88 protein-coding genes, 1 tRNA gene and 3 pseudogenes (1 of these 92 only partly in view) are annotated in these 99,152 nt (G+C 70.8%); 46 read left to right on the forward strand and 46 right to left on the reverse strand.

What is annotated here, in order from left to right:
- Together AB0D34_RS16900 and AB0D34_RS16905 are read left to right on the forward strand one after the other, a co-directional pair.
- Nucleotides 1-327, forward strand: the final stretch of a protein-coding gene (locus AB0D34_RS16900; protein WP_362662201.1) for an SDR family oxidoreductase. The gene continues 423 nt to the left of window position 1, outside the view; only the last 327 of its 750 coding nucleotides appear in the window; its start codon lies off the left edge, out of view; the stop codon is at nt 325-327.
- Between the two features lies 1 nt (nt 328).
- Nucleotides 329-1,240, forward strand: a complete 912-nt coding sequence (locus AB0D34_RS16905) for an SDR family oxidoreductase (RefSeq protein WP_362662203.1) — start codon at nt 329-331, stop codon at nt 1,238-1,240.
- A 63-nt stretch (nt 1,241-1,303) separates the two neighbouring features.
- Here AB0D34_RS16905 and AB0D34_RS16910 read toward each other — a convergent pair whose 3' ends face one another.
- Complete coding sequence (locus tag AB0D34_RS16910) at nt 1,304-2,185, reverse strand: hypothetical protein (RefSeq protein ID WP_362662204.1); 882 nt, start codon at nt 2,183-2,185, stop codon at nt 1,304-1,306.
- A 37-nt stretch (nt 2,186-2,222) separates the two neighbouring features.
- On the reverse strand, nt 2,223-3,992 hold the full coding sequence (locus tag AB0D34_RS16915) for a beta-galactosidase family protein (protein ID WP_362662206.1): 1,770 nt from the start codon (nt 3,990-3,992) through the stop codon (nt 2,223-2,225).
- A gap of 84 nt (nt 3,993-4,076) precedes the next feature.
- Here AB0D34_RS16915 and AB0D34_RS16920 point away from each other — a divergent pair, with 84 nt between their 5' ends.
- Nucleotides 4,077-4,949 carry an AraC family transcriptional regulator gene (locus tag AB0D34_RS16920; RefSeq protein WP_362662208.1) on the forward strand — a complete coding sequence of 291 codons (873 nt, stop codon included), beginning with the start codon at nt 4,077-4,079 and terminating at the stop codon, nt 4,947-4,949.
- Between the two features lie 27 nt (nt 4,950-4,976).
- Here the strand turns inward: AB0D34_RS16920 and AB0D34_RS16925 are convergent, their stop codons facing one another.
- Both AB0D34_RS16925 and AB0D34_RS16930 read right to left on the reverse strand, forming a co-directional pair.
- Nucleotides 4,977-5,774: a CAP domain-containing protein gene (locus tag AB0D34_RS16925; RefSeq protein ID WP_362662210.1), complete on the reverse strand. Its 798-nt coding sequence runs from the start codon at nt 5,772-5,774 to the stop codon at nt 4,977-4,979.
- A 425-nt stretch (nt 5,775-6,199) separates the two neighbouring features.
- The gene (locus AB0D34_RS16930; protein WP_362662212.1) at nt 6,200-6,787 is read right to left on the reverse strand and encodes a TetR/AcrR family transcriptional regulator; all 588 of its coding nucleotides are present in this window, start codon (nt 6,785-6,787) and stop codon (nt 6,200-6,202) included.
- A 137-nt stretch (nt 6,788-6,924) separates the two neighbouring features.
- Here AB0D34_RS16930 and AB0D34_RS16935 point away from each other — a divergent pair, with 137 nt between their 5' ends.
- The 7 genes from AB0D34_RS16935 (at nt 6,925) to AB0D34_RS16965 (ending at nt 14,962) form a co-directional block, all read left to right on the forward strand.
- On the forward strand, nt 6,925-7,356 hold the full coding sequence (locus AB0D34_RS16935) for a nuclear transport factor 2 family protein (RefSeq protein ID WP_362662214.1): 432 nt from the start codon (nt 6,925-6,927) through the stop codon (nt 7,354-7,356).
- Nucleotides 7,353-8,195, forward strand: a complete 843-nt coding sequence (locus AB0D34_RS16940; RefSeq protein WP_362662216.1) for an NAD(P)H-binding protein — start codon at nt 7,353-7,355, stop codon at nt 8,193-8,195. Before AB0D34_RS16935 ends, AB0D34_RS16940 begins: the two co-directional genes overlap by 4 nt.
- A gap of 250 nt (nt 8,196-8,445) precedes the next feature.
- Nucleotides 8,446-8,796 carry a chorismate mutase gene (locus AB0D34_RS16945; RefSeq protein ID WP_362662218.1) on the forward strand — a complete coding sequence of 117 codons (351 nt, stop codon included), beginning with the start codon at nt 8,446-8,448 and terminating at the stop codon, nt 8,794-8,796.
- Between the two features lie 138 nt (nt 8,797-8,934).
- Nucleotides 8,935-9,486, forward strand: a complete 552-nt coding sequence (locus AB0D34_RS16950; RefSeq protein ID WP_362662219.1) for a response regulator — start codon at nt 8,935-8,937, stop codon at nt 9,484-9,486.
- A 56-nt stretch (nt 9,487-9,542) separates the two neighbouring features.
- Nucleotides 9,543-12,029: an aminopeptidase N gene (pepN, locus tag AB0D34_RS16955; protein WP_362662221.1), complete on the forward strand. Its 2,487-nt coding sequence runs from the start codon at nt 9,543-9,545 to the stop codon at nt 12,027-12,029.
- A 120-nt stretch (nt 12,030-12,149) separates the two neighbouring features.
- Nucleotides 12,150-13,544 (forward strand): aminotransferase class V-fold PLP-dependent enzyme, encoded by a 1,395-nt coding sequence (locus AB0D34_RS16960; RefSeq protein ID WP_362662222.1) that lies wholly within the window; start codon nt 12,150-12,152, stop codon nt 13,542-13,544.
- Nucleotides 13,541-14,962 carry a SidA/IucD/PvdA family monooxygenase gene (locus AB0D34_RS16965; RefSeq protein ID WP_362662224.1) on the forward strand — a complete coding sequence of 474 codons (1,422 nt, stop codon included), beginning with the start codon at nt 13,541-13,543 and terminating at the stop codon, nt 14,960-14,962. The genes AB0D34_RS16960 and AB0D34_RS16965 overlap by 4 nt, the downstream gene beginning before the upstream one ends.
- Nucleotides 14,963-15,007: 45 nt before the next feature.
- Here the strand turns inward: AB0D34_RS16965 and AB0D34_RS16970 are convergent, their stop codons facing one another.
- The gene (locus AB0D34_RS16970) at nt 15,008-16,807 is read right to left on the reverse strand and encodes a 5'-nucleotidase C-terminal domain-containing protein (protein ID WP_362662226.1); all 1,800 of its coding nucleotides are present in this window, start codon (nt 16,805-16,807) and stop codon (nt 15,008-15,010) included.
- A gap of 127 nt (nt 16,808-16,934) precedes the next feature.
- Here AB0D34_RS16970 and AB0D34_RS16975 point away from each other — a divergent pair, with 127 nt between their 5' ends.
- Together AB0D34_RS16975 and pyk are read left to right on the forward strand one after the other, a co-directional pair.
- On the forward strand, nt 16,935-17,621 hold the full coding sequence (locus AB0D34_RS16975) for an SIMPL domain-containing protein (protein ID WP_362662228.1): 687 nt from the start codon (nt 16,935-16,937) through the stop codon (nt 17,619-17,621).
- A 145-nt stretch (nt 17,622-17,766) separates the two neighbouring features.
- Nucleotides 17,767-19,203: a pyruvate kinase gene (gene pyk / locus AB0D34_RS16980; RefSeq protein WP_362662230.1), complete on the forward strand. Its 1,437-nt coding sequence runs from the start codon at nt 17,767-17,769 to the stop codon at nt 19,201-19,203.
- Nucleotides 19,204-19,209: 6 nt separating this feature from the next.
- On the opposite strand, the pseudogene AB0D34_RS16985 reads toward pyk, so the two are convergent.
- The 3 genes and pseudogenes from AB0D34_RS16985 to AB0D34_RS16995 all read right to left on the reverse strand — a co-directional run.
- Nucleotides 19,210-19,857: pseudogene (locus tag AB0D34_RS16985) on the reverse strand (helix-turn-helix domain-containing protein); the annotation flags it as partial.
- A 207-nt stretch (nt 19,858-20,064) separates the two neighbouring features.
- A pseudogene (locus tag AB0D34_RS16990) lies at nt 20,065-20,199 on the reverse strand (helix-turn-helix domain-containing protein); the annotation flags it as partial.
- An 86-nt stretch (nt 20,200-20,285) separates the two neighbouring features.
- Nucleotides 20,286-20,370 (reverse strand) — tRNA-Leu (locus tag AB0D34_RS16995).
- Nucleotides 20,371-20,474: 104 nt separating this feature from the next.
- Here AB0D34_RS16995 and AB0D34_RS17000 point away from each other — a divergent pair.
- Nucleotides 20,475-21,131, forward strand: a complete 657-nt coding sequence (locus tag AB0D34_RS17000; RefSeq protein ID WP_031041938.1) for a response regulator — start codon at nt 20,475-20,477, stop codon at nt 21,129-21,131.
- Nucleotides 21,132-21,204: 73 nt separating this feature from the next.
- Here the strand turns inward: AB0D34_RS17000 and AB0D34_RS17005 are convergent, their stop codons facing one another.
- From AB0D34_RS17005 to AB0D34_RS17040, 8 genes are all read right to left on the reverse strand, one after another.
- The gene (locus tag AB0D34_RS17005; protein WP_007381330.1) at nt 21,205-21,921 is read right to left on the reverse strand and encodes an ABC transporter ATP-binding protein; all 717 of its coding nucleotides are present in this window, start codon (nt 21,919-21,921) and stop codon (nt 21,205-21,207) included.
- Nucleotides 21,918-22,766: an ABC transporter ATP-binding protein gene (locus AB0D34_RS17010; RefSeq protein ID WP_362662352.1), complete on the reverse strand. Its 849-nt coding sequence runs from the start codon at nt 22,764-22,766 to the stop codon at nt 21,918-21,920. Before AB0D34_RS17010 ends, AB0D34_RS17005 begins: the two co-directional genes overlap by 4 nt.
- Nucleotides 22,767-22,771: 5 nt before the next feature.
- Entirely contained in the window at nt 22,772-24,538 is a 1,767-nt protein-coding gene (locus tag AB0D34_RS17015; RefSeq protein WP_362662354.1) for a branched-chain amino acid ABC transporter permease, read from the reverse strand.
- Between the two features lie 5 nt (nt 24,539-24,543).
- A complete protein-coding gene (locus tag AB0D34_RS17020) occupies nt 24,544-25,473 on the reverse strand; it encodes a branched-chain amino acid ABC transporter permease (protein WP_362662232.1) in 930 nt (309 codons plus the stop codon).
- A gap of 131 nt (nt 25,474-25,604) precedes the next feature.
- On the reverse strand, nt 25,605-26,825 hold the full coding sequence (locus tag AB0D34_RS17025) for a branched-chain amino acid ABC transporter substrate-binding protein (RefSeq protein WP_362662234.1): 1,221 nt from the start codon (nt 26,823-26,825) through the stop codon (nt 25,605-25,607).
- A 201-nt stretch (nt 26,826-27,026) separates the two neighbouring features.
- Nucleotides 27,027-27,734 (reverse strand): hypothetical protein, encoded by a 708-nt coding sequence (locus tag AB0D34_RS17030; RefSeq protein WP_362662236.1) that lies wholly within the window; start codon nt 27,732-27,734, stop codon nt 27,027-27,029.
- Nucleotides 27,735-27,840: 106 nt separating this feature from the next.
- Nucleotides 27,841-28,302, reverse strand: a complete 462-nt coding sequence (locus AB0D34_RS17035) for a hotdog fold thioesterase (RefSeq protein WP_362662238.1) — start codon at nt 28,300-28,302, stop codon at nt 27,841-27,843.
- A gap of 54 nt (nt 28,303-28,356) precedes the next feature.
- Nucleotides 28,357-30,636 (reverse strand): FdhF/YdeP family oxidoreductase, encoded by a 2,280-nt coding sequence (locus AB0D34_RS17040; RefSeq protein WP_362662240.1) that lies wholly within the window; start codon nt 30,634-30,636, stop codon nt 28,357-28,359.
- Nucleotides 30,637-30,864: 228 nt separating this feature from the next.
- Between AB0D34_RS17040 and polA the strand changes: the two genes are divergently transcribed.
- Nucleotides 30,865-33,594 carry a DNA polymerase I gene (gene polA, locus AB0D34_RS17045; protein WP_362662242.1) on the forward strand — a complete coding sequence of 910 codons (2,730 nt, stop codon included), beginning with the start codon at nt 30,865-30,867 and terminating at the stop codon, nt 33,592-33,594.
- Between the two features lie 1,053 nt (nt 33,595-34,647).
- Here the strand turns inward: polA and AB0D34_RS17050 are convergent.
- Nucleotides 34,648-35,493, reverse strand: coding sequence for a DUF4184 family protein (locus tag AB0D34_RS17050; RefSeq protein ID WP_362662244.1), 846 nt, complete (start codon nt 35,491-35,493; stop codon nt 34,648-34,650).
- Nucleotides 35,494-35,801: 308 nt separating this feature from the next.
- Between AB0D34_RS17050 and AB0D34_RS17055 the strand changes: the two genes are divergently transcribed.
- The 3 genes from AB0D34_RS17055 to AB0D34_RS17065 all read left to right on the forward strand — a co-directional run bounded on the left by AB0D34_RS17055 (nt 35,802) and on the right by AB0D34_RS17065 (nt 38,809).
- Complete coding sequence (locus AB0D34_RS17055; RefSeq protein ID WP_362662246.1) at nt 35,802-37,520, forward strand: lytic transglycosylase domain-containing protein; 1,719 nt, start codon at nt 35,802-35,804, stop codon at nt 37,518-37,520.
- Nucleotides 37,521-37,669: 149 nt separating this feature from the next.
- Nucleotides 37,670-37,804 carry an SPW_0924 family protein gene (locus tag AB0D34_RS17060; RefSeq protein ID WP_362662247.1) on the forward strand — a complete coding sequence of 45 codons (135 nt, stop codon included), beginning with the start codon at nt 37,670-37,672 and terminating at the stop codon, nt 37,802-37,804.
- Between the two features lie 21 nt (nt 37,805-37,825).
- Nucleotides 37,826-38,809 (forward strand): DUF3068 domain-containing protein, encoded by a 984-nt coding sequence (locus AB0D34_RS17065; protein ID WP_362662248.1) that lies wholly within the window; start codon nt 37,826-37,828, stop codon nt 38,807-38,809.
- Here AB0D34_RS17065 and hrpB read toward each other — a convergent pair.
- Complete coding sequence (gene hrpB, locus AB0D34_RS17070) at nt 38,799-41,273, reverse strand: ATP-dependent helicase HrpB (RefSeq protein WP_362662250.1); 2,475 nt, start codon at nt 41,271-41,273, stop codon at nt 38,799-38,801. The genes AB0D34_RS17065 and hrpB overlap by 11 nt on opposite strands.
- 4 nt (nt 41,274-41,277) lie before the next feature.
- On the reverse strand, nt 41,278-42,255 hold the full coding sequence (locus AB0D34_RS17075; protein WP_362662251.1) for a class I SAM-dependent methyltransferase: 978 nt from the start codon (nt 42,253-42,255) through the stop codon (nt 41,278-41,280).
- A 228-nt stretch (nt 42,256-42,483) separates the two neighbouring features.
- On the opposite strand from AB0D34_RS17075, the gene rpsA reads away from it, so the two are divergent.
- The 4 genes from rpsA (at nt 42,484) to AB0D34_RS17095 (ending at nt 46,235) form a co-directional block, all read left to right on the forward strand.
- The gene (rpsA, locus tag AB0D34_RS17080) at nt 42,484-43,980 is read left to right on the forward strand and encodes a 30S ribosomal protein S1 (protein WP_362662252.1); all 1,497 of its coding nucleotides are present in this window, start codon (nt 42,484-42,486) and stop codon (nt 43,978-43,980) included.
- A gap of 236 nt (nt 43,981-44,216) precedes the next feature.
- Complete coding sequence (locus tag AB0D34_RS17085; RefSeq protein WP_362662254.1) at nt 44,217-45,155, forward strand: PAC2 family protein; 939 nt, start codon at nt 44,217-44,219, stop codon at nt 45,153-45,155.
- A 31-nt stretch (nt 45,156-45,186) separates the two neighbouring features.
- Nucleotides 45,187-45,804 (forward strand): dephospho-CoA kinase, encoded by a 618-nt coding sequence (coaE, locus tag AB0D34_RS17090; RefSeq protein ID WP_362662255.1) that lies wholly within the window; start codon nt 45,187-45,189, stop codon nt 45,802-45,804.
- 50 nt (nt 45,805-45,854) lie between these two features.
- Nucleotides 45,855-46,235, forward strand: coding sequence for a tetratricopeptide repeat protein (locus AB0D34_RS17095; protein ID WP_362662256.1), 381 nt, complete (start codon nt 45,855-45,857; stop codon nt 46,233-46,235).
- A gap of 40 nt (nt 46,236-46,275) precedes the next feature.
- On the opposite strand, the gene AB0D34_RS17100 is transcribed toward AB0D34_RS17095, so the two are convergent.
- Nucleotides 46,276-46,542 (reverse strand): DUF6343 family protein, encoded by a 267-nt coding sequence (locus tag AB0D34_RS17100; RefSeq protein WP_362662258.1) that lies wholly within the window; start codon nt 46,540-46,542, stop codon nt 46,276-46,278.
- Nucleotides 46,543-46,617: 75 nt separating this feature from the next.
- Between AB0D34_RS17100 and AB0D34_RS17105 the strand changes: the two genes are divergently transcribed.
- Together AB0D34_RS17105 and AB0D34_RS17110 are read left to right on the forward strand one after the other, a co-directional pair.
- On the forward strand, nt 46,618-47,526 hold the full coding sequence (locus AB0D34_RS17105; RefSeq protein ID WP_362662259.1) for an acyltransferase domain-containing protein: 909 nt from the start codon (nt 46,618-46,620) through the stop codon (nt 47,524-47,526).
- A 94-nt stretch (nt 47,527-47,620) separates the two neighbouring features.
- Nucleotides 47,621-48,076 (forward strand): DoxX family protein, encoded by a 456-nt coding sequence (locus tag AB0D34_RS17110; RefSeq protein WP_362662261.1) that lies wholly within the window; start codon nt 47,621-47,623, stop codon nt 48,074-48,076.
- Between the two features lie 82 nt (nt 48,077-48,158).
- On the opposite strand, the gene AB0D34_RS17115 is transcribed toward AB0D34_RS17110, so the two are convergent.
- The gene (locus tag AB0D34_RS17115; RefSeq protein WP_362662262.1) at nt 48,159-48,803 is read right to left on the reverse strand and encodes an RNA-binding S4 domain-containing protein; all 645 of its coding nucleotides are present in this window, start codon (nt 48,801-48,803) and stop codon (nt 48,159-48,161) included.
- A gap of 97 nt (nt 48,804-48,900) precedes the next feature.
- On the opposite strand from AB0D34_RS17115, the gene AB0D34_RS17120 reads away from it, so the two are divergent.
- Nucleotides 48,901-49,605: a uracil-DNA glycosylase gene (locus AB0D34_RS17120; RefSeq protein WP_362662264.1), complete on the forward strand. Its 705-nt coding sequence runs from the start codon at nt 48,901-48,903 to the stop codon at nt 49,603-49,605.
- Between the two features lie 44 nt (nt 49,606-49,649).
- Nucleotides 49,650-50,660, forward strand: coding sequence for a prolyl aminopeptidase (pip, locus tag AB0D34_RS17125; RefSeq protein WP_362662265.1), 1,011 nt, complete (start codon nt 49,650-49,652; stop codon nt 50,658-50,660).
- Here the strand turns inward: pip and AB0D34_RS17130 are convergent.
- Nucleotides 50,609-51,277: a GntR family transcriptional regulator gene (locus AB0D34_RS17130; RefSeq protein WP_362662267.1), complete on the reverse strand. Its 669-nt coding sequence runs from the start codon at nt 51,275-51,277 to the stop codon at nt 50,609-50,611. The two genes, pip and AB0D34_RS17130, sit on opposite strands and share 52 nt — an antisense overlap.
- 178 nt (nt 51,278-51,455) lie before the next feature.
- On the opposite strand from AB0D34_RS17130, the gene AB0D34_RS17135 reads away from it, so the two are divergent.
- Nucleotides 51,456-52,925, forward strand: coding sequence for an NCS1 family nucleobase:cation symporter-1 (locus tag AB0D34_RS17135; RefSeq protein ID WP_362662268.1), 1,470 nt, complete (start codon nt 51,456-51,458; stop codon nt 52,923-52,925).
- Nucleotides 52,926-52,930: 5 nt separating this feature from the next.
- Nucleotides 52,931-53,653 (forward strand): aspartate/glutamate racemase family protein, encoded by a 723-nt coding sequence (locus AB0D34_RS17140; protein WP_362662270.1) that lies wholly within the window; start codon nt 52,931-52,933, stop codon nt 53,651-53,653.
- Nucleotides 53,654-53,771: 118 nt separating this feature from the next.
- Here the strand turns inward: AB0D34_RS17140 and AB0D34_RS17145 are convergent, their stop codons facing one another.
- Nucleotides 53,772-54,185 (reverse strand): RidA family protein, encoded by a 414-nt coding sequence (locus tag AB0D34_RS17145; protein ID WP_362662271.1) that lies wholly within the window; start codon nt 54,183-54,185, stop codon nt 53,772-53,774.
- A gap of 71 nt (nt 54,186-54,256) precedes the next feature.
- Entirely contained in the window at nt 54,257-54,889 is a 633-nt protein-coding gene (locus AB0D34_RS17150) for a hypothetical protein (RefSeq protein WP_362662272.1), read from the reverse strand.
- Between the two features lie 38 nt (nt 54,890-54,927).
- Between AB0D34_RS17150 and AB0D34_RS17155 the strand changes: the two genes are divergently transcribed.
- From AB0D34_RS17155 to AB0D34_RS17165, 3 genes are all read left to right on the forward strand, one after another.
- Entirely contained in the window at nt 54,928-56,832 is a 1,905-nt protein-coding gene (locus AB0D34_RS17155) for a toll/interleukin-1 receptor domain-containing protein (RefSeq protein ID WP_362662274.1), read from the forward strand.
- A gap of 41 nt (nt 56,833-56,873) precedes the next feature.
- A complete protein-coding gene (locus tag AB0D34_RS17160; protein WP_362662275.1) occupies nt 56,874-57,683 on the forward strand; it encodes a nucleotidyltransferase domain-containing protein in 810 nt (269 codons plus the stop codon).
- Between the two features lie 170 nt (nt 57,684-57,853).
- Nucleotides 57,854-59,728, forward strand: a complete 1,875-nt coding sequence (locus AB0D34_RS17165) for an FUSC family protein (RefSeq protein ID WP_362662356.1) — start codon at nt 57,854-57,856, stop codon at nt 59,726-59,728.
- Between the two features lie 195 nt (nt 59,729-59,923).
- On the opposite strand, the gene AB0D34_RS17170 is transcribed toward AB0D34_RS17165, so the two are convergent.
- A complete protein-coding gene (locus AB0D34_RS17170) occupies nt 59,924-60,871 on the reverse strand; it encodes an endonuclease/exonuclease/phosphatase family protein (RefSeq protein ID WP_362662277.1) in 948 nt (315 codons plus the stop codon).
- A 151-nt stretch (nt 60,872-61,022) separates the two neighbouring features.
- Here AB0D34_RS17170 and AB0D34_RS17175 point away from each other — a divergent pair, with 151 nt between their 5' ends.
- The 5 genes from AB0D34_RS17175 to AB0D34_RS17195 all read left to right on the forward strand — a co-directional run bounded on the left by AB0D34_RS17175 (nt 61,023) and on the right by AB0D34_RS17195 (nt 64,152).
- The gene (locus AB0D34_RS17175; protein WP_362662278.1) at nt 61,023-62,375 is read left to right on the forward strand and encodes an amidohydrolase; all 1,353 of its coding nucleotides are present in this window, start codon (nt 61,023-61,025) and stop codon (nt 62,373-62,375) included.
- A gap of 120 nt (nt 62,376-62,495) precedes the next feature.
- Entirely contained in the window at nt 62,496-62,711 is a 216-nt protein-coding gene (locus AB0D34_RS17180; RefSeq protein WP_362662280.1) for a hypothetical protein, read from the forward strand.
- A 45-nt stretch (nt 62,712-62,756) separates the two neighbouring features.
- A complete protein-coding gene (locus AB0D34_RS17185) occupies nt 62,757-62,921 on the forward strand; it encodes a hypothetical protein (RefSeq protein ID WP_362662281.1) in 165 nt (54 codons plus the stop codon).
- Between the two features lie 183 nt (nt 62,922-63,104).
- Nucleotides 63,105-63,794, forward strand: a complete 690-nt coding sequence (locus tag AB0D34_RS17190) for a DUF899 domain-containing protein (protein ID WP_362662283.1) — start codon at nt 63,105-63,107, stop codon at nt 63,792-63,794.
- A 172-nt stretch (nt 63,795-63,966) separates the two neighbouring features.
- Nucleotides 63,967-64,152 carry a hypothetical protein gene (locus tag AB0D34_RS17195; protein ID WP_362662284.1) on the forward strand — a complete coding sequence of 62 codons (186 nt, stop codon included), beginning with the start codon at nt 63,967-63,969 and terminating at the stop codon, nt 64,150-64,152.
- A 2-nt stretch (nt 64,153-64,154) separates the two neighbouring features.
- Here the strand turns inward: AB0D34_RS17195 and AB0D34_RS17200 are convergent, their stop codons facing one another.
- The 3 genes from AB0D34_RS17200 to AB0D34_RS17210 form a co-directional block, all read right to left on the reverse strand.
- On the reverse strand, nt 64,155-66,101 hold the full coding sequence (locus AB0D34_RS17200) for an ABC transporter ATP-binding protein (protein ID WP_362662286.1): 1,947 nt from the start codon (nt 66,099-66,101) through the stop codon (nt 64,155-64,157).
- Between the two features lie 207 nt (nt 66,102-66,308).
- On the reverse strand, nt 66,309-66,755 hold the full coding sequence (locus AB0D34_RS17205; protein WP_362662287.1) for a hypothetical protein: 447 nt from the start codon (nt 66,753-66,755) through the stop codon (nt 66,309-66,311).
- The gene (locus tag AB0D34_RS17210) at nt 66,746-67,408 is read right to left on the reverse strand and encodes an ATP-binding protein (RefSeq protein ID WP_362662290.1); all 663 of its coding nucleotides are present in this window, start codon (nt 67,406-67,408) and stop codon (nt 66,746-66,748) included. The genes AB0D34_RS17205 and AB0D34_RS17210 overlap by 10 nt, the downstream gene beginning before the upstream one ends.
- A 269-nt stretch (nt 67,409-67,677) precedes the next feature.
- On the opposite strand from AB0D34_RS17210, the gene AB0D34_RS17215 reads away from it, so the two are divergent.
- From AB0D34_RS17215 to AB0D34_RS17225, 3 genes are read left to right on the forward strand one after another with little or no spacing between them, the layout of a single operon-like run.
- Nucleotides 67,678-68,538, forward strand: a complete 861-nt coding sequence (locus AB0D34_RS17215) for a helix-turn-helix transcriptional regulator (protein ID WP_062024548.1) — start codon at nt 67,678-67,680, stop codon at nt 68,536-68,538.
- Nucleotides 68,539-68,793, forward strand: a complete 255-nt coding sequence (locus tag AB0D34_RS17220) for a DUF397 domain-containing protein (protein WP_123760041.1) — start codon at nt 68,539-68,541, stop codon at nt 68,791-68,793. It abuts the gene before it with no gap.
- A 30-nt stretch (nt 68,794-68,823) separates the two neighbouring features.
- Nucleotides 68,824-69,612: an SAM-dependent methyltransferase gene (locus AB0D34_RS17225; protein WP_362662293.1), complete on the forward strand. Its 789-nt coding sequence runs from the start codon at nt 68,824-68,826 to the stop codon at nt 69,610-69,612.
- Nucleotides 69,613-69,642: 30 nt separating this feature from the next.
- Here AB0D34_RS17225 and AB0D34_RS17230 read toward each other — a convergent pair whose 3' ends face one another.
- From AB0D34_RS17230 to AB0D34_RS17245, 4 genes are all read right to left on the reverse strand, one after another.
- Complete coding sequence (locus tag AB0D34_RS17230) at nt 69,643-70,347, reverse strand: dual specificity protein phosphatase family protein (RefSeq protein ID WP_362662295.1); 705 nt, start codon at nt 70,345-70,347, stop codon at nt 69,643-69,645.
- A 136-nt stretch (nt 70,348-70,483) separates the two neighbouring features.
- Nucleotides 70,484-71,404, reverse strand: coding sequence for a hypothetical protein (locus AB0D34_RS17235; RefSeq protein WP_362662297.1), 921 nt, complete (start codon nt 71,402-71,404; stop codon nt 70,484-70,486).
- Nucleotides 71,401-73,647: a PEP/pyruvate-binding domain-containing protein gene (locus tag AB0D34_RS17240; RefSeq protein WP_362662299.1), complete on the reverse strand. Its 2,247-nt coding sequence runs from the start codon at nt 73,645-73,647 to the stop codon at nt 71,401-71,403. Before AB0D34_RS17240 ends, AB0D34_RS17235 begins: the two co-directional genes overlap by 4 nt.
- A gap of 378 nt (nt 73,648-74,025) precedes the next feature.
- On the reverse strand, nt 74,026-75,459 hold the full coding sequence (locus AB0D34_RS17245) for a PLP-dependent aminotransferase family protein (protein WP_362662301.1): 1,434 nt from the start codon (nt 75,457-75,459) through the stop codon (nt 74,026-74,028).
- A gap of 46 nt (nt 75,460-75,505) precedes the next feature.
- Between AB0D34_RS17245 and AB0D34_RS17250 the strand changes: the two genes are divergently transcribed.
- Nucleotides 75,506-75,985, forward strand: a complete 480-nt coding sequence (locus AB0D34_RS17250) for a carboxymuconolactone decarboxylase family protein (protein ID WP_362662303.1) — start codon at nt 75,506-75,508, stop codon at nt 75,983-75,985.
- A gap of 154 nt (nt 75,986-76,139) precedes the next feature.
- Here AB0D34_RS17250 and AB0D34_RS17255 read toward each other — a convergent pair whose 3' ends face one another.
- The 3 genes from AB0D34_RS17255 to AB0D34_RS17265 all read right to left on the reverse strand — a co-directional run bounded on the left by AB0D34_RS17255 (nt 76,140) and on the right by AB0D34_RS17265 (nt 79,343).
- Entirely contained in the window at nt 76,140-77,627 is a 1,488-nt protein-coding gene (locus AB0D34_RS17255) for a glutamate synthase subunit beta (protein WP_362662305.1), read from the reverse strand.
- 135 nt (nt 77,628-77,762) lie between these two features.
- Nucleotides 77,763-78,242, reverse strand: a complete 480-nt coding sequence (locus AB0D34_RS17260) for an anthrone oxygenase family protein (RefSeq protein ID WP_362662307.1) — start codon at nt 78,240-78,242, stop codon at nt 77,763-77,765.
- Between the two features lie 408 nt (nt 78,243-78,650).
- On the reverse strand, nt 78,651-79,343 hold the full coding sequence (locus AB0D34_RS17265) for a DUF2293 domain-containing protein (RefSeq protein WP_362662309.1): 693 nt from the start codon (nt 79,341-79,343) through the stop codon (nt 78,651-78,653).
- A 166-nt stretch (nt 79,344-79,509) separates the two neighbouring features.
- Here AB0D34_RS17265 and AB0D34_RS17270 point away from each other — a divergent pair, with 166 nt between their 5' ends.
- Nucleotides 79,510-80,142, forward strand: coding sequence for a uridine kinase (locus AB0D34_RS17270; protein WP_362662311.1), 633 nt, complete (start codon nt 79,510-79,512; stop codon nt 80,140-80,142).
- A 158-nt stretch (nt 80,143-80,300) separates the two neighbouring features.
- On the forward strand, nt 80,301-80,732 hold the full coding sequence (locus AB0D34_RS17275) for a CBS domain-containing protein (protein WP_362662313.1): 432 nt from the start codon (nt 80,301-80,303) through the stop codon (nt 80,730-80,732).
- Between the two features lie 22 nt (nt 80,733-80,754).
- Here the strand turns inward: AB0D34_RS17275 and AB0D34_RS17280 are convergent, their stop codons facing one another.
- Nucleotides 80,755-81,882, reverse strand: coding sequence for a magnesium and cobalt transport protein CorA (locus AB0D34_RS17280; RefSeq protein ID WP_362662315.1), 1,128 nt, complete (start codon nt 81,880-81,882; stop codon nt 80,755-80,757).
- A 289-nt stretch (nt 81,883-82,171) separates the two neighbouring features.
- Between AB0D34_RS17280 and AB0D34_RS17285 the strand changes: the two genes are divergently transcribed.
- Nucleotides 82,172-82,966 (forward strand): methyltransferase domain-containing protein, encoded by a 795-nt coding sequence (locus tag AB0D34_RS17285; RefSeq protein WP_362662317.1) that lies wholly within the window; start codon nt 82,172-82,174, stop codon nt 82,964-82,966.
- 434 nt (nt 82,967-83,400) lie between these two features.
- Here the strand turns inward: AB0D34_RS17285 and AB0D34_RS17290 are convergent, their stop codons facing one another.
- On the reverse strand, nt 83,401-84,339 hold the full coding sequence (locus tag AB0D34_RS17290; protein ID WP_362662319.1) for a sugar kinase: 939 nt from the start codon (nt 84,337-84,339) through the stop codon (nt 83,401-83,403).
- Complete coding sequence (locus tag AB0D34_RS17295; protein ID WP_362662321.1) at nt 84,336-85,244, reverse strand: pseudouridine-5'-phosphate glycosidase; 909 nt, start codon at nt 85,242-85,244, stop codon at nt 84,336-84,338. The genes AB0D34_RS17290 and AB0D34_RS17295 overlap by 4 nt, the downstream gene beginning before the upstream one ends.
- A gap of 98 nt (nt 85,245-85,342) precedes the next feature.
- Here AB0D34_RS17295 and AB0D34_RS17300 point away from each other — a divergent pair, with 98 nt between their 5' ends.
- Nucleotides 85,343-85,771, forward strand: coding sequence for a VOC family protein (locus tag AB0D34_RS17300; protein ID WP_362662323.1), 429 nt, complete (start codon nt 85,343-85,345; stop codon nt 85,769-85,771).
- A 70-nt stretch (nt 85,772-85,841) separates the two neighbouring features.
- Here the strand turns inward: AB0D34_RS17300 and fdhA are convergent, their stop codons facing one another.
- From fdhA to AB0D34_RS17315, 3 genes are all read right to left on the reverse strand, one after another.
- Complete coding sequence (gene fdhA, locus AB0D34_RS17305) at nt 85,842-87,068, reverse strand: formaldehyde dehydrogenase, glutathione-independent (protein ID WP_362662325.1); 1,227 nt, start codon at nt 87,066-87,068, stop codon at nt 85,842-85,844.
- 129 nt (nt 87,069-87,197) lie between these two features.
- Nucleotides 87,198-87,752, reverse strand: coding sequence for a methylated-DNA--[protein]-cysteine S-methyltransferase (locus tag AB0D34_RS17310; protein ID WP_362662327.1), 555 nt, complete (start codon nt 87,750-87,752; stop codon nt 87,198-87,200).
- 55 nt (nt 87,753-87,807) lie between these two features.
- Nucleotides 87,808-88,677, reverse strand: a complete 870-nt coding sequence (locus tag AB0D34_RS17315) for a glycerophosphodiester phosphodiesterase family protein (RefSeq protein WP_362662329.1) — start codon at nt 88,675-88,677, stop codon at nt 87,808-87,810.
- A 279-nt stretch (nt 88,678-88,956) separates the two neighbouring features.
- Here AB0D34_RS17315 and AB0D34_RS17320 point away from each other — a divergent pair, with 279 nt between their 5' ends.
- Together AB0D34_RS17320 and uvrB are read left to right on the forward strand one after the other, a co-directional pair.
- Entirely contained in the window at nt 88,957-89,826 is an 870-nt protein-coding gene (locus AB0D34_RS17320) for an MHYT domain-containing protein (RefSeq protein WP_362662330.1), read from the forward strand.
- 73 nt (nt 89,827-89,899) lie between these two features.
- Nucleotides 89,900-92,041: an excinuclease ABC subunit UvrB gene (gene uvrB, locus AB0D34_RS17325; protein ID WP_362662332.1), complete on the forward strand. Its 2,142-nt coding sequence runs from the start codon at nt 89,900-89,902 to the stop codon at nt 92,039-92,041.
- A gap of 7 nt (nt 92,042-92,048) precedes the next feature.
- Here uvrB and AB0D34_RS17330 read toward each other — a convergent pair whose 3' ends face one another.
- The 5 genes and pseudogenes from AB0D34_RS17330 to AB0D34_RS17350 form a co-directional block, all read right to left on the reverse strand.
- On the reverse strand, nt 92,049-92,552 hold the full coding sequence (locus AB0D34_RS17330) for a TerD family protein (RefSeq protein ID WP_362662357.1): 504 nt from the start codon (nt 92,550-92,552) through the stop codon (nt 92,049-92,051).
- A 300-nt stretch (nt 92,553-92,852) separates the two neighbouring features.
- Nucleotides 92,853-94,250 (reverse strand): annotated as a pseudogene (locus AB0D34_RS17335) (SAV_2336 N-terminal domain-related protein); the annotation flags it as partial.
- Nucleotides 94,243-95,190, reverse strand: a complete 948-nt coding sequence (locus tag AB0D34_RS17340) for a MoxR family ATPase (protein ID WP_362662334.1) — start codon at nt 95,188-95,190, stop codon at nt 94,243-94,245. The pseudogene AB0D34_RS17335 and the gene AB0D34_RS17340, both read right to left, overlap by 8 nt.
- Nucleotides 95,187-97,259, reverse strand: coding sequence for a hypothetical protein (locus tag AB0D34_RS17345; protein WP_362662336.1), 2,073 nt, complete (start codon nt 97,257-97,259; stop codon nt 95,187-95,189). The genes AB0D34_RS17340 and AB0D34_RS17345 overlap by 4 nt, the downstream gene beginning before the upstream one ends.
- Before the next feature lie 2 nt (nt 97,260-97,261).
- Nucleotides 97,262-98,242: a hypothetical protein gene (locus AB0D34_RS17350; RefSeq protein WP_362662337.1), complete on the reverse strand. Its 981-nt coding sequence runs from the start codon at nt 98,240-98,242 to the stop codon at nt 97,262-97,264.
- A 233-nt stretch (nt 98,243-98,475) separates the two neighbouring features.
- Here AB0D34_RS17350 and AB0D34_RS17355 point away from each other — a divergent pair, with 233 nt between their 5' ends.
- Entirely contained in the window at nt 98,476-99,054 is a 579-nt protein-coding gene (locus tag AB0D34_RS17355; protein WP_362662338.1) for a TerD family protein, read from the forward strand.
- Nucleotides 99,055-99,152: the final 98 nt, after the last annotated feature.

Below are 99,152 nucleotides of genomic sequence, written 5' to 3' on the forward strand. Positions count from 1 at the left end.
GCGGCCAAGGCGGGCCTGGAGAACCTCGCGCGCTCGATGGCCGTGGAGTGGGCGCCGGAGGTGCGCGTGAACACCCTGGTCGTCGGCATGGTCGACACCGATCGGTCCCCTCTCCACTACGGCGACGAGGAGGGCGTCGCGGCCGTCGCCCGCACGGTCCCGCTAGGCCGCCTCGCCGAGCCCTCGGACGTGGGCGCGGCGGCCGTGTTCCTGGCCTCGGACGCCGCCGCGTACATCAGCGGGGCCTCGCTGCTGGTGCACGGCGGCGGGGAGCGACCGGCCTTCCTCGATGCCGCCAATGCGTCAACTGTCAGCAAGGAGACGTGAGATGACCGGAATCTGCGACGGCCGGGTCGTCGTCGTCACCGGCGCGGGCCGCGGTCTCGGCCGCGCCCACGCCCTCGCCTTCGCCGCCGAGGGCGCACGGGTCGTCGTCAACGACCTGGGCGTCGGCCTCGACGGCACCCCGGACCCCGACAGTCCGGCCGCTCTCGTGGCCGAGGAGATCCGCGCGGCGGGCGGTGAGGCGGTGGCCCACGGCGGGGACATCGCGAGCAGCACGGGCGCCGCGTCCCTGATCACGACCGCCCTGGAGACCTACGGCCGCCTCGACACCCTCGTCAACAACGCCGGCTTCCTGCGCGACCGGATGCTGGTCAACCTGGGCGAGGACGACTGGGACGCGGTGATGGCCGTACACCTGAAAGGGCACTTCCTGCCGCTCAGGCACGCGGCGGCACACTGGCGGGCGGAGACCAAGGCGGGCCGTACGCCGACGGCCCGGATCGTCAACACGTCAAGCGGGGCAGGTCTGTTGGGCTCGGTCGGGCAGGGCAACTACAGCGCGGCGAAGGCAGGCATCGTGGGCCTCACCCTGGTCGCCGCCGCGGAACTGGCCCGCTACGGCGTCCAGGTCAACGCGATCGCCCCGGCGGCGCGGACGAGGATGACGGAACACACCTTCGCCGACACGATGGCGGTCCCTTCCACGGGCTTCGACGCGATGGCCCCGGAGAACGTGTCGCCGCTGGTGGTCTGGCTGGGCTCGGAGGCAAGCGCCGGGGTGACGGGCAGGGTCTTCGAGGCGGAGGCCGGCCGGATCACGGTGATGGAGGGCTGGAGGCCGGGCCCGAGCGCTGACAAAGCATCGCGTTGGACCCCGGCAGAGGCTGGAGAAACAGCACGGAGGCTGCTTGGCAAGGCGGAGACGCCGGGCCTTGTGTATGGGACGTCAGGATGATCACCCTAGGGGCGCGGGGAACTGCGCGACCAGCCACAACGCTCCCGCAGACGGCACACAACCCTACGTGTCGCACTCCAGCACCGTCCGGCACAAAGCACACCGCGCCCGCACCCTCCCCCGCACCGGCACCCGAATCCGCTGATGACACGTCGGACAGGGAAACGACACACGCAACCGCCCGCCCCCGTCAGGGGTGAACGTATAGGGAACCCCCGGCTGCGGCCCCGGCGCATGCCGCCGATCCCGCGCGTACCGCCGCCGCCCCGCCCACCCCGCCCCCGTGAGCGGAGGCTGCTGCTCGTCCTCCCGAGCCCTCACCATGCCCTTGGTGTACGCCGTGTACGCCGAAGGACTGGTGAACCACACCGAAGGATCCTCCCCGAACACCAGCGCCCGCTTCGCCAGCACGTACCCGAACTCCTCCGGCGTGAGATACCCCAGCTTCTGCGACGACGCCGCGTCCTCCCGGTACGCGTCGAGCAGCAGCCACCCCGCCCCCAGATACGTCGCCGCCGTGTCCGTGAGGATCTCGTTCTCCCGCACGCCCGGGAACGACAGCCCGAGCCGGTGCAGATACACATGCATGACCTCGTGGGCCAGCGCCGCCCCGATGTCCCGCCGATGCGTGCGGAAGCGGTCGTTCAGCTCGACGAAGTACTCGGGCCCCGCGGTGAGTTCGACGTTCGCCGCGTGGGTCATCTCCCGGAATCCGACGACGAGCCGCGCGTCGGGCAGCCGGTAGTGCCGCACCAGCTCCCGGGCCACCCGCTGGGCACCGAGATGGAGATCGTCGGTGTCGCAGAACGCCACATCCACCGGGGCCACGCTCGTCGCGAACGTCTGGACGGTGTCGTACGAGAGCCGCTTCCAGAGCGCGGTGATCGAGGCCCGCACCTGCTCCAGATGCGGGTATCCGTGCTCGACCGGTCCGTCGTTCGCCACGCCGGTACCCCCAGGACGCCCAGAACCCGGTTCCACTCTACGAGGTCGCGGGCCAATTCTCGTGGGCCGGATCCGGCGCGCTCAGCCGGAGCGCGGGCCGGTCCGCCGGTGCCTCCTCCAGCTCCAGCACCCACACCTCGTTGCCGCCTTCCCGCAGCACCGGACCCGGCACGTACAGCGTCCGCTGCGGGCCCATGGACCAGTACCGGCCGAGGTTGAAGCCGTTGATCCACACGAACCCCCGGGTCCACCCCGGCAGCTCAAGGACGGCGTCCCCGGCGCCCCGCACGCTCACCTCACCCCGGTACAGCCCAGGAGAGCCGCCCCCCGGGACCGCCCCGAAGTTGATCCCAGCCACCGAGTCCAGCGCGTCCAGTCTGAGCCCCCGCGCCCGCACCCCGTGCAGGAACTGCCGCTCGTGCAGCAGCCCCCCGGTGATCCCCTTGGCCTCGCCGCTCCGGGGCCCGTAGTTGACCCGCCCCAGCGACTCCACCCACAGCTCCACGCGCGCGTGCCCCGCCACCAGCTCCTTGAGCTGCACGTCGTCCTCGTTGAGCACCCCGGCCCGCTCCCCGTCGACGTACACCACCGCGAGGTCCCTGAGGCCGCGAGCGATCAGTGGATAGGGCTGCCGCGGCCCCGGCACGGTCACCTCGTACCGCACGAGTCCGCGGTCGACGTCCAGCTCCTCGAAGCTCGGCGGGACGGGCCCCTCGACGGGCGGTCCACCGCGCTCCTCCAGTACGGCGTCCAGGGCCGCCCATCCGGTCAGATCCACGTCACTTCCAAGGCCCAACACCCCGGGCGCGGGCGGCAGTTCCGCCACCGGGCCGTACTCGGCCAGTACCTCCCGCAGACGCCAGAACTTCTCCGTCGGCCTGCCGTACTCGTCGATGGGCGCGTCGTAGTCGTACGACGTCACGTCCGGCTCCAGAGGCCCGTCGTGCAGGGCGCCCCCGCCCCGGTTGGCGCCCGCCCAGCCCGCGAAGTTGGTGCCGCCGTGCGCCATGTACAGGTTCACCGAGGCGCCGCACTCCAGGATCTCCCGCAGCGTCGAGGCCGCGTCCCGCCCGTCCCGTACGACGTGCTCGCCGCCCCAGTGGTCGAACCAGCCGCACCAGAACTCCATGCACATCAGCGGGCCGTCCGGGCGGTGCCGGCGCAGGGTCTCGAAGGCCGAGCGGGCGCCCGAGCCGAAGTTCACCGTGGCGAGGACGCCGGGGACCGAGCCGCCGGTGAGCATGTGGTCCTCGGGGCCGTCCGAGGTGCACAGGGGCACGGACACGCCCTCCGCGCGCAGCAGTTCGGCAAGCCATCGCAGATAGCCGGCGTCCGAGCCGTAGCTGCCGTACTCGTTCTCCACCTGCACCATGAGCACCGGGCCGCCGCGGTCGAGCTGCCGCTCCACGACCTGCGGGAGCAGTCGTCGGAACCAGCGCTCGACCTGGCTCACGTACCGCTCGTCGCTCGTGCGCGCATGCCCCCGGAGCCAGTGCGGCAGGCCGCCGTTCTCCCACTCCGCGCAGATGTACGGGCCCGGGCGGACGATCGCCCACAGCCCGGCCTCCCGGGCCGCGTCCAGGAACCGGCCCAGCGCCTCCACGTCCCGGAAGTCCCCCGGGTGCGGCTCGTGGAGGTTCCACGGCACGTACGTCTCCACGCAGTTGAGGCCCATCGCCCGCAGCATCGCCAGCCGGTGACCCCACTGCGCCTCGTGCACCCGGAAGTAGTGCAGTGCGCCGGACAGCAGCCGTACCGGCCGGCCGTCCAGCAGGAAATCGGTTTCACCCACCGTGAACTCGCTCATAGGCTCCACCCTCACGACTGGCGAGGATCACGTCCATGGACAAAGATCGGCGCTGCTTGGACCGAAGCGCAGGCAAGGAGCGCGATGTACCACACCTGGATGCGGTTCCTCTCGCCCAGCCCCGTCCATCACCGCCTGGGCATGGTCTGCCTCGGCGTCGGACTCCAGTACGGCGCGCTGCCCACCGTCGGCCCCCGCACCCTCGACAGCCATGTCGCCGTCGTCATCAGCACCGGTTCCGGGTGGTACGAGAGCCCCGACGGCCGGCGTACGACGGTGACCGCGCCCGCGCTGCTGTGGCTCACCCCCGGCATCCCGCACCACTACGCGCCCGACCCGGAGACCGGCTGGGACGAGGGGTTCGTCGGCTTCACCGGGCCCGCGACCGCCACGTACACCGAACTGGGCTACATCGAGCCGGACCGCCCCGTCGTACCCCTGTCCGACGCCACCGGCCCGCGTTCCGTGATCGCCCGTATCGCGCGGGCCGCCCGCCGCGACAACCCCCTGCTGGAGGTGGAGACCGGCGCCGCGGTCCATGAGCTGCTGGTCGCCCTGCGCCGGGCCCGCGCCGACCTCGCGCCCGACGGCGACCCCGTCCTCAAGGCCCTCGCCCGGGACGCGTTCAAACCGATGTCGGTCGCCGACCACGCCGCCCGGCACCACATGACGCTGGCCGAACTCCGCACCGCCGTCCGCCGGGGCGCCGGGTGCAGCCCCAAGGACTACCTCCTCGGTATCCGTCTGGGCCGCGCCAAGGAACTCCTCGCCGCCACCGAACTCCCCGTCGCCTCTGTGGCCCGCCGCGTCGGCTACGACGACCCGGCCTACTTCTCCCGCCTGTTCACCCGCCGCGTCGGCATGGCCCCCATCCGCTTCCGCGCCCAGGAAAGCCGAACCGTGCCGGGCGGCTGGAGCAACCAGGTGCCGGATCCGGATGATCCGCCGCGGATCTGACGGCCGCCGGCATCCGCCTGGGCCGCGCTACGAGGTCGCGCCGAAGTCCTGGGTCCAGTAGTAGCCCGGCTGGGCCAGACCGATGCCGATCTCCTTGAAGGCGCAGTTGAGGATGTTCGCCTTGTGACCGGGGCTGTTCATCCAGCCGTCCATGACGCTCTCGGGGGAGCTGTAGCCGTAGGCGACGTTCTCGCCCGCCGTCCTGAACGCGTAGCCCACGCGGGCGAGCCGGTCGCCCATGGACGAGCCGTCGGAACCGGTGTGGGACATGTTCTGGTGGTCGGCCATGTCCTGGCTGTGGTCCTGGGCGGCCTTGGTGAGCTTGGAGTTCTCGGTCAGCGGCGAGCAACCGGCCTTCGCGCGCTCCGCGTTGACGAGAGTGAGCACCTGGTCCGTGGGCCCCGGGGCCGCGCTGGCGGCGGCGGCCTGCGGTGTCCTGCTGAAGACCGTGGCCTTCGGGACGCTCGACGGCGTGACGGGCGGGGTGGTGGCCGGGGTGGCGGTCGGGGTGCGGGAAGCCTTGGGGGACGTGCTCGGGGAGGGGCTGGCGGAGGCGCTCGGGGTGCCGGTCGGGGTGGCCTTGGTGGAGGTCGGCGACGCCAGTGCGGTCGCGGATGCGAAAGCCGACGACGACGGCTTCGGGGTGGCCACCGGATCCGACTTCTCGCCCCAGCCCCACCAGCTGAACGAGACGATGTCCCAGCCGCCCAGCCCATTGCCGCTCGCCTGGGCTGCCACAGGGACCGCCACGGCGCCCACCGACACCACGGCGGCTATGACACCGACTGTCTTACGGCGTTTCGGTTTCTGGCGATGTCGGGCCATGGGTGACCTCATTCAGATAGTTCGGTGTTCGATGGCAAACGTCAGTGCAAAGGGGTTCCCCTCCTGCGGCCCGTCGACGAGCCCGGTCATTATGTGGACCGCCGAGCCTGCCGGGCAACGAACGTCCCTGTGGCCGCAGGGGCCACGCTCCGTGACACCTCGATCCGCGAATCCGGATCTCTTCACATCTCCTCGCGCACCCGCACACACGTGTGACCAGGCGGAGCGTGGCTTTTCGCAACCGCGATCACGACGCCGGGCGATCGACCGAATTTTCCGGTCCTGGTGGCAGCGTCCTGATTCGGCCACAGAGCGGCCCGCTTACCACTTATCGACAACGGGCCAATCGGCGCCATCGACGACAATTCCGGCGTGACGCACATCACTGCAACCTGACGGCGCCCGGCGGCGACCAGAAGGCAGCTCTACACAACAGGACCGTTCAGGACTCTCGCGGTGAAGGTGGCCAGGTGGGCGCGGAGCGTTTCCCGGGGTACGCCCTCGTGTCCGGCGAGGTGTTCGACGAGGTCGGCGCGGGTGGCGGCGAGGAGGGCGTGGGCGGTGAAGGCGGGATCCGGGAGGTCGGGGATCCGGCGCAGTGTGGATTCCAGCAGGGCGTGCCAGTGTCCGTAATGCTCCGCCCGGTACGGGCTGTCGTCCCCGGTGGCCTCGAGGGCCACGACGAGGTGGCGGTTGTCGAGCTTGAAGCACAGGAGGGCGTCGAGCAGGGCGAACACCCGCTCCGGCGCGGGGGTCTCGGGCCCGAGCGGCGGCGGGCCCGATTCCACCGCCTCCCGCACCGGTTCGAGCCGGGCCTCGTAGAGCGCGCGGATCAGCCCGGTGCGGTCGCCGAAGGCCCGGAAGAGCGACGCCTTGCCGACCCCGGCCGCGGTCGCGACGTCCGCCATCGTGACGGCTTCCGCGCTTCCGCCCTCGGCGAAGAGCGCGTCGGCGGCCGCGAGGAGAGCCGCCCGGTTCCGGACGGCGTCCTTGCGTGGTGTGCGCTCGGTCATGCGGTGCGGTTCCCTCCGACTGTAAAGCGGACTCCGGGTCCATATCCGTTTGCGAAGCGGACCCCGGGTCCGTATCGTTCCCGGGCAGTTGAAACGGACCCCGGGTCCGTATCGTACGACGGGACGGAGACCCCCCCATGCCCGCAACCACCACCTCACCGGCGGACCTGTACCGCCACAGCCTGCGTCTGCTGCTGGACAAGGACATCCCCGCCTGGGTCGACCTGTGGGCGGAGGACGGCACCATGGAGTTCCCCTTCGCCCCGCCGGGCCGACCCCGTCGGCTGGAGGGCAAGCAGGCCGTCGCCGCGTACATGCGCCCCTACCCCGACCACATCGACCTGCACGACTTCCCCGAGGTGCGGAGCCACGAGACCACCGACCCCGAGACGATCGTGGTGGAGATGCGCGGTGTGGGCCGCGTGGTCGCCACGGACGGCCCCTTCGAGATGACGTACGTCGCCGTGGTGACCGTACGGAACGGGCTCATCGTGTCCTACCGGGACTACTGGGACCCGCTCGCCGCCCTCGCCCTCGACGGCCCGGGCTTCGGGGAGAGCGACCGATGACCGGCACCCCCCTGGTCACAGGCGCCACCGGCACCACCGGCAGCCGTGTCACCGCACAGCTCACCGCCGCCGGTCACCGGGTCCGGGCCGCGAGCCGCGGCGGCACCCCCGTCCCCGGGGCGGAGCCGGTCCGCTTCGACTGGTACGACCCCGCCACCCACGCCGACGCCCTCACCGGAGTCGACCGCGTCTACCTCGTGCCGCCCGTGGGTGACCCGGACCCGGCGGCGGTCATGCTCCCCTTTCTCCGGCGGGCCCGCGCGGCCGGCGTCGGCCGTGCGGTGCTGCTCAGCTCGTCGGCCGTCCCCGAGGGCGGTCCGGCCGTGGGAGTGGTCCACCAGGCGCTGCCGGACCTCTTCGACGCATGGGCGGTCCTACGGCCGTCCTGGTTCATGCAGAACTTCACGGGCACGCACCTGCACGCGCTCGGCATCCGCGACACCGGCACCATCCGTACGGCGGCCGGGAAGGGCCGGATCGGCTTCGTCGACGCCGAGGACATCGCCGCCGTCGCCGTGCACGCCCTGACCGACGTCCGCGCCCCCGACTCCGACCTGGTCCTCACCGGGCCGCAGGCGCTCAGCCACGACGACATCGCCACGATCGTCACCGAGGTCACCGGCCGCCCGGTCGTCCACCGCCACCTGACCCACGAGCAGCTGTGCGACCGTCTCGCGCCGCTGATGGGACGGGAGTTCGCCGAGCTGCTGGCCGGCATGGACCGCGCCATCGCCGAGGGCGCCGAGGACCGCACGACCGACGTGGTCCGGCGCGTCACCGGGCGGCCACCGCACGACTTCCGCACGGTGGTCGCGCGGGAGTTGGCGGACCTCGGCTGAGGTCCGATCAGAACACGGCCCTTGTGTCCCTGCCGCCTCGGGCACGGTGTGGCGTCCCCTTGTACAGGACTGGTTCCAGCCTTTGCCGAGCGAGGTGCACGGGGTATCGGTGAGGAAGGCCCGGCCGCTCCAGGTCCGGTACCGATCCCGCGGCCCCCGTACCAGCCCATCGGCCCGCGAGCCGACCCCGCCCCCGATCCGGCCGATCCGACGAGGAACCGGCCGCCCCGCCCCCGTAGGGTGGTCGCTCATGACCACCAGCAACACCGGATCCGGTGACGTCGACCCCGCGGTCCGCGAGGAGCTCGCCCGGCTGCGCGACAGCATCGACAACATCGACGCGGCCGTCGTCCACATGCTCGCCGAACGCTTCAAGGCCACCCAGCAGGTCGGCCACCTCAAGGCCCGCCACCAGCTGCCGCCCGCCGACCCGGCCCGCGAGGCCCGCCAGATCGAACGGCTGCGCACCCTCGCCGAGAACGCCAAACTCGACCCGGCCTTCGCTGAGAAGTTCCTGAATTTCATCATCGCCGAGGTGATCAGACACCACGAGCGCATCGCCGAGGACACCGTGAACGGAACCGGCTCCCTGGCCAAATGACCTCGTAGGACAGCCCGAGGACGTGACACCGCGCCCCGCACACGGCATGCTGCCCTGTGCACTCCTTGTCAGCCCACGAGCACTCCGCGTCAGCACGCGGGCGTAGGCTGGTTGTCCGCGAGGGAGGGACGTCGGGCCATGCCGTCGGATGCCAAGATCCTCATCGTCGACGACCACGAGGACACGCTCTACGCCCTGGAGAGCGCCCTGGCCCCCCTGGGCTACCAGCTCGGCCGCGCCACCAGCGGTGACGAAGCCCTCAAGCAGGTACTCCGGGGCCAGGTCGGCCTCCTCCTCCTCGACGTGCGGATGCCCGGCGTCAGCGGCCTCGACGTGGTCCGCTACATGCGGCGCCTGGAGCAGACCCAGCACATCCCCGTCGTCCTGCTCACCGGCTTCGGCGCCGACCACGAACTGACCTCCACCGCTTTCGGCCTCGGCGTCGCCGACCTCGTCATGAAACCCATCGACCCCTGGGCCCTGCGCACCAAGGTCCGCTACCTCTTCGACGCCCACCGCCGCCACCTCGCCCTCGAACACGAGGTGCGCGAGTTACGCGCCCTCGTCAAGGACCACCCCGGGGAAGGACCGAGCGCCGCCCGCAGCGCCCTACCCCACCCGGACGCCCGTGTTCCGGTGCAGCGCGGACAGGGGGCGCACGCCGAGGAGCTCGAACCGGACCGGACATAAGGCGTGTACCGATCCGCCTCTGTGAGTTACCTCTGCCATCAGGCAGCATGTCCTGCATGTCCGTACTGACGCGCGACGAAGCGCAGACCCGTGCCAAGCTCCTCGACGTTCACCGTTACACCATCGCGCTCGACCTCACCACCGGCGACGAGACCTTCGAGTCCCTGACCGTCATCCGGTTCACCATGCGCGCGGAAGCGGACACCTTCGTCGAGCTCAAGCCGGCCGAGCTGCGAGAGGCGACCCTCGACGGCGCCCCCCTCGACCCGGAGGCCCTCGACGGCAACCGGCTCCCCCTCAAGAGCCTCACCGCCGGCGATCACGAACTGCGGATCGCCGCGAGCATGCGCTACTCCCGCACCGGCGAGGGCATGCACCGCTTCACCGACCCCACCGACGGCGAGAGCTACGTCTACACCCAGCTGTTCATGGACGACGTCCAGCGCGTCTTCGCCGCCTTCGACCAGCCCGACCTCAAGGCCGTCTTCGACCTGACGGTGAAGGCCCCCGAGGGCTGGAGCGTCCTCGCCAACGGCATCACCACAGAACTCGGCGAGGGCCGCTGGCAGGCCGCCCCCACCCCCCTGATCTCCACCTACCTCGTCGCCGTCGCCGCCGGCCCCTGGCACTCCGTACGCACCGAACACCGTGGCCTGCCCTTCGGCATCCACTGCCGCCGCTCACTCGCGCCCTACCTCGACCCGGACGCCGACGAACTCTTCGAGATCACCAGGCAGTGCTACGACCGCTACCACGAGAAGTTCGAGGAGCCCTACCCCTTCGACTCCTACGACCAGGCGTTCGTCCCCGAGTTCAACGCCGGCGCCATGGAGAACCCCGGCCTCGTCACCTTCCGCGACGAGTTCGTCTACCGCTCCGCCGTCACCGACACCGAACGCCAGACCCGCGCCATGGTCATCGCCCACGAGATGGCCCACATGTGGTTCGGCGACCTCGTCACCCTGCGCTGGTGGGACGACATCTGGCTCAACGAGTCCTTCGCCGAGTACATGGGCTACCAGACCCTCACCGAAGCCACCCGCTTCACGGACACCTGGGTCGACTTCGGCGTCATGCGCAAGGGCTGGGGCTACGACGCCGACCAGCGCCCCTCCACCCACCCCGTCGCCCCCGTCGCCGTGGAGGACACCGCCTCGGCGCTCCTCAACTTCGACGGCATCTCCTACGCCAAGGGCGCCTCCGCACTACGCCAGCTGGTGCACTGGCTCGGCGAGAAGGACTTCCTCGCCGGCATCAACACCCACTTCACCCGCCACAAGTTCGACAACGCCACCCTCGCCGACTTCATCGACTCCCTCGCCTCCGCCACCGAACGCGACGTCCACGCCTGGGCCGACGCCTGGCTCCGCACCACCGGCGTCGACACCCTCCGGCCCACCGTCACCCGCGGCGAGGAGGGCACGTACACCCTCCAGACCGAGCACCAGGGCAGCCGCCCGCACCGCATCGCCGTCGGCCTCTACGACCATGACGTCGCCGACGAGGGCCGCCACCTGGTCCTGCGCGAACGCCTCGACCTCGACGTCCCGCAGACCACCCCGCAGCCCATCGGCAAGCGACCGGCCCTCCTGCTCCTCAACGACGGCGACCTCACCTACGCCAAGGTCCGCTTCGACACCGAGTCCTTCAAGGCGGTCACCGAAAGCCTCTCCGGCCTCCCCTCCGCACTGACCCGCGCGGTCGTCTGGAACGCCCTGCGCGACGCGGTCCGCGACGGCGAACTGGCGCCCCAGGCCTACCTGGAGGCCGCCCGCACCCACCTCCCGCACGAGACCGACCTCGCCCTCGTCCAGGGCGTCCTCGCCTTCGCCGCCACCTACGTCGCCGACCGCTACGTCACCCCCGACCAGCGCCCCGCCGCCCTCGCCACCCTCTCCTCCCTCTGCCGCGACCTCATCCGCCGCACCGAGGACGGCGACAACCCCGGCCTGCGCCTGATCGCCGTACGCCACTGCATCAACGTCACCTCCCAGCCCGACACCATCGCCGCCTGGCTCGCCGACGGCACCGTCCCCGGCGGCCCCGAACTCGACCCCGAACTGCGCTGGCGCGTCCTCGCCCGCCTCGCCGTCCTCGGCGCCACCGACGAGACCGAGATCGCCGCCGAACTCGCCCGCGACCCCTCCGCCACCGGCCAGGAAGGCGCCGCCCGCTGCCGCGCCGCCCTCCCCACCGAGGAGGCCAAGGCACAGGCCTGGGAGGCGATGTTCACCCACGACGACCTCTCCAACTACCTGTTCACCGCCACCGCCCAGGGCTTCTGGCAGCCCGAACAGGCCGATCTCGTACGGCAGTACGTGCCCCGCTACTACGAGGACGCCGTCGCCCTCGCCGCCCGCCGCGGCCCCGCCATCGCCGACGCGGCCGGCCGCTGGGCGTTCCCCGACTACGCCCTCGACACCGACAACCTGGCGCTCGGCGAGGCGTGCCTGCAGGACGCCGACCCCATCCCCGCCCTGCGCCGCAAGCTCACGGACCAACTGGACGACCTGGCGAGGGCGTTGCGGGTCAGGGAGGCGTAGAGCGGATTTTCCCCGTACGGGAGGTACCCCCTTTCGGGTCAGGATCGTTGAACTCTCCGGGCGCGCGCACGCGGGCCGCGTCCAAGCTGGAAGCCCCCCCAGCGCCCCCGGAGGTCGACGATGCACACGCCGCCCCTGGCCTCGGGCCCCGAAGGCCCCTCCTCGCTGCGCCCGTTGCTGGACACGGTTCTGGAGGCGCTGGGGGAGGGGGCGCGGGCGCGTGGGGGCCCACTGCCGACGGGCGGGCCGGAGGCGGTCGCAGCCCGGGTACGCGACGCGCTGGGGACCGTACTCCCGGACGAGGGCGACCCGGAGGCCCTACGGCACCTGCTACGGGCCGTGGCGGAGGGCTCGGCGGACCCGGCGAACCCATTCTGCGCGGCCCACCTGCACTGTCCGCCGCTCGCGGTGGCCGCAGCGGCAGACCTGGCCGCCTCAGCGCTGAACCCATCCCTCGACTCCTGGGACCAGGCCCCGGCAGCCTCGGAGCTCGAGTCACTGGTGACACGGCGACTTGCTGAAGAGGTGTACTTCGAGACACCCAGGGGCGCGGGGAACTGCGCGACAAGCCCCCACCGGCCCGACGCTCTGATCACAACCGGTGGCACGGAATCAAACCAACTCGCCCTCCTCTTGGCCAGAGAGACACATGGACCCGGCGTCCGCCTCGTCTGCGGCGAGAACGCCCACCACTCCCTCCCAAGGGCCGCCTGGCTCCTGGGCCTGCCCGAGCCGGTGACCGTCCCCACCCCCCACGGCACCCTCGATCCCGCAGCCCTGGACACACTCCCGCCCGGACCGCTGCTCATCGCCGCCACGGCGGGCACCACCGACGCCGGCCTGATCGACCCACTGCCCGAGATCGCCGACTGGTGCGCACAGCGCGGCACCCGCCTGCACATCGACGCGGCCTACGGCGGAGGGCTCCTCTTCAGCGCACGGCACAGAGCCAAGCTCACCGGTCTGAGCGCCGCCCACACCGTGACCCTCGACCTCCACAAACTCGGCTGGCAACCCGTCGCCGCAGGACTCCTCGCCGTCCGCGACGGCCAAGACCTCACCGCCCTGAACCAACGCGCCGACTACCTCAACGCCGACGACGACACCGAGGCCGGCCTCCCCGACCTCCTCGGCCGCTCCCTGCGCACCACCCGCCGCCCCGACGTTCTCAAGATCGCCGTAACCCTGAGAACCCTGGGACGAACAGGACTCGCCGCCCTGGTCGACCAAGTCTGCGAGCGAGCACAGGAGTTCGCGCAGCTCGTCCACGACCACCCCGGATTCGAACTCCACGAACCCCCCACCATCAGCACGGTCCTGTTCCGACCGGCGAGCGCCACCGACGACGCCGTAGCCGCCGTACGCCGAAAACTCCTCACCGACGGCCGTGCCGTCCTCGGCCGAGCCCGCGCAGCAAACCGGCTCTGGCTCAAGGTCACCCTCCTCAACCCCACCACCCGGCCGGCCGACCTCGCCGGACTCCTGAACCTCGTGGAAGGAACCACCCCCCGATGAACCCCCACCCCCCACACCACGAGCCCGACGCACCCCGCGACCTCGTCGGCATCGGCATCGGCCCCTTCAACCTCTCCCTCGCCGCCCTCGCCCAGCCCCTCACCGCCCTCGACGCCGTCTTCTACGAACAGCGCCCCTCCTTCGACTGGCACCCCGGACTGCTCATCGACGGCGCCACCATCCAAGTCCCGTTCCTCGCCGACCTGGTGACCCTCGCCGACCCCGCCAGCGAGTGGACCTTCCTCAACTACCTGAAGGAGCGCGAGCGGCTCTTCCCCTTCTACTTCGCCGAGCGCTTCCACATCCAGCGCGCCGAATACGACGCCTACTGCCGCTGGGTCGCCGAGAACCTCCCCGGACTGCACTTCCGACACCAGGTCGACGCCGTCCGCTTCAACCCCGAACGCGACGTCTTCGAGGTCGACTTCACCCAGCTCGACACCGACGGCGAGGCCGAGGCACTGGGCCGTACGTACACCAAGAACATCGTCCTCGGCATCGGCACCGAGCCCTACGTACCCGAACCCCTCAAGCCCCTCGTCGAGGCCCCCGGCGTACCCGTCGTCCACGCCAGCGACTACCTCGCCCACCGTCAAAAGCTCCTCGCCGCCGAGCACGTCACCGTCGTCGGCTCCGGACAGTCCGGCGCCGAGGTCTTCCTCGACCTGCTACGAGGCCGCCCCGCAGGCCGCGAGCAGCTGCACTGGATCGGCCGCACCGAGGCCTTCGCACCCATGGAGTACTCCAAGCTCGGCCTCGAACACTTCACCCCCGACTACACCCGCTACTTCCACGCCCTCCCCGAAGGCGTCCGCGACCGCCTCACCACCACCCAGTGGCAGCTCCACCGGGGCATCGACGCCGCCACCATCGCCGACATCCACGACGAGCTCTACCGCCGCACCCTGCACGGCGGCTGGCCCGACGCCGTCCTCACCCCCGGCGTCCGCGTCCGCACCGCCGGCCGGATCGCCACCACCAAGATCGAACTCCACCTGGAACACATCCAGCAGAACACCCGCTCCCGGCTCACCACCGACGCCGTCGTCCTCGCCACCGGCCACCGCGAACGCCCCCTCGACCGCATCCTCGCCGGACTCGACCCCTACCTGCGCCGCGACAGCCGCGAACGCCCGCGAATCGACGACCAGTTCCGCCTCGACCTCGACCCGTCCGTCACCGGCGCCGACTGTCATGTGTACGTCCAGAACGCCGAACGCCACACCCACGGCGTCGGCACCCCCGACCTAGGCCTCGCCGCCTGGCGCAGCGCCACCATCCTCAACACCGTCACCGGCAAACAGGCCTACCCCCTCCCGGCCCGCACCGCCTTCACCACCTTCGGCCTCGAACCCCGACCGCAGATCCCACCGGCCCGCACAGCCCCCGCACTCACCCCCCTGGTCGAAGGACGGTGAGCAGGCCGGCGACGGCGCCCGTGTCGACGTCGCCGGCGCGAACCTCTAGAACACCGGCGTACCGTCCCGCGTCAGCCTCCAGTCCACCGACGCGAAGTCCTTCGGGTCCAGCACACCCTTCGCGGTCACCCACTCCGCGATCCGCGTCCGGATCTCCGTCGACTCCGACCACAGCTCGGTCGCGGAGGCCACGTGCGGGAACGCACCGCCGCCGTTCGCACGGTAGTTGTTCACCGCGAACACGAACTGCTGCCCGTCGTCCAGCGCGGCCCCGTTGTACGTCAGGTTCTTGATCCGCGAACCCGCCGCCTGCGCGATGTCGATGTCGTACGACAGCCCCGACACGTAGTCGTAGTTGTAGTCCGGACGGTTGCCCGCGTTCGTCAGCTTCTCCACGTCGACCGCCGCACCCGCCGCCGTCTGCACGAAGTACTGCGCCGAGTACTCCAGGTACGCCCTGAGCTGCGCCCCCGTCATCAGCTTCGCGACCAGCGTGTTGTCGTACACGTACAGGCTGGACAGATCCCGGATCGTCACCTCGCCGGCCGGGATCTCCGACGTCCGCGAGAACGGCGACGCCTGCGCGATGACCGGCAGCGACGCGTACTCCGTGGACGCCAGTGCCGCCCTCACCACGTCCTCCTGGACCTTCGTGATCAGGTCGATGATCGGCGCGTCCTTGTAGCGCGCCTCGACCGTCGTCAGCGTCTCCGTCGCCGTACCCACGACCTGGTTGACGTACGCGACGACAACGTCGTGGTCGGCCTTCAGCAGCTTGGTGATCTTCGGATCGTCCGCGACCGAGTTCGAGTTCAACACCTTCGACGACACCGACTCGACCGACCAGCGACCCTTCTCCAGGACCAACTCGAAGTCGAACAGCGACAACCGCTCCGCATACGCCAACGGCTCCGACAGCACGACCGTCTTCCCGGTCTCCGTGTTGGTGACCTTCAGCTCCGGGATCTCCACATGCGCGTGCCCGACCAGAATCGCGTCGATCCCCGGCACCTGCTGCGCCACCAACGCCGCCGAGTTCTCGACATACGGCAACTGGTCACCGTACGACGACGTCCCCGACGACCCCGAGTGCGCCGACACGATCACCACGTCCGCACCCATCGACCGCAGCTTCGGCACCCACTTCGCCGCCTGCTCCTCAAGCCCCGGAAACGTCAACTTCCCCTGCACATAAGCCTTGTCCCAGATCGCGATACCCGGATTCGTCAGACCCAGCACCGCCACCTTCACCGGCGGCGCACCCTGCACACAGAACTTCTTGATGAAGTACGGCGGGAAAGCGGGCTTCTGCGTCTTCGCGTCCAGCGCGTTCGCGCCAAGCAGCGGGAAGTCGCACTGCTCCTCGAACTTCCGCAGCGTCTCGATGCCGTAGTTGAACTCGTGGTTCCCGAGCGCCACCGCGTCATACCCGATCGCGTTCATCGCCGCCGCCATCGGATGCACCGGACCACCCTTCGCGGTGATCGGGTCGACCTTCGCGTAGTAGTACGTCAGCGGAGTGCCCTGAATCGTGTCGCCCGCGTCGAGCAGCAGCGTGTTGCGCCGACCCTTCTCCGCGCGCACCTGGTTCACCAGCGTCGAGATCCGGGACAGCCCCTGCGCGTTGCCCGCGGCGTCCTTGTACTCCGCGTCCTTGAAGTAGTCCCAGTTGAAGACATGACCGTGCAGGTCGGTGGTGCCCATGACCGTGAGCGAGTACCGCTTCTTCCGACCCTTCCCGGCCTCCGCGGCCTGGGCCGCCGGAGCACCCACGGCACCGGCCAGCGCGACACCCGCACCGGTCACGGCGGACTTCTCCAGGAACTTCCTGCGGTTCAAGGGCATGTCTGGATCTCCTCGGGGAACGGTCAACAACGCGCGTAGATTCTGACCCGCACATGTCGAACGGCAACAGTCCCCACAGGTTTCGATCTGGTGACTCAACGCGCGAAAACTGACACAGTGAGTCGTTATGACCGTTCCCTACGGCACCCCCGACGCACCCCGCATCGCCGTCCGCGGCGAAGCCCACCTCGAAGTCGACCCCGAGATCGCCCGCCTCGGCATCACCGTCGCCTCCCGCGGCAAGGACCGCCGCACCGCCCTCGACGACCTCACCCGCCGCAACACAAGCGTCCTCGACCTGCTGAAGGCCTACGGCGACGCCGTCGAACGCCTCGAAACCGGCTCCTTCTCCGTCACCCCGGAGCTGAAGGAACACGGCCGCGGCGAACGCGTCCACGCCTACCACGGCCGCGTCCACATCACCGCGGAGCTGACCGACTTCACGGCACTGGGCGAACTTACGACGCGGCTGGCCGACCTGGAGTTGACGAGGGTCGACGGCCCCTGGTGGGCCCTGCGCCGCGACTCGCCCGCCCACCGGGAAGCACGCCAACAGGCGGTCAGGGAAGCCGTCCAGCGGGCCAGGGAGTACGCGGAAGCACTGGGCACGTCACTCGCCTCATTGGTCGAACTCGCCGACATCGGAGCGGAAGACCCCGAACCCCGCTTCGTCGGCAAGGCCAGCCGCGCACGCTCCATGGCCTACGAGGCCGCGGCGGACACCTCGGCCGCCCCCCTCGACCTCGAACCCCAACGCCAACACGTCCACGCCCAGGTCAACGCACGCTTCACGATGGCACCACCGACGCTGTGAGCGCGGGGTCGGATTTGCATTCGGAATGCTCATCGGAGCGGGGGCGCGCACACTTCAACCCTTGTCAATAGCCCTTCACCCAAAGGTTGTTGAGTCGTCATGCCCACCCAATTGCCTACCCATCGGTAAGGTCTAGGGTCGAAACATGCGCCGAGCAAAGATCGTCTGCACCCTGGGCCCCGCCACCCACTCCTACGACCAGATCAAAGCCCTGGTCGACGCCGGAATGGACGTAGCCCGCTTCAACCTCAGCCACGGCAGCTACGCCGAACACGAGGAGCGCTACCACCACGTCCGCAAGGCCTCCGACGAGTCCGGCCACAGCGTCGGCCTCCTCGCCGACCTTCAGGGCCCGAAGATCCGCCTCGGCCACTTCGGTGAGGGACCCGTACTCCTTGAACGCGGGGACGCGTTCACCATCACGGTGGAGGAGGGCGCGGAGGGCGACCAGCGGTCGTGCGGGACGACGTACGGGGGTCTGGCGGCGGATGTCGGCGTGGGCGAGAGGATCCTCGTCGATGACGGCAAGGTCTGCCTGGAGGTCACGTCGGTGGAGGGCCCGCGGGTCCACACGACGGTCGTCGAGGGCGGCATGGTGTCGGACCACAAAGGCCTGAACCTCCCCGGTGTGGCCGTATCGGTCCCGGCACTCTCGGAGAAGGACGAAGAGGATCTGCGCTGGGCCCTGCGCATGGGCTTCGACGTGATCGCGCTGTCCTTCGTGCGTTCGGGGCGGGACATCGAGGAAGTCCACCGGATCATGGACGAGGCGGGGCGGCGCGTCCCGGTCATCGCCAAGGTGGAGAAGCCGCAGGCGGTCGAGGCGATCGACGACATCGTGGCCGCCTTCGACGGCATCATGGTCGCGCGTGGTGACCTGGGCGTGGAGATGCCCCTTGAGCAGGTGCCGATCGTCCAGAAGCGGGCGATCAAACTGGCGAAGCGGAACGCCAAGCCGGTGATCGTCGCGACGCAGATGCTGGACTCGATGATCGAGAACTCGCGGCCGACGAGGGCTGAGGCGTCGGATGTGGCGAACGCGGTGATCGACGGCACGGATGCGGTGATGCTGTCGGGCGAGACGAGCGTCGGGAAGTACGCGGTCGAGACGGTCCGGACGATGGCGAAGATCGTGGAGGCGGCGGAGGAGGACATCCTCGCGAAGGGGCTGCCGCCGCTGACGGAACGGAACAAGCCTCGTACCCAGGGAGGGGCTGTCGCCCGGGCGGCGGCGGAGATGGGCGACTTCCTCGGCGCCAAGTTCCTGGTGGCCTTCACCCAGTCGGGCGACACGGTTCGTCGACTGTCGCGGTACCGGTCCCCGATCCCGCTGCTGGCGTTCACTCCGGAGCCTTCGACACGGTCGCAGCTGAATCTGACGTGGGGTGTGGAGACGTTCCTCGGCCCGCAAGTCGACTCCACGGACGCGATGGTGGACCAGGTGGACGAGCTGCTGCTGCGGTACGGCCGCTGCGAGAAGGGTGACGTGGTGGTGATCACGGCGGGTTCGCCGCCCGGGGTTTCCGGGTCGACGAACCTGGTCCGGGTGCATCACGTCGGCGAGGATGACAGTCCCAGGTAGGGGTGGTCAGTGCTTGGGGCCTACGTGGGTGTCGAGCAGGGCTACTGAGGCTTTGCGGGCGATCGAGATGTTGTGCTTGTTCGCCTGCTTCCAGTCGACGCCCACGTGGTCGAGGGTGTCGGTGAAGAGCCAAAGGATGTCGCCCGACAGGTTGATGAAGAAGTACCGGGGGTATTCGTAGCGCCTGCGCTCACCGGCTACGACTCGGGTGGTCCAGTTGGTGATGCGACACCCGTCGGAGTGGATGAGGCCTCGGATGAACTCCCAGGGGTGGGCGTCGACGACCTCCTGCTGCCAGGGCTCCAGGGCGATGGCGCGCTGGTGCTTCTTGCCGGGGCCGTGTTGCGGGAACATGCATGGCAGATGGTTGGAGGAGAGCTTCAGGTCGTGGCATCCCGCCTTGGCAGCGCGACAGACGGCGTTACCAGGGAAGACTGAGCGCATTGCTCGCTCGCACTCATCCATGAGTCCTGGCCAGGAGTCGTCGCACGTGATGACAAGGAACGGGCTTCTGTGGCCGGACCAGTGAACGATGTAGCCATCCCCGAGATACAAGCCGAGCAAGTAGGCGTACGCGACGGGGTCGAGCGGGCGGCCATCGCAACGTGGGCACTTGGGAGTCTGCCTGCCTGGGCACTCGCCGCGCCGGGCCCGGGGTGGCGTCCCGCCAGGTGGTGTAGCGGATCAAGGCGCCGGAATCCGCAGGTCATCGCCGCATCGGTGCGGTTCGGGGCCGCGCATGGCGCTGACGGCAGGTCAGCCGCTGCGCGACCCGGGAGCCATGTCCCATGGCGTGGCCGACGCGCGGTTACCGGAACTCGTCGAGCAAGGTCGCTTACACCACGAAGAGGGACACGACCGGGCCCGATCCAGATGCAGCCATTTGCCGATCGTTCCCACGGGAATGTTGAGCTGGCGGGCGACATCCGCGTTCCTCGCGCCCTCGTGCAGCAGTGTGATTGCCTTCTGTCGAACCTCAGTGCTGTGCAAGTTCATGCGACTACCCTGAGTGAGTGATCGCGACTGCGTGCAGTGAAAAGCGGATGTTCACGAGAACGTGGACATCCGCTATTTCCTAAAGGTGCCCGGTGTGGGATTCGAACCCACACGCCCCGAAGGGCACGGCGGTTTGAGCGCCGCGTGTCTCGCCTGTTCCACCAACCGGGCTGGCTGGGTAGCTGAACGGAAGCATACCGGGTCACCGTACCTGCCCGCCTCTAGGTAGGCTGCACAAGCAGCAGTACCTGCCCGGCCCGTAACAAGGAGCCCCCGTGACCGCCCCCGAGTCGCCCCAGCCCGTAGACGCGCCCGACGACGACAAGTCGCACGTGCCTCCGCTGACGACCCGTGTCGTCATTGCCGAGGACGAGGCGCTGATCCGTCTCGACCTCAAAGAGATGCTGGAGGAAGAGGGCTACAGCGTCGTAGGCGAGGCCGGTGACGGTGAGCAGGCCGTCGAGCTCGCCCGTGAGCACAAGCCCGACCTGGTCATCCTCGACGTGAAGATGCCCAAGCTGGACGGCATCTCCGCCGCCGAGAAGATCGCGGAAGAGCGCATCGCGCCCGTCCTCATGCTCACCGCGTTCTCGCAGCGCGACCTCGTCGAGCGGGCGAGGGACGCCGGTGCCATGGCGTACCTCGTGAAGCCGTTCAGCAAGAGCGACGTCGTGCCGGCGATCGAGATGGCCGTCTCACGGTTCACCGAGCTCAGGGAGCTGGAGAACGAGGTCGCCGATCTCACCCTCCGCCTGGAGACCCGCAAGCTGGTGGACCGGGCGAAGTCGATCCTGCAGACGTCGTACGGGCTCACCGAGCCCGCCGCGTTCCGGTGGATCCAGAAGACCTCGATGGACCGGCGTATGTCGATGCAGCAGGTCGCGGAGGCCGTCATCCAGGACGCCGACGAGAAGAAGGCCAACAAGGGCTGAGCTCGACGGCCACAACGGACCGAGGCCCGCGTCCCCAGCAGGGGGCGCGGGCCTCGTCGTACAGCCGAACAGATCAGTCTTCGCCGAGGTAGGCCTTTCGGACCGACTCGTCGTGCAGCAGGTCTTGTCCGGTGCCGGACAGGACGATGTTGCCGACCTCCATGACGTGGCCCTGGTCGGCCAGGGACAGCGCCGCCTGGGCGTTCTGCTCGACCAGGAGGATCGTCGTGCCCTGGGACTTCAGCTCGACGATGGTCGCCATGATCTTCTGCATCATGATCGGTGAGAGGCCCATGGAGGGCTCGTCGAGCATGAGCAGCTTCGGCTGGGACATGAGCGCGCGGCCCATGGCCAGCATCTGCTGCTCGCCGCCGGACAGCGTGCCCGCTGCCTGGTTGCGGCGCTCGCCCAGGATCGGGAAGAGCTCGTAGGCGCGCTGTATGTCCTTCTCGATCCCTTCCTTGTCCTTCCTCAGGAACGCTCCGAGCTGGAGGTTCTCGAAGATGGTCAGGCGGGGGAAGATGTGCCGGCCTTCGGGGGAGTGGGCGAGCCCGAAGGAGACGATCTTGTGGGCGGGGATGCCGCTGAGGGGCTTGCCGTCGAAGAGGATCTTGCCGGACGTCGGCTTCAGCAGCCCGGACAGGGTCCTGAGCGTGGTCGTCTTGCCGGCGCCGTTGGTGCCGATGAGGGTGACGACCTGGCCGGCTTCGACGCTGAAGGAGATGCCTTTGACGGCTTCGATCTTGCCGTAGGAGACCCGGAGGTCCTCGACTTCCAGGAGGGCGGTCACTGGGCGTCTCCCTTGGTGCCGGTGGTGCTCTGTGCCTCGGCGGCCTCGACTTCCGCTGCCTCTGCTTCGCCGGGTTCGCCTTCGAAGGGTTCGCCGAGGTAGGCGGCGATGACGCGTTCGTCGGCCTGGACGACGTCGGAGGTGCCTTCGACGAGTTTCTCGCCCTGGACGAGGACGGCGACGCGGTCGGAGAGGTTGAAGACGAAGCGCATGTCGTGCTCGATGAGCAGGACGGCGACGCCCTGGTCGCGGATGGCGAAGACCAGGTCTTCGGTGGCGCGGGTCTCCTGCGGGTTCATGCCGGCCGTCGGCTCGTCGAGCAGGAGCAGGCCGGGCTCGGAGGCGAGCGCGCGGGCGATTTCCAGCTTGCGCTGTTCGCCGTAGGGCAGGTTGCGGGCGAGGTGGTCGCGTTTGCCTTCGAGGCCGATGAACTCCAGGAGTTCCATGGCGCGTTCCTCGCTGGCCTTTTCCGCCTTCTTGAAGCCGGGGCCGCGCAGCAACGCCGACCAGAGGCCTTCCTTCGTCCGCGTGTGGCGCCCGACGAGGACGTTCTCCAGGACCGTCATGTTGGCGAACAGGCGGATGTTCTGGAAGGTGCGGGCGATGCCGGCCTGGGTGACCAGGTGCGGCTTGGGCGGCAGCACGGTGCCCTTGTAGGAGACGGTGCCCTCGGTGGGGACGTACAGGCCGGTGAGGCAGTTGAAGAAGGTGGTCTTGCCGGCGCCGTTGGGGCCGATCAGGCCGACGATCTCGCCCGCGTTGACGGTGAAGTCGACCGAGCGGACAGCGGTGAGGCCGCCGAAGCGCATGGTGACGTTGCGGGCTTCGAGTACAGGTGTCGTCATGGTGCTCACGCCCCCGCCTTCGTGACGGTGGGTTGGTCGGTCAGTGTGGTCGTATCCGGTACGTCGAGTTGGCCGGTCTCGTGGAATTCGAGCTGGCGGCGGCGGTTGGCGATGATGCCTTCGGGGCGGAAGCGCATCAGCAGGATGAGGGCGATGCCGAAGGCCAGCAGCGACTTGTCCTGGAGGAAGACCAGCTTCTCGGGCAGCAGGTAGAGCAGGGCCGCGCCGAGGAGCGGGCCGGCGACCGTGCCCATGCCGCCCAGGACGACCGCGGCCAGCAGGAACGCCGAGTTGGGGGGCGTCGATCCGGCGAACTGGTACGGCGTCGGGACGACGCTGTAGGTGACGTGGGCACTGACGGTGCCGGCCAGACCGGCCAGGGCGGCGCCCAGGGCGAAGGCGACGAGCTTGACGCGGAAGCCGTTGATGCCCATGGCGGTGGCGGCGGTCTCGTCCTCGCGGATCGCGATCCAGGAGCGGCCGATGCGGGAGTCGGCGGCGCGGGTGTAGACCAGGACCACGATGGCCATGATCAGCACCATCAGGAGGTAGTAGTTGGCGAAGCGGCCCAGGGTGAAGCCGCCGACGTCGTGGGCTTCGCCGAGGTTGAACCCGAACAGCTTGAGGTCGGGGATGGAGGGGATGCCGTTGGGCCCGTTGGTGATGTCGGGTCCGGATTCGCCGTCCATGTTGTTGACGGCGATGCGGAAGATCTCTCCGAAGCCCAGGGTGACGATGGCGAGGTAGTCGCCGCGCAGGCGCAGGGTGGGGGCGCCGATCAGCACGCCGAAGATCAGCGAGGCGGCGGCGCCGGTCAGGGCGGCGGCCCAGAAGGGGAAGTGGACGCCGGAGATGGTGGAGAACTCGGAGCCGGAGACCAGGGCGGCGGTGTAGGCGCCGACGCCGAGGAAGGCGACGTATCCCAGGTCGAGCAGGCCCGCGAGGCCGACGACGATGTTCAGGCCCAGCGCGACGGTCCCGAAGATCAGGATGTTGACGCCGATGTTGGCGTAGTGGTCGTCGGTCTGGGTGAAGGGGAACGCGATCGCGGCGGCGAAGCCCATGGCGAGCGTGAAGCTGCGGTTGTGGGCGACGGTCCGGGAGAAGCGGTCGATCAGGCCCGCGGTGTGCAGCGCCCAGATGGCGAAGACGACCACGATCAGGTAGCCGATGAACAGCTCGCCGTACTCGGTGTCGATGCCGTAGGTGAACACGGCCAGACCGATGATCGTGGCGATGGTGATGACCGCGCGCTCCAGCCAGGGGCTCAGGGGCTGGGGGGCGGGGATTTTGTCGGGCTTGGCGAGGTACGCCTTGATGTTCTCCTTGGTGTCGTCCGTGCGCGGCTCGGGGAGAGCGAAGGCGCCGATGACGGGCAGGAGGGAGGCGACGGCGGCGACCCAGCCGCCCGGCTCCAGGTTGGCGAGGCCGCCGAGTTCGGCTGCGATCGAGATGATCGTGTACCAGGTGACGCCGAAGCCGCCGAGGGCGGTGAGCACCAGGGGCGCGTTGTTGCGGGCGGGGATGAGCCATCCCAGGCCGCGGACGCCGTACGAGGAGAGGGCGAACAGCGCGGTGAGGGCGCCGGCGATGAGGGTCAGCCACTGGAGGCCGCCGGGGTAGCCGGTGACGGTGAGGTCGCCGGGGAATTCGGAGGTCCAGGTCCAGGCGAGGAACGTGGAGGCCGCCGTGGCGATGCCGCCGGCGAGGAGGAGCGCGCGGGCTGCCGCGAGGGGCAGCGGGATGAGGCCGCGGGTGGTGGTGTCGGTCATGGTGGTCACGCCCTGTCCGCGACGCGTTCGCCGAGCAGGCCCTGTGGCCTGACGAGGAGAACGATGATGAGGAGCGCGAAGGCCCAGACGTTGGCCCAGCTCTGGCCGCCGAGTTTGTCCATGCCGGGGATGCCGTCGATGTAGGCGGAGGCGAGGGTTTCGGCGACGCCGAGGACCAGGCCGCCGAGCATGGCGCCGTAGATGTTGCCGATGCCGCCCAGGACGGCGGCGGTGAAGGCCTTGAGGCCCATCAGGAAGCCCATGCGGTAGTCGATGTTGCCGTACTTGAGGCCGTAGGCGACCGCGGCGACGGCGGCGAAGAAGCCGCCGATGGCGAAGGCGATGACGATGATGCGGTTGGTGTCGATGCCCATGAGCTGTGCGGTGTCCGGGTCCTGGGCAGTGGCCTGCATGGCGCGGCCGGTGCGGGACTTGCGCACGAAGAAGGCGAGCGCGGACATGCAGATGATGGCGGCCACGACGAGGAAGATGTCGGCGTCCTTGATGGTGACGGAGCCGATGTCGTGGGTGGTGTCCAGGCCGGGGAAGGCGACCGCGCGGTCGGCGCCGGGGTAGAAGTTGCGGACGACTTCCTGCAGGGCCAGGGAGAGGCCGATCGCGGTGATGAGCGGTGCGAGCCGTGGTGCTCCGCGCAGGGGTCTGTAGGCGAACCGTTCCGCTCCGACCGCGATGAGGATCGCGACGATGCCGCCGCCGACCAGCATCAGGGGGACGGCGACGGCCATCGAGACGCCGTCGGGAAGGATGTAGAAGTAGACCGTGAAGGCGCCGAAGGCGCCGGTCATGAAGATCTCGCCGTGCGCGAAGTTGATGAGCTGGACGATGCCGTACACCATCGTGTAGCCGATGGCGATCAGCCCGTACATCGAGCCCAGAAGCAGCCCGTTGGCCAGCTGCTGCGGCAGGGTGTTCACCGCGTGGCCTCCATTGTCGCTGGTGGTCGTGTGCACTGGTGGTGTGCAGGGGTGGGGTGTGGCAAGGGCCGCGCGGTCGGGGTCCCCTTCCGCGCGGCCCGTCGTGAGGTGGTGCTGTGCAGCCGGCTGGACTAGCTGGCGGTGCCGGTCTTCACGGCCTTCCACGCACCCTTGGTGACCTGGTAGACGGTGAGCTGCTTGTTGGTGGTGTCGCCGTACTCGTCGAAGGCGACCTTGCCGGAGATGCCTTCGAAGTCGGACTTCTGGACGCCGTCGACGACCGAGGAGCGCAGGGCGTTGATGTCGCTGGGGACCTTGCCGCCGTTGGCGTCGACGGCGGCCTTCACGGCCTTGATGATGGCGGTGGTGGCGTCGTACGAGTAGGCACCGTAGGCGCCGTAGTCACCCTTGTAGCCCTTGGACTTGTAGGTCTCGATGAACGTCTTGGCGGCGGGCAGGGTGTCCGCGGGGACGCCGATCGCGGTGGCGAGGTCGCCCTCGGTCTCGGTGCCGCCGGCCTCGATGTAGGTGGAGGCGAACATGCCGTCGCCGCCGAAGAGCGGGATCTTGACTCCGCCGTCCTTCATCTGCTTGGTGATCAGCGCCGACTCGTCGTACTGGCCGCCGTAGTAGAGCAGGTCGGCGCCGGACTTCTTGATCTTGGTGACGAGGGAGCCGTAGTCCTTGTCGCCGGTGTTGACGTGGTCGGTGCCGACCACGGTGCCACCGAGCTTCTTGAACTGCTCGTTGAAGATCTTGGCCAGGCCGGCGCCGTAGGTCTGCTTGTCGTCGACGACGAAGGCCTTCTTCTTCTTGAGGCCGTTGTACGCGTAGTCGGCGGCGAAGCTGCCCTGGAGCTCGTCCGTGGTGGCGGTGCGGAAGTACGTCTTGAACGGCCGCTTCTTGTCCGTCTGCCAGTTCTTGCCCTGGGTCAGCTCGGGGGCGGTGTTCGAGGGGGAGATCTGGACCATGTTGGCCGAGGCGAAGACCTGCTGCATGGTCTGGGCGACGCCGGAGTTCAGCGGGCCGACGGCGCCTACGGCGGTCTTGTCGCCGGTGATCGCGGTCGCGTTGGACTGGCCGGTGGCCGGCTGCGCCTTGTCGTCGAACGCCTTCAGCTTGAAGGTGACGCCGGGGACGAGCTTGTTCTTGTTGGCGTCGTCGACGGCGATCTGGGCGCCGTACTGGATGCCGAGACCGGTGGTGGAGTTCTCGCCGGACAGCGGGGCGTCCACGCCTATGGTCAGGGTCGTGCCACCCCCGCTGTCGCTGTCGCCGCCCTTGTCGTCTCGGGAGCCGCAGGCGGTGAGCGTCAGAGCCCCCGTCGCCATGACGGAGGTCAGTATCACCATGGAACGTCGCACAATCAGTCCTTTCCGCAGGCACTCGCGCCCTCGTGGGTGCGGCTTGTGCCGCGCTGGTACCGAACTCCCGATGGAGCGGTGACTGGCCGTGACTCTAAGCCCGGTTTGCAGGCAGGGGCATCGCTGTGCGCTGGCTTGTGACTTTCTTGTTATGACGTGATGGATGGTGGGCTTCCGAGAAGAGCACTCTCAGCCGCTCTGGGTTCCTTCGCGGTCCGCATTTTGAGAACCTGCACTTCCGCTTGGCCGTCGGGCCTGCGGCGCCGCTGTCGGGGGGCAGGCGCCTCGAAGGAGCTCGAAAAGGTCGTGGGAGTACGCGCGGCCGAAGATGAAGCTGTGGTGTTGTATTGCGCGCGTGTTACGCAGCGTTACGTCAAGAAATGGTAGGTCGGCATTCAGGGGCAGCCCCGAGCAGTCGGATACCGATATCTCCACGGTGACCCGGCGTGTCGTGCCGGCGTGCACGGTGAAGGCCTCGGGCAGGGCGTGGGCGGTGAGGCCGGTGAAGGCGGCGCCGGTGACCTGGAGGGTGACGGGCGGCCCGCTGTGGACGTCGACGGCGAACCGGAAGCGTCCGCTGGTGGGGCGGGTGCCGGGGGCCTCGGGGAGGTCGGCGGAGCCGAGGTAGCGCCAGGCGGTGACGTTGGCGGGCCAGGGGACGGGGGTGTCCTGCGGCTCGGGGTGCCGGTCTTCGGAGAGGGCGCGGGGGAGGAGGACTCCGGCCGCGAGCAGGGCGATCGCGGTGGTGGTCAGGGTGGCCTTGCGGGCGCGCGGTGACATCCTGCCCCACCGCGCGTTCCAACGGTCCGTCAGCCGGGGCTCGTCGGCTCCGATGACGTCGTAACTGTCCCCCGTCTCCGGCGAGTCGACGGGCTCGACGGGACCGATACCGGTCATGGGAGAACGGTAGGGGAGCCGGGGGGCGGTGCCCAGTCGGCGGGCGGGTGCGTGACTGGGGCCCGGGTGCGGGTGTTCTCCGTCGGCATGCACCGCCGGGCAGGCGTCAACGGCCGGGGGCGTCCCGCAGCAGGCAGGTCAGTCGGGCGGTGCAGACGCGTCGGTCCTCCTCGTCGCTGATCACGATCTCGTATGTCGCGGTGGACCGGCCCCGGTGCACCGGTGTGGCGACGCCGGTCACGAGGCCCGAGCGCACGCCCCGGTGGTGGGTGCAGTTCAGGTCGACGCCCACCGCGATCTTCGAGCTTCCGGCGTGCATCATCGAGCCGACGGACCCGAGGGTCTCGGCCAGTACGGCCGAGGCGCCGCCGTGGAGCAGGCCGTAGGGCTGGGTGTTGCCCTCGACCGGCATGGTGCCGACGACCCGGTCCGCCGAGGCCTCGACGATCTCCACGCCCATGCGGGTGCCCAGGTGCCCGGCCGAGAACATGGCGACGATGTCGACGCCGAGCGCCGCGTACTCGTCGATGACCTCCTGCGGGAAGGTGGCGTGCTGCTTCTCACCCATGAAGCCGGGCTCCGTTCGTCAGGGTCGCTACGACCGCCTGTGCTGAGCAAACGCTCAGTCGGTCGCCGATTGTTCCAGACGTACGACGACTGACTTGCTGGCCGGGGTGTTGCTGGTGTCGGCGGTGGCGTCCAGCGGCACCAGGACGTTGGTCTCGGGGTAGTAGGCGGCGGCGCAGCCCCGGGCCGTCGGGTAGTGCACGACCCGGAAGCCGGGGGCCCGCCGCTCCACGCCGTCCTTCCACTCGCTGACGAGGTCGACGTACGACCCGTCGGCGAGCCGGAGCCGGTCGGCGTCCTCGGGGTTGACCAGGACGACCCGGCGGCCGTTCTTGATACCCCGGTAGCGGTCGTCGAGGCCGTAGATCGTGGTGTTGTACTGGTCGTGCGAGCGCAGGGTCTGCAGCAGCAGCCGGCCCTCGGGCAGCTCGGGGTACTCGACGGGCGCGGCGGTGAAGTTGGCCTTGCCGGTGGCGGTGGGGAAGCGGCGCTCGTCGCGCGGTGCGTGCGGCAGGGTGAAGCCGCCGGGCTGTGCCACGCGCGCGTTGAAGTCCTCGAAGCCGGGGATCACGCGGGCGATGCGGTCGCGGATGGTGGCGTAGTCCTTCTCGAACTCCTCCCAGGGTGTGCGGCTGTTCTCGCCGAGGACCCGGCGGGCCAGCCGGCACACGATGGCAGGCTCGGACAGGAGGTGCCCGCTCGCGGGCTCCAGGCGGCCCCGGGAGGCGTGCACCATGCCCATGGAGTCCTCGACGGTCACGAACTGCTCGCCACTGCCCTGCAGGTCGCGCTCGGTGCGGCCGAGGGTGGGCAGGATCAGGGCACGCGCGCCCGTGACCGCGTGCGAGCGGTTGAGCTTGGTCGACACGTGCACGGTCAGCCGGGCGCGGCGCATGGCGGCCTCGGTGACGTCGGTGTCGGGAGAGGCGGAGACGAAGTTGCCGCCCATGGCGAAGAAGACCTTGGCCTCGCCGTCGCGCAGGGCGCGGATGGCGCGCACCACGTCGAAGCCGTGCTCACGCGGCGGGGCGAAGCCGAACTCCTTCTCCAGGGCGTCCAGGAAGGCGGGCGCGGGGCGTTCGAAGATGCCCATGGTGCGGTCGCCCTGGACGTTGGAGTGGCCGCGGACCGGGCAGACGCCGGCGCCGGGGCGGCCGATGTTGCCGCGCAGGAGGAGGAAGTTGACCACCTCGCGGATGGTCGGCACGGAGTGCTTGTGCTGGGTGAGGCCCATGGCCCAGCAGACGATGGTTCGCTCGGAGGCGAGGACCATGGAGAGGGCCTCCTCGATCTCCTTCTTGGACAGGCCGGTCGCGGTGAGCGTCTCGTCCCAGTCGGCGGCGCGGGCGGCCGCGGCGAACTCCTCGTAGCCGTGGGTGTGTTCGGCGACGAAGGCCTCGTCGACGGCGCCTTGGGTGTCGAGGATCAGCTTGTTGAGGAGGCGGAAGAGGGCCTGGTCGCCGCCGATGCGGATCTGCAGGAACAGGTCGGTGAGCGCGGCGCCCTTGAGCATGCCCTGGGGGGTCTGCGGGTTCTTGAAGCGCTCCAGACCGGCTTCGGGCAGCGGGTTGACGCTGATGATCTTCGCGCCGTTCGCCTTGGCCTTCTCCAGGGCGGAGAGCATGCGCGGGTGATTGGTGCCCGGGTTCTGTCCGGCGACGATGATCAGGTCGGCCTTGTAGAGGTCGTCGAGCAGGACGCTGCCCTTGCCGATGCCGATGGTCTCGCTGAGCGCCGAACCGGACGACTCGTGGCACATGTTGGAGCAGTCCGGCAGGTTGTTGGTGCCGAGCTCGCGGGCGAAGAGCTGGTAGAGGAACGCGGCCTCGTTGCTGGTGCGTCCCGAGGTGTAGAAGACGGACTCGTCGGGGGAGTCGAGTCCGGCGATCTCCTCGGCGACGATGTCGAAGGCGCGCTCCCAGGTCACCGGTTCGTAGTGGGTGCCGCCCTCGGGGACGTACATGGGGTGGGTGAGCCGCCCCTGCTGGCCCAGCCAGTAACCGCTCCTGGTCGCGAGGTCGGCGACGGGGTGCGCGGCGAAGAGCTCCGGGGTGATCCGGCGCAGGGTGGCTTCCTCGGCGACCGCCTTCGCGCCGTTCTCGCAGAACTCCGCCGCGTGCCGGTGGTCGGGCTCGGGCCAGGCGCAGCCCGGGCAGTCGAAGCCGTCCTTCTGGTTGACCCGCAGCAGCGTCAGCGCGGTGCGCTTCACGCCCATCTGCTGCTGGGCGATGCGCAGGGTGTGGCCGATGGCCGGGAGGCCGGCCGCCGCGTGTTTCGGCTCGGCGACCTGCGGCGCGTCCTGAACCGGGTCCGCCTTGGGCGGCTTCGTTGCCATCGCGCACTCTCCTTCGCGTACACGTGCGAGTACGTTCTCGATCCTCCCATGTGCCGCTGACAACGTCGGGTGCCGGGCTGGGGGAGCTCACGGCGACGGCCGCCGGGCTGTGGCAGGGGCGCGGGCAGGCGCGTCTCCTGCGCGGGTGTGTGCCTTCGTGATCACCGGTCCCGGTGCCGTGCCCACCGTGGCACCCGACTGTCAGTGCCGCGTGGCAGGATCGGGGACGTGGCAGAGACAGCAGCGAAGAAGACCGACACCAGCCCCGGCGGCAGCCGCCCGCGCCTGATGCTCATGGACGGGCACTCGCTGGCCTATCGCGCGTTCTTCGCGCTGCCCGCGGAGAACTTCACCACCGCGACCGGCCAGCCGACGAACGCGATCTACGGCTTCGCGTCGATGCTGGCCAACACCCTGCGCGACGAGGCGCCCACCCACTTCGCGGTGGCCTTCGACGTGTCCAGGAAGACCTGGCGCTCCGAGGAGTTCACCGAGTACAAGGCCAACCGCTCCAAGACGCCGGACGAGTTCAAGGGCCAGGTCGAGCTGATCGGCGAGGTCCTCGACGCGATGCACGTCTCGCGGTTCGCGATCGACGGCTTCGAGGCCGACGACGTCATCGCCACGCTCGCCACCCAGGCCGAGGCCGAGGGCTTCGAGGTGCTGATCGTCACCGGCGACCGGGACTCCTTCCAGCTGGTCTCCGAGCACACCACCGTGCTGTACCCGACCAAGGGCGTCTCCGAGCTGACCCGGTTCACCCCGGAGAAGGTCTTCGAGAAGTACGGCTTGACGCCCGCCCAGTACCCCGACTTCGCGGCCCTGCGCGGCGACCCGTCCGACAACCTCCCCGGCATCCCCGGCGTCGGCGAGAAGACCGCCGCGAAGTGGATCAACCAGTTCGGCTCGTTCGCGGAGCTGGTCGAGCGCGTCGAGGAGGTCAAGGGCAAGGCCGGTCAGAACCTCCGCGACCACCTGGAGGCCGTCAAGCTCAACCGCCGCCTCACCGAGATGGTGCGCACGGTGGAGCTGCCGAAGACGGTCACCGACCTGGAGCGCCTGCCGTACGACCGCAAGACGCTCGCGATGATCCTGGACACCCTGGAGATCAGGAACCCCTCGCTGAGGGAGCGGCTGCTGGCCGTCGACCCGGGAGCCGAGGAGGCCGAGGGCACCCCGGTCGCCGCGCCGGGTGTGGAGGTGGACGGCAAGGTGCTCGGCACCGGCGAGCTGGCCGGCTGGCTCGCCGAGCACGGCACCCAGCAGCCCCTGGGCCTCGCCACGGTCGACACCTGGGCCCTCGGCACCGGCTCGGTCGCCGAGGTCGCGCTCGCCGCGTCCGGCGGGGCGGCCGCCTGGTTCGACCCGTCCGAGCTGGACGAGGCCGACGAGAGGGCGTGGGCGGCCTGGCTGGCCGACGCCGACCGCCCCAAGGTCCTGCACAACGCCAAGGGCGCCATGCGGGTCTTCGCCGAGCACGGCTGGAGCATCGCCGGCGTCGGCATGGACACCGCGCTCGCCGCGTACCTGGTCAAGCCGGGCCGTCGGTCCTTCGACCTGGACGCGCTGTCCCTGGAGTACCTGGGCCGGGAGCTGGCGCCCGCCGCCGCGGCCGACGGGCAGCTCGCCTTCGGCGCGGACGACGGAGCCGAGGCCGAGGCGCTGATGATCCAGGCGCGGGCCGTGCTCGACCTGGGTGCCGCCTTCGAGGGCCGCCTGGAGGAGGTCGGCGCGGCGGACCTGCTGCGTGACATGGAGCTGCCCACCTCCGCCCTGCTGGCCCGCATGGAGCGGCACGGCATCGCGGCCGACCGGGCCCACCTGGAAGCCATGGAGCAGATGTTCGCCGGCGCGGTCCAGCAGGCCGTGAAGGAGGCCCACGCGGCGGCCGGGCACGAGTTCAACCTCGGCTCGCCCAAGCAGCTCCAGGAGGTCCTCTTCGGTGAGCTGGGCCTGCCGAAGACGAAGAAGACCAAGACCGGCTACACCACCGACGCCGACGCACTGGCCTGGCTCGCCACCCAGACGGACAACGAACTGCCGGTGATCATGCTCCGGCACCGTGAGCAGGCCAAGCTGCGGGTGACCGTGGAGGGCCTGATCAAGACGGTCGCGGCGGACGGACGTATCCACACCACGTTCAACCAGACGGTCGCGGCGACCGGGCGGCTGTCCTCCACGGATCCGAACCTGCAGAACATCCCCGTCCGTACGGACGAGGGGCGGGCGATTCGGCGCGGGTTCGTGGTCGGCGAGGGCTTCGAGTCCCTCATGACCGCGGACTACAGCCAGATCGAGCTGCGGGTGATGGCCCACCTGTCCGAGGACGAGGGGCTCATCGAGGCGTTCACGTCCGGCGAGGACCTGCACACCACCGCCGCCTCGCAGGTGTTCGCCGTCGAGCCCGGCGCGGTCGACGCGGAGATGCGGCGCAAGATCAAGGCTATGTCGTACGGGTTGGCCTACGGGTTGTCCGCGTTCGGGCTCTCGCAGCAGCTGAACATCGAGGCGGGCGAGGCGCGGGCGTTGATGGACGCGTACTTCGAGCGGTTCGGCGGGGTGCGGGACTATCTGCGGCGGGCGGTCGACGAGGCGCGGGCCACGGGGTACACGGCGACGCTGTTCGGGCGGCGGCGGTATCTCCCCGACCTCAACAGCGACAACCGGCAGCGGCGTGAGGCGGCCGAGCGGATGGCTCTGAACGCGCCGATCCAGGGCACGGCGGCGGACATCGTCAAGATCGCCATGCTCAAGGTGGACAGGGCGCTGCGGGAGGCGGACCTCACGTCCCGCATGCTGCTCCAGGTCCACGACGAAGTCGTGCTGGAGATTGCGCCGGGGGAGCGGGAGGCGGCGGAGGAGATCGTGCGGCGGGAGATGTCGGACGCGGTGCGGTTGAGCGTGCCGCTTGGGGTTTCGGTGGGGGATGGGGCGGACTGGGAGTCCGCCGCGCACTAGGTGTGGTTGTCGTGTTGGGTGCGGGTTGGGTGGGGGCTGGTGTTGTGCGCAGTTCCCCGCGCCCCTGAGGTGCCTGCGGGTTGCCTCCGGCGGTTGGGCGGGGTTCGGTTGTTGGTTGTCTGCGGGCCGGTGGGGGCTGGTGTTGTGCGCAGTTCCCCGCGCCCCTGGATGCCTGCGGCGGCCTGTTGCGGTTCGGTGGGGGCGTGTGTAGCGCGTGCGGTGTGTTGTGGGTCGGGGCCGGGGTGGGGGGTATCCGTCCTCGGTCCGGCGGCTCGGTCACTTCAACAGGGCTCGGTAACGGACGCCGGCCGCTGCGGGCGGACACCCCCCACCCCGTCCCCTTGCCGCCGTACGCGGCCAACGGCCCATCGTGGCGCGCGGTGCGGCGAACGGCCCGTCGCGGCGCGGGGGAGCGGGGAACGGTCCGTCGTGGTGCGCGAGGTGGTCGGCGGTCCGTCGCGGCGCAGGCGACTGCACCTCCCTAGGGGCGCGGGGAACTGCGCGACCAGCCCCCACCGGGCCGCACCCGCCACACGACCGGACCCGGCACCCCCGATAGGCGCCCGGCCCAAGCCCAGCGCAGCTGCCCGCGGGGAACTGCGCGACCAGCCCCACCGCCCCGCACCCGCCACACGACCGAACCCGGCACCCCCACAGGCACCCGGCCCCATCACTCTCGTGGCCCCCACAACAACGCCCCCACCCCCGCCCCCGTCCAGGATGCGGTCATGGGTATACGCATGCTCCACCGCCGGACGGCCCACGCGGCCGCCGCAAGCACCGCCCGTGTCCCCCTCGACCTCGCGACTCTCCTGCGCCGGGCGCGACCCAGGGCGGTAGGCCCCCGGATCCCGGCCCGCCTCGCCACCGCAGGTCTACGGCACCGTCTCACCGGCCGCGAGCGGGACGGAGTAGGAGAAGGACCCCGGGAGCCGTCCGGGCACCGGCTGTGGGCCGAGTTGGCGCTCAGTTATCTGGCCCTTGCTCTCACTCTGCTGCCCCGGTCCCGGCCGATGCCCACGATGACGGTGTTCGTCGCGTCGGCGGGAAACGTCAGCGGGCGACCGGAAGGCCGGACTCTTCCGGGTCACCGGACGCCGGAGCCGGACGCCACAGCCTGACGCCCGCGGCGTACAGCAGTACTCCGAGTGTCAGTCCGGCCCCGGCGCCGAAGCAGAGGGTCGGGATCAGTTCCCAGGGCCTCGCGGTGGAGCCCCAGTACGCCCACCACCGGGAGGCCCGCTGCACCGCCCCCACCGTCATGCACGCGCCGATCACGGCCACCGCCCAGTACCTGTCCCGCGCCGACAGCGCGGGCACGCCCCGCGGCTCGGCCGTCATCGGTGCCCGGCGCAGGGCGTAGGCGCAGCACGCGGCGATCACGAGGGCCGCCGCCGCTGAACTCCCGTATTGGAGGTACCAGTACAGAGGGGAGCCGGCCAGTTCCCTTCCCAGGAAGGGGAACAGCCGCATGCCCCATCGGTCGTGATGGGTGAACGCGTCCCACACGACATGGGTCAGCGCTCCGAGCGCAGCGGAGACGTACCAGCGGACGACCAGTCCGGTGCGTACCCGCGCGCGTGGTGTCCCGCAGCGCAGAAGCGCCGCCGGCCTGCCCTGCCGTCCTCGCGGCAGCAGGGCCACCAGGGGCTCGCGCAGCAGCAGCCACAGGCCCACCAGTGCCCAGGCCACGAGCACGTCGACCGTGAGGACGCCCGGGAAGGAGTGCGTGAACGTGCCGAACTCCATCGCCCCGGAAGCGACACTCGCCGCGAAGTAGGTCATGTCGGGTGAGAAGGATCCGGCCACGAGGACGGCCGGAACCAGTCGGCCCCGGCCGGACCCGTCGGCGCGCACCGCGGGCAGTACCGCCGCCGCATGGCTCAGGGTGAACGGCAACGGAGCTCCTCACGAAGGACGTTGGCCGGGTGGCGGCCCGGGTGATCGGTTCCGTCCAGTATGAGCGACGCGTCCCGGCACCGATCGAACATGGCCAACCGGTGAATACCGGGCACGAACCGGTGTCCGAGGAAAGGAAGTTGTCGTAGGGTCGCACGGGTCACCGCGCTGGGGAGCTCGGTCGTACGTGCGAATAAGGAATTCCCGCGCGTCACAGGGGCAACCTCAAGGGCGGCTCGACTGTCACAACTGGACGAGAGCGACAGACGGAGACGGGCGTTCGGGCGTCCATGGGAGGGGTTCACTTTATGGCGGCGCAATTCGGCAGGAGGCTGCGCAAGGGAGCCATGACCACCGCCGTGGCCGCGGCCGCGGTCGCGGCACTGTCCGCCTCCCAGGCCCCCGGAGCGACGGCCGACGGCAGATCGGCCGCAGCCGACTCCCAGCCCTCCCCCGACGCGACCGCCTCCGACGGCAGCGCCACCGGCAACTCGCCGTACTACACGGACCTGCCGCCGCTGAACACCCCGAGCCCCGCGCCGACCGACGGCAGTACTCCCTCCACCTCCCCGGTCGAGAGCGAGGCGGGCATACCCGCGACCGTTCTCGCCGCCTACAAGAAGGCCGCGACCGAGCTCCAGGCCTCCAAGCCCGGTTGCAACCTGCCCTGGCAGCTCCTGGCCGCCATCGGTCAGGTCGAGTCGGGTCAGGCCCGCGGCGGCCGGGTCGACGCGGACGGCACCACGACCTCCAAGATCCTCGGCCCGCAGCTCGACGGCAACGGCTTCGCGCTCATCAAGGACACCGACAACGGTGTCTACGACGGCAACAGCGCCTACGACTCGGCCGTCGGGCCCATGCAGTTCATCCCGTCCACCTGGGCGTGGGCCGCGCGCGACGGCAACGGCGACGGGGTGAAGGACCCGAACAACATCTACGACGCCTCCCTCGCCGCCGGTCACTACCTGTGCCGCAACGGCTGGGACCTGTCGGACGGCGGTGACCTGGAAAGCGCCATCCTCAGCTACAACAACTCGCGGCACTACCTGAACACGGTCCTGTCGTGGCTGGAGTACTACCGCAAGGGCACCCACGAGATCCCCGACGGCACCGGCACCATCCCGGACAGCCGCAGCGACGGCGGCAGCGGCTCGGCCTCCTCGACGCCGGACACGCCGACGCCGAACAGGCCCGCCTCGCCGAGCCCGACCCCGCCCGCGACGACTCCGCCGGCGACGACCCCGCCTCCGTCCGGGAGCCCCACCCCGCCGGCCTCGCCGACGCCCGTCACCCCCACCCAGTCCGTGCACCACCTGGAGGACTCGGGCACCGCGAAGCTCACCGCCATGGCGGGTGACGCGTTCGCCGAGAAGATCAGCACCAAGGCCGAGAACGCCGCCGGGCAGGGCGTCCCCAAGGTCCGGATCCGCTTCACCATCGTCGGCGACACCGACGCCACCTTCGCCGGCGGCGAGAAGGTCGCCACCGGTCTCACGGGCGCCTCCGGTGTGGCCACCGCGCCCGCGCTCCAGGCGGGCGAGACCACCGGCACCTTCACGGTCACCGCGACCCTCATCGGCCGTACGGTCACCGGTCCGGACTACACGGCCACCGTGACCCAGCGCGTCGCCGACACCCTCGTCCGCACCAGCGACACCGCGCTGACCTGCACGCCGGGCGGCGAGTTCGCCGACGCGGTGGAAGTGAAGGCCACTTATAAGGACGCCGTCGCCGACAAGGTCGCCGCCACCGCCACCCTGATCAAGTCGGCCGACGACGCGACCGAGAACGACAAGGGCCCCTACTTCAAGGACGCCGACGGCAAGACCGTCCGCACCCTGACCGGTCTCACGACGGACGCGGACGGCGTGCTGAAGCTGCCGCAGCTCTACTCCGACGACACCACCGGCACCTACGTGCTCCGCATCACCACCGCGGGCGGCGCGACACTCGACGTGACGCTGACCGTGGCGGCCGCCGCGGACACCTCCGCGAGCCCGTCGCCCAGCCCCAGCGCGAGTTCGTAGAGCCCGCACCCACCCCTTCGGAGGGCGTCCTTTCCGCTACGGCGGACAGGGCGCCCTCCGTCCGTGTGCGAGCTGTTCTCATCTCGCCCGCCCGTTGCTACGGTGCCGGACCTGACGATGTATCAGTTCCCGTCCGCAGGGAGGCAGACATGCGCGCCCTGATCGCCGCCGCGACCGGTCTCGCCCTCGCGTTCGCCCTGGTCCTCGCGATCACCGCGATGGGACAGCCGACGGGCAAGACGTCTCCGAAGCCCTTGCTCACGACAGTGCCCGCCCACCCGTAACCGCCCGCCCGGGAGGCCGAGATGCGCCGCAAGACCAGCCTGGTCCTGCTCGCCCTCGCCGTGTTCTTCGCGGCGCTGTCCCCGCTGCTGCGCTGGTACGCCTTCCCGCGCCTGGCCAAGATCCCCGCCAACCAGTACCAGGACATGGTCCTGGAGGCGAAGAACGCGACCCTCATCGACTACGGCTCGATGACCGCGAAGAAGGTCCCCGAAGTCACCATCGTGCAGACCCTCAAAGGCAACGTGGAGGCCTCCGAGAAGATCGAGAAGACCGTCGGCAAGGACGTCGTCGTCTGGGACGGGCTGTCCTACGTCGTCGGCCCCGACGGCAGGATGGTCTCCGAGATCCCCGAGCGCTACATCTTCGACGCCCACACCCAGGCCCCCGTCCACGCCCCCGGCGAGATGGTCGACGGCGACCCGGTCAAGCGCACCGGCATCGAGTTCAAGTGGCCCTTCCTGACGGAGAAACGGGACTACGAGTACTTCGACGCGCAGACCCGCACCACCAACCCCATTCACTACCGGGGCACCCAGACCTTCCGCGGTGTGGAGGTCTACTACTTCGAGCAGACCATCCCCTGGACCAAGGTGCCCTTCCCCAAGACGATGCCGGTCAAGGGCATCACCCCGGAGACCGTCGCCAAGACCGGCACCACCCGCTGGTACACCACGGTCCGCAAGTTCTGGGTCGAACCGCTCACCGGAGCCCCCGTCTACGGCGAGGAGATCCACAAGGAGGAACTGCGCGGCGGCACCCTCCTCGGCGGCCGCGAGAAGGTCACCGCCTTCGCCGGGCACGTGAAGATGCGCGAGGACTACATCGAGCACACGGTCGACCTGGTCAAGTCGAACCGCACCCTGGTGCTCCTCATGACCTCGTACCTGCCCTGGGGCTTCCTGACCCTGGGCGTCCTGCTGCTGGCCCTGGCGCTCTGGCTGGAGGCCCGCAGCCGCCGCCCGGCCCCCGAGAAGGTCGACACACCCGAACCGGTCACCGCCTGAGCCGCGCGTTGGTGTGCCGCGTCGGCTCGGCGTCCGCCGGGTCCTCGGGCCACGGGTGCTTCGGGTACCGGCCGCGCAACTCCGCCCGTACGCCCTTGTATCCGTCCTTCCAGAAGGAGGCGAGGTCGGCGGTGACGGCGGCGGGCCGGCCGGCGGGGGAGAGCAGATGCACGAGCAGCGGCACCCCGGCGACCCGCGGCGATTCCCGCAGCCCGAACATCTCCTGCAACTTCACCGCCAGCACGGGCTGTTCGGGGTTGCCGTAGTCGATCCGGATTCTGGACCCACTCGGTACGGCGATCCGCTCGGGTGCCAGTTCGTCGAGCCGCGCGGCCTCGCCGGAGGCCCAGGGGAGAAGCCTTTGCAGTCCCTGTCCGGCGTCGATGCGCGCCAGGTCGGCCCGCCGCCGGGCACGACCCAGCTCGGGCTCCAGCCACTCGTCCACGCGCGCGTGGAGCGCGTCCTCGGAGACCTCGGGCCACGGGTCGCCAAGATGGTGGTGCAGGAACGCGAGCCGCTGCCGCAGTACGTCGGCGTCCGGCGTCCACCGCAGCAGCCGTAGCCCCTCCTGACGGAGCCCTTCAAGAAGTGCTTCGCGTACGAGGTCGGCGCCGGCGTTCTTCAGAGGCCGTGCCGCGAGCTCGATCGCCCCGAGCCGCTCCACCCGCCGTGCCACCACGTCCCCGCCGGCCCAGTGCACCTCCTGGCGCTCGGAGTACAGCGAGGCCGCCGCCGACCTGGCCGTGTCCTCGTCGATCACGGCGGCGAGCTGCACACGCGCGTGGCCCTTCCCGACGGGACGGTCCGCCACGGCCACGGCGATCCACGGCGCTCCGCGCAGCGGGGAGCCGTCGGAGAGCTCGGCGCGGGTGCCGGAGGCCATGAGATAGGAGCCGCCGTCGGCCTTGGCCACCCGCTCGGGGAAGGCGAGCGCGGCCACCAGGCCGTCGTTCGCGGCAGCCGCCCCGGTGAACTCCGCCGCGGCGGACCGCAGTCGTCGCACCTCCGTCCGCCAGCGTCCCGCATAGGCGTCACCGCCGCGTCGGGCGGTCCGTACGGCGGCCGCCAGGTCGTCGCCGTACTCGCGCGGCGGCTCCTCCGAGAGCAGGGCGACCACTTCGGCACCCGCACCGGAGGTGTCCAGCAGGGCCCGTCCGAGGCGGGGATGCAGGCCCAGGCGGGCCAGGCGTGCGCCCCGCGCGGTGGCCCGGCCGTCGGCGTCCACCGCTCCCACGGCCGTCAGCACGCCCCGCGCCGCCGCCATCGCCCCGGTCGGCGGCGGATCCAGCAGGGCGAGTCCCGACGCGTCCGGATCGCCCCAGCAGGCCGCCTGCAACGCGAACGCCGTCAGGTCGGCCACCTTGATCTCCGGCGCCGGGAAACGCGGCAGACGGGCGTCCTCGGCCTCCGCCCAGCATCGGTACACGGCACCCGGCGCCTCCCGCCCGGCCCGGCCCGCCCGTTGCCGTCCGGCCGCCTGCGAGGCCCGTACCGTCGCCAGCGCGCTCAACCCGCGCGCGTGGTCGACGCGCGGCTCCCGCGCGAGTCCCGCGTCGACGACCACCCGCACCCCGGGCACGGTCAGGGACGACTCGGCCACGGAGGTCGCGAGGACCACCCGCCGCCGCTCCCCGCCGGCCAGCACCGCGTCCTGCACGGTCACGGGGGCCCGGCCGTGGACCTGGAGCACCTCCACGTCACCGAGACCGCCCAGCTGCCCGGCCACGCGTGCGATCTCGCCCACACCGGGCAGGAAGCACAGCACGTCCCCGTCCCGCTCGGCCAGCGCCCGCCGCACGACCGACGCCACGTGCGTGAGCAGCGCCGGATCGACCCGCATGCCGTGCGGAGGCCGTACGGGACGGGCCGGAGGCGCCCAGACGACCTCCACCGGATGGGAGACGCCCGCCGCCTCGACCACGGGTGCCTCGCCCAGCAGCCGCGCCCACCCCTGGGCGTCCGTCGTGGCGGACGCGGCCACCAGCCGCAGCTCCGGCCGCAGGGTCTGCCGTACGTCCCACAGGAAGGCCGCCGTGGTGTCCGCGTCCAGATGCCGCTCGTGGCACTCGTCGAGCACCACCACGTCGACGCCCGCCAGCTCCTGGTCCCGCTGGAGCCGCTGGAGCAGCACACCCGTCGTGACGACCTCCACGCGCGTGTGCCGCCCGACCACCCGTTCGCCGCGCACCGTGTAGCCAACGCTCTCGCCGACCTTCTCGCCCAGCAGCCACGCCATCCGCCGGGCGGCCGCGCGGGCCGCGATCCGGCGTGGCTCGGCGACGACGACCTTCCGCGCGGGTACGGCGTCGTCCAGCAGGCCCGCCAGGGCCGGCGGGACGAGCGTCGTCTTGCCGGTACCGGGCGGCGCCACCAGGACCGCGGTCCCGTGTCCCTCCAGGGCATCGCTCAGCGCGGGCAGGGCGCCGCGTACGGGAAGGGCGTCGAGGGCGTCGTGACGGATCACGCGCTCAGTCTCGTACGCACACGAAAATGGCGGTTCCCGGGATCAGGTTGCCGCGCAGGGGGGACCAGCCGCCCCACTCCGAGGTGTTCCAGGCCGGCCACTCCGGCTCGATCAGGTCGACCAGGCGGAAACCCGACACCGCGATGTCACGCACCCGGTCGCCCAGCGTCCTGTGGTGCTCCACGTACACGGCGTGGCCGTTCTCGTCCTGCTCCACGTACGGCGTGCGGTCGAAGTACGACCCCGACACGGACAGGCCCTCCGGACCGGGCTCGTCCGGGAAGGCCCAGCGGATCGGATGCGTCACCGAGAAGACGAACCGCCCGCCCGGCCGCAGCACCCGGTGCACTTCCCGCAGGACCAGCCTCGGGTCCGCCACGAACGGCAGCGCGCCGTACGCCGAGCACGCCAGGTCGAAAGAGCCGTCCGCGAAGGGCAGCGCGCCCGCGTCGGCGCAGACCAGGGGGAAGGACGTACCGATGCGCAGGGCGTGCTGGAGCTGGCGGTGGGAGATGTCGAGGGCGACCGGGCGGGCGCCCTGCTCGGCCAGCCAGCGCGCGCACTGGGCCGCGCCGGCGCCGATCTCCAGGACGTCCTTGCCCTTGAGGTCCTCGGGCGGACCCAGCAGCTCGGCCTCCACCTCGTCGAGGCCCTCGGGGCTCCACACGAAGCGGTCGTCGCCGAGGAACGTGCCGTGCTCGACCTGGTACTCGTCGGCGTTGCGGTCCCACCAGCCACGGTTGGCCCGGGCGCTCTCGGAGACGTCGGCGTCGCGTCGGGTGGCCTCGGGTTCGGTGTCCAGTGCGGTGTCCTGCTGGTGTGATGCGGGCCCTTGGATGATCGGCTCCCTCGTCGTACTCTTCCGTCCAACCCCGTCTCGGCGGCCGTCATAAATGGGGCGCCGCCACGCGCGCGTGGCCTCGTGAGACAGGTTTTGTGCCGGGTATGCGGCGATCCGCCCCGGGTGTGCGCCTTCGCGCATTGACCCTGTCCGGCTGCCCCCGTATGCTACAAGTTGCGCTGCGAGCCTGCGCACCTCAGACGTAGCAGGCTGCGCTCGCATCTGTTGTATGTCCCCTCGGTTTTCGAGGCGCCACCGGATTTTTCCAATGTGGCGCTTCCTTGGCTGTCCGGCTTCTTCAGAGCGATCACGGGCTCCCGGCGTAGCAGTACCTACGACTTCAATGTCCGTACCGGAGCCCTTTCCCACATGACGAGCAGCACCGAGACCACCGCCACCACCCCGCAGGTTGCGGTCAACGACATCGGTAACGAGGAAGCATTCCTCGCCGCTATCGACGAGACGATCAAGTACTTCAACGATGGCGACATCGTCGACGGCGTCATCGTCAAGGTTGACCGGGACGAGGTTCTCCTCGACATCGGTTACAAGACCGAAGGTGTCATCCCGAGCCGTGAGCTCTCGATCAAGCACGACGTCGACCCCAACGAGGTCGTCGCCGTCGGTGACGAGATCGAGGCCCTGGTCCTCCAGAAGGAGGACAAGGAAGGCCGCCTGATCCTCTCGAAGAAGCGCGCCCAGTACGAGCGCGCCTGGGGCACCATCGAGAAGATCAAGGAAGAGGACGGCATCGTCACCGGTACCGTCATCGAGGTCGTCAAGGGTGGTCTCATCCTCGACATCGGCCTCCGTGGCTTCCTCCCGGCCTCCCTGGTCGAGATGCGCCGCGTTCGCGACCTCCAGCCCTACGTGGGCAAGGAGCTCGAGGCCAAGATCATCGAGCTGGACAAGAACCGCAACAACGTGGTCCTGTCCCGCCGTGCCTGGCTGGAGCAGACCCAGTCCGAGGTCCGCCAGACGTTCCTCACGACCCTCCAGAAGGGTCAGGTCCGCTCCGGTGTGGTCTCCTCGATCGTCAACTTCGGTGCCTTCGTGGACCTGGGTGGCGTCGACGGTCTGGTCCACGTCTCCGAGCTCTCCTGGAAGCACATCGACCACCCCTCCGAGGTTGTCGAGGTCGGCCAGGAAGTCACCGTCGAGGTCCTCGACGTCGACATGGACCGCGAGCGTGTCTCCCTGTCGCTGAAGGCGACCCAGGAAGACCCGTGGCAGCAGTTCGCCCGGACCCACCAGATCGGCCAGGTCGTGCCCGGCAAGGTCACGAAGCTGGTTCCGTTCGGTGCGTTCGTCCGCGTGGACGAGGGCATCGAGGGTCTGGTCCACATCTCCGAGCTGGCCGAGCGCCACGTGGAGATCCCGGAGCAGGTCGTCCAGGTCAACGACGAGATCTTCGTCAAGGTCATCGACATCGACCTCGAGCGTCGCCGGATCTCGCTGTCGCTGAAGCAGGCCAACGAGTCCTTCGGTTCGGACCCGGCCTCGGTCGAGTTCGACCCGACCCTGTACGGCATGGCCGCGTCCTACGACGACCAGGGCAACTACATCTACCCCGAGGGCTTCGACCCCGAGACCAACGACTGGCTCGAGGGCTTCGAATCCCAGCGTGAGGTGTGGGAGAACCAGTACGCCGAGGCGCAGACCCGCTTCGAGCAGCACCAGCAGCAGGTCATCAAGAGCCGCGAGGCCGACGCTGCCGCCGCTGCCGAGGGTGGCGACGCCGCGGGTGCGGCTCCGGCCGCGGGTGGCGGTTCGTACTCCTCCGAGGGTGCGGACACCTCCGGTGCGCTGGCGTCGGACGAGGCGCTTGCCGCGCTTCGCGAGAAGCTCGCTGGTGGCCAGAGCTGAACGCTCACTGAGCAGTAGCTCCTGACTGAGGGGCCGTACCTTTCGAGGTGCGGCCCCTCGGTGTTTTGTCTGACGGCCGGTGGGGGCTGGTCGCGCAGTTCCCCGCGCCCCCAGGGGGTTCATGCCGCCCTCCGTCATGAAAAGCCGTTAAGAGATGGGCTGATCAGGGGCCCGGGTGGGAATGCCGCTGTTTCAGGGTGTGTTGAAGCGTATGAACACGAGGAGGAGCGGTCACAGTGCTTGATCCGCAGGGTTTGTACGCATGGGAGCCTCAGGGCCTCGCCGTTGTTGACATGGCGCTCGCCCAGGAGTCGGCCGGCCTGGTCATGCTCTACCACTTCGACGGATACATCGACGCGGGCGAGACCGGCGACCAGATCGTCGACCGGCTGCTCGACACACTGCCGAACCAGGTGGTGGCCCGTTTCGACCACGACCGGCTCGTGGACTACCGCGCCCGCCGTCCGCTGCTCACCTTCAAGCGCGACCGCTGGACGGAGTACGAAGAGCCCACCATCGACGTGCGGCTCGTCCAGGACGCCACCGGAGCGCCCTTCCTGCTGCTGTCGGGCCCGGAGCCGGACGTGGAGTGGGAGCGCTTCGCCGCGGCCGTCCAGCAGATCGTGGAGCGGCTCGGCGTCCGGCTGTCCGTGAACTTCCACGGCATCCCCATGGGCGTCCCGCACACCCGCCCGGTGGGCCTCACCCCGCACGGCAACCGGCACGACCTCGTGCCCGGCCACCGCAGCCCCTTCGAGGAGGCGCAGGTGCCCGGCAGCGCCGAGGCCCTCGTCGAGTACCGGCTCATGGAGGCCGGCCACGACGTCCTGGGCGTCGCGGCGCACGTGCCGCACTACATCGCGCGCTCGCCCTACCCGGACGCGGCCCTGACCGTCCTGGAGGCCATCACGGCCGGCACCGGCCTGGTCCTGCCCGGCATCGCCCACGCCCTGCGCACCGACGCGCACCGCACCCAGACCGAGATCGACCGCCAGATCCAGGAGGGCGACGAGGACCTGGTCGCCCTGGTGCAGGGCCTTGAGCACCAGTACGACGCGGCGGCGGGCGCGGAGACGCGCGGCAACATGCTCGCCGAGCCGGTGGACATTCCGTCGGCGGACGAGATCGGGCTGGAGTTCGAGCGCTTCCTGGCGGAACGGGAAGGCGACAACTGACGCCAGACGGCGAACGTCTAGGCTTCCGGTCATGCTGAAGGTGGGCCTGACCGGCGGTATCGGCGCCGGCAAGAGTGAGGTGTCGCGGCTTCTCGTGGAGCAGGGCGCCGTGCTGATCGACGCGGACCGTATCGCGCGTGAGGTCGTGGCGCCGGGCACGCCCGGCCTCGCCGCGGTCGTGGAGGCCTTCGGAACGGAGATCCTCGCCGAGGACGGCGGTCTCGACCGGCCCAAGCTGGGCTCGATCGTGTTCGCCGACCCGGAGAAGCTCGCCGTACTGAACTCGATCGTGCACCCTCTGGTGGGCGCACGCTCCCGCGAGCTCGAGTCGGCCGCCGCCGAGGACGCCGTCGTCGTCCATGACGTGCCGCTCCTGGCGGAGAACGCCCTCGCCGCGCTCTACGACCTCGTGGTCGTCGTCGACGCGAGCCCCGAGACCCAGCTCGACCGGCTCGTCGGACTGCGCGGCATGACCGAGCAGGACGCACGCGCGCGTATGGCCGCCCAGGCGACGCGCGAGAAGCGCCTGGAGATCGCGGACGTCGTGATCGACAACGACGTACCCCTCGATGAGCTGCGCCGACGCGTGCGGGAGGTATGGAGCGATCTCCTACGACGGGCGCGCGCGTCCCGGCCGTCACAGGAATAGCGTCCCCCGGTCCGGGCGTTGAACCCCTCCAGTGAGGGAAGGACTGTGCCGTGCCCGAGATCAGCGGATCGACCGGACGTACTCCGGAGACGCATGTCATCGACTTCCGCGCGGCGGAGCAGTTGCTCACCGCGCGGGACCCGCGAGGCGCGGTGAAGTTGCTCGACTCCGTCATCGCCGCCCACCCGGAGAACACCGCGGCCCGGCTGCTGCGCGCGCGTGCCTTCTTCGCGGCCGCGCAACTGCGGCCCGCCGAACTGGAGTTCACCATCGTCCTGGAGCGCGAGCCGGACAACGCCTTCGCCCACTTCGCGCTCGCCCGCACCTATGAGCGACAGGGGCGGCCCGACCAGGCCAGGCGGCACTTCCGGCTGGCGGCGGCGCTGGACCCGAAGCCGGAGTTCCTGAAGGCGGCGCGGTTCGACTCCTGAGTGCTTGTGTCAGCTTCCTTGGGGCTCGCGTGAGCTTCGGCTACCGGTGGCGGTTCTCCGGTGGCCGGTACGGCGGGATGCCGGGGCCCGGCTGGTAGTGCGGGCCCTGGCGGATGTGCCGGAGGATCAGGGCCATGTCCACGGTGATCACCAGCCACAGCACTCCGCAGGCGAGGGCCCATCCCGGCCGTCCCGCCAGCGCGAACGCGGCTGTGCCGAAAACGGCCCAGAGCAGCCCCCACAGGCTCAGCCAGAACCGCGCCCGCAGTGCACTGCGCGCTGTCGTCGGCTCACTGCCCGTACGCATCGGGATCACTACTCCTCCTTGCAACGTACTCTTCGGAGCGGACGTTGACCAAAGGGTCGAACAGGAGGTCACCGCGTGCTTCCGGACGCCGACGAACTGGCCGAGGTGCTGGTCGAACTCGCCGTGCCGCACGAGGACGTCAACGAGCTCGTACGGATGGGCCGACGGGTCATGGACGACCCCGAGCTGCGGCGGTTCCTCGAGCACTCCGTCGACGAACTGGTCCGGGACATGGGGCGGGCCGACGACCCGGTCGTCCTGCCCGACCTCGACTGGCCGGCCGGCGCCCTCCAGCGCTGCTTCCCCGTCTACGTGTTCGTGGCGACGTTGCCCCACACGTACGCGTACCACCGCGCGCACGGCATCCCGGCCGACGTCACCCGGCGCACCCTCGCCGACCTCGGGCGGAACATGGCCATCCACCGCAGGCGGTACGGCCGGGCGGGTGTGCACTCACCGCGCTGGCTGACCCGCCATTTCCGGGGCGAGCTGTACCAGTTGGGGCGGCTCCAGTTCGAGCGGACGCGGTTCGGGCCGTGGAACAGACGGTCGCTCGGCGCGGCCGGACTGGACCTCCCCTCCGGGACACGCTGTCTGAGCCTGCACATCCCCGAGTTCCTCGGCCCGCTCTCACCGGCCGCCTGCGAGCGCTCGCTGGCCCTGGCCGAGGAGTTCTTCACCCGGCACTTCGCGGAGGAGCCGTACCGGGCCGCGCTGTGCCATTCCTGGCTGCTCGACCCGCAGTTGAAGGAGTATCTGCCCGCGGACTCCAACATCGTGCGGTTCCAGGAGCGGTTCCGGCTGGCACCCGAGGACCCGGAGCCGGATGACACCGAGCCGGTGCAGTTCGTGTTCGGGGACAGGGAGTTGCCGGTGGAGAGCCTGCCGCGGCGGACGGTGATGGAACGGGCCGTCGGGGACCACCTGCGGGCCGGCCGCCATTGGTACATCGGGCACGGGTGGTTTCCGCTGCAGCGGGTGTAGCGGGGAAATCCGTCGCGGGGCGGCGATGAGTTCCGGAGCGGGGGCGGGTCTACCTCTCCGACAGCACCACGGACCGCTTCCCCCAGGAGACCTGATGTCCGAGACCACCGTCCCCGTCACCCGCACCGCCGCTTCCCCCGTCATCGCCGAGTCCTCGACGCCCCGCGGCCGTCGGGCCCGGATCGCCCTGCGCACCCTGCAGGTCGTGCTCGCCCTCTTCTACGTGATCGCGAGCGCGCTGCCCAAGCTGATCGCGCACCCCTCGGCCGCCGAGGGCTTCGACAAGATGGGCTGGGGCAGCGCGGGGATGTACACCATCGGCGTGCTCGAACTGGCCGGTGGGATCGCCCTGTTGATCCCGGTGCTGCAGTCGCTGGCGGCCCTGGCGCTGAGCGGGCTGATGGTCGGCGCGTTCATCGTCCAGCTCACCTACTTCGACGGGGAGAACGCGGCGACCCCGCTGATCCTGATCATCCCGCTCGCCCTGATCGCCTGGGCCCGGCGCGGGCACAACGCCGACCTGCTGCGGCTGGTGCGACGACGGGCGTGAGGAGAGCGGCTCCACGGCCACCGCGGTGAGGCCGGTGCCCTGCCCTTCGGGAGGGGGCCGGCCTCACCGCGGTGGCCGTGGCTCAGCCTGAGCGTCTGGTCCGGTCCGAGTTCCCGCCCCTGTCCGGTCGATGTGCCCTGCCGGAGTTCTCAGGGGTGTCCGAGCCGGTGGGCTCACTCGCGCCGCCGGGGCCGCCCGGACCGCTGAAGCGACCCCGGTTGCCGCCTTCCGTGAGGCCGCGCAGGCGTTCCAGTTCGCGGCGGTCGCGCTTGGTCGGGCGGCCGGCGCCGCGGTCGCGGATGCCGGCGGGGGCGAAGGCCTCGCGGGGCGGGGGCGGGGGAGAGTTGTCGACATAGCACTGGACGGCCACGGGGGCGCCGACGCGCTTGCGGATCAGGCGCTTGACGACGACGATCCGCTCCCGGCCCTCCTGGCGGACACGGACCTCGTCGCCGACACGAAGGGAGTGGGCGGGCTTCACCCGCTCGCCGTTCACCTGCACATGCCCGCCCCGGCAGGCGGTGGCTCCCGCGGAACGGGTCTTGGCCAGGCGTACGGACCAGATCCAGCTGTCGACCCGCACGGTCTCACCGTTCTGCGGCCCGGCGGCCTCCGCGGCGGCTACGGCGGCGGCGATCTTCGGGTCCGGCGCCTCGGGCCCGTCGCTCGTCGGGCCGGCCGTGCTCGCCCCACCCGTCTCGTCGTCGTCCGTACGCTCCACTGCCATGCCCCGACCTTAGTACGGGTGACCGTGCGCCTCCGGCGGGTTTTCCCGGGGAGCCCGACGACGCCGGGCCACCCCGCCGGAGCCGTACGGTGGAGCCATGGACGCCCTCGACGATCTCGACCGCCGGATCGCGGGCTGCCGTGCCTGCCCCCGGCTCGTCGACTGGCGTGAGGAGGTGGCCCGTACCAAGCGGGCCGCCTTCGCGGACTGGACGTACTGGGGGCGCCCGGTGCCCGGGTTCGGGCCGGCGGACGCGCGGATGCTGATCGTCGGGCTGGCACCGGCCGCGCACGGCGGGAACCGTACCGGGCGGATGTTCACCGGCGACCGCTCCGGAGATGTGCTCTACCAGGCGTTGTACGACGTCGGGCTCGCCTCGCAACCCACCGCCGTGACCGCGGACGACGGACTTGAGCTGCACGGCGTGCGGATCACCTCGCCGGTGCACTGCGCCCCGCCCGCCAACAAGCCCACCCCGGGTGAGCGCGACACCTGTCGGCCCTGGCTGGTCCAGGAGCTGAACCTGCTGCGGCCGACGCTGCGTTCCGTGGTCGTGCTCGGCGCCTTCGGCTGGCAGGCCGCGCTGCCCGTCTTCGCGGAGGCGGGCTGGAACGTCCCCCGGCCACGGCCCGCCTTCGGACACGGAGTGCGCGTCCCGCTCGACGGCCTCGAACTCTTCGGCTGCTTCCACGTCAGCCAGCGCAACACCTTCACGGGCAGGCTCACGCCGGAGATGCTGCGGGAGGTGCTGGGCACGGCGGCGGAGGCGGCGGGGCTGCACGGGAGCGGTCGTACGGCGTGAAAAATGGTGCGACGAGGTCGCCGTACGACGGTTAGGGTCGCCGGATGCCTCTTTACCCGGAGATCGAACCGTACGACCACGGCATGCTCGGCGTCGGCGACGGCAACCGTGTGTACTGGGAGACCTGCGGGAATCCGGACGGCAAGCCGGCTGTGGTGCTGCACGGTGGGCCCGGGTCCGGCTGTAGCCCGTGGGTGCGGCGGCTGTTCGATCCGGCCGCGTACCGGATCGTGCTGTTCGACCAGCGCGGTGCCGGGCGGTCGCGGCCGCATGCGAGCGCGTACGACACCGACATGAGCGTCAACACGTTGCCTCATCTCCTCGCGGACCTCGAGCTGTTGCGACGGCATCTGGGGATCGAGCGGTGGCTGGTGTGGGGTCTGTCGTTCGGGTCGGTGCTGGGGCTGCGGTACGCGCAGACACATCCGGAGGTCGTCACGGAGATCGTGCTCACGGCTGTCGCGACCGGTTCCGATGCCGAAGTAGCTCTGCTCACCAGGGGACTTGGGAACATCTTCCCTGAAGCCTTCGAGCGGTTCGTCGGCGAGTTGCCCCTCGACGAACGGGACGGGAACCTCGCCGCCGCCTACAACCGGTTGCTCGAATCACCCGACCCCGGGGTGCGCGAGCGGGCGGCGCGGGCCTGGACGGACTGGGAGACGGCAACCATTCCCGCGCCGCCCAGGTCGGTCGAGCGCTTCGAGGACCCGGAGTTCCGCCTGGGCTTCGCCCGTACCGTCACCCACTACTGGGGCAACGGCCACTTCCTCGACGAGGACGGTGTCGTGCTTCGCGACGCACCACAGCTGAAGGACATCCCCGGCACCCTCGTCCAGGGCAGCCTCGACTTCGGCAACCTCCTCGGTATCGTGTGGCGGCTTCATCACGCCTGGCCGGGCAGCGAGTTGACGGTGATCGACGAGGTCGGGCACAACGCCGGGGCCCCGGGGGTGGTCGACGCGATGGTGACCGCGACGGACAAGTACGCCCGATCGGCGGCCCGTCAGACCGTCCCGCCCGAGTCCCCGAACAACTGCCGCACCGTCGACTCGTAGTTGGTCCGCACATGCGCGAGGGCGTGCGCGCGGGCCCGGTCCGGGTCGCCGGAGGCGATGGCCTCGTACAAGTCCCGGTGTTCGACGAGGAGTTGGGGCCACTCCTCGTTCCGCCGGGTCATCCAGCGCAGTCGGCCCGCAACCGGTTCGAGGGCTTCGACCAGCAGTGTGTTGCGGGCCATGGCCACGATGCTGTCGTGCAGACGGCTGTTGACGTCCGTGATGGTCTCCGCGTCGCCCGCCTCGGTCGCGGTCGCCGCGAGGTCGAGGAGCCGTTCGACCTCGGCGAGGTCCTCCGGGGTGGCTCGTGACGCGGCGAGGCCGGCGGCGTAGACCTCCAACGCCTCGCGCAGCTCGAAGAGCTCCTTGACGTCGTTCGGGGTCAGTCGCCGTACCACGGTCCGGCGCGGCGTCTCGAAGTGGACGAAACCCTCGGCGACCAGCGCGCGGATCGCCTCACGGACCGGTACCCGGGAGACCCCGAAGCGGTCGGCGAGCTCCCGCTCGACCAGCCGGTCCCCCGGGCGCAGCCCGCCCGCGATGATCTCCTGCCGCAGGGTGGCCAGGACGCGTTCGCGGATGGCCCCGAGAGGCTCGGTGTTCGTCGTGGAGCTCATGGAGTCATCTTCTCCGACGCCGGGAGCCGTCGTTGACGCCGGAGGCGTTTTACGGAGCCTTAACGAACGCGACATCGGTCGGAACTCTTGACGGCGGGACCATGTCGGCAGTTTGGTATACCAAAACTGGATGCCAGGCGGCCACCATCCTCCTCCTGTCCCCGTCCTTGGAGGCCCTGTGTCCCTCGCCGACCGTGCCGAAGCCACCGGCACACCAGCGTTCGTCCCCGATCCCCGGCTCACCAACGAAGACCTGGCGCCCGCCGGCAAGCGGAACTGGAAGGTCTTCGACCTCTTCGCCATGTGGATGTCCGACGTCCACAACCTGGGCAACTACACCTTCGCGGCCGGTCTGCTGGTCCTCGGCATGAACGTCTGGCAGGTCTTCACGTCCCTGCTCGTCGGCTTCGTGCTCATCTACGTCGGCATGAACTGGATGGGGAAGATCGGCCAGCGTCACGGCGTGCCGTTCCCCGTGGTCAGCCGCATCAGCTTCGGTGTGTGGGGCGCCAACATCCCGGCGCTGATCCGGGCCGTGATCGCCATCATGTGGTACGGCATCCAGACCTACCTCGCCTCCGTCGCGGTCAACGTGATGCTGCTGGCCGCCTGGCCGGGCCTGGAGTCCTGGACGCACAGCTCGTTCCTCGGACTTGACGCGCTCGGCTGGGTCTCCTTCCTCTCGCTGTGGCTGATCCAGGCGCTGATCATCAGCCAGGGCATGGAGTCGGTCAGGAAGTTCCAGGACTTCTGCGGCCCGGCGATCTGGCTCGTCATGATCGCGCTGGCGGTCTGGGTGCTGGCCAAGGCCGGCTGGAGCATCTCGCTCACCACCACCCCGCACCCGGTCTCGGTCGGCGAGCAGTGGCGGCAGTGGTTCGGCGCGATCGGCCTGATCCTCGCCACCTACGGCACGCTGATGCTCAACTTCTGCGACTTCTCCCGCTTCGCGCCGGACTACAAGACCGTCCGCCGCGGCAACTTCTGGGGCCTGCCCATCAACTCCACGGCCTTCGTGGTCGTCTCCGTGATCGTCACCGCGGGTTCGCTGGAGGTCTGGGGCCAGGCCATCACCGACCCGGCCGAGCTGGTCGCCAAGGTCGGCAACACCTGGGTGATGGTCCTTGGCGCGCTCACCTTCGCCGTCGCCACCATGGGCGTCAACATCGTCGCCAACTTCGTCTCACCGGCGTACGACCTCGCCAACGTCTGGCCGCAGAAGATCACCTTCAAGATCGGCGGCATGATCAGCACGGTCGCCGCGCTGGTCGTGACCCCGTGGAACCTCTTCTCCAACCCCACGGTCGTCAACTACTTCCTCGGCGGCCTCGGCGCCTTCCTCGGCCCGCTGTTCGGCGTGATCATGCTCGACTACTACTGGGTCAAGAAGGGCCGCGTGGACGTCGAGGAACTGTTCAAGGCCGAGCCCGGCTCCCGCTACTACTACCGCAAGGGCGTCAACCCGAAAGCGCTGTGGGCGTTCCTGCCCGCGGCCGCAGTCGCCGGTGTCCTCGCCCTGGTGAAGACGTTCAGCGACGTGGCCCCGTACTCCTGGTTCATCGGTACGGCCCTGGCGGCCGGCCTGTACGCGCTGCTGTGCCGGAGCGAGCGAGCCGCTCGTGACGTCCCCGAGGCAGTGGAGGTCTGAGAGACGTGCGGATCGTCGTCACCAACTGCAACACCACGCAGGAGATGACCGAGGAGATCGTACGAGGTGCCCGGGCCGCGGCAGGCCCGGGCACCACCGTGCTCGGGCTCACCCCCGCCTGGGGCCCCGAGTCCGCGGAGGGCTGGCTCGACAGCTACCTCTCCGCGGCGGCCGTCATCGACCTGCTGCGCACCTACGAGGGCCCTTCCTACGACGCCGTCGTCATGGCCGGGTTCGGCGAGCACGGGAGGGAGGGCGTCCGGGAGCTGGTGGACGTACCGGTCGTCGACATCACCGAGGCCGCTGCGCACCTCGCCTGTCTGCTCGGCCGGCGCTACGGGGTCGTCACCACGCTGGAACGGTCCTGCGGGCAGATCGAGGACAGCCTGGAGCTGGCGGGGGTGGGGCGCAACTGCGCGGCCGTCGTCGGGACGGGGCTGGGCGTGCTCGACCTGGGCGACGCCGACCGCACGGAGGCGGCGTTCCTGGCGGCGGCCGAGCGGGTGCGGGAGGCAGGCGCCGAGGTGCTGGTGCTGGGGTGCGCGGGGATGACCGGGCTGCAGCGGACGGTGGGGGAGAAGCTGGGGCTTCCCGTCGTCGACGGGGTGGGGGCGGCGGTGAAGCTGGCGGAGTCGTTGGTGGGGCTGGGGCTCAGCACCAGCCGGGCGGGAGGCTACGCACGACCGGTGCCGAAGCGGCGCGTGTGGGGACCGCCGGCCGCGGGGTGACCCTCAGGGGAGCCCGACGTACCGCACCTCCGGCTCCCGCTCCTCGTTGCCGCTGCCGTCGGTGCGTTCCGCCTCGACGAAGCCACGATGAAACGGTCGTTGTCTCCGCGACCCAGTCTCACCTCGCCGCCACCTCCGGCACCACGGCCGTCGCCGTGATCTCCACCAACTGGCCGGTGTACCCGAGACAGGCGACCCCGATGAGCGTCGAGGAGTGCGGACCGGTGCTCAGCCCGGACGCCTCCACCACCTCCCACACGGTGGACAGCACCGCGGGCTCGCTGCTCACGACGTGCACGTCGGTCGCCAGCACATGCTCCAAGTCGCTGCCGACGGCGTGCAGTTGCGCCCTGAGATTGGCGATCACCTGCTCGGCCTGCCGCGCCGGATCCCCTTCACCGACGAGATTGCCCTCCGCGTCCAACGGCACGGACCCGGCGAGAAACGCGAGCTTCGTGCCGGCCTCGACGACGGAGGCGTGCGAGTAGGTCGGCGGCGGAAAGAGCGCCGGTGCGGTGACACGCTGGATCACGTGGGCTCCTGGGGCGAAGGACGGCGTTCGCGCGGCTGTGCGGCACGAGGCTCCGGCGGTGAGGACCCTGTTCAGGCCTCCGGACCGTCAGAATCCTCTCTGACCTGCGGGGGGGGGGTGCTCGGATCCGTTCCCGAAGCCCGGGGTGGATGAGGCGTCGGGAGGTCGATCAGGTCACTGACGTCCGCCACCTTCTGCAAGGTCCGCGCCAGGGACACCAGGGTCTGGCGTACGGCCGCGATCTCCGTGCGCAAGGCCTCCGCATGCTCCCACTGCCGTTCGTGCGCCACCGGGTCCCGGCCGGGCGGCCGCCCGGACTCGTACGCCGCGAGGCGGGGGTGCCACTTGGCGAGCAGCGGCCTCAGGACCCGGTTGAGGACCGTCACCGCGAGGACGCCGAAGCTGACGTGGCCGGGGGCCAGGGGCGGGGCCACGTCGGGGCCGTAGCGATGGAGGATCTCACGCGTGGTGTTGAAGAAGCTGTAGAAGGACGACAGCGCCTCACGCAGGAACCCGTCCTCGGGATCGAGTTCCTGGACGGACACGCGCGTGACCAGCTCCAGGTACAGCTCCCAGGCCGCACCGCGTTCCGCGTCGGCCGGCTCCCAGGTGCCGGAGATCTCGCCGACGAACGGTATCGCCAACTTGGCCGTGATCTGCGCCGGTCCGCCTCGCCGACGCCGCCTGCGTGGTCTCTCTGCCATGATCACCCTCCCCGGTACCCACAGTAGGGTAAGCCGTCGTGTGGGACGTATTCCTCAGCTACAGCCGCAATGACGTGGAGCAGGTCCGACGGCTCGCGCGGGCGCTGCGCGACGGCGGCCTGGAGGTGTTCACGGACGAGACGGGTGTCGCGTCCTTCACCGGCATCAGTGACACCATCCGCCGCGAACTGGCCCGCTCCAAGGCTCTCCTGGCGTTCTACTCCACCGGCTATCCCGAGCGCGAGGCCTGCCGCTGGGAGCTGACCGCCGCCTATCTGGCGGGACTTGGCGAGGGCGACCCGCGCCGCCGCGTCATGGTGGTGAACCCCGAGCGGGGAACCGGCCACATCCACCCCGTGGAACTGCGGGACGCCAGACACGCCACGTCCGAGGACCTCGCCGCGCTCGTGGCGGACGTACGTGCGCACGTGGCCGGGATCTCCGGCCCCATGACCCTGGCGGAACCCCGCGTGCGGCGCTGGATGCTGGGCGCCCCGCGACCGCGCCCCGAGTTCCTCGGCCGGCTCTCCGAGCTCTGGCAGGTGCACTCCGCCCTGCACGCGCACACGGCCCCGCTCGTCACCGGCCGCGCCGCCGCGCACGCCGTGCAGATCCGCGGCATGGCGGGCATCGGCAAGACCCTGCTCGCCCAGGAGTACGCCCTTCGGTTCGAGGCCGCGTATCCCGGGGGCGTGTACTGGGTGAACGGAGAGGCATACAACGAATCGGTGCGTGCTCTCGGCGCGGATGACCTCTTCGAGCACTTCGACGCGCTCGGCGAACCCTTCCTCTGGATCGTCGACGCCGTCGCCGCAGGCCGGCCCACGGCACGCGAGATCGCCGCGACGGCGGCACCCCATCCGCTCGGCCACAGCCTCTTCACGCTCCGCAGCCGTTCCTACGACGGTCTCGGCACACCGATCGACCTGGGACCGCTCGACTCGGCACACGCACGCGTGCTGGCCGGCGACGACGCGCTCGCCGAGGCGATGGGCGGCCACCCCCTGGCCCTCGGCCTGCTGGGACGGGCGGTCCGTGCCGGGGACCGCCCGGCGGGGCTCTACGACCGGCTGCACGCCCGGGGCAGATCCCTCCTCGACACGCTCGCGGGCCACGACGTGACGGGCGGCGTCGTACGGGACGTGGACACCCGGGACACCGCCGACGTCCTGCGTTGCGCGGTCGCCCTCCACCCGCTGCCGCTGACCACCGACGACGCGGCCCGGGTGCTGGCCGCCGCCGACCGCGTCCCCCAGGCCGTCGCAGGGCGACGGGCGGCGAACGGCGTCCGCGAGCTGCGCGCCCGCAGCCTGCTGAACTCTGCCGCTGACGAGCAGTGGTCTCTGCACCCGGTCACCGTGCACTCCTGGCACCAGCACGACCCGGCCCCGGCCCGCACCGAGGCGCTGCGTCATGCCGTGCTGCGCACGCTGTGCGGTGGCCGCGGGCCCGTTACGCTGGCCTTTCCCGGTGGCCGCAGGGAGGCACCCATGGCAGCACCCAGTGAGTCCGAACGCATGGCCGCCTTCGACATCCAGGTCGAGCTGGTCACACGGATCGGTGTGCAGGAGCTGGCGCCGGGAGCGGGAAGCCTGCGAGAGGCTCTGACGTCCCTCAAGTCCCTGATCGACTTCACGCGCGAGACGCTTCACACGTACAGCGTCGACCTGGAGCGGGGCGGCGTCGGACCGACGGTGCAGAGTCTCGCGTACACCCTGATCAACGACACCATCCGCCCCTTCACCACCACCTGGCACCCCCGTCTCACCGCTCACGAGGCCCGCCGCCCCGCCGACACCGCCCCGCTCGACCACGAGACGGCCTGGCCGGAGGCGGAGGCCATGCGCGCCGAACTGGCCGCGCTGCGGGGGCCGTTGCTGCGGATCGCGGAAGGGCTCGGGGGTATCTCGGGGGCGGACTTCGGGGTGGCGACCGGCGCGTAATCGTGTGGCGGCACGTTCACGCGGCTTCGTACGCTTCGCTCATGTCGACGTCCTCCGATTCCGCCTTCCTCGCCATGACCGCCGACCGCCTGGCGGCTCTCCCCACCGTCCGGGCGGTGGCCCTCGGTGGATCCCGTGCCCAGGGCACCGAAGGCCCCGACAGCGACTGGGACCTGGCGGTCTACTACCGGGGCGACTTCGACCCCGCCGATCTCCGCGCGGTCGGCTGGACGGGCGAGGTCTCGGAGATCGGCGGCTGGGGCGGCGGTGTCTTCAACGGTGGGGCGTGGCTGACGATCGACGGGCGGCGGGTCGACGTCCACTACCGCGATCTCGGCGTGGTGGAACGGGAGTTGGCGGAGGCGGAGGAGGGGCGGTTCCGGGTGGAGCCGTTGATGTTCCACCTCGCGGGAATTCCCACCTACCTGCTCGTGGCCGAACTCGCGATCAACCGGGTCCTGAGGGGTGATCTGCCGCATCCGGCGAGCTATCCGGTCAAGCTCCGCGCCTCCGCCGCCACCCGCTGGCGCGACACCGCCCACCTCACCCTCGCCTACGCCGAGGTCAACCACGCCCCGGCCGGCCGACTCACCGAGACCGCCGGCGCCCTCGCCACGGCCGCCGTACAGATGGGGCACTCCGTGCTGGCCGCGCGGGGGGAGTGGGTGACGAACGAGAAGCGGTTGCTGGAGCGGGCCGGACTTCGGGGAGTCGACCGGGTGGTCGAGTCCTTGACGGCGGCACCCGGCTCCGCAGTCCGCGCGGTCGCGGAGGTGCGGGCGCTGTTCGACTCGGTGGGCCGAGCGGTCGTAGAGGCGTCGGCGGACCGGGTTTCCGGGTTGAGTTCATAAAGAACGTGGCTTCTGCACGCATCGTCACACGCGAGTAACACAACCGTCCCGACCCGTCCAGGAACGGGATCTACCGTGGAGAGCACAGACCAACGCCCGGCCACCGTCGCCCGTAGGCACACCCCGCCTCCCCAGACGACAGGAGCCCTGTGTCCCGCCCCGCCGTACGGATGCACCTACCGCCCTGGCTCGCGCACGCTCTCCGTGCCCAGCGCGGGCCGATTCCCTGGAACGCCGTGGTGCGGGGAGCCCTGTCCGCCGGGCCCGTTCTGCTTGCCGGAGTGCTCGCCGACCGCACTTCTCTCGGGGTCGTCGCCGCCATCGCCGCCATGTTGGCCGGGATCAACGACCGGCCGGGCAGCAGGCGGGTGTCCGTCAAGCGGATCGGGGCGCCGGCGCTCGCGGGGGCGGTCGGGATGGTCGTCGGGACCTATGCGGGGGAGGCCATGGGGGCCGTGACCCTCACGGTTCTGCTCACCCTCGTCGGGCTGGTCGCCGGCGGCATCAGCGCCGTCGGGCCCGTCGCCTCCGGGGCCGGTACCCAGTTGCTCGTCGCCTCCGCGATCGGGGCCGGGATGCCGTTGCCGGAGGAGGGGTGGCTGCGGGCCGTCTGCTATCTCGGCGGGGCCTGCTGGCTGCTCGCGCTGCGGCTGGTGCTGCCCACCCCGGGCGCCATCGCCGGGGACTTCCGGTTCGACGGGGAGCGGGCGGCCGTCGCCGGGGTGTACGACGCCGTCGCCGCGCTCCTCGACGCCGTGGGCACCGAGAGCGCCACCTCGCGCCGTGTCGCGCTCACCGCCGCTCTCGACCACGCGCAGGACGCGCTCACCGGGCCCCGGCTGCGGCGGTACGCCAGCTCCTCCGCCGAGCGGCGGCTGCACGCGCAGTACGCCGCCGCGCTGCCCCTCGCCGAGGCCGCGACCGCGCTCGCCTGGGCCGGGGAGGCGGTGCCCGGGCGGGCCTCCGCGGGACCCCGGCGGCTCGCCGTCGCCGTACGGGAGAACACGCACACCGGGCCGCTGCCCGCGCCCAGCCGGTCGGCGCCCGCACTGCGTGCGCTCGACGACGCGTTGCTGCGGGCCGCCGAGGCCTTCGACCAGGGGCGGGGCGGCGATCTGCACACACGCCGGCTCAGCGGGCGGGATCTGCTGCGGTCCGTATTCGGGGCCGGCGGGCGGGAGTACGGGCTGCGGGTCGCCCTGTGCTTCGGGGCCAGCGTCGGCGTCGCGCAGGCGCTGCACCACTCCCACTGGTACGGCGAGCACGAGCACTGGTACTGGCTGCCCGCAACCGCCGTCTTCCTCGTCAAGCCCGACCTCGGGCCGCTCGTCTCCCGGGTGCTGTGCCGGGCGGCGGGGACCGTGCTGGGGGCGCTGGTCTTCGCCGGGTTCGCGCTCGTGCTGCCGCGCCCCGAGGGGCTCATCGCGCTCGTCGCCGTCTGCGGGGCGCTCATCCCCGTGGCCACCCGGCACTTCGCCGCACAGACCGCCGTCGTCACGGTCCTCGTCCTGGCGCTCGTCATGGTCGGCGGTGAGCCGCAGGCCTCCGCAGGCCGGATCACCGAGACGCTGCTCGCCTGCGCGATCGTGCTGCTCGTGGGGCATCTGCCGATGCCGGGGCAGCGGGGCGGGGGAGTGCGGGCGCGGGTGGCCGCGGCGGGCGGGGCGGCGGAGGCGTACCTCGCGCATGTCCTGCGGGAGGCAGACGCTCTGGGGGAGACCCGTCCCGAGGACTCCCGCCCGCTCCGCTGGACCCTCCGTCGCGAGGCCTATCGCGCGCTGGCCGAGGCCCGTACCGCTCTCGCCCTCGCCGCCGCCGAACTCCCCCCGCTCGCACGGCACTCGGAGGGTGCCGAGGAGATCGTCGCCGTGCTGGAAGGGCTCGTCGACACGACCACCGCGTGTGCCGTCCACCTCGACGACTCCGGCCGGCTCACCCCCGGGCATGTCCAGCGGCTCACCGAACTCCTCGGTGAACTCGACCGACTTGGCGACCGGCATGAGCGCGTGGCGGTACGTCTGGCCGAACTGCCCCTCGCCGGTTAGGGGTTACCGGCGCCCCGGGTCCCGGCCGTCCTGCGTCCCGGCCGTCCTGCGTCCCGGCCGTCCTGCGTCCCGGCCGTCCTGCGTCCCGGCCGCCCCGAGCCACGGCCGCCCCGAGCCACGGCCGCCCCGAGCCACGGCCGCCCCGAGCCACGGCCGCCCCGAGCCACCGCCGTCCCGGGGCGCAGGCACCTCGAGTCACAGCCGCACCCACACCGGCGCGTGGTCCGACCCCGCCGCGTCCCGCCGCGCCGCCGGATCCGCCCCCACCGACGGCAGCCGCATCGCGCCCTCGCCCGGCAGGCCCGTCCCCGCCTCCCGCAGCCGGTGCACCAGGCGGTGGCTGCACAGCAGGTGGTCGATCAGCTCGCGGCGCCCGGAGTTGACGCGGGAGAAGCGCTCCTCGGCAGGGATCAGCGGGGCCGTGTCCCACAGCCGGGCCGCGTCGCCCCTGTCGGGCATCCGGTAGCCGGAGGTGCCGATCTCCGAGCCGGGCGGGCCGAGCAGGATCTGGGTGGTCGCGGCCTGCACCTCGTCGTTCAGGTCGCCCAGCACCAGCACGTCCCGCTCGCGCCCGTCGCCGTCCAGCAGTTCGTCGGCCAGCGCCCTGAGCGCCGTGGCCTCCGCCGTCCGGCGATTCAGCGCGTACGCCCCGTAGCGCGCCCGTTCGCCCTCGTCGCGCGGCTGGAAGCGGCCGTTCGGGTACGACAGCAGCTTCGACTTGAGGTGGGCCACCGCCACCCGCAGCGGACCGCGGTCGGTCTCCGCCTCCACCGCCAGGAACCCGCGGCCGGACTCCGCGACCGTCGTGCCCTCGTCGTCGACCTGCACCGGACGCAGCTTCGGCGGGAACACTGTGGTGTCGGCCAGCACCTCGAACGACGTACGGGAGATCACGCCCACCCGTATGCCCCTGCTGTCCGGGTGCCGTGAGGTCGCGATGGTCCAGCCGCCGCCCAGGAGCTCGACCAGGTCCTGAAGCGCCTCGGGCTCGCCGACCTCCTGTACGGCCAGCAGCGTCGGGTCGAGCTCGGTGACCGTGGCGGCGAGAGCGGCGAGCTTCGCCTCGTAGGCGGCCTTGTCCCTGGGGCCGGACGGGCCGCCGGGGCGGTACAGGTTCTCCAGGTTCCAGGTGCCGAGGAGCATGCCGGGCTCCCTTCAGAAGCCGGGTCCGTGCGCGGGCGGCCGTCGCGTGCCGTGAGGTCAGGGTGCCCGGTCGGCCGGGGCCGCGACAGAGCGCTGACGGGATGCGCGGTTCGGCTCACACGCCGCGCGTAGGACGCCGTACGTTGGCGTGATGACTGACTCTCCCGCCGAGCTCATCATCACCGGATGCACCGTCCTCGTGCACGACGATCAAGAGCGGATCGGGTTCGAGGAGGACGCGGCCGTCGTCGTACGGGACGGGCTCGTGGAGGCGGTGACGAGCGCCGACGCCGTACGGGACCTGCCCGCCGCCGAACGGATCGACGCGCGCGGTCAGGTCGCCATGCCGGGGCTCGTCAACTGCCACACCCACGCGCCCATGGTCGCGCTGCGCGGGGTCGCCGAGGACCTGCCCACCGACGAGTGGTTCAACGACGTCGTGTGGCCGATCGAGTCCAACCTCACCGAGAAGGACGTGGAGTTGGGGGCGCGGCTCGCCTGCGCCGAGATGATCCGGGGCGGGGTCACCTGCTTCGCCGACCACTACTTCTCGATGGACGCCGTCGCCGCGGTAGTCGAGGAGTGCGGGATGCGGGCGCATCTCGGGGAGGCCTACTTCTCTTCGCAGGGACCCCAAGGGCGGGAGAGATCCCTGGAGTTCGCGCTACGGCACCGGGGCGCGGCCGGTGGGCGCATCACCACGACTCTCGCCCCGCACGCGCCCTACACCGTCGACGACTCCGACCTCGCCGCGACCGCCTCGCTCGCCCATGAACACGGGCTCCCCGTCCACCTCCACGCCTCCGAGAACCGCGACCAGGCCGAGACCAGCCTCGCCCGGCACGGCGTCACACCCGTCGAGGTGCTGCGGCGCACCGGGATCCTCGACACGGACGTCCTGATCGCGCACGGCTCGGGCATCCTCGACCAGGACCTGCCGCTGCTCGCAAGCGCCGCCGGTCGTACGGCCGTCGCGACCGCGCCGCGCGGCTACCTCAAGTTCGCCTGGCCCACGACCACGCCCGTCCGCGCCCTGCGCGACATCGGCATCCCGGTCGGACTCGCCACGGACGGGGCCGCCTCCAACAACTCCCTCGACGTGTGGGAGTCGATGGCACTGACCGCGCTCATCCAGAAGTCCACGACCGGCGACCCGCGCTGGCTGACGTCCCGTCAAGCCCTGCACCACGCGAGCCTGCAGAGCGCGCGAGCGGTCGGTCTCGGTGACGTCGTCGGCTCCCTCGCCCCGGGCCGCCGCGCCGACATCATCCTCGTCGACCTCACGGGCCCGCACACCCAGCCCGTCCACGACCTCCCCGCCACCCTCGTCCACAGCGCCCGCGCCTCCGACGTCCGTACGACGATCGTCGACGGCCGTGTCCTGATGCGGGACCGAGAGCTGCTGACCATCGATGTGGGCGGTGTCGTACGGGAGTTGGGGGAGCGGATGCCGGGGCTGCTGGACCGGGGCCATGGCAGGCGGATCCAGGATTACAAGATCTGAAATCCGGCCTGGGAGAAGCGCTTTGGCGCCAGCCGTCGGTGACCGGGCGGTCGCGTGGGGTGGTTTCACGCTACACATGGAAGCCGGAGCAGAACCTGTCTTACGGGGAGGGCCGGCCGGGTGGAGCTGACGATCAACATCGCGGTACTGCTCGCTGTGATCATCGTCCTGCGGTTGCGCCGGCGAACGGAGGCGCGCAGCCGGAACGACGAGAAGCTGACCGTGGCCATCGTGCTGGTCTTCGGCATCCTGATCGCTCCCACCGCGTTCGGGCACGGGGTCGCGGATGTGGTCGGTCAACTCGCCCAGGGCGTCACGCGCTCCGGCAGTCCGTGACTCAGCCGCCACTGGGCTTACGCCCGTGCACCCCGCCTGAACGCGGTGCCGGACCTGTTCCGGCACCCCGAGCGGCTCGCCGCCCTGCGTGAGGACCGGGCGCACCACCCGTGCGCCGCCCAGGGAGTCCCGTGGCGCGCGGGTCCCGCCCTGCTCGCCATTCCGCTCTTCCCGGTCCGCCGCCAACCGCGCCCCGGCCCGCTTCGGTGACCCCGGCCGCCTCGACCTCGGGCCTGACGCCTCCGGTCACCTGCGCGCCGCGAGTTGCTCACGCTGCAGGTGTCGTACTGAAGGGAGAAATCTCCGCCCGCAGCGAAAATCCTCCCCCGGCAGCGATGAGTTCCGCTCCACCCGACGGTCACCACCCCGAACGGACCGTTGCGGAGGGACCCCATGTCGCTTCCGGAGATCGTCTCGCGGGACGAATGGCGCGCGGCGCGCGAGGAGTTGCTGGTCAGGGAGAAGGCGGCTACGCGCGCGCGGGACGCGCTCAACGCCGAGCGGCGCCGGCTGCCGATGGTCGAGGTCGAGGAGGAGTACGTCTTCGAGGGCGGCGACGGCAAGGCCACCCTGCTCGACCTCTTCGAGGGGTGCGGCCAGCTCGTCGTCCACCACTTCATGTTCGCGCCCGAGTGGGACGCCGGGTGCCGCAGCTGCTCCGCCTTCCTGGACCAGATCGGGCACCTGGCCCATCTCAGGGCACGGGGGACGACGTTCGCGGCGGTGTCGAGAGCGCCGTACACGAAGATCCTGCCGTTCAAGGCGCGGATGGGCTGGACCGTGCCCTGGTACTCGTCGTACGGCGGCGACTTCAACCGCGACTTCGAAGCCACCCTGGAGATCGACGGCGAGCTCGCCGAGCGGCCCGGCGTCAGCTGCTTCCTGCGCGACCGCGACCGGGTCTTCCACACCTACTCGACCTATGAACGCCGCCTCGACGGGCTGGGCTCGACCACCAGCTTCCTCGATCTCACCGCGCTGGGACGGCAGGAGGACTGGGAGGAACCCAAGGGGCGGGCGTCGGCTCTTGGGGCGCCTGCGGGGAGCGTGCGCATTCGTTATCACGATGAGTGCGAGAACTGACACAGAGAGCAACCAATGTGACCGGTAAGTAACCGGACTCTCACTCTTCGCGCTGAACTCGTGTCAACTACGTCTCAGTACGGCAACTCAGCGAGGCTTTCCAGCCCCGGAAGGCGTTAACTCCTACAAGTGCTCCTACGGGTGAGTACACGCTTTCTGGAGGTGCAGGGTGGTGAACGGGCGAACAGTGCTCGAACGCTTTCCCGCTGGCGGGCCGCGCGGATCGTGGCCGGCGGAGGAGTTCGCGCAGGCGAGGCGTCTTGAGGGACTGCCGGCCGAGGTCGTCATGGACCTCGCGACGGACATGTTCCTGGTGATCGTCCGCAGTGGAGAGGCAGCCGTCGACGCCGTAGCGTGAGGTCAGCCCGCCTCCTTGGCGGGCACCTGCGCCGTGAACTGCCCGGCCTGGAGCGAGTACAGCTCCGCGTAGACACCACCGGAGGCCAGGAGCTCGTCGGGCGTGCCCGACTCCACGAGCCGCCCGTGCTCCAGCACATGCACCAGGTCCGCATGGCGTACCGACGCCAGCCGGTGGGTGATCAGGATCACCGTCTGACCGGTGCCGGCCAGTGCGCGGATCTTCTCGAAGACCTCCAGCTCCGCCCGCGCGTCCAGGGCGGCCGTCGGCTCGTCCACGATCAGGATGTGGCCGCGCCGGTAGGCGGCCCGGGCGATGCCGAGCCGCTGCCACTGCCCGCCGGACAGCTCGTGCCCGCCGCTGAAGTTGCGGGCCAGCAGGGTGTCCAGGCCGCGTGGCAGATCGGCCAGCACCTCTTCCGCCCCGGCCTCCGCGACCGCGCCGGACACCCGCTCGTCGGTGAGCGGCACCGAGGAACGGCCCACCGCCACGTTGACGCGCGCGGTGAACGGCCACCGCTTGAAGTCCTGGGCGACCATCGCGACCCGCTCGGCGAGCAGCTGCCGGTCCGCGTGCGCCGCGTCCACGTCGTCCCACAGGATCCGGCCCCGACCCGGTGTGTACAGCCCTGCCAGCAGCTTCACCAGCGTGGTCTTGCCGGAGCCGTTCTCGCCGACCAGCGCGACGATCTTGCCGAGCGGCACGGTGAGTGTCACGTCGTCGAGCGCGGGGTGGGTCGCGTCACCCGGGTAGCTGAAGGTGACGTTCTCGAAGCGGATCTCCCGCGGATCGTCGGGCAGCTCGGCCCCGCCCGCCGGGATCGCCCACTTGGCCGCCTCCTCGTAGAGCCGCTGGAGGTCGCCGACGAACAGGGCCTCCTCGTGCAGCGCGTTCATCTCGATGACCAGGGTGTTCAGGCTCTGTGAGCCGGTGCGCACCGCGATCACGGCCGTGCCGGCCACCGACAGCGCCATCGCGCCCGCGAGCAGCAGCCCGCCCAGGGTCGCGTACGTCGCCACCGTCGCCAGGCCCGTCCAGGCGGCCGCGATCAGCCCGGTCCGGGCCGCGAGCCGGGCCAGCCGGGCCTGCTCCGTCTCCGCGGTCTCCGCCATCGCCCGATAGTGCCTGAGCAGGAACGGGCCCACCCCGTGGACCCGGATCTCGGGCGCCGACTCCGGCTCGATCAGCAGGGCGCCGAGCAACCGGCCCGCCCGTACGTGCTGCACCCAGGTGTGGAAGGACTCGTACTGGCGGCGCGCGATCGTCAGCGCGCCCCAGCCGCTCGGGATCGTCATCGTGACCAGCAGCGGCAGCAGCGCGGGGTGCAGCACGGTCAGCACGCCCGCGGCGGCGATCAGCGAGATCATCGCGTTCACCACCCGGGTCGCGAACGAGATCATCCGGCGGGCCGAGGTGGCGCCGTACTGCGCGGTGTCCAGCAGCTTGTGGAAGGCGTGGTCCTCGATCGCGGCCAGCTCCACGGTCGCCGCCCGCTCCAGATACCGCTCGGTGGCCACCCGCTCCACCTTGGGCTCAAGACGTCCCGTGGCGTACGTGGAGGCCGCCCGCAACAGCGCTCCTACGAGCATGACGGCGGCCATCGTCACCAGCGCCGGCACGGCACCCCGCAGCCGGTCCTCCAGCGCACCCCCGCCGATCAGCCGCCCCAGCACACTGTTGACGGCGAGCAGACTCACGGCCTGCGCGAGACCCCGCGCCACCTCGGCGACCAGCACGATCCGCGCGGCCTGCCGGTCGGCCTGCCAGGCCAGCCGGAAACTCCCCGACAGCAGCGACGGCAGCCGCCCCACCATGGCCCGGAACCCCAACTCCAGAAACGCGTCGGAGTGCGAGTTCCACCCCATGTCGTACCGCAACGGCCCTCCGAAGAGCAGCCGCTCCGACTCGGAGACACCGGGCTTCTCGGAACCATCACGCCGTTTCCCCACCACAGGCCTCCCCCGATCGTGGACGGGGCAACTATGGCGGGGCGGGCAGTGCGGGGGCAGGGCGCAGTAGGAATTACGGACAGCGCGCGGGCGCACACCTGTGAACGCCGGGAGCGATGGTCCACCTAGGGGCGCGGGGCGCTATCGATTTGCGGCTCCGCCGCGTGGGCGCGACCGGCCACAGGCAACCCGCACCCGAAAGACGACCTATCCGGCCGAGCTGACCGGCCGCGACCAAATAGGCGTGGTCCCGGTCAACCGGCACAACGCCAAGTACAACGGTATCGGCGGCGTATAAGGCAACATCCCCTCACCCCGCCGAACAAGAGACGGCACCACCGGGGCGTCCGGAACAACCGCCCCGGTGGCGTACTGGGCGGGCGCGGGCCACTCGAGCGCATAGTCGGAGTCGGCGGGAACGAGCCACCACCAGTGCGTGTCATCGGCGTACACACACCCGACCCGCGGCAGCCGGGGCACCAGCTGCTGTCCCAGCAGCGCCGGCATCCCCACCGCGTCGCAGCCCAGCGGCACCGTCATCCCCTCCGGCACGGCCAGCTTCCGCGGTGACGCCGGCGCGGCCAGCCCGCGTCCGAGGCGGACCAGCGTGTCCAGGGTCAGCACCTGGGCGCCGGATCCGCTCCTCACGCCCATGCGCCCGCGCCCCCCGTCCCGTGCTCGCGGGCTTCCCCCTCGTGCACCGCTCGGTGATGCTCCTCCGCCTCGTCGCCCTGACCGGACCCCCCGGAGGGAACCGGCTTCGGGCGGGCGCCCCAGCCCAGGTCGTTGCGCGGCCCGGTGTCCTTGCGGGGCTCGTCCGCCTTGCGCGGCAGCTCGGCCCAGACCAGCAGCCCGGGGCCGTGCTCATGGGCGCCCCAGGAGTGACAGAGGGCATCGACGAGGAGCAGTCCCCTCCCGTGCTCCTCCTCACCGCGCTGCGGGGGCGCATGCGGTGCACCCGGCGCGCAGCCCTCGTCACGTACGGCTATCCGCACCAGGTCGTCATCGTCGTGCAGCTCGCAGACCACGCGGCTGCTCGCGGTGTGCACGATCGCGTTGGTGACCAGCTCGGAGACCACCAGGGCGGCCGAGTCGCAGGTGTCCTCGCAGACCGACCAGTGGGTCAGCCTCGCCCTCGTCAGACGTCTGGCCTGCGCGGGAGAACCCGGATGAGCGGCCAGCTCGAAACGGAACCGGCGCCGGGCAGCGGCCCTGTCGGGCCCCATTCCCGTGGCGGCACCGAGACCCTGGGGGCGGCCCGCGGTGGCGTCTGTTCCTAAGGGCGGGGACGGAATCACGCTTGCCACTATCGCCCCGTCGTGAACACTTGGCAAGTGTCACTCTGAAAAATGCAGAGTGCTGTGTGACGCGGTGAGAGGCCGTGGCACACTGCACGCAACAGCATCTCGAGCGGCGCCAGTTGGGATCGCCGGAGATCCGTACGTATCCATGTCAGTATCCGTACAGATCTTCGAATCAGGTCTTCGAATGGCGCCGCTGGCCTGTCAGCATGCTGGTGGCTGTCACGCCTGTACCTGACTTCGACGCCCGTACACGACTCAAGTGGAGGTGGAGCGTGAGCGAACCGCGGTCCGCGCCGACGGTCGGCCAGGTCGTCCTCGGTCGGCGCCTGCTGGACCTGCGGGAACGCGCCGGGCTCAAGCGTGAGGAAGCCGCCCGCATCCTCCGCGTCGCCCCCGCCACCGTCCGCCGTATGGAGATGGCCGAGGTCGGACTCAAGATCCCCTACCTCCAACTGCTGCTGAAGGCCTACGGCGTCTCCGACCAGGAGGCCGAGGACTTCGTCCAGCTCGCCGAGGACGCCAACCGCCCCGGCTGGTGGCAGCGCTTCCACGACGTGCTGCCCGGCTGGTTCTCCATGCACGTCAGCCTGGAGGGCGCGGCCGCGCTCATCCGCGAGTACGAGCCGCACTTCGTGCCCGGTCTGCTGCAGACCGAGGACTACGCGCGTGGCGTCCTGCGCTCCGGCGCCATCGGGCAGACCAGCCCCGAGGACATCGAGCGCCATGTCGCCCTGCGCATGGAACGCCAGGGACTGCTCACCCGTCAGGACGCGCCCCGACTGTGGGTCGTCATGGACGAGACCGTGCTGCGCCGCCCGGTCGGCGGCCCGGAGGTGATGCGTGCGCAGATCGACAAACTGCTCGAAGCAACGAAGCTGCCCAACGTGACGCTGCAGGTCGCCCCGTTCGCCAACGGGCCGCACCCCGGCACCTACGGGCCCTTCGTGCTCTTCCGATTCGCCGTGCCCGAACTTCCGGACATGGTCTACAGCGAGTACCTGACCGGCGCGGTCTATCTGGACGCGCGCGTCGAGGTGGCGACCCACCTCGAGGTCATGGACCGCATGGCGGCGCAGGCCGCTACAGCACATCGCACGAAGGAGTTCCTCCGGGATCTCCGCAAGGAGCTGTGAATGAACCGCATCAAGCCGCGCATCCCCGTCTACAACGGCATGCCCGCCCGGGAGTTGGGGAGCGAAGGCTGGCACAAGCCGTGGAGCGGCGGCAACGGCGGCAACTGCCTGGAGGCGATGAAGCTCGCCGACGGCCGGATCGCCGTCCGCCAGTCCACCGATCCGGACGGACCGGCGCTGATCTACACCACGGACGAGATGACCGCCTTCATCGAGGGCGCCAAGGCGGGGGTGGCCGACTTCCTGCTCTCCTGACCTCGTTGCTCAATTGATGGGTAATCACTGATGGTTGAGATCGACACCACCAAGCCGCACCCGGCGCGGATGTACGACTGGTACCTCGGAGGCAAGGACAACTACCCGGTCGACGAGGCGATGGGCAAGCAGATGCTCGCCCTCGACCCGCGCGTCCCGGTGATGGCCCGGGTCAACCGGGCCTTCATGCACCGCTCCACCCGCTGGCTCGCGGGCCACGGCGTCCGTCAGTTCCTGGACGTCGGCACCGGCATCCCCACCGAGCCCAACCTCCACCAGGTCGCCCAGGAGATCGCCCCCGACGCCCGGGTCGTCTACTGCGACAACGACCCGATCGTCCTCGCCCACGCGGCCGCCCTGTTGCGGGGCACGGACGAGGGTGTCACCGAGTACCTCCAGGCGGACGTCCGCGACCCGGAGTCCGTCCTGGAGGGCGCGCGTAAGATCCTGGACTTCTCCCGGCCGGTCGCCCTCTCGCTCATCGCGCTGCTGCACTTCGTCTCCGACGAGGACGGCGCGCACGACCTGGTCGGCAGACTGCTCGCCGAACTGCCCTCCGGCAGCTACCTGGTGGCCAGCCATGCCACGGCCGACTTCACTCCCGAGGAGTCGAAGGCGGCCACCGAGAAGCTCAAGGCCGCGGGCGTCACCCTGGCCCTGCGCTCCCGCGCGGAGTTCGCCCGCTTCTTCGAGGGCCTGGAACTCGTCGAACCCGGCGTCGAGGTACCGCAGTCGTGGCACCCCGAACTGGGCGACCCGGTGCCGGGCCAGGACGACGGGGTGATCCCGGGGTACGGGGCGGTGGGGCGCAAGCCCTAGGTAGCCGTGCCCTAGGTATCCGTAAGAGACTCAGAACCAGGACGCCATGCGTCGCGGAGCATCCACCAGCCTGCTGACGGCCACCACCGGCAGGGGTGGCTGCTCCGCCTTGTTGGGGCTGAGGTTCAGGCCGTAGTAGATCTGCTCGATCGACGGCGGGCCGACCGCGAGATTGCGCCGGACCGCCGACGCGGACGACTGCTCCCCGGTCTTCACGAGATACGCCGCCGCCATGGTGCCGGTACGCCCGACGCCCGCACCGCAGTGCACGAACACCGGCCCGGCGGACCGGGCGACCACGTCGAGGAACCGCTGCACCTGCGCGGGCTTCGGCGTCTGCCCGTCCCGGATGGGCAGCCGTACGACCTTCAGGCCGGCCTGCTCCGGTTCGGCGAGCTGGGCCGCGCTCAGGTCCTCGGCACGCAGGTCGACGACGGTGTTGATGCCCATGCCCGCCAGCACCCGGTACCCGGCGGGAGAGGGGGCGGCACCGCGCCACAGCCGTCCCTGGGTGTCGACGGGCTGGAAGTTGTGCACCCCCTGCACCGTGCGGGTCCCGGCCGGGGCCGGGGTCTCCTCGCGCGCCCAGTACGACAGGGCCAGGATGCCCAGGGCGCCGGTGGCCCACAGGGCGAGGTAGCCGAGCAGGACGTAGAGCAGGAGTCGCAGGCAGCGCCGGGACAGCGGACGCCCACGGAGGGCGGGCGGGGGCAGGGTTGCGGTGAGAACAGCCATGGGCGACCCGGGGGACTAGGGGACGGGGTACGCCTTGGCATGGTAACCCGATGGTTGTTTGAGAGTCTTGTCCGCGTACGTGTGCTTATGTTCACCATAGGGGCAGGTCAGAGGCCGTTGATGATCGTCTTCCGGTTCAGTCGTCGTCGCGGTCCGCGTCCCCGATGCCGACGACCGTGAGATGCGCGCGCTCCAGCGTCGCGTCCTCCAGGCACCCCCGCAGCCGCATCCGGTCGTGCGCGGTGAGGGCGGGCCGTACGACTCCCGCGTACAGGCCGTCGCCGAGGTCGCCGAGGGTGGCGTGCCGCAGTGGTACGGACGTGGAGTCCCGGCAGCGCTCCCAGACCTGCTCGGCGGCGAGCGAGCGCCGCTGGGCCGACATGTCGGTGCCGCGCATGTCGACCTGGACGACGACCGAGGTCGCCGCGCTGTCGTCGACGTCCTCGTCCCGGGTCTGGGTGAGGTCGGCGAGGCCCGCGACGAGCCCGCCGAGCAGGGCCACGCCCACCACGCCGACGGCGGCGACCCGGACGGTGCGGGCCCGGGAACGGCCGGCGCCGAGCGTGGGCAGGTCCTCCAGATCGTCGGGCGACCGGGGATCGGGCGCGGTGAGCACCGCGAGACGTCCGGCCAGGCGCCGCTCGGCCGGCCGGGCCGTCGCCGACGCGATCCGCTGCACCACCCAGGCGATCCCGGACAGCAGCACCCCGGTGACCATGAGCACCGGCACGAACACATACGTGCGCTCGGCCGGTTCGTCCAGCCAGCTGAACCGGGTGTCACTCGGTTCCGGTCCGGGGCCGGTACGCAGCCGGGCCAGCGCGTCCTCCTGGCGTGCGGCCAGTTCCCGCTGCCGCCGGTCCGAGTCGCGCAGCCGGTCCTCGATCCGGGTGAGCCGCCCCAGCATCACGAGCCCGAGCAGCATCACCTCGACGACCAGCAGCAGCACCCCGCACAGCATGGCCCGCTGCCACTGCCACCGGTACAGATAGACGACCAGATAGCTCGCCGCCCCGGCCGCGGCGAGGCTCCCGAAGAGGTACGCGATCTTCCTCATGACGCGTCCCCGACCTGCGCGTCCTCGACCTGCCCGTCCCCGGCCTGCCCGTCCTCGACCCGCACATCCCCGGTCGTGCCGTCGACGGTGAGCCGGGAGCCCGGCGGGAAACGCCGTACCGCGTCCGCGGCCCCGACCACCGCGGGCAGCCCGAACTCCCGGGCGAGCACGGCGAGATGGGACAGCGGGCTGCCGGTCTGGGCGACCAGTCCGGTCAGGCCGGGCAGCAGCGGGGCGAGAGCGGGGTCCAGCGTGCGCACCACGAGCACCGCGTCCGGCGGCCGCGCCCCGGTCCCGTCCCACACCGTTCCGACGGCCCGCCCACCGGAGACGCCCCGCCCGCCGGCGCCCTGTCCCCGCCCGCCCCCCGCGCTCTCGCGCTCGGCCACGACCGTGCCCTCCGCGAGCCGGAACGCGTCCGGCAACGGCGGCGACTCGGCCGCAGGCAGCCGCTCCGCGAAGTCACCGGGCAGCGGGGCGCCGTCGAGGGCCTCCGCGAGCTCCCTCCACCGCAGCAGCACGAGCCGCCCCACGTCCGGACCGAGCCGCCGTGAGCTCTCGCCCACCAGCCTGACCTGCAGTTCCTGTACCCATCGGATCCGTAGGCGAAGGGCTTCGCGGGGTGGCAGTGCGGCGGGAGCGGGGGAGGAGCGGTGCGGGGCCGGGCGTCCGTCGGCGGAGGCGTCCTCCGGTGCCCGCCGCTCGAAGTGCCCCGGCCCTCGCTGTCGTACGGCTCCCCCGGCCCCCGGCACCCCCACCTGCGGCAGCCGTCCCCGCGCCCGCAGGCTGGGTGCCGTGAGGGCCAGGACCACGGGGTTCGCGGCGATGATCCGCTCGTCGGGCACGCCCTGTGCGCGGGCGTCGGACAGGGCCGTCAGCGCCGTGCCCGCGGCCGTGCGGTTGTCCGGTGGTTCGGGCAGGAGGGCGCCCGCGAGGGCCTCCTGGGCGTGCAGGGAGACCAGGACCACGCGGGTCCAGCGGAGCTCGGCGGCCAGGGTGGGGGAGTCGAGCGTCGAGGGCGCCGGTATCCGTGCGAGGCGGGCGTCGACGTCCGCCACGAGATCCGCCGCCAGCCCCGGCAGCGCCGCGCCCAGACGTCCCACCCGCCACGCGGAGCCGAGCCTGCGCGCCCCCGGCGCCGGATTCAGCAACGCGAGCCACCGGTGCCGTGGCGGAACGGCACCGAGCAGTCGTAGGTCCGCCGCGGCCCGCCCGCCGACCGTGGTGACCACCGGCACCGTCCGCAGCAGCCGGCGCGGGGCACTGCCCGCGATGTCCAGAGCGGTGGTGAGCCCCCGGGCCATCGGCGCCACCCACAGGTCCTCCTCCAGGGGCGCCAACTGCTCGGGCAGCGTCTCGGCGACCGGGCCGGGCCCGAGCAGCCGGGCCCCCCGCGCGGGCCGCACCGCCATCGCCGTGATCGGACGGCTCTGGAACAGCCACAGCCGTCCGTCCCCGTCGAAACCGAACTCGATGTCCTGCGGCCCGCCGAACACCCGCCGCGCCCGCCGCGAGAGCCGCGCCAGCCGGAGCAGTTCGGCACGGGTGAGCAGCGGGGCGGGGTCCGCCTTGAGCGGCGCCCCGGTCTCCGGCGGCTCGGTGCGCAGCAGTCGGCCGCCGCGGCTCAGCCAGTAGTTCGTCCCCGCCTGCTCGCCGCCGACCAGGCTGTCCGGGCCGCCGCGCACCGCGCTCACCAGCACCCGGTCGGTACGCCCCTCTACGGGGTCCGCCCCGAACATCACTCCGCCGACCCGGGCGGTCAGCATCGGCTGCACCAGCACCGCCATGGGCGCCGTCGACCCGTCGGGCCGTACCGCCGAGTCGAGCACGGTCCGTACCGCCGTACGGAAGGCCGCCCAGCCGCGCACATCGAGCACGGAGGTGAACTGGCCGGCGAGGGACGACTCCTCCGTGTCCTCCTGCGGCGACGAGGACCGCACGACGAGAGGGAGGGTGCCGCCGTCGGAGAGTTCCTGCCAGGCGCGGCGCAGAGCCGTCCCGTCCGGGTCCGCGCCGTGAGGGATCACGAAGCCGGGGAGCACCGGCAGGCCGGCGCGGGCCGCGCGGGCGAGGTTCGCGGCCTTGGAGCCCGCTGTCATGGGGGCCGCGGCGACGGGCTGCTCCAGCGGGACGGCGGCCGGTGCGGTCGGGCCGTACGCCTCGACCGGGCCCGGGTGAACCGCGCCCCGACGGCCTTCCCCGTCGCGAGCACCCTCGCTGTGACGTTCATCGAGCGTCGTCATCGAACACCCTCCAGGACCGACCGCCAACAGGGGGGACGCGCGGGGGTGGCCCTGCGCCTGACGGCGGAACGAAGGATGGTGGTGGGCCGCTGCCGACCCCCACGGGCGCGACGGCAGCTCGCCTCCTTTTCCGATGATCCCACCGCTGTTCCGATCTATGTAGCCCGTAAGCTGCTTTTCGGACAAATCACTGGATAAATCGGGAGGCGGCAGGAGAGCGCGGCCGGCGACCGGTCCTCGGGGAGCAGGCGTGCGCTCGTCCCCGGGCAGGAGCGTGCGGGACGGGGGCTCATCCGGAGGCAGGAGGGAGTGCGGTTCGGCGGGTCGCCGGGCGGCACAGCGGCGGGCCCGCCGTCACCGCCTTCTGCACGCCGAGCTCTATGCCTCACCGGGAGGCAGTGCCCGGCACAGCGCCTCCAGGGCGGCCCCGTACGCGTGCTCGGACGGTGTCGCGTACCCCACGACCAGGCCGTCGTGGGTCGCCATGTCCGTGTCCGGGTGGCGGAAGTCCGAGAGCCCGTCGAGGGCGATGCCCTGCCAGACCGCCGCCTTTACGGCGGACCGCTCGGTGCCGGGCGGCAACCGCAGCACCGCGTGCAGTCCCGCCGCGACACCCTCGACCCCGATGTGCGGGGCGTGCTCGGCGAGCGCGGCGACGAGCCGGTCCCGGCGGCTCCGGTACCGCTGTCGCATCCGCCGTACATGACGGTCGTAGGACCCGGAGACGATCAGGTCGGCGAGGGCCAGTTGATCGAGGACGCTCGCCCAGGCCTCCCGCTCGCCCTTGGCCTCCAGTACGTCGCCGACGTAGCGCTCCGGAAGCACCATCCACCCCAGCCGCACCGCGGGCGACAGGCTCTTGCTGACCGAGCCGACGAGGATCACCCGCTCGGGGTCGAGGCTCTGGAGGGCGCCGACGGGCTTGCGGTCGTAGCGGAACTCCCCGTCGTAGTCGTCCTCCAGCACCACCCCGCCACGCGCGCGTGCCCAGTCGACCACCGCGGCCCGCCGCCCGGCGTGCAGCGGACCGCCGGTGGGGAACTGGTGCGCGGGCGTGAGCAGTACGGCCCGCTCGCGGTCCAGCCGGTCGACGCGCGCGCCGTGCTCGTCGAGGGGAAGGGGCACGGTCCGTACGCCCGCGGTGGCGAGCAGGTCCCGGTGGAAGGGGAGTCCGTACGCTTCCACGGCCAGCGGGCCGCGCAGCACACCGCCCGCGAAGAGCAGGCGCAGGGCGTGCGCGAATCCGGAGCAGACGACGATCCGGTCCGGCTCCGTCCGCACCCCACGCGCGCGTGCGAGGTATTCGGCGAGGGCCGCTCTCAGTTCGGGGCGTCCGGCGGGGTCACCGGGGCCGAAGGCCTCGTTGGGGGCCTGCTGGAGGGCTCGGCGGTAGGAGGCGAGCCATGCGGAACGGGGGAAGGCGGAGGCGTCGGGGGTGCCCTGGCGGAGGTCGTGGCTCGCGCGGCGGGGGCCACGCGCGCGTGGAGGCGCTTTCGGGGCCGAGGCCGGGCGTACGGCGTGGCGGAGGGGCTCGGTCCGCTCGGCGACCCGGGTGCCGGAGCCCTGGCGGGCGGTGAGCCAGCCCTCCGCGACGAGTTCCGCGTAGGCGTCGGCCACAGTGTTGCGGGCGACGCCCAGGTCGGCGGCGAGCGAGCGGTACGGCGGCAGGCGGGTGCCGGGGGCGAGCCGTCCGGTGCGTACGGCGTCACGCAGTGCCTGGGTGAGCGCGGCCCGCCTGCTCCCCGGCCCGGAGAGGTCCAGGTGCAGGTCGGCGCCGATCCGTTCTGCTTGATTGACCCACGATTCCGCCATGGAAATGCACCCTACAGCCGGTCTTTTGGGCCCGTAGGTTGATCACATGACGACGACGAACACGAACGTGACCGGTACGGCCCGACTGAACTTCGCGAAGGCCGCCCCGAAGGTCTTCCGCGCCCTCGTCGGCTTCGACGCGGCGGCCCGCGAGGGCCTGGACCCCACCCTCGTCGAACTGATCCAGATCCGCGCCTCCCACCTCAACCACTGCGCGTACTGCCTCCACATGCACACCAACGACGCCCGCAAGGCCGGCGAGACCGAGGACCGCCTCCACATGGTCCCGGTCTGGCGAGAGGCCCGTCACTTCTTCACGGACAAGGAGCGGGCGGCCCTGGCCCTCACGGAGGCGGTGACCCTGGTGGCGGACGGAGGCGTCCCCGACGAGGTCTACACGCAGGCCGCGGCCCACTTCGACGAGCAGGAACTGGCCCACGTCCTGTCCCTGATCCTCACGATCAACACGTGGAACAGGGTGGCACTGTCGACGGGCAAGGTGGCGGGGACGGACGAGCGGGGCTGAGCGAGGGCCCGGTGCGGGTCCAGTGCAGGCCCGGTGCGGGTCCGGTGCGGAGAACCCTCCAGCTGCCGGGCCTTCTCCCGTTCGGTCTCCTTGTTCTGTCGGCCTTCCTGCGCCCTGCACCGTCATGAGCCGCCCTGCACCGTCATGGGCCGCCCTATACCGTCATGGGCCGGTCGTACGGCCCGATGGGCGCCGGCAGTCGCGAAGTTCCCGTCAGATACCGATCGACGGCCGCCGCCACCGCCCGCCCCTCCGCGATCGCCCACACGATCAGCGACTGCCCCCGAGCCGCGTCCCCCGCGGCGAACACCCCCGCCACATTCGTACCGAACCCCGCGTCCCGCGACACCGTCCCCCGAGCCTCCATCTCCAGCCCCAACTGCTCCACCAGCCCGTCCCCCCGATCCGGCCCGGAGAACCCGAGCGCGAGGAGGACCAGATCCGCGGGAAGCGTCCGCCCCGTCCCCGACACCGGCCGCCGCCCCGCATCCACCTCGACGAGATGCAGCGACCGCACATGCCCGTCGGCGTCCCCCTCGAACCGGAGCGTCGACGCCGCGAACAGCCGCGCGTCCGCGTCCGCCGCAGGCGCCGTCTCCAGATCCCGGGCCTCTTCGTGCGCCGCCGACAAGCGGTAGATCTTCGGATACGTCGGCCAGGGCTCCGCATCCTCGTCCCGCTCGCCCCCGGGCTGCGCGTAGATGTCCAACTGCGTGACGGAAGCGGCCCCTTCACGCACCGCCGTCCCCAGACAGTCGGCCCCGGTGTCGCCCCCACCGACGATGACGACATGTTTTCCGGCGGCCGACATCGGAGACACCTCCAGGTCCCCCTCGCGCACCCGGTTGGCCAACGGCAGATACTCCATGGCCTGCTGGACCCCGGCCAACTCCCGCCCCTGCACGTCCAGTTCACGCCAAGCCGTGGCTCCGGTCGCGATCACCACCGCGTCGTACCGCGTCCGCAGCTCCGCCGCCCCCACGTCCCGCCCGACCGCCGTGGACGTACGGAACTTCGTCCCCTCGGCCCGCATCTGCTCGATCCGCCGCTCAAGGTGGTGCTTCTCCATCTTGAACTCGGGGATGCCGTACCGCATGAGACCACCGAGCCGGTCGTCCTTCTCGTACACCGCGACCGTGTGCCCCGCCCGCGTCAACTGCTGTGCCGCGGCGAGCCCGGTCGGCCCCGACCCGATCACCGCGACGGTCCGCCCGGACAGCCGGTCCGGAGGCCGCGGCGGCGTCAAGCCCAGCTCCCAGGCCCGGTCCGCGACGGCCACCTCGACGTTCTTGATGGTGACGGCCGGCTGGTTGATGGCGAGCACGCACCCCGCCTCGCACGGCGCCGGACACAACCGCCCGGTGAACTCGGGGAAGTTGTTCGTCGCGTGCAACCGCTCGGCGGCCTGCCGCCAGTCCTCCCGCGAGACCAGGTCGTTCCACTCGGGGATGAGATTCCCCAGCGGACAGGCGTCGTGGCAGAACGGGATCCCGCAGTCCATACAGCGATCCGCCTGCTTGCTGACGATGGGCAGCAACGCCCCGGGGACGTACACCTCGTCCCAGTCCCGGACCCGCTCCTCGACCGGCCTGCGGGGCCAGTCCTGGCGAGGCGTGGTCATGAATCCCTTGGGATCGGCCATGGCCGTCTTCCTTGCCGCGGAAGTTCTTCCGGCCACGATACGACTCATTGGCCACGCGCGCAGAGCGCCGACGTACTACCGCTACAGCGCTTGCTCCCGTGCCTTCTTCCATGCCCTGGGCGGTGCGCACGACGCTCATGTGAGGGCCAGGACGTAGGCCACCGCCGCCGCGGCCGAGGCGGCCGTGCGGATGTGGTTCCACATGGTCCACTCGCGCACGTACGTCGGCCAGTACGCCGCCGCTTCCGGGGTGCCGGGCTCCAGCTTGAGCAGGGCGTCGTTGCGCGGCACGTTCGCCACCATCGTCAGCCCGAACGAGCCGAACAGATACAGCACGCTGCCCACCAGCAGCTCCGCCGTCCCCTCGTCCGGCCACAGCACGAACGTCACCACCGCGATCACCGCACACAGCACAGCCGAACCGGCGAACACGGCCATGAACGGCGGCCGCACCGCGGTCACATTGATCGCGTTCATCGCGGCGACGCCCTGCGCGGGCGGCAGCGCGGCGAGCCCTCTCATCACAAAGGTCGAGAACGCGCAGAACACCCCGGCCACCAGCCCGGTACCGAGCACTCCCAGCACGACCAGCACGAAGTAAGGCCCATCGATCATCTCAACACCAGCTCCCGCTTACGGCCGGGCCCCCGGCCCGGCACCACCCGTCCCCACCAGTGAATCCCGCCCGCACCCCGCACCCCATGGCCGATCCGCGCGTCCGCATACGCCAACGTCCACCCTCCTCGGATCCACCCCGGCCGGTCCCCGATCTCGGCCGCGACCGATCTTCGCCGCGAAGGTGTGCGCAACATGACGGGCAGTTCCGCCGGGGTGATGAGCGACCATGACGGGCAGTTCCGCCGGGGTGATGAGCGACCATGACGGGCAGTTCCGCCGGGGTGACGAGCGACCATGACGGGCAGTTCCGCCGGGGTGATGAGCGACCATGACGGGCAGTTCCGCCGGGGTGATGAGCGACCATGACGGGCTGCCCGGTGGTGGTCGGCGACCGCATCCGAACCGTCAACCCGCCTCCTCCACACCCCGCCACCCCGCCAGCACCGCCTCCACACCCGCCGAGATCCGCCGCCGAGCCTCGTGCCGCGCCACCCCGCTCATCAGCAACGCGTCATACGGCGTGTCCAGATGCCGTACCGACGCCACCACCGCCGACACCCCCGCCCCCTCCGACAACGCCCGCCCCGCCGCACTCCGCCCCACCCGCCCACTGCCGCGCACGGACGCATGCGAGGCGATGTCACGGGCCCGCTCCACCGGGCACCCCGGGAACAGCCGCAGGATCTCCCCCGCGAACGCCTCCGCGAACCGCACATCCCCCACCGCCCGCCGCCGAGCGTCACGCACCCGGCGCCGGCGCCGCGCCTCCGCGTCCGCCAGGCACCGCTCCTCGGCCCGCGCCAGCCCCGCCTCCTCGATGAGGACGCCCTGCCGCTCGTAGCGCCCCTTGCGACGGTTGAAGCGCACGACGACCGCCGACAGCGCACTCTCCTCCCTCGACCGACGCGTGAGCGCCGTGTCGCCGCGCGGCAGGAACACCAGGTGCCCGAGGTCGGCGCAGTCGAGACACCGCGGCGCCCCGCCCTCGACGACGAGCAGCGCCAACGGCCCGCCCCGGCACTCCGCACAGTGCCGTCTCCGCAACGGCTGGACGACAAGAGGTCCACCTCGGGCCGGGGGAGTAGCGAGGCCTGTCATGAGAGGTTCATTCCCCAGGCACCCCCACCGGTGACACCCCCACCAGTGACACCGACCTTCCGTACCTGCCGCCGCCCGCCGCCCGCCGCCCGCCGCCCGCCGCCCGCCGCCCGCCGGACCCGGGAGCGCGACGCGTTCCGGGCTGCGGCTGACGCATCATGGCCGTGTGCGACTCGAAGCGATCACCTGGGACCGGCTCGGCGACCAGCTGGCCGACCGCCTCCTCGACCTGAAGCCGGCCGACGGCAGCTCCTGGCCCCGTGTCGCCCTCGACGGCGCCCCGGCTGCCCGCCCGGGCGAACTCGCCGAAGGCGTCGGCGAGGCCCTGCGCATACGCGGCCGCCCCTCGCTCGTCGTCGGTCTCGAGGGCTTCCTGCGCCCCGCCTCGCTCCGCCTGGAATACGGCCACCACGACCCGGAGGCCTACTACAACGGCTGGTTCGACACCGGCGCCCTCTGGCGCGAGGTCTTCGGCCCCCTCGAACCGGGCGGCGACGGCCGCGTCCTGCCCGACCTGTGGGACCCGGCCACCGACCGCGCCACCCGCAGCCCCTACGTCCAACTCCCGCCCGGCGGCGTTCTGTTGCTCCACGGCCCCCTCCTGCTGCGCCACTGGTTCCCCTTCGACCTGACCGTCCATGTCCTCCTCTCCGACGGCGCCCTGCGCCGCCGTACCCCCGAGTCCGACCACTGGACCCTCCCCGCCTACGAGCGCTACACCGACGAGACCGACCCGGCCGGCACAGCGGACGTCCTCGTCCGCGCCGACGACCCCCGCCACCCGGCATGGAGCGGCTGACCCGGCCGCACCGGGGAGCGCGCCGCCTCCGCCGGCCCCGGCCGCAGTCATCGCAGGGTTGCGGGTGCGGGCCTTTGCCGACGCGGCGAGAATGTAGGGCGCCGGGACTTGCGGTGCCGTCCGCGCCGCGCCGGCCGTCCGGCACCGGGAGGTACTCCATGACCACCGCCGGAGACATCATGCACCGGGGGGCCCAGTGGATCCCCGCCCACGAGACCCTCGACCGCGCCGCCCAGCTGATGCGTGAACTCGGCGTCGGAGCCCTGCCCATCAGTGACGCGAACGAACGGCTGTGCGGCATCCTCACCGACCGCGACATCGTCATCGGCTGTGTGGCCGTGGGCCACGACCCGGCCAAGGTGACCGCGGGCGAGATGGCCCAGGGCACACCCCGCTGGATCGACGCGGGCGCCGACGTCGACGACGTCCTGCACGAGATGCGCGAGCACCAGATCCGCAGGCTTCCCGTCATCGAGAACAAGCGCCTGGTGGGCATGATCAGCGAGGCCGACCTGGCCCGGCACCTGACGGACGAGCAGATCGCCGGATGGGCCGAGAGCGTCTACGCCCGCGCCTCCACCACCCACTGAACCGCCGCGCCGACGGTCCCGGTCACAGCCAGCCGTTGCGCCGGAAGCCGCGGTACAGCACGCCGCACGCCACGGCTATCACGCCCATGACCAACGGGTAGCCGAACGTCCAGTGCAGCTCCGGCATGTGGTCGAAGTTCATGCCGTACACCCCGCAGACCATCGTGGGGACGGCGATCACCGCGGCCCAGGCCGTGATCTTCCGCATGTCCTCGTTCTGCGCGACCGTCACCTGCGCCAGGTGCGCCTGGAGGATCGAGTTGAGCAGTTCGTCGAACGCGGAGATGTGCTCCTTCGCGCGCAGCAGATGGTCGGAGACATCGCGGAAGTAGGCCTGTATCTCCGGGGCGATCACCTGGATCGGCCGGGTGGAGAGCTCTTCGAGCGGGCGGCTGAGCGGGACCACCGCCCGCTTCAGCTCCAGGAGTTCACGCTTGAGCTGATAGATGCGGCCGGCGTCGACCCGGGCGCCGTTGTCCGCGAACACCGCCGTTTCGACCAGGTCGATGTCCGACTGCATCGCGTCGGTGACGTTCAGATAGTCGTCCACCACATGGTCCGCGATCGCGTGCAGCACCGCGGCCGGCCCCTTGGCGAGCTGCCGGGGATCGGATTCCAGCTCCTCGCGCAACGGTCCCAGCGAGCCGTGGCTGCCGTGCCGCACCGTGATCACGAAGTCCTGGCCGACGAACACCATGATCTCGCCGGTGTTGACCACCTCGCTGGTCGCCGTGAGCTCCTCGTGCTCCACGTAGCAGACCGACTTGAACACCGCGAACAGGGTCTCGCCGTAGCGCTCCACCTTCGGGCGCTGATGGGCCTCGACCGCGTCCTCCACGGCCAGTGGGTGCAGGTCGAAGAGGTCCGCGATGCCCTCGAACTCGTGGTTCGACGGTTCGTGAAGCCCGAGCCAGACGAAACCATCACGTTTCTTGCGCAGATGTTCCACGGTGTCGACCAGATCGCCCTCCGTGTGGACCCGGACACCCTCTTTGTAGGTCACACAGTTGACCACCGAGGTGCCCAGCGGGGAGCGGGCGTGGTGGCTCAGGTCGACACGCGGGCGCCGCCGGGTCAGCCGGGCCACCTTGCGCAGGCCGCCGACCCTGCCGAGGCCCGTGACCTTGCGCAGATTCCCTGCCATGGACATCTGGACTCCTTGCGTGGATCTCCCCGTTCGACGCGTTGCTGCGTCCTGGCGTGCCAGTGTGCCAGGCCGACGTAAGCGCCGGGTGAGCCTGTGGACAGGGAACATTCCGTTTGGTTCCCGCCTGTGGACAACTGCCCGCACCGGGCTCGGCACCGGCCTCCCGCCGGACTCGACCCGGTCGCCTCGCCGGGCTCGATACCGGTCCCCTCGCCGGACCGGCGTCGGCCATCTCGTCGTAGCGAACGCGTCGTCCGTTTCAGACAAGCCCGGCAACTGGGATCATCGCGGCATGACACGAAGCGACGGGTATCTCCTCGACAACAGGCAGTCGGAGGCGGCAGAACGTTTCGACGCCTTCGCCACCCTCTTCGACCCCACGACCTTCCGGCATCTCGAAGGGTTCGGCGTCGGCCCCGGCTGGCGCTGCTGGGAGGTCGGCGCCGGTGGCACGTCCGTGGTGTCCTGGCTGGCCAAGAAGGTCGGCCCCACCGGACGGGTCGTCGCGACCGACATCGACACCACGCGCCTGGCCGCGGCGGCCCGCCCGCCGGTGAACGTACGCGTCCACGACGTGAGCGCCGAGGAACCGCCGGGTGAGGGCTTCGACCTGGTGCACGCCCGGCTCGTCCTCGTCCATGTGCCGGACCGGGAACGGGCGTTGCGGTCGATGATCAAGTCCCTGCGACCAGGCGGGCGGCTGCTGCTGGAGGACGCCGACCCCGCCCTGCAGCCCCTGACCTGCCCCGACGAGTACGGCCCCGAACAGCAACTGGCGAACCGGCTGCGCCAGGGCTTCCGCCGGCTGCTCGCCGAGCGCGGCGCGGACCTGTCGTACGGCCGCACCCTCCCGCGGCTGCTGCGGGAGGCGGGGCTGCGTCAGGTGACGGCCGACGCGTACTTCCCGCTCGCCTCGCCGGCCTGCGACGCCCTGGAGTCCGCCACGGTCCGCCAGATCCGCGACCAGCTCGTCACGGCAGGCCTTGCCACGGACGAGGACATCGACCAGCACCTCGCCAACGTCGCCACCGGCACGATGGACCTGGCCACGGCCCCGCTGATCTCGGCGTGGGGGCGCAAGGCGTAGGAGAGGGGTGGAAGTCGGGGAACGGGACGGAGAGCGGGTCTCTCCCGGCGCGGGCCGGGGGCGACCGCCCTGACGCCGCAGTGGGCTGATCGCTCGTGGGTGACTGGTGGGTGTGGTGCCGTGCGGGAAGGTCGACTGGTGGGTGTCGGGCCGTGCCGGGAGGCCGACTGGTGGGTGTCGGGCCGTGTCTCAGTCCGGTGCGGGCGGCTACGGATCGGCCGTCAGTCCGGCGCCGGCGCTCGCCGACCGGTCGCCCCAGCTCAGCCTGGTGTCGGCGGCCGTCGGCCGGTGTCCGTCCCAGGTCTCGCCGACCGGCCGTCAGTTCGCCACCGGCGTTCACCGACCGGTCGTCAGCCAGGTGTCGGAGGCCGGTCGTCCGTCCCAGGTCCCGGCGACCGGCCGTCAGTTCGCCACCGGCGTTCACCGACCGGTCGTCAACCCGCCGCCGGCGGTCTCCCGCCCACCCGCTCCACCGCCAGCGCACCCGCCCGGCAGCCCTCCGCAGCCGCGTCCTCGGGCCCGGCGCCCGTGAGCAGGGCCGCGAGGAACGCACCAGTGAACGCGTCGCCCGCCCCGGTGGTGTCCCGGGGTGTCGCCGCTACGGCGGGGACGTGCGCGGACACGGTGCCGGACCGGGCGATCAGCGCGCCCGCCGCCCCCTGTTTGGCGACCACCAGCGGGACGTGGCGGCTCAGCTTGGCCGCCGCGTCCGCCGCGTCGGGGAGCCCGGTGAGCAGACACGCCTCGTCCCGGCTCGGCAGCAGCACGTCCACCCCCTCGACCAGCGAGAGGAAGCGGTCCACCCCCAGCTCCTTCAGAAAGCCCGCGGACGCCGGATCCAGACTCACCGGCACGCCACGCGCGCGTGCCGACTCCAGGGCCACCGCCACCAGTGCGCGGCTCCGCTCCGAGAACAGGAGATAGCCCGACAGGTGCAACCGGGACACTCCGTCGAGCAGCGCGTCCGACCAGTCGTCCGGCTCCAGCCGCAGTGCCGCCCCGCTGTCGGTGAGGAACGTCCGCTCGGCGGCCTCACCCGTGTCCACGAGACAGATCACCGTCCCGGTCGGCGCCTCTGGATCGACGACGAGCCGGGGTCGCACCCCGCACGCGGCCAGCTCCCGCTCGTGCCATGCGACGGACTCCGCACCCACCCGCCCCAGCAGCCGCACCTCGACACTGCCTTCGCGCGCGGCCCAGCAGGCCACGTTGGCGCCCGCCCCGCCCGGCACCGTACGGATCGCCGCGGTCGTGTCCGTACCCGCAGCCATGGGCCCCCGATGCCGTGCGACGACGTCCGTGATGACGTCCCCGACGACCAGGAGGGCACCATTCCGGTCAGCCGCAGCGTTGCCGTGGCCGTCCGTCGTCACGTCCCGGCCCAGGCCGCCGCGATCCGCCCCGCCAGACGCACGTTGCCGCGCACCGCCGCCAGGTTCGCGCTCAGGGAGGCACCGTCGGTGTGCCTGACCAGGTAGTCCAGCAGGAACGGCGTGACCCCCTGCCCGGTGACCCTGGCCTCCTCGCACGCGTGCAGCGCTTCCGCGAGCACACGCGTGTGCAGTTCGGGATCCAGCTGCTCGGCCTCCGGCACGGGGTTGGCGACGATCAGCGAGGAATCGGCCGCGTCGAGCGCGTCCTGGGCCCGCATCACGGCAGCCACCTGCTCCGGCGTCTCCAGAGTCCACTCCACGGGGTGTCCCGAGTCGGACAGATAGAAGCCGGGAAACCGGTCCGTGCCGTATCCGGCCACCGCGACGCCCAGGGTCTCCAGCCGCTGCAGGGTCGCGGGCACATCCAGGATCGACTTCACCCCAGCGCACACCACGGTGATCCGCGTGCGCGCCAGCAGACCCAGGTCGGCCGACTCGTCCTGGGTGACGGTCCACTCCCGGTGCACTCCACCGAGCCCGCCCGTCGCGAACACCCGCACCCCGGCCAGCGCCGCCAGCTGCGCCGTCGCCGACACCGTGGTCGCCCCGCTCGCCCCGGCGGCCACCGCGAGCGGCAGATCGCGATGGCCGAGCTTGCGGATCCCGTCCTCGTTCGCGACCCGCTCCAACTGCTCCTTGTCCAGGCCGACATGGGGCCGCCCGTCCAGCACGGCGATCGTCGCCGGTACGGCGCCCTCCTGCCGTACGACGTCCTCCAGCTCCAGCGCCACCTGCAGATTGCGCGGACGCGGCAGTCCGTGCGCGATGATCGTGGACTCCAGAGCCACCACGGGTCGACGCGCGTCGATCGCCTCGCGCACCTCTTCGGACAACACCAGCACCACGGCCCGCCTCCTGTCGTTCGGTCTTCCCTCATCTCTGGCGAGCCGCACGTCCGGTCAAACCCTTGCGGCCTGTGGAGGAGGACACCAGCCTGGGGTGCATGACGGACAACTCGACACGTCTCGACCATGTCGTCCTCTGGGTGCGCGACCCGGTGGCGTCGGCCGACTTCTACGAGAAGAACCTGGGCATGGAACCCCTGAGGATCACCGACTTCGCGGCGGGAGCGGTGCCCTTCCCCTCCGTACGGCTCAACGACGAGACCATCTTCGACCTCATGCCGCTCGCCGTGGCGGAGCGCATGGACATGGTTCCCGGCGCCGCCCAGAGCGCGGGACACCCCGTCAACCATGTCTGCCTGGCCCTGCCGGCCGACGATTTCGAGACACTCCGCGCGCGCCTGGAGGAGCGCTCGGTGCCGGTCTCCGCCATCTCGCACGACTCCTTCGGAGCCCGCGGTATGGCGCGGCGCAGCTTCTACTTCCGCGACCCCGACGGGAACGTCTTCGAGGCACGCCACTACGACTGACGGCACGCCACTACGACTGACATGTACGGGGCCACGCGCACACACGCGTGGCCCCGCCTTCCCGGAGGGGTCAGACCGGACGTACTCCGTTCAGCGCTCCATGCGGGTCGAGCACGTACTTGCGGCCGGCGCCCTGGTCGAACTCGGCGTAGCCGCGCGGTGCGTCCTCCAGCCCTATGACCGTCGCGTTGACCGCCTTGGCGATGTGCACACGGCCGTGCAGGATCGCCATCATCAGGCTGCGGTTGTACTGCATCACCGGGCACTGCCCGGTGGTGAAGCGATGGCTCTTGGCCCAGCCGAGCCCGAGACGCACCTTCAGCGTCCCGCTCTTCGAGTCCTCGTCGACCCCACCGGGGTCATCGGTGACGTACAGGCCGGGGATACCCAGCGCACCGCCCGCGCGTGTGATGCCCATCAGCGAGTTCAGGACGGTCGCCGGCGCCTCCGGGGCGTCCTTGCCGTGGGCTCGAGCCTCGAAGCCCACCGCGTCGACCGCGGCGTCCACCTCGGGCACTCCGAGGATCTGCGCGATCTGGTCCTCCACACTGCCCTGCGACACGTCGACGGTCTCGCAGCCGAAGCTCCGTGCCTGGGCGAGCCGCTCGGCGTTGAGGTCCCCGACGATGACCACGGCGGCACCGAGGAGCTGTGCCGACGCGGCCGCCGCCAGACCCACCGGGCCCGCCCCGGCGACGTACACGGTCGAACCGACGCCCGCGCCCGAACTCACCACGCCGTGGAAGCCGGTCGGGAAGATGTCCGACAGCATGGTCAGATCGAGCAGCTTCTCGCGGGCCTCGTCCCGGTCGGGGAACTTCAGTAGGTTGAAGTCCGCGTACGGCACCATGGCGAACTCGGCCTGGCCACCGACCCAGCCGCCCATGTCGACATAGCCGTAGGCGGCCCCCGGGCGGGACGCGTTGACGTTCAGGCAGATGCCGGTCTTGCCCTCCTTGCAGTTACGGCACCGCCCGCAGGCGATGTTGAACGGTACGGAGACGATGTCGCCGACGTCGACGAACTCGACGTCCGGACCCCGTTCGACGACCTCTCCGGTGATCTCGTGTCCGAGGACCAGCCCCTCGGGCGCGGTGGTCCGCCCGCGCACCATGTGCTGGTCGCTGCCGCAGATGTTGGTGGCGAGAACCTTGAGGATCACCCCGTGCCGGCATTTCCTGCCGACCGCCTCGGGAGACACCCCCGGCCCGTCCTGGAGCTCAAGCGTGGGGTGGTCGACGGTCCTGACCTCCACCGCGCCCGGCTTGAGATACGCGACTGCCCTGTTTCCGCTCATGTCTGATCGCCGTCCCTTCGGCTCCGAGCCCTCGGATGCCAGTGGCTGTGCGCACGGCGGAGTCTGCTACCGCACCGGCCTTCCGGCCAGCCGTCGCGCAACCCCTTCACGAAGGGCTGAAGTCGCGCCTCAGAACAGCGGCTCGGGCAGCACGCCCTCAAGCGCGAGCAGCTTCCGCTTGGTCTCCAGACCACCGCCGAACCCGCCGATGCCGCCGTCGCTCTCGACGACCCGGTGGCAGGGCACGACGACCGGCAGCGGATTGGAGCCCATGGCCACCCCGACGGCCTGGGCGGCACCCGGCTGTCCGACCCGCCCGGCCAGTTCGCCGTACCCGACGACCTGGCCGAACGCCACACCGGACGCCAGCTCGCGCAGCACCTGCCGGTTGAAGCCTGAGATCAGCGACCAGTCCAGGGGCAGCTCGAAGTCGTGCCGCTCGCCCGCGAAGTAGGCCTCGACCTGGGCTGTCGCCTCGGCCAGCAGCGGGGAGCCGGGTGCCTCTACGGGCTCGGTGCCCAGTCGAGACGCGAGCCTGTCCAGCGCCTTGTCACGGACCGGGTCGGTGGCGTGGAAGACCACGTTGACCAGTCCCTCGTCGGTCGCGGCCAGCAGCAGCGGGCCGATGTCCGTGCCGATGACGGCCCACACCACCCGCTGCTCGTCCTGCCCATGGCTGTTCATGCGACCACCGTACGAGCCGCCACTGACAACACTCGGTGACCTGCGGAAACAGCCGCTAATCGCGCAGGGCGTCCCGTACGGCGTCGGGCTTGTTGGTGATGATGCCGTCGACGCCGTACCCGGCGACCCGCCGCGCCACGGCGGCGGTGTCGACGGTCCAGGTGTAGACCTCCAGCGGCTTGTGGTGCGGGCCCGTGAAGGTCTGGACCGCGGAGACGTAACCCCTCGAGAGGGAGGTGTAGGGCGGGTTGATCTGGTCGGCGAAGACCGCGTACGAGGACAGCTCCGCCGTGGCCGGCGTCCCGAGGAAGCCGGTCTTCACACCGGGCTTGAGACCGTGGACGGTCCGCAGGCTCGCCGCGCTGAAACTCTGCACGATCAGCCGGTTCCTGTGCCGCCCGTCCAGCCAGCCCTCGTTGCTGAGGAGCTTGAGGGTCTCCCGCTCGATGCCCGGGTACAGCTCCGGGTTCTTGAGTTCGAGAAGCAGCTTCTGACGGTGAAGATCGACGCGGTCCATGTACTGCTTGAGCGTCGGCACGCGCGCACCCGCGTAGGCGGCGCCGAACCAGCTGCCCGCGTCCAGGCGGGCGATCTCGGCGGCGGTGAAGTCCTTCACCTTCCAGGGCGCCCTGGAAGGAAAGACCGTCTCCACATCGGTGGTGCGCTGCAGGCTGTCGTCGTGGAGGACGACGAGCTTGCCGTCCCTGGTGCGCTGGACGTCGTTCTCGACCCAGACGGTGCCGAGCGCGGCGGCCTTGTCGACGGAGGCCAGGGTGTTCTCGGGGGCATAGGCGGAGGCGCCGCGGTGGGCGATGATCGTGGGGGGCGTGCCGTCCTCGACGGCCCGGACGCCGGTTGCGGGAAGCAGAAGGGCGGCGGTCCCCAGGAACGCGGAGGTCAGGGCGGTCGCAGCGCGCGCGTGCATACGTACTCCTCACGTCGAGCAATCACGTACAGCACAACTGTGACAGCAGCGGGTCAACGGCAGTGGGGTACAGAATGGCCACATCCTGAATGGGCTCGTCCCAAGAGCGCTCACTGGTGCCGCACAAGTGGGGCAAGGGCGTGTTTCTTTGCCGGAAAATCGTTCGACCAATCCGGTGGGGGTCATACTCTCTGCCTCGACCCCGACCGCCCTGGCGGTACTGGGAAGGGGCGCATTTCAGGGGATTCCAGGACGTAAGAGGGCGGAAGGTAGCCGCGCATGCAAGGCACGGTCGACGGATTCAGCTACGGACTCGTCACACCGCTGGTGGCTTACCTCATGGCCTGCCTCGGCGGAGCCCTCGGCCTGCGTTGCACCACCAGATCCATGCTGGTCAGCCGGTCCTGGCGCCCCGGCTGGCTGGCGCTCGGCTCGGCGGCGATGGGCTCCGGCATCTGGACCATGCACTTCATCGCGATGATGGGGTTCAAGGTCGAGCAGGCGCCGATCCACTACGACCGGTCCATCACCTTCGCGAGCCTGGGCGTCGCCATCGTCATGGTGGGCATCGGGGTCTTCATCGTCGGATACCGGGGAGCGACCGGAACGGCCCTGATGACCGGCGGCGCCATCACCGGCCTGGGCATCGCCTCGATGCACTACCTGGGCATGGCGGGAATGCGCCTGAACGGGCAACTGGAGTACAACACCGTCACCGTCGCCATTTCCGTGGTCATAGCCGTCGTCGCGGCCACGGCGGCGTTGTGGGCCGCCGGACAGGTCAGGGGGTTCCTGTGGAGTGTGGGCGCGAGCCTTGTCATGGGGCTCGCCGTCACGGGCATGCACTACACCGGCATGGCGGCCCTCAGCGTCCATCTGCACGGCACGTCCGCACCCGTCGCCGGTGACTCGGCCGCCTCCCTACTGGCGCCCATGATGATCGGCCCGCTGGCCTTCCTGCTGCTCGCCGGTGTCGTCGTGATGTTCGATCCGCTGATGGTCATGGGCAAGCCGGTGTGGTCACCCGCCGAGAACAAGCCCGGCGTCCCGGCGCGCGAACTCGTCCCCCACCCCGCCGCCCGCCGCCCCACGCTCCGCCCCCGCCGCAACATGACCCACCGCGACTCCCGCACGCCGCAGAACCGCTGACCCACCGGCCTCGGCAGCGGCCGGACCCGCTGATCAGGCCGCGTTGTCAGTGGGGGGTCGTACGGTGGACTCCATGCGGCCCGTTTCCCACATCGAACGTACGGTGGCGCCCTTCGAGGTCGTCAGCCCCTACCAGCCCAGCGGCGACCAGCCGGCGGCCATCGCCGAGCTGGCCAAGCGCATCGAGGCAGGTGAGAAGGACGTCGTCCTGCTCGGCGCGACCGGCACCGGAAAGTCCGCCACCACGGCGTGGATGATCGAGAAGCTCCAGCGCCCCACCCTCGTGATGGCCCCGAACAAGACGCTGGCCGCCCAGCTGGCGAACGAGTTCCGCGAGCTCTTGCCGAACAACGCGGTCGAGTACTTCGTCTCGTACTACGACTACTACCAGCCCGAGGCGTACGTCCCGCAGTCGGACACCTACATCGAGAAGGACTCCTCGATCAACGAGGAGGTCGAGCGGCTGCGTCACTCCGCGACCAACTCGCTGCTCACCCGCAGGGACGTCGTCGTGGTCGCCTCCGTCTCCTGCATCTACGGCCTGGGTACGCCCCAGGAGTACGTGGACCGCATGGTCCCGCTCAGGGTCGGCGACGAACTCGACCGCGACCAACTGCTGCGCCGCTTCGTGGACATCCAGTACACGCGCAACGACCTGGCTTTCAGCCGGGGTACCTTCCGGGTCCGCGGCGACACCATCGAGATCTTCCCGGTCTACGAGGAACTCGCCGTCCGCATCGAGATGTTCGGCGACGAGATCGAGGCCTTGTCAACGCTGCACCCGCTGACCGGCGAGATCATCAGCGACGACGAGCAGCTGTACGTCTTCCCGGCCTCCCACTACGTCGCGGGCCCCGAGCGCATGGAGCGGGCCGTCAACGACATCGAGAAGGAGCTGGGGGAGCGCCTGGCCGAGCTGGAGAAGCAGGGCAAGCTCCTGGAGGCCCAGCGGCTGCGCATGCGCACGACGTACGACCTGGAGATGCTCCGCCAGATCGGCTCCTGCTCCGGCGTGGAGAACTACTCGATGCACTTCGACGGCCGCCTGCCCGGCTCCCCGCCGAACACCCTCCTCGACTACTTCCCGGACGACTTCCTGCTCGTCATCGACGAGTCGCATGTGACCGTGCCCCAGATCGGCGCCATGTACGAGGGCGACGCCTCCCGCAAGCGCACCCTCGTCGACCACGGCTTCCGGCTCCCCTCGGCCCTGGACAACCGCCCCCTCAAGTGGGAGGAGTTCACCGAGCGCATCGGCCAGACGGTCTATCTGTCGGCGACCCCCGGCAAGTACGAGCTCTCCCGCGGGGACGGCGTCGTCGAGCAGATCATCCGCCCCACCGGCCTGGTCGACCCGGAGGTCGTCGTCAAGCCCACCGAGGGCCAGATCGACGACCTGGTGCACGAGATCCGCACCCGCACCGAGAAGGACGAGCGCGTCCTGGTCACCACGCTCACCAAGAAGATGGCCGAGGACCTCACCGACTACTTCCTGGAACTCGGCATCCAGGTCCGCTATCTGCACAGCGACGTCGACACCCTGCGCCGTGTGGAGCTGCTGCGCGAGCTGCGCTCCGGCGAGTTCGACGTCCTGGTCGGCATCAACCTCCTGCGGGAAGGTCTCGACCTGCCCGAGGTGTCCCTGGTGGCCATCCTCGACGCCGACAAGGAGGGCTTCCTGCGCTCCGGCACCTCGCTGATCCAGACCATCGGCCGCGCGGCACGCAATGTCTCCGGCCAGGTCCACATGTACGCCGACAAGATCACCCCGGCGATGGAGAAGGCCATCGACGAGACGAACCGCCGCCGCGAGAAGCAGGTCGCGTACAACGAGGAGCGGGGCATCGACCCCCAGCCGCTCCGCAAGAAGATCAACGACATCGTCGCGCAGATCGCCCGCGAGGACGTGGACACCGAGCAACTGCTCGGCTCCGGTTACCGCAAGGGCAAGGACGGCAAGGCGGCCAAGGCCCCCGTGCCCGCCCTCGGCGGCAAGGCTGCCAAGGGGGGCGCCAAGTCCGCCAAGGGCAAGGCTCAGGAGACCGTCCCGACCGACCGTCCCGCGGCCGAACTCGCCGAGCAGATCGAGGAGATGACGGCACGCATGCGTGCTGCCGCCGCCGACCTCCAGTTCGAGATCGCGGCCCGGCTGCGCGACGAGGTCTCCGAGATGAAGAAGGAGCTCCGGCAGATGAAGGAGGCGGGCCTGGCCTGAGCCCTCGCTACAGGCACGGCAGGATCGCCGGCATCAGATCCTGGAACGTACGGCCGTTGGCCATCGCGTCGAGTGTCGTCATACTCCAGCCCTCAGGGGTGGTGCGGTGCAGCTTCACCAGAATCCTCGCCGTCGAGTCGTGGCCACCCGTGAAGGAACACGTGGCGATCCCGTTTCCTGTCGGCTCATCGATGAGCCGACAGGAAACAGTCTGGACATTCCTGAACGACTCGCCTGTGAAGGAGTTCAACGTGACGACCAGGCAGTCGATGTGAAGGGGAACTCGAGGGATGTCGACGAGGATCTTCTCGGTGTCGCCGACGATGCTGTCACCGGTGTGGCGGACGGAGCCGTCATCACTCACCAGGTGACGGAAGAACACCACGTCAACCGGCTGCCGGTCGGCGAACAGCACAACCGAAGCGTCCAGATCGATGTCTTTGACCCGGGATCGGAAGAGGCCACGGCGCGGGACGGGTCGCCAGCCGATCTCGATTCCGACCGCCGTCATGGGCCTGCCGTCGGCCTGCCGCAGGCCGACCGTCTGCCCCTTGGAGAGAAAGACCTCCCTGATCGGAGTGAAGCCCGCTCCGTCGTCCGATGCGAAGCCTCCGTCCTCGACCGGCTCCTCGGGCACCTCTTCGGTCGGCGCATCCTCCGGCCGGCCCAGCGCGATCCCCAGCAACTCCAGGACCCGGGTCGGGGCCTCGGCCAGTGACGCCCCGCCCGCCAGCGCGGCCGAGGCCCCGACGGAAAGACTCCCGAACCCCGGAGTGCGCGCCCGGAACACCGGGCCACGGGCCACGGCGCGGGTCAGGACGTCGTACAACTGCCATGCCTCGCGCACACTCAGCAGAGACGTGAAGTATTCGCGCGCCGCGGGCCGGTAGCGCACCCATGCCGATTCGTCGCTGTCGGCGCGGAGCCGCTTGGCAGGGACGACGGGGCCGCCGACGAGGAACTCCGCCAGATCGGACTCGGTGGCCTCGGGCACGAGTTCCTCGGCGATGAGCCGCAGGAGGGAGACGCTGAGTTCGGGGAAGGGGGAGCAGAGCACGGCCAGTCGCACCGCCTCGCCCGATGCCCGGTTGCGGAAGGCCTTCGCCAGTGTCTGTTCGGGCTCCTGCGCGTCCGCCTCGGCCGGTGGCCACGCTCCGTCGAAGAAGTCCTTGCCCGGCATCGGTACGACAAGCGCGTCACAGCCGTCGCGGCTGCACCGCATGAGGGTGCGCGCCCACAGCCCGACGGGCCGTGGCGCCGGTGTGAAGGTCGGAACCGGCAGCTGTCCCGCCTCTGACGCGCGGAAGAGCAGCGTGCTGTTCGCCGCGCCCGGCGTCCCCGGAGAGGAGACTCGAACGGCCGGCAGGTCCACGCCGACATGCCGCCACGTACGCGTAGGAAGGGGATTGACCAGGGCAGTCACATGCGTCTGCGCCCACCCGTGCAGTCGCTCCCAGAGATGACCGCTCTGCCAGGCATGTCCGGTGCAGTCGGAGAGCACGAGAACGAGACCACGTCGACCGGGCGGTGCTGGCGTGGCCAACGCGGAGCCGGGTGAGGAGCCCCGCGTGCGCGCGTGCAGGTCGGGGTTGGGAAGATCGGCGTCGAAGGTGCGGATGCGGACCGTGCGGAAGGCGTTCAGCACCACGAGGAGGCGGCCGAGTTCACCGGCGGTCTCCTGCCATACGGACATCGACGTGCTGGTGTCGATGAGCAGCGTCAGGTCGAACCAGCGCTCGGGCGCAGGAGCGAACACCGGCGACAGCTCCCCGGTACGCCCGTAGTGCGCCACGGTGGCGTCGATGTCGAGTCGCCGGACCCGCCCGTACGGCCATTGCCGCCTGAGCGGGTAGAGGGCACGCACCAGTTCGCGCGCCCTGAGTACCGGTCGTCCCCCGGGAACCGACACGGGACGCCGCGGCTCTTCCTCCGCTTCGGATGCCGAATCGCCCACCACGGGCTCGGCGGGCAGGGCTGGCTGGGGCGGGGCAGCCTGCTCGCTCGCGGAGGACTTGTCGGCGGACGGCACCGCGACGAGGGGCGACGGTTCGGCGGGGAGCGCCGGGTCCCGCTGCGGCAGGCCGAGCCGGGCGAGCCACAGCAACTCCGCCACACCCAGCGCGTCCCGCTCAGGATCCACGCGCTGCAGCGCCCGGACGATCCGCGTCGTCGCGTCGTCCGGCCCCTTGACCGAGTGCGGGTCAGGCACGCGAAAGGTCCTTCATCAGCAGCCGCTTCACCCGTTCCCGCTCGCCGGCGTCGGTCACGGGTGTGCCGTTGAGGATGTGGAGCGTGCTGAGCAGTTGATCGACGGCAACCGTCTCGCCCGCCCCCACCCGCTCGACGAACTCCTGGATGAGTTCCGCCTCGGGGCTGTGGTCGGGCACATCCAGCCCCAGATGCCTGGCCACCACGTCGCGCATCAGCGCGACCGTGGGCGGCGGCATGGTGTAGCGGACGCAGCGCCGCAGAAACGCGGGGGGCATTTCCTGCTCCCCGTTGCTGGTCATGACGATGAACGGGAACTCGCTACAGCGGACCCTGCCGTCTTCCACGAGATGGACGGCTCCCGAATCCCAGGTCCGTACCTCGGCCGCGGCCCGGCTCTCCCGCAGCAGTTCGACGATCGTGTACTCGCCGCGTTCCAGTACGTCGAGCAGGTCCCCGGGAAGATCCAGGTCGGCCTTGTCGATCTCGTCGACCAGCAGGGCGCGCGGTCGCCGGGTCGGCAACAGGGCGGTACCCAGCGGGCCGAGTTGCAGGAAGGCGGCGATGTCGTCCACCACGGCGGAAGCGTCGTCGTGGTTCCGGGAGAGCCGGTGTGCGTGAATCCGGCCCAGGGCGTCATAGCGGTAGAGCGCGTCGGCCAGAGTGCTGCGGGAGGTGATCTGCCAGCGAAGCACGGGCCCGAGTCCCAGCTCCAGTGCCACCTGCTCGATCACGGTCGACTTGCCCGAGCCCGGCGGGCCGGTGAGCAGCAGCGGGCGCCGCAGGCACAGTGCCGCGTTCACGGCTTCCGTCAGTCCCTCCGGTGGTTGGAACACGGCTCCGGCCGACTGGCGGGGAAAGGTCCGCCAGGGTGGTGCCGGAGGCAGCCAGGCCTGCGGTCGGGGCTGCCCAGTGCCCGTGTAGTAGGTGTTCCAGGTCATTTCTCCTCCTTGAGAGGCCGGGACGCGGACGGCAGGACGGGATGGGCGACACTGCGGCAGAAGGCCAGCCACTCCCCGCTGTCCCAGACGGCCCGCAGGTCCGCGACGGCTTCCCGCCGATCACCGAGCCAGCTCCGCCGGTAAGCGTGGGTCAGACCGGCGGGCATGGTCGGCCAGTACCGGTCCAGGCCGTCCCGCCATGCGGCCCGGTCGCCGTCGCGCTGTGGCCACAGGAACACCGGGGTGTAGGACAGGAGCAGTTCCACCAGCGGCTCGTCGTCGCCGGGGTGGTGCAGCAGGACGATGCCCCTGGAGTACCGGCCCTTGTGCAGTTCGTCGTACAGACGCTCACGGTTCTGTACGGCGTGGCGGTCGAGCCAGTCCAGGGGAACGTCCGCGTTGCAGGCCAGCATGCGCTCCCAGCGATCCTCGACCGTGCGGCGAAGTTTTCTTTGCAGCCGGGTCGGAGCGAGTCGTCCGCTCCAGTGCAGGACCACCTCGTACTGGTGGCCGAGCCGAACGCCCAGCCCGGATTCCTCCGGGCGCCAGCTCAGCAGGAGGGCCGTCGGCAGGGCGACGTCGACCCGGCGAAGGCTGATCCCGAGTTCCTCCGCCTCGCCGTCCGCCCAGATCACCGCATCGTCGAGGGCGTCCTCCGCGCTCGCCCGGTCCGCTGCGGCGGCGGGGAACTGCTCGTGTCCGACCACCGTGCCCTCGCGCAGCAGCCACGCGTCCAGGGAGTCGGGCCAGTCGCCGGTGAGCGAAGCATGCAGGCTCACCACCAGGGTGAGTTGCCGGTTCTCGCGCCGGGCGCGGGCGAAGAGGAGCGCGTCGTTGAGCTGGACGGAGGCATCGATCGAGCGGGCCCACTGCTGGACGACGGGATCTTCCGGGTTCTGGTCGGCTTCCAGCCCGAGCATGACCACGAAGTGGGTGAGCCAGCGGCGGCAGTCCGGATCGGTGACCGGGTGCTCGTGCACGACATGGTCGACCACGTCGGGCAGCGTCGGCCGGGGGCGACTCCTCGGGACCTCCGCCTCGGCGGTCAGCACGGCACCAAGCGCGCGGTACAGGTGGGCGGTGGTGACCGCGCTGCCGAGCCACTCGGACAACAGGTTCACCGTGCGCAGGGAGACGACGAGGCCGTCCACGGCCCGCACCGCCCGCTGGGTCAGGTGGTCGGCCGGCCGGTCGGCGAGGAGGGCGAGCAGGCCGGACGCCTCTTCGAGGCCGGTCGGCAACTGACTGCGGGTGAGCGGAGGATCCAGGGCGGCGAGGGCGGTGGCGAGTTCCTCCCGGGAGCGGGGGCCCAGGACACCGGTGCGCGGCGGAACGGAGAACGCGGGATGGCGGGCGTTGCGGACGAGCCACATGGGCTCCTGTGCGAACGGGTGACCGTCCCAGACGGCATAGCCGACGTTCTGGCCGACCACCCGGCCCCGCAGCGCCCGGGCCGCGGTTCCCACGCCGATGAACCGCCCGCCCTGGCTCTCCCCTTGCTGCAGCAGGGCGGTCAACTCCCGGGACAGTCCCAGATCACGGGCCGGCTGAGCGGCTCCGCAGGACATCAGGACCGCCAGCCTGGTGCTGCCGCCCCGCACTCCGGCCGCCAGATCCCGGGAGCTCGGCATGGCGGCGCCGGCGTGACAAGTGTCCGTGACGCAGACGACCCCCTGCACGCCGTCCTGGTCGGCGGCGTCCCGCAACAGCGGTCCGACCTCGACGGCCGCGTCGCGGACCTCGGGGCGGGAGTCGGTGCCCATGTAGTAGAGGGAGCTGGTGCCCCCCGGAGTGAAGCCGTGTCCCAGCAACGCCACCACCAGCACGGCGCCCCGTTCACCGGCGAACCGATAGGCCTCACGGAGTAGTTCACCGATCCTGGCGCCGGTCAGTTCCGCGCCCAGTACCAGGGATCGACCGTCGCGCAGTCCCGGGGCGCAGCCTCCGAGCGAGGGATCTGCCAGCACGCTGTGCAGCAGGGTGGCCGACTCCTCCAGTCGGTCGAGGTGCTCCATGGCGGCGCATTGGGCGCCGAGCACCACCACATGGCGCCGGGCTGTCGGGGGCATAGTCATCGTTCTCCGTTACGCGCCGCGTGCAGCACCTCGGCGATCGGGCCCGCCACTCCGGGCTGGGCCAGGTAGAGCACGGCTGGATGCACCCAGAACCCCTCGGAGTCGACCCTGCGGCTGTCCGGCCGTACCTGGGCGCCGTTGGGTGCGAAGTCGTTCTCCAGCCAGGGGCGTACGGCCACCGGGTCGTCGGAGTCGAAGAAGTTCAGCCACTCACCGACCCGCTCGGGTGTGCGCGGGGGCTGCGGGACCAGCCTTGGAGTCACGACGGTACGCATACCGAGCGGGGACCCCAACGTCACCAGCAGCCGTACCGGTGAAGGGTGTTCGTGCAGGGTCTCCCAGCTGACGACGGTGCCGAGCGAGTGGGCCACCAGCACCGTGGTGCCATGCGTCAGCTCCCTCACCAGTCGGTTGCGGATCCGGGTGTCCAGAGTCTCCTGCGTCCCGTCGTCCTCGCGCCGGGCCAGGTAGCGTGCCACCTGCCCGAGGTCGCGCACCATCAACTTCGGTGCGGCCCACTGCCCAAGGCCGCGGAACAGTCGTACGGACAGGACGGTGGTGGCCGCGTTGAGAGCACGGCGCGCGAGGGCCATGACCCCCTGCTCCTGCGGATGCGGAGCAGCCTCCGCCCGCGCGTGCGCGAGCACCTGGGCGCGTATCAGGTCCTGCTCGTCCTCTGGAGTGTCCGGGAGCCGCTCGGAGAGGCCTGCCAGGACATCGTCGAGCAAGGCGAGGAGGAGTTCCGCGGACCTCTCGTCCTCGACCTCCACCAGGGCGCCCTGCGCCTGCGGAGGCCGGAAGAGATCGCCGTAGTACACGAACGCGCAGTCGATCCCGCCGTCCGACAACGCCTCGGCCATCGAGGAATGGCCGGCTGCCCGCATGCCCTTGGCCAACGCGCTTTTCCAGTGGGCCAGTTCGCCAACGGCGTCCCGCGGCCCTCCCACGCCATGCACGAACACCAGCCGAGGCTTCATCGCACCCCCGTTGCCGCAGCGCCGTGTCGGCAGGCACGCGGCTGTCCCGATCGCCTTCCCCGACAGCAGCGTAGACGCACCAGGCCTGTGGGGCGGTCATGTCGCAACCCTGCCACAAAGTCCTTTCCCTGGTGGCGGCCCGCGGTGCCGCAGCGCATACGGTGGGCCACCGAACTGGATCGCCACCCTGTCCGGCTGTGCCACGGCCGGCAGCCCATGAGAAGAGGACCCACGTGAGCGTCAACTTGTCCAAGGGACAGGCCGTCAGCCTGCAGAAGGCCGGTGGCGGCACTCTGAAGGCGGTCAGGATGGGTCTGGGCTGGCAGTCCGCGCCCCGTCGCGGACTGTTCGGCAGGCGCAGCCGGGAGATCGATCTGGATGCCTCTGCCGTGCTGTTCGCGGACACGGAGATCATCGACGTCGTCTGGTTCCGGCATCTCGTGAGCAACGACGGCTCGGTGCAGCACAGCGGGGACAATCAGGTCGGCGGCGCCGGGCAGGGCGGTGACGACGAGTCGATCCTCGTCGACCTCGAACGGATTCCGACGCACGTCAACCAGATCGTCTTCACGGTCAATTCCTTCACCGGCCAGACGTTCACCGAGGTGGCGAACGCGTTCTGCCGTCTCGTCGACGAGAACACCGGCCAGGAACTGGCCCGTTACACGCTCACCGGCGGCGGCACTGCCACCGCCCAGATCATGGCGAAGGTGTCCCGGCAGAGCGGGGGCTGGAGCATGCAGGCGATCGGCGAGCCCGGTCACGGGCGCACCATCGGCGACCTGGGACCGGCTATCCTCCCGCACCTCTAGCGGCAATACCGGTGACTTTGGGGTTTTCGGGTCGTTGGGTGTGGTGTGCCAAGGCCCGGACAGGTGAAGTCGTCGTCGGATGACCGGTTTTCGGATCG

Source organism: Streptomyces sp. NPDC048420 (assembly GCF_040651535.1).
Classification (GTDB): domain Bacteria; phylum Actinomycetota; class Actinomycetes; order Streptomycetales; family Streptomycetaceae; genus Streptomyces.

What these genes read in the sequence shown, in the direction of transcription:
- AB0D34_RS17160 (WP_362662275.1), top strand. Translation starts at nt 56,874, where the DNA reads ATGTCGACGTCCTCCGATTCCGCCTTCCTCGCCATGACCGCCGACCGC.
- AB0D34_RS17040 (WP_362662240.1), bottom strand. Translation starts at nt 30,636, where the DNA reads ATGGCAACGAAGCCGCCCAAGGCGGACCCGGTTCAGGACGCGCCGCAG.
- AB0D34_RS16975 (WP_362662228.1), top strand. Translation starts at nt 16,935, where the DNA reads ATGACCGTTCCCTACGGCACCCCCGACGCACCCCGCATCGCCGTCCGC.
- AB0D34_RS17345 (WP_362662336.1), bottom strand. Translation starts at nt 97,259, where the DNA reads ATGCCCCCGACAGCCCGGCGCCATGTGGTGGTGCTCGGCGCCCAATGC.
- AB0D34_RS17230 (WP_362662295.1), bottom strand. Translation starts at nt 70,347, where the DNA reads ATGGCTGTTCTCACCGCAACCCTGCCCCCGCCCGCCCTCCGTGGGCGT.
- AB0D34_RS17055 (WP_362662246.1), top strand. Translation starts at nt 35,802, where the DNA reads ATGGCGGCGCAATTCGGCAGGAGGCTGCGCAAGGGAGCCATGACCACC.
- AB0D34_RS17245 (WP_362662301.1), bottom strand. Translation starts at nt 75,459, where the DNA reads ATGGCGGAATCGTGGGTCAATCAAGCAGAACGGATCGGCGCCGACCTG.
- AB0D34_RS17315 (WP_362662329.1), bottom strand. Translation starts at nt 88,677, where the DNA reads ATGCACGCGCGCGCTGCGACCGCCCTGACCTCCGCGTTCCTGGGGACC.
- AB0D34_RS17265 (WP_362662309.1), bottom strand. Translation starts at nt 79,343, where the DNA reads ATGACAGGCCTCGCTACTCCCCCGGCCCGAGGTGGACCTCTTGTCGTC.
- AB0D34_RS17165 (WP_362662356.1), top strand. Translation starts at nt 57,854, where the DNA reads ATGCACCTACCGCCCTGGCTCGCGCACGCTCTCCGTGCCCAGCGCGGG.
- AB0D34_RS17100 (WP_362662258.1), bottom strand. Translation starts at nt 46,542, where the DNA reads ATGCGTACGGGCAGTGAGCCGACGACAGCGCGCAGTGCACTGCGGGCG.
- AB0D34_RS16905 (WP_362662203.1), top strand. Translation starts at nt 329, where the DNA reads ATGACCGGAATCTGCGACGGCCGGGTCGTCGTCGTCACCGGCGCGGGC.
- AB0D34_RS16970 (WP_362662226.1), bottom strand. Translation starts at nt 16,807, where the DNA reads ATGCCCTTGAACCGCAGGAAGTTCCTGGAGAAGTCCGCCGTGACCGGT.
- AB0D34_RS17240 (WP_362662299.1), bottom strand. Translation starts at nt 73,647, where the DNA reads ATGACGACGCTCGATGAACGTCACAGCGAGGGTGCTCGCGACGGGGAA.
- AB0D34_RS17310 (WP_362662327.1), bottom strand. Translation starts at nt 87,752, where the DNA reads ATGAACAGCCATGGGCAGGACGAGCAGCGGGTGGTGTGGGCCGTCATC.
- AB0D34_RS17075 (WP_362662251.1), bottom strand. Translation starts at nt 42,255, where the DNA reads ATGCGCGAAGGCGCACACCCGGGGCGGATCGCCGCATACCCGGCACAA.
- AB0D34_RS17205 (WP_362662287.1), bottom strand. Translation starts at nt 66,755, where the DNA reads ATGGGCGTGAGGAGCGGATCCGGCGCCCAGGTGCTGACCCTGGACACG.
- AB0D34_RS16960 (WP_362662222.1), top strand. Translation starts at nt 12,150, where the DNA reads ATGCACACGCCGCCCCTGGCCTCGGGCCCCGAAGGCCCCTCCTCGCTG.
- rpsA (WP_362662252.1), top strand. Translation starts at nt 42,484, where the DNA reads ATGACGAGCAGCACCGAGACCACCGCCACCACCCCGCAGGTTGCGGTC.
- AB0D34_RS17340 (WP_362662334.1), bottom strand. Translation starts at nt 95,190, where the DNA reads ATGACCTGGAACACCTACTACACGGGCACTGGGCAGCCCCGACCGCAG.
- AB0D34_RS16950 (WP_362662219.1), top strand. Translation starts at nt 8,935, where the DNA reads ATGCCGTCGGATGCCAAGATCCTCATCGTCGACGACCACGAGGACACG.
- AB0D34_RS17110 (WP_362662261.1), top strand. Translation starts at nt 47,621, where the DNA reads ATGTCCGAGACCACCGTCCCCGTCACCCGCACCGCCGCTTCCCCCGTC.
- AB0D34_RS17015 (WP_362662354.1), bottom strand. Translation starts at nt 24,538, where the DNA reads ATGACCGACACCACCACCCGCGGCCTCATCCCGCTGCCCCTCGCGGCA.
- AB0D34_RS17255 (WP_362662305.1), bottom strand. Translation starts at nt 77,627, where the DNA reads ATGGCCGATCCCAAGGGATTCATGACCACGCCTCGCCAGGACTGGCCC.
- AB0D34_RS17330 (WP_362662357.1), bottom strand. Translation starts at nt 92,552, where the DNA reads ATGACGGCGGTCGGAATCGAGATCGGCTGGCGACCCGTCCCGCGCCGT.
- AB0D34_RS17175 (WP_362662278.1), top strand. Translation starts at nt 61,023, where the DNA reads ATGACTGACTCTCCCGCCGAGCTCATCATCACCGGATGCACCGTCCTC.
- AB0D34_RS17350 (WP_362662337.1), bottom strand. Translation starts at nt 98,242, where the DNA reads ATGAAGCCTCGGCTGGTGTTCGTGCATGGCGTGGGAGGGCCGCGGGAC.
- AB0D34_RS17130 (WP_362662267.1), bottom strand. Translation starts at nt 51,277, where the DNA reads ATGAGCTCCACGACGAACACCGAGCCTCTCGGGGCCATCCGCGAACGC.
- pip (WP_362662265.1), top strand. Translation starts at nt 49,650, where the DNA reads ATGCCTCTTTACCCGGAGATCGAACCGTACGACCACGGCATGCTCGGC.
- AB0D34_RS17035 (WP_362662238.1), bottom strand. Translation starts at nt 28,302, where the DNA reads ATGGGTGAGAAGCAGCACGCCACCTTCCCGCAGGAGGTCATCGACGAG.
- AB0D34_RS16920 (WP_362662208.1), top strand. Translation starts at nt 4,077, where the DNA reads ATGTACCACACCTGGATGCGGTTCCTCTCGCCCAGCCCCGTCCATCAC.
- coaE (WP_362662255.1), top strand. Translation starts at nt 45,187, where the DNA reads ATGCTGAAGGTGGGCCTGACCGGCGGTATCGGCGCCGGCAAGAGTGAG.
- AB0D34_RS17010 (WP_362662352.1), bottom strand. Translation starts at nt 22,766, where the DNA reads ATGACGACACCTGTACTCGAAGCCCGCAACGTCACCATGCGCTTCGGC.
- AB0D34_RS17120 (WP_362662264.1), top strand. Translation starts at nt 48,901, where the DNA reads ATGGACGCCCTCGACGATCTCGACCGCCGGATCGCGGGCTGCCGTGCC.
- AB0D34_RS17320 (WP_362662330.1), top strand. Translation starts at nt 88,957, where the DNA reads ATGCAAGGCACGGTCGACGGATTCAGCTACGGACTCGTCACACCGCTG.
- AB0D34_RS16930 (WP_362662212.1), bottom strand. Translation starts at nt 6,787, where the DNA reads ATGACCGAGCGCACACCACGCAAGGACGCCGTCCGGAACCGGGCGGCT.
- AB0D34_RS16915 (WP_362662206.1), bottom strand. Translation starts at nt 3,992, where the DNA reads ATGAGCGAGTTCACGGTGGGTGAAACCGATTTCCTGCTGGACGGCCGG.
- AB0D34_RS16965 (WP_362662224.1), top strand. Translation starts at nt 13,541, where the DNA reads ATGAACCCCCACCCCCCACACCACGAGCCCGACGCACCCCGCGACCTC.
- AB0D34_RS17190 (WP_362662283.1), top strand. Translation starts at nt 63,105, where the DNA reads ATGTCGCTTCCGGAGATCGTCTCGCGGGACGAATGGCGCGCGGCGCGC.
- AB0D34_RS17280 (WP_362662315.1), bottom strand. Translation starts at nt 81,882, where the DNA reads ATGTCCATGGCAGGGAATCTGCGCAAGGTCACGGGCCTCGGCAGGGTC.
- AB0D34_RS17275 (WP_362662313.1), top strand. Translation starts at nt 80,301, where the DNA reads ATGACCACCGCCGGAGACATCATGCACCGGGGGGCCCAGTGGATCCCC.
- fdhA (WP_362662325.1), bottom strand. Translation starts at nt 87,068, where the DNA reads ATGAGCGGAAACAGGGCAGTCGCGTATCTCAAGCCGGGCGCGGTGGAG.
- pepN (WP_362662221.1), top strand. Translation starts at nt 9,543, where the DNA reads ATGTCCGTACTGACGCGCGACGAAGCGCAGACCCGTGCCAAGCTCCTC.
- AB0D34_RS17025 (WP_362662234.1), bottom strand. Translation starts at nt 26,825, where the DNA reads ATGGTGATACTGACCTCCGTCATGGCGACGGGGGCTCTGACGCTCACC.
- AB0D34_RS17060 (WP_362662247.1), top strand. Translation starts at nt 37,670, where the DNA reads ATGCGCGCCCTGATCGCCGCCGCGACCGGTCTCGCCCTCGCGTTCGCC.
- AB0D34_RS16945 (WP_362662218.1), top strand. Translation starts at nt 8,446, where the DNA reads ATGACCACCAGCAACACCGGATCCGGTGACGTCGACCCCGCGGTCCGC.
- AB0D34_RS17220 (WP_123760041.1), top strand. Translation starts at nt 68,539, where the DNA reads ATGAACCGCATCAAGCCGCGCATCCCCGTCTACAACGGCATGCCCGCC.
- AB0D34_RS17250 (WP_362662303.1), top strand. Translation starts at nt 75,506, where the DNA reads ATGACGACGACGAACACGAACGTGACCGGTACGGCCCGACTGAACTTC.
- AB0D34_RS16935 (WP_362662214.1), top strand. Translation starts at nt 6,925, where the DNA reads ATGCCCGCAACCACCACCTCACCGGCGGACCTGTACCGCCACAGCCTG.
- AB0D34_RS17065 (WP_362662248.1), top strand. Translation starts at nt 37,826, where the DNA reads ATGCGCCGCAAGACCAGCCTGGTCCTGCTCGCCCTCGCCGTGTTCTTC.
- AB0D34_RS17170 (WP_362662277.1), bottom strand. Translation starts at nt 60,871, where the DNA reads ATGCTCCTCGGCACCTGGAACCTGGAGAACCTGTACCGCCCCGGCGGC.
- AB0D34_RS16940 (WP_362662216.1), top strand. Translation starts at nt 7,353, where the DNA reads ATGACCGGCACCCCCCTGGTCACAGGCGCCACCGGCACCACCGGCAGC.
- AB0D34_RS17300 (WP_362662323.1), top strand. Translation starts at nt 85,343, where the DNA reads ATGACGGACAACTCGACACGTCTCGACCATGTCGTCCTCTGGGTGCGC.
- pyk (WP_362662230.1), top strand. Translation starts at nt 17,767, where the DNA reads ATGCGCCGAGCAAAGATCGTCTGCACCCTGGGCCCCGCCACCCACTCC.
- AB0D34_RS17260 (WP_362662307.1), bottom strand. Translation starts at nt 78,242, where the DNA reads ATGATCGATGGGCCTTACTTCGTGCTGGTCGTGCTGGGAGTGCTCGGT.
- AB0D34_RS17030 (WP_362662236.1), bottom strand. Translation starts at nt 27,734, where the DNA reads ATGACCGGTATCGGTCCCGTCGAGCCCGTCGACTCGCCGGAGACGGGG.
- AB0D34_RS17235 (WP_362662297.1), bottom strand. Translation starts at nt 71,404, where the DNA reads ATGAGGAAGATCGCGTACCTCTTCGGGAGCCTCGCCGCGGCCGGGGCG.
- AB0D34_RS17225 (WP_362662293.1), top strand. Translation starts at nt 68,824, where the DNA reads ATGGTTGAGATCGACACCACCAAGCCGCACCCGGCGCGGATGTACGAC.
- AB0D34_RS16925 (WP_362662210.1), bottom strand. Translation starts at nt 5,774, where the DNA reads ATGGCCCGACATCGCCAGAAACCGAAACGCCGTAAGACAGTCGGTGTC.
- AB0D34_RS17115 (WP_362662262.1), bottom strand. Translation starts at nt 48,803, where the DNA reads ATGGCAGTGGAGCGTACGGACGACGACGAGACGGGTGGGGCGAGCACG.
- AB0D34_RS17285 (WP_362662317.1), top strand. Translation starts at nt 82,172, where the DNA reads ATGACACGAAGCGACGGGTATCTCCTCGACAACAGGCAGTCGGAGGCG.
- uvrB (WP_362662332.1), top strand. Translation starts at nt 89,900, where the DNA reads ATGCGGCCCGTTTCCCACATCGAACGTACGGTGGCGCCCTTCGAGGTC.
- AB0D34_RS17150 (WP_362662272.1), bottom strand. Translation starts at nt 54,889, where the DNA reads ATGGCAGAGAGACCACGCAGGCGGCGTCGGCGAGGCGGACCGGCGCAG.